A 115,079-nucleotide genomic window follows, 5' to 3' on the forward strand; every position below is an offset into this window, starting at 1 on the left:
GATCATGCCCCGCGCAAAACACCTTTCCCGCTGCGGCAAGCACCACCACACGCGTGCCCCCGTCCCGGCCAAGATCAGTCAAAACGCCAGAGAGCGACTCAAGCATGGCCATCGACAGGCTGTTCCGCTGCGCTGGCTGGTTCAGGGTTATCGTGGCTATACCATGTTCAGTGTGAACGCGTACCGGTGCGTCAGTCGCTTCTGTCATACAACACTCCCATTCGAGGCTCGATTTTGCTCTCTCCCCAGTATTCCCAACACCGCTGCCGGTGTCGAACCGACCTTTGGCCAATGGTTGTAATCTCAGCCTTCGCCCTCAGGCTAGAAGTAAATACAGGCAAAGAAGGTGATGTATGTCCCTCTCAAACTTGTTGAAGGCTCTTGTTGGCCTCGCCATCATCATTGGCGGCATTCTTGTTGTCATTAAAGACGAACCTGCCGCACCGACCGGTGACATCAATCGCATTGAGCCACTGCCGCAACAAGATAACCCTGACCGGTGATTTCGCGGCTGTCCGTATTTTTTACACTTACCCGAACCAAGGCGTGATCAGGCACGGCCGAATGACTTGTTTGATACTGTAAAACTGGCGTTTTTTTGTACTGGGCATCCCTGTTGCTACTTAACACGGGTAGCCCAGGGAATCCCTTGGGCCGAGGCAATCAAATGACGAAGCCCACAGGGAGTGTCACACATGAACAAAAAAATTATGCTTGCCGGCGCCGCAGTGGCCCTGTTTACCGCAGGATCTGTCCAAGCTGCGGTTATTCAGCTGACCAACGTTAGCGGTAGCTGGACGTCTACCAATCCAACAGCCCCCGCGGTGAGCGGCGGTGGCACCAATGAAATCCGATGGGGTAACCCTGCCAATCAGCAAAACCAACAGAGTGGCTATCGCTTTGACGGCGCGGCACCGCCTGTCGTCAACGTAAATGAAAACGTGAACTTCAATCTGGGAACGTTCACCCACTTTAACTGGCCGATCACGGGGACGGCTCTGAATACGGCCGAACTCACCGTTGAAACAACCTTGTCGATTGATGGCAACATAGAAACCGTCTCATCGGTTTTCGATTTTGAGCATCTGGAAACCACCAACAACAGCAATCCCTGCGCTGACGGTGGTCAAAACGGGGTTGGCGTCAACGTCAACGGCTGCGCCGACCGTGTTGCCTTTGCCCTGAACACTGGCGCATCAGATTCTTTTCTGATCGGTGGCGTTAATTACTTTGTCGATATTTCCGGCTTTTTCTACAACAACGCCCTGGCCAATGAGTTCTGGACCAAAGAAAGTTTCGACAATGAAGCTGAGTTGAAAGGCATCATCACCTCCCGCTCGGTGTCTGTGCCAGAGCCCTCTACTCTCGCCTTGTTGGGGCTTGGCTTATTGGGATTCGGTGTAAGAAAGCGGATGGCCAAAACCGCCTGAGCGACCTGACACTGCCTAAAACCGCGGCTGGAAACAGGCGCGGTTTTTTTAACGCCAACCCCGATCGAGATGATCCCAAGCAGCATCAGCAATGTCTTAGGCATTTACATAAGTCCCCAACTGTTGGCCGTCAGACACAACTATAGCGTCGGCTCCGTGTGCCTCCAACCAGCGGGCTTCATCCACAGTTGTCGCGGTAGAGAGTATTTTCGGGCTCAAATTCCGCCAGAACGTCAGCGGCTTCGGTGCTAAAAGGCAAATAATCCCGTAGCTCGCGGCCTTCTCGAATGACCTAGGGATGACGGGAGGCAATCTCAATGAGCGCTTTTTGCCGGGCCAGAGGGTTCATTGTGCCTACACATGGGGATCAATCGCGATGATGAGGCAAAATGCTTGCGATAAATTATTGATAAATATGGTGCCCGGAGCCGGAATCGAACCGGCACGGCCTTGCGGCCGAGAGATTTTAAGTCTCTTGTGTCTACCAATTTCACCATCCGGGCATAGGAGGGGAATTGCTGAGGGCACGAATTGTATAAGGGCCGGTGGCGTAACGCAATTCCGTTTCGAAGGGGCCACTATTTCTTTATGGGCTCTCGGGGTTTGTTGCCCTGCCCTTGTAGATGTAGCCCGCAATTCTGGGTGCATTGGGCATATAGAGGTTGTCCAGCTCCTGGATCTCAAAGCCGGCTTCCCGGATCAAATCGGCAATATGGCGGTTCAGGTGGCAGCCACCCGCAATTTTCCGCCAACCGGGGGTGATGCGGTGTTGCCACTTTCGAATGCCGTGTTGTGGCGATTCGCCATGCTCCAGAAAGAGCAGGTTTCCGCCGGGCCGCAGTACACGTTTCATCTGGCGTAGGGCTTCGCGCCAGTCCGGGATGGTACACAGCGTAAATGTTAGCAGCACGGTGTCCACGCTATTGTCATCCAGCGGGATCTGTTCGCCCGGCAAATCCAGCCACTCCACGTGGATCGGGCTTTTCTGGAGGTTTGGCAGGGCTTTTCGTCGCATCCCTTCGGAGGGCTCCAGGCCGTAAACCTTGTCAACTTCGCGCGGATTGTAAAACTGCAGGTTGATGCCGGAACCCATGCCAACTTCCAGAACGCGCCCTGTGGCCTGTGGCACAAGCTGGCTGCGTAATTTCATTACCTGCCCCGTGGAGCAGGCCTTGTCGATAATATGCGGGAGGATGCGGTCCTCGTAAAAGCTCATGCGGCTCACCATAATTGTTTTAAATCAAGGGGTGCGACAAACTGCCCTATCCAAATCTGCTACGATTTGCGTAGCATTGTAAATATCTGCCGGCAATAACAACATAACAAAATCAACTAAGGCAGCGGCTGAACGGGTGCGCTGGCCCCGTTTGTTATGATTTGTGCGAGTTACCGGAGGTTCCTATGGAACTCGATCCCCTCATCCTATCGCGAATACAGTTCGCGTTCGTGGTGTCATTTCACGCCATTTTCCCGGTGTTTACCATCGGGCTCGCCTCCTACATCGCGGTGCTCGAAGGCCTGGCCTTCAAAACCCGTAATCCGGTATGGACCAAGCTCTCGTCTTTCTGGACCAAAGTGTTTGCTGTGGTCTTCGGCATGGGTGTGGTGTCGGGCATTGTGATGTCGTTTCAGTTCGGCACCAACTGGAGCAACTTTGCGCAGGCGTCTGCCAACTTTCTGGGGCCCATGCTCAGTTATGAAGTGATTACGGCATTTTTCCTGGAAGCTGCCTTTCTGGGGGTTTTGTTGTTTGGCCGAAACAAAGTGCCTGCGGGTGTTCACCTTTTCGCAGCGATAATGGTCGCCACCGGCACCTTTATCTCTTCATTCTGGATTCTCTCTGCCAATAGCTGGATGCAAACCCCGGCGGGCGTCGAGTTCCGTGACGGTGTCTTCCACGTGGTGTCCTGGAGCGAGGCTATTTTCAATCCCTCCTTCCCGTATCGGTTCCTGCATATGGTGTTGGCCTCCTTTCTGACCGGTGGTTTTGTAGTGGCGGGCGTCAGTGCCTGGTACCTGCTGCGTGGCCGTGAAGTGGAAGCCAACCGTAAAGCGCTGTCCATGTGCTTGTGGTTGTTGCTGATCATTGCTCCGGCCCAGGCTGTTGTGGGTGATTTCCACGGTTTGAACACTCTGGAGCATCAGCCCGCCAAAGTCGCGGCCATGGAAGGAAACTGGGAAACCTCCGGTAACGTGCCTTTGCTGTTGTTTGCAATTCCGGACCAGGAAAACCAGACCAATTTGTTCGAAATTGGTATTCCGAATCTCGCCAGCCTGATCCTCACCCACGATGTGAATGGCGAGGTGCCGGGCCTGAATGAAGTTGCGGTGGAAGAACAACCTCCGGTTGCGCTGGTGTTCTGGTCTTTCCGCATAATGGTGGGTCTCGGCCTGTTGATGATCCTGTTTGCTGTGGCAGGCCTGGTATTGCGGGCCGGTGGCCGGCTTTACAAAGCCCGCTGGTACCTTCAGGGGTTGCGGTTTATGAGCGTTGCGCCTTTCATCGCGGTGCTTACCGGTTGGTTTGTCACCGAAACTGGCCGGGCACCCTGGCTGGTCTATGGAATGATGACCCAGGCCGAAGCGGTAACACCATCGCTGACCGGCGGTATGGCGTTGTTTACCCTCATCGGCTATATCGTTGTGTACTCCCTGGTTTTCAGCGCGGGCGTGTATTACCTGATGCGCGTCCTGTTCGTGGGTCTTGAAGATGCCGATGATGAAGAGCACGTTTCCGACCGCCCGGCACGCCCGCTTTCTGCGGCTCATGTACCGTTTGAAATCGAATCCGAAAATCAGGATGCGCAGCAGACCAATCCGGCTATAAAAGGGGGCCACTGACCATGGAACTGTTTGATCTGGCCCTCATCTGGGCCTTCATTATCGGTTTTGGCGTCATCATGTATGTGCTGATGGACGGTTTTGATCTCGGGGTGGGCATTCTCTTCCCGTTTGCGCCTTCGGAAACCGACCGGGACACAATGATGAATTCCGTTGCGCCAGTCTGGGATGGCAACGAAACCTGGCTGGTGCTGGGCGGCGCCGGTTTGCTGGCCGCCTTTCCGATGGTTTACACCATCGTTTTGCCCGCACTCTATATTGGCGTATTTCTGCTGCTGGCAGGGCTGATCTTTCGTGGTGTCGCGTTCGAGTTCCGCTTCAAGGCCCGCACCTCCAGATATCTCTGGAACTGGTCGTTTGCCGGCGGCTCTACCATCGCTGCCTTCTCCCAGGGCGCAGTAGTCGGCGCCTACATCCAGGGCTTTAACACCGTCGATGGCGTTTACGTGGGCGGCGCGCTGGATTGGCTGACTCCGTTTACCGTGTTGACTGGCCTCGGAATGCTCGCGGGCTATGCATTGTTGGGCTCGACCTGGCTGATCCTGAAAACCGAAGGGCATCTTCAGGAGTGGGCCTACCGGGTAACCGCTCCCCTGCTTTTCGCGGTACTGGTGGTGTTCGGAATCATCAGTGTATGGACACCGTTTGTGGACGATATGGTGCGCGAACGCTGGTTCTCCAACCTGAGTGTGATCTGGATTTTGCCGGCGCTGACGCTGCTTTGCGCATTCCAGATCTGGCGGTCGGTGCGCAACCGCTTTGAAGCTATGCCGTTTATTGCCACCATGGGCCTGTTCATTACAACCTATCTCGGTCTTGTAGTGAGCAAGTGGCCTTATGTGGTTCCCCCCAACTATACCCTTTGGGAAGCCGCCTCAGCCTACGAATCGCAGTTGTTCCTGCTGCTGGGCCTGCTGTTCGTCATTCCCATTGTGCTGGTCTACACCGCCTGGACCTATTGGGTCTTTCGCGGCAAGGTTCGCGCAGGAGAGGGGTACCACTAAGTGGCAGATGCCGCCCGGTCAACGGTCAGTAACTGGCTTTCCTCGCTGGCCCGTAATAGCCGGCGCTGGGTAACCGCCACCGTCATTGCCGGCACGCTGGCCGGGCTGGCAACCATCGTTCAGATGGTGTTGCTGGCCGGCGTCATCCATCAGGGAGTAATTGAGAAGGTGCCGGTTTCCGGCCTCACTCCCTGGTTTGTGGCCCTGCTTGGAGTTCTGGTGATTCGGGCCATTGGCCAGGGGCTGCAGACCCGCTTCGCCGCCCGCTGCAGTGAGCAGGTGCGCCGCGAGGCACGCTGGCAATTACATCAGCACTGGAAAGCAACGGGGCCGGTCAATCTCAGCGACACCTCCGCCGCGTCTCTGGCCCGGGAATGGCTGGACCACGTTGAAGCCCTGCACGGCTACTTTGCCCGGTTTCTCCCGCAGATGACGCTGTCTGTGATCATCCCTGTGTGCATTCTGGTTCTGGTATTCTGGCTGGACTGGCTGGCGGGCATGTTTCTGGCGCTCTCGGCGCCACTCATCCCGCTGTTCATGGCTCTGGTGGGTATGGGGGCCGAGAAGCTCAATCAGCAGCATTTTGAAACAGTCAGCCGCTTGTCCGGCCAGTTTCTGGATAAAATCCGGGGGCTGACCACGCTTCAATTGTTCGGTCGTACGCAGGAAGCCAGTCAAACCTTGCAGTCGCGCTCTGACCAATACCGTATGATCACCATGAAAACGCTCAAGGTGGCATTTTTGTCGTCGGCGGTGCTGGAATTCTTTGCATCGGTGGCCATTGCAGTGCTGGCCATCTACATCGGTTTTGGTTTGCTCGGTTATATCGAATTCGGGCCAAGCGATGAACTCACCCTCTTCAGTGGTCTGCTGATTCTGTTGCTGGCGCCGGAATTCTTCCAGCCGTTGCGCACCCTCTCCCAACATTATCATGACCGGGCCGCCGCCCTTGGTGCGGGTACGGAAATCCTCGCGAGGCTGGAGCAACCGGTCAGATCAGGTGCGATTGCAAGCACCACAGAAACCGGTGAATCACCCCGCTCGTCGGCAGACCGTATTCAGATTGACAATGTGTCGGTGCGATACGGCGATGGCCCGATTATTCTTCATCATCTGGACCTCACCATAAGCCGGGGCGAAGTCGTGGCGCTGACGGGCCCGTCCGGAGGCGGAAAGTCGACACTGCTGCATCTGATGGCCGGCTTCATCCAGCCTGGTGTCGGTGCGGTGTCGGTATTCGGAGCAGCACCCGGAGAGCACCCCTTTGGCTGGCTGGGGCAGCGAGGCTTCTGGATTCAGGGCACTTGGGCCGAGAACCTCCGCCTGACAAGCCCGGACGCCTCCGACATTGCGATTGATTTCGCTTTGAGGCAAGTGGGCCTGGGAGAGCTGATTGATAGCCGCCCGGAGGGTATTTACAGTGCCATGGCCGAAGACGGGCAAGGTCTTTCTGGCGGGCAGGCCCGGCGCCTCAGCCTGGCGCGTATTTTTCTGGCTGACTATCAGCTCATTTTGTTGGATGAGCCGACCGCAGGTCTGGATGCCACCAGTGAAGTTTTTATTGTTGACGCCCTGCGCAAGCTCTGTGAATCCGGCAAAAATCTTGTGTTTTCGACACACCATCAGGCGTTGCTGACGCTGGCCGACCGAGTACTTATCGTCAACGAAGGCGAGGTTCGTGATGCCTGAACTTTCTCCCTGGCTTACGCTGATATTTCGCCGAAAGGGCCGACTCATGGCAGGCGCCGGCTTGCTGCTGGGCACCCTGCTCTCCGGGATTGGCTTACTGGCGCTTTCTGGCTGGTTTCTGACTGAGACAGCCCTTGTCGGCCTGTTACTGGCTGCCGGTGTACAGGCCTATATCAACTTGTATGTACCGGGCGGCGGCATCCGCTTCTTTGCCGTCTCCCGCACCGTGTTTCGGTATCTGGAGCGGGTGTACAACCACAATACCGTACTCAAACTTTTGACCGACATACGCGTTGAGTTGTTCAATCAACTGGCCCGGCGTTCCCGCAGTGCTCGCAACCACCAGTCAGGCGCTCAGTGGCTTTCGCGCCTCACCGCCGATGTGGATGCCCTGGATACTCTGTACCTTCGGCTCATTGCCCCGGCCGGCCTCGCCGCCGTGGTCACCCTGATCATCGTTGGAGCGGCATGGCTGCTGTTTAACGGCGTTGTGGCGCTGGCGCTGCTGGCCATTCTGACCGCCGCCTTGCTTACGTCCACCTGGCTGGTGTATTTGCGCACCCGGGCGGCTTCCGGAGAATTGAGTGACCGCCAGGAAAGTTTGCGGGGCGAGCTGATTGAGCATCTGGAGGGATTTGCCGAACTCACTGCCGCGGGAAGGACAGGTAAACATACAGCACGATTGATGCGCCGCAGTGTCGAAATCTCCCGCGATCAGGCGCGGGTAGATAGCCGGGCGGGCTGGCACCAGGCTGTATCGCATCTTCTCATCAACATGGCGGCCGTGGTTGCTTTGTGGCTTGGCTGTATCATGTTCGAACAGGGAGCGCTGAGCGGGCCGGTGCTGGTGCTGCTGCCCATCGCATTGCTCGGGCTTGCCGAGGTCTACGCGGTACTTCCAGACGCCTTTGGAAAGCTGGGGGCAACGCGCTCGGCAGCCCGGCGATTGAATTCCAGCGCTCAGACCCAACCGGAACGTCCCGAGCTGCCTGACCGATTGCCCACCTTAACGGGCGACCGGGCAATCATGGCGAGCAACCTAACCATCGGCTATCCAGAATGCCCGCCTTTGCTTGGCAACTTTACTCTGGAGCTGAACCGGGGCGATACGGTGGGTGTTGTAGGTCGCTCCGGCAGCGGCAAGTCAACCCTGGCCGATACTCTGGCCGGTCTCCTGCCGCCCTGTGCCGGTCACCTGCATTCCCTGCCCTGCGCGTATCTGACGCAGAGTACCGTGGTGTTTGAGGATACCGTGCGAGCCAACCTGTTACTGGCAGATCCTGCCGCAGACGATGGCGATTTGTGGCGGGTGCTGGAATTGGTCGGCCTGGGCGAACGCTTTTCGCAAGAAACCGAGGGTCTGAACGTTTGGCTTGGAAGTGCCGGAAATCGCTTATCCGGCGGCGAAGCCCGCCGTCTGGTGCTCGCACGGGTTCTGTTAAGCACTGCACCGGTGATTGTTCTGGATGAGCCGTTCACGGGTGTGGACGAGGCAACACGGGAGAGCATATCTCCGGCTATCAGCCGCTGGCTCAAGGGCCGTACGGTGATTTCGCTGGGGCATGGGCCGGAAGCCTTGCTGGCTTCCGACCGCATTATACGCCTGTCCTGATCAGCGGCTTTCAACCACCTCAAACGTCAGCCCTGCATTGGCCTGCAGGCGCTCCAGCAATTTCCCATCGAGGGCCGAGCTCGGGGTCCAGAAGCCGCCCTTTACGCTCTCGTCCACATCAAACGCGAGGCAAAGCCCGGCTTCGCCCAGCATTTTTGATGTTGAGCCGTAACCCGGGTCCCGGTCGCCGGTGACTTTGGTGATCATGGTCTTGCCATCCGGGGTCTTACCAACGAACCGGATATCGTAAAAGCCGTTTTCCTGCTCTTCAGGGGTCGGGCCTTCACCCGGTTTGGGGACCAGTTTTTCAACAATCCAGCGGGTCGGTTTAATGGCCGAGGCGGTAAAGAATGCCCCCAGGGCTCCCACCATTCCGTAAGCCGCTAACCGGCCTTTGGTGCCCTTGCCGGTCATAATTGCTTCGTCATAGGTGAACTCTTTCCCGTACCGCGCGCCCTGAAGCGCGTTTGAGCGGTGTACGACACGGGTATTGATAGCGCCCATCACGAACGGTGCCAGCCAGGCATTGAAGTTTTCATCAAACTCGGCGGACTTCAGGTTTGGCTGCCGCGTTTCCGAACGGTGTGACGGCGGGCAGATGGAAAACGGGTTGGCTAGTTCTTTACGCAGTTTCGGGTCTGCGCCCGCCTCCTTGGCAATGTTGATCATGGATGCGACCGTTCCGCCAGACAAACCGCCTTTGGCCACTTTGACTCGCATACGTACGTCCTGGCAAGGCTTGCCAAACGCCTTTTCGGCCTCTTGCTGCAAAAACCACACGCCCATGTCAGACGGAATCGAATCAAACCCGCAACAATGCACAATTCTTGCGCCGGATTTTTGCGCCTGATCTTCATAACGCTCAATCATGCGGCGAATCCACTGAACTTCGCCGGTCAGGTCGCAGTAGTCGGTGCCGGTTTCTGCGCACACCTTCACCAGTGTTTCACCAAACAGCGCATACGGGCCAACGGTGGAGATAACCACCCGGGTCTGCTTGCAGAGATCGCGCAGCGCGGATTCATCGCCGGCGTCGGCCAGGATCACAGGCAATGCCCCCGCTGCACTCCCCAGATCCGCTCTCAGTTTTTCCAGTTTGCTTTCTGAGCGGCCGGCAATGGCCCACTTGACTTCTTTGTCGGTGCCGTAGTTCTCGACAAGGTAGCGGGTAAGAATCTGGCCAACAAAACTGGTGGCGCCGAACACGACCAGGTCATAGTTCGCTGCGGTGGTGTTTGTCATTATTAATCCTTGTTCAAACAAATGTATGAATGGATGGTAACAGGTTTATTCTGTGGTGCTACTTCCCCGTGCGCGCGATCCCGGGCGTCTGGTCGGCCAATCGCTTGTGGTGTGGACTGGGGCACACTCTTTCAAGCGACTGAAAAAGGAGATTCCCTTGACTGTCTTTTTCGCCATTATCAGCCTGATTCTGCTCATCTCGGGCGCGCTGCTGTTCTGGCAAGTGCGTGAGCAGCGAAACATGATTGCCGAGATGCTCGAAAGCGAGGATATACCTGATACCGATCACGATCCTGAGCTGGTGCTTACGTTGCGGATTCGGGACCCGATTGCCGTGGCTAAACGGGAATCACGCGCCGGCCGCATTCTGGCAGACCGCCTGCCAGTAATGGCTCGAAAAATGGTCTATCAGGAGGTCGTGCGTGAGCTGGAGCAGGAACTGGAGGAGCGGGACATTGAGGTTGAGATGCACGTTGAGTACCGCTAAGGGGTGGCCATGATTTTACCCATCGTTACGATGTTGAGCCTTGTCGGTTCCGGCATTCTGCTGGCGACCACTTTCGCGCTTTACCACACCAACCGTCGCCGCCTGAGAATTCTCAACTCCCACCGGATTCGAGCCGTCAGCGCCATCCAGGAACGTCGTATGGATGTAATGGAGGTGCGCAACCGCGCGCGGCTACTGGAAGAAACCGTTTCCGGCGGGGCCAGCGCGGTCGAGAAGGTGCACAAGGCAATCGCCAATACCACCTTTGGCCTTATCGATCTGTTTTCGAAAGACGATAACTTCAAAGATGGTGCACGCAAGGTGCAGCAGTCGCATCAACGTAAGAGCGAGCAGATTTACAAGGTGGTCAGAACGACCAACCGGGCACTACACATTCTCGCCGATACACTGGTGATCGAAAAAGCCGAAAAACGCATTGTATCGAAAACAAAGAAGGCGCCCTGAGGCGCCTTCTTTCATCGAAATTTCAGAAAGTTATCAAGCTTTCTTCAATTCCTCTTCAAGCTGCGGAACAGCTTCGAACAGATCTGCAACCAGGCCATAATCGGCTACCTGGAAGATTGGTGCTTCTTCGTCCTTGTTGATCGCAACGATCACTTTGGAGTCAGACATACCAGCCAGATGCTGGATCGCACCGGAGATACCAACCGCAACGTACAGCTGTGGCGCAACGATTTTACCGGTTTGGCCAACCTGCATATCGTTAGGTACAAAACCAGCGTCAACTGCTGCACGGGATGCACCGACGGCAGCGCCGAGATGGTCAGCAACCTGCTCCAGCATTTTGAAGTTTTCGCCGTTCTGCATTCCACGGCCGCCGGAAATAACGATACCGGCAGAGGCCAGGTCCGGACGATCAGACTCGGCTTTCTCTTCGCTCACAAAAGCGGAGAGGCCAGCGTCTTTCACGGTATCCAGCTGCTCTACAGAAGCAGAACCACCTTCAGCGGCCACCGGATCAAACGCGGTCGGGCGAACGGTCACAACCTTGACACTGTCGCTCGCCTTTACGGTGGCAATGGCGTTACCGGCGTAGATCGGGCGCACGAAAGTGTCTTCGGATTCAACGCGAACGATGTCAGAAACCTGAGCAACATCCAGCAGCGCAGCAACGCGCGGCATGAAGTCTTTACCGGTGGTGCCGGCAGAGGTCAGGATGTGGCTGTAGCCCTTACCTACTTCTGCAACCAGCTCCGACAGGTTCTCGGCCAGGAAGTGACCGTAGGCAGCGTTATCAGCAACCAGTACCTTGTTAACGCCTTCTGCCTTGGCAGCGGCTTCAGCGACAGCGCCTACGTTCTCACCGGCAACCAGCACGTCGATGTCACCACCGATGGCCTTGGCAGCCGCTACAACGTTCAGAGTAGCCTGTTTCAGGCTGCTGTTGTCGTGTTCAGCAATTACCAGGATGCTCATTTAGATCACCTTCGCTTCGTTCTTCAGTTTATCCACCAGCTCAGCAACGTCAGCCACCTTGATACCAGCCTGGCGTGCAGCCGGGGCTTCGACCTTCAGGGTGGACAGGCGCGCGGCAACGTCAACGCCCAGGTCAGCCGGAGACACGGAGTCCAGCGGCTTCTTCTTGGCTTTCATGATGTTGGGCAGAGAAGCGTAGCGCGGCTCGTTCAGACGCAGGTCTGTGGTAACCACCGCCGGCAGGTTCAGAGCAACCGTCATCAGACCGCCGTCTACTTCGCGGGTTACGTTAACCTTGTCTCCGTCAACGGCAACTTCAGAGGCGAAGGTGCCCTGGCCCATGCCGGTCAGAGCCGCCAGCATCTGGCCGGTCTGGTTGTTGTCGGAATCGATGGACTGTTTACCCAGAATCACCAGCTTGGGCTCTTCTTTTTCGACAACAGCCTTGAGCAGCTTGGCCGCCTCGAGGGACTGAACTTCTTCGTCAGTCTCGATGTGGATACCACGGTCAGCGCCCAGCGCCAGAGCGGTACGGATCTGCTCCTGAGAAGCCTTCGGGCCAATGGATACAACAACGATTTCACTGGCAACGCCCTTCTCTTTCAGACGAACCGCTTCTTCAACTGCGATTTCGCAGAACGGGTTCATTGCCATCTTGACGTTGGCGAGATCAACGCCGGTGTTGTCCGGCTTGACGCGCACCTTCACGTTGTAGTCGATAACTCGTTTTACAGCGACCAGAACCTTCATAGATTCCTCGTTCTTCTACGATGGGTTTAATGAGTCTTCACAGTCAAAGGACCGGGTTGACCCGACCTGACAATGAGACGATACTAAAAATCGACTCAAAACACACTATATTTCGGTGTATACGTACAATGCCAAAGGTTGGTGCGAATTTCAAACAAACGTTTGTTTGAAACCGGAAATGCGTTATCCTTTCGTAATAAAGAGCCGCTCCAAGCGGCTGCGGGCAGTCGTCTATACGCATTTTTACCGGTATGATGGCGCCCCTGATGAGGCCTGCGGGCAAACACTATCCATTAAATGCTGTTTGAGGAGACCAACGTGGAACGCGAATCGATGGAATTTGATGTTCTGATCGTCGGCGGCGGCCCTGCGGGCCTGTCGGCAGCCTGCCGCGTCATGCAACTGGCGCAGGAAGCCGGCGAAGAACTGACCGTTTGTGTGGTTGAAAAAGGTTCTGAGATCGGCGCGCATATCCTCGCCGGCACCGTATTCGAGCCCACAGCCCTGAATGAACTCTTCCCGGACTGGAAAGAGAAAGGCGCGCCTCTGAACACGCCGGTTACCCGCGATGACATTTTCCTGCTCAAGAATCAGGAAAAGGCCTCAAAAATCCCCAATGCCTTTGTGCCCAAGAATATGCACAACCATGGCAACTACATCATCAGCCTTGGCAACTTGTGCCGCTGGCTGGCCGAGCAGGCCGAGCAACTGGGTGTCGAGGTATACCCGGGCTTCGCAGCATCGGAAACCATTATTGAAGACGGCCAGGTTAAAGGCATCATCACCGGAGACATGGGCGTGGCCCGCGACGGTTCCGAAAAAGACGGCTATATGCCGGGTATGGAATTGCGTGCCAAGTACACCCTGTTTACCGAAGGCTGCCGCGGTCACCTGGGCAAGCGCCTGATCAGTGACTTCAAGCTGGACGAAGGCAAAGACCCGCAGCACTACGGCATCGGTATTAAAGAACTGTGGGACATCGACCCGGCCAAGCACGAACCCGGCCTGGTTGTACACACTACCGGCTGGCCGCTGAGTGAATCCGGCTCTACCGGGGGCTCTTTCCTGTACCACCTGGAAAACGGCCAGGTTTACGTGGGCCTGATCACCGATCTGTCATACAGCAATCCGCATCTGAGCCCGTTTGAGGAGTTCCAGCGCCTCAAGCACCACCCGGAAGTGAGAAAGTATCTGGACGGTGGCAAGCGCGTAGCCTATGGCGCACGTGCGATTGCCAAAGGCGGCTACAACGCCCTGCCGAAAATGAGCTTCCCGGGCGGCTTGCTGCTTGGCTGTGATGCCGGCACCCTGAACAGCTCCAAGATCAAAGGTTCCCACACGGCCATGAAATCCGGCCTGCTGGGTGCTGAAGCCGTGTTTGAAGCCCTGAAAGAAGGCAAGTCCGGTGAGGAAATCACCAGTTTCCAGCAGCGTTTCGAAGACAGCTGGCTGTACAAGGAGCTTTACGCTGAGCGTAACTTCGGCCCGGCCATGCACAAGTTCGGCAATATCGTCGGTGGTGCCATCGCCTTCTTCGAGCAGAACATTCTGCGCGGCAGCCTGCCGATCACTTTCCACGACACAACGCCTGACCACGCAACACTGAAGCCGGCGTCTGAGTGCAAGAAGATCGATTATCCGAAACCGGACAACAAGCTGACGTTCGACCGCCTGTCCTCGGTGTTTATTTCCAACACCAACCATGAGGAAGATCAGCCGGTACACCTCAAGCTGACAGATCCGGACATTCCGCTGAATGAAAACCTGCCCAAGTACAACGAACCGGCACAACGCTACTGCCCTGCCGGAGTTTACGAAGTGGTGGAAAAAGACGACGGCAGCGGCAAGAAGTTCCAGATCAACGCCCAGAACTGCGTGCACTGCAAGACCTGTGACATCAAGGATCCCGCGCAAAACATCACCTGGGTTACACCCGAAGGTGGCGGCGGCCCTAACTACCCCAATATGTAAAACGTTTCGTTCTAAAAACGGCCCGCTTGGGCCGTTTTTTTTTAACTAATTCGGTTACGCTTTAATCAAATTTGTCATAAATCAAGAAGCAGTTTCTTTATCCGCAATTGATCTAAAAAACCCCTCCCCCCGCGAAAAAAAGATGCTATAAATAATTAAATTCGTCTGCGCACACCATGATTGCTGACGACAGTATCGGCCGAGGGGAGGTGGGATATGAAGCTTTGGAAACTCAAGCGCCGGGATTTTCTCAAGGGTCTGGGAGCAACAGCAACCGGGGCCGTTGTAAGTGGTAACGGCTGGGCACTTAACAGACTGGAGCCAATAGGCGACTCGCTGAGCACCGAATATCCCTACCGGAGTTGGGAAGATTTGTACCGGAACGAATGGGACTGGGATCACATCGGCCACGCGGCCCACTGCATCAACTGCATGGGCAATTGCGGGTGGAACGTCTATGTAAAAGACGGCCTGGTTATTCGTGAAGAACAGATCGCAAAATACCCCCAGGTGAACCCGAATGTGCCCGATGCCAATCCCCGCGGCTGCCAGAAAGGCGCCATCCACTCCACCGCCATGTACGAGGCCGACCGCCTTCGCTTTCCGCTGAAGCGGGCGGGTGAACGTGGTGAGGGCAAATGGCAACGGATTTCGTGGGATCAGGCCACCGAAGAAATCGCCGACAAAATTATCGATATCTTCGAAAAATATGGTCCCGGCAAGCTCAAGACTCACCAGGGGTCTGGTAACCAGACTATGGTTCGCCAGTCTGGCCCCAGCCGCTTCGCATCGTTGGTGGGCGGTATCCAACTGGACGGCTTCACTACCGTTGGCGACCTGATTACCGGCGCTCACCTGGCCTACGGCAATCCGCTCGAAAGCTTCACCTCGGATGCCTGGTTCGATGCCGACTACATTCTGCTGGGCATGATCAACCCGAACGCGACCCGGATTCCAGACGCCCACTACGTCTGGGAAGCAAAGTACAACGGTGCGCGCATCACCAGCACGGCGCCCGATTACAACCCCAGTTCCATCCACACCGACCTATGGATGCCGATCAAGCAAGGCTCGGATCCATTTCTGGGTATGTCCTTTGTTAATGTCATTATCGAAGAACAGCTTTACCGGCCTGAGTTCATGAAAGAACAGACCGATCTGCCGATGCTGGTTCGCAAAGACAACGGCAAGCTGTTACGGGAAAGTGACCTGACAGACGGTGGCTCGGATGAGGTTTTCTATCACTGGGACCTCAACAGCAAACAAGCTGTGAAGGCCAAAGGTTCCATGGGGAGTGAGGAAAAAGACCTTAAACTGGGCAGCATCGACCCGGCGCTTGAGGGCGAGTTCGAGGTCAATGGCATTGAGGTAACCACCGTCTTTGAGCAGGTCAAACAAGAAGCGGCCAAGTACACCCCGGAGAAAACCCGGGAGCAAACCGGCCTCCACCCGGATGTAGTTCGCCAGGAAGCACGCCACATTGCCAATGCCCGCAAAGCCATCATTATGCTGGGCTACATCACCTCCAGTTACTCCAACTGCCTGTATACCGCCTGGGCCTACGCCCTCACCCTCGCCCTGACCGGGCACGGTGGCCGTACTGGCGGCCTGGACACCTCCTGGGTTGTCTGGAATCACCCGAAGTGGACTGAACTGTCCACCTTTGACGGCAAAAAATCTGCCCGTTACGAGGCGGGCGGCCTTGGTGAAGTGCTGCGCGGCGGCATGATGGAAGGCATCCGGAACCACTTTGACAATAAAAAGCTCAAAGAACGGGTCGGATTCGATATCGATGAAATGGAAGAGATGATCCAGGAGTCCATCGACGAGGGCTGGATGCCCTACTACGGCGAAATCAAAGGCATGATAGCCGTGGCCGATAACACCTTCCGCCGCAACAAGATGGCTGAAAAGTACCGGGAAGAGCATCTGCGCCAGGCCAGTGAGCTCTACGTCAACGTGAACGTGCGTATGGACTCCACCGCCGAATGGGCAGACTACGTGTTACCGGCCGCCAGCCATTACGAAGCCTGGGATCTGCGCACCCAGGGTTACCACCGGTTCTGCAACGTATTCACCGAATCGGTACCGCCGGTGGGTGAGTCCAAACCGGACTGGGACATCATGGCGCTGCTGACCAAAAAGATTCAGGAACGGGCCATCGCCCGTGGCATTGGCCCCATCCAGGACGGCGATGTCACCCGGGATCTTCACACCATCCACGATGACTACACCAATAACGGCCAGCTGATGACTGCGCTGGATGCCACGCGGTACATCGTCGAGAATTCACCGGAATTCGGTGGCGTAAGCCTGGAAGAAGCCGCAGAACGGGGCTTTATTGTCCTGAACGAACACGCGGGCACCAATCAACCGCTACAGAAAGACCAGCCCTATAACCCGTTCACCGCCCAGACAGACGGCAAGAAACCGTATGAGACACTGACCGGGCGCATCACTTTCTATGTCGATCACCCGCGCTTCGTGAAACTCAAGTCTACGGTGCCGACTGCCCGGCTATACGCGGGCCCGGAGGCATCCAACTATCCCCTGCACTTCTATTCGCCGCACACCCGCTGGGGCATCCACTCCAACTGGCGCAGCAACAAATATATGCTCCGGCTCCAGCGCGGCGAACCGAATATCTACATTAATCCCAAGCTCGCAGAGCAGCGGGGCATCAAGGATGGTGACCGGGTAAAACTGTTCAATGGCAATGGCGAATTCTTCGCCCAGGCCAAAATGTACCCCAGCATTCCTGCGGACTCGATCATGATGGAGCATGGCTGGGAACCTCACCAGTACATCCATCGCAAGCCCATGAACAATACCCATGTGACCCTGCTTCAACCGCTGGAACTGGTGGGCGGCTGGGGACACCTGAAGTTCATCTACGCCAAATGGAACGCTAACCAGGTCATCCATGAAAGTAGCTACGACATCGCCCTGGCCAAGCCAGACGAAATTGCAGATCCGAGGACCATCTAAGAGGAGAGCGTCATGACTGTCAAACGTCAATTGAGCATGGTCCTGGATCTGAACAAGTGTATCGGATGCCAGACCTGTACCACCGCGTGCAAGCTGATGTGGACCAACCGCAACGGCCGCGAATTCATGTACTGGAATAACGTAGAGACACAGCCCGGGAAAGGCTACCCCCGTGACTACCAGCAAATGGGCGGCGGCTTCGATGAGAGCGGCGGGCTGCGCATGGGGCGCCAACCCAGCCAGGAAGACTACGGTATTCCGTGGGAGTACAACTACGAAGAAGCCTTGATGAACGGCACCGACCCCTGGCTGCGGCCAAACGTAAAACCGACCTGGGGTGCCAACTGGGATGAAGATCAGGGTGAAGGCGATTACCCGAACAGTTACTACTTTTACCTGCCGCGGTTGTGCAACCACTGCGCAAACCCGGGATGCCTGGCCGCGTGCAGTCGCAATGCCATTTACAAGCGCCAGGAAGACGGCATTGTTCTGATCGATCAGGAGCGTTGCAGGGGCTATCGTTACTGCGTGAACGCCTGCCCGTATAAGAAGGTGTACTTCAACGAGCAGATTTCCAAATCCGAGAAGTGCATTTTCTGTTATCCGCGTATCGAGAAGGGATTGCCGACTGCCTGCGCCCAGCAGTGCGTTGGGCGTATCCGGTGGATTGGCTACCGGGACGATACCGAAGGCCCGATCCATATGCTGGTTGAGAAGTACAAGGTCGCCTTGCCGCTGCATCCGGAATGGGGCACCGAGCCCAATGTGTTCTACGTGCCACCCATGTCACCGCCAAAATACGGGCCGAACGGTGAGATGCTCGAGGAATCCCGCATACCTCTGGAATACCTCGAGAGTTTGTTCGGAGATGGCGTAGCCGCTGCACTGGACACCATTAAGACCGAACGGCAGGCCAAAGCCGATGGCAAGGGCAGCGAGCTGATGGACACTCTGATTGGCTATAACCACGCTGAAATGTTCAAGCTTAGCTGAACAGAGGACGCACTATGTTCATGACAGAGCCAACAGAAGCCGCCAGAGCCAGAGGCGCTTTGTTCCGGATGGTGGCCGCGCTACTGGATTACCCCCTGCCGGAAACCCGGCAGGTGCTCGCAGACGGCCGCGCCCTTGATGCTATTGCCGACACATTGCACCAGCTCGGTATGCAAACGCCCTGCCCCGAGCTGCCGAAGGCAGACCAGCGCCTCACCAGCCTGCAAATCGGGTACACCAATACCTTTTTGTCAGGACGCCGGGGTAAGCCCCGGGTGCCTCTGGTGGCAAGCGCTTATAAACAACTGGTGGCAGGCGCGACGACCGGAGCGTTTTTGCTGAACATTCAAGCCTTCTACAAGCATTTTGGCCTGAAAGCGGCAGAAGCCGACGAAGGTCATGTCGAAGAGCCCGATCATCTGGTCACCATGCTCGAATTCTGCACTCTGCTGTGCCACCGGGAGGAGCGGGCGTTTGACAAACAACTGGACCCGACACCCTACCAACGCGCGCAAAGAGACTTTCTGGCGCGCTATCTGGTGCCGCTGAGCCAGGCCATTCAAGAACGCTATCAGGCGGGCGACGCTGAACTGGATGTCGTGCTTGGCTGGCTGGTTCATCATCTGCCTGACTGGTGTCGGGTCCAACAACAGCAGTTGGAACAAGCGATTTCGGTATCAGAAACCTCTGGGGATCGGCTGATACCAACGACCACCATTACCCAGGGGCTCTGGGATTAACGTTCAATGAGGGATAAGCCATGAATCGATTCTTCCCTACCACCACCCCGCTCGTTCTGGGTCTGATGATGGCAGTCACAGGCACGGCATCGGCCGACCACTCAGAGAGCAATCCCAACGTCACCCAGGTAAACCCCGGAGACACCATTAAAGTGTCCCGGATTCCGGATAACATTTACCTGCGTACCCAGGACGACCCCGATGATCTGATCTGGGACCGCCTCCCGGTTTACCGCACGGGCCTGAGCCCGGCGCCGCCAATGCATCCGTCGGTAATGTTACGTTACGACCCAATGGATACCGAGGTAAAGCACCTGTATTTCCAGGTGGCCAAGTCAAAAGACCGTTTTTACATACGTTTGCGCTGGAAAGACAGCAGCGAAGACAGAACCACAGCGGTCGATCAATTCCGTGATGGTGTAGCCGTGCAGTACGCCCTGGAAGGCCCGGAGACCAGCTATATGATGGGGTCGGGGCCAGACAACCCGGTGAATATCTGGTACTGGCGCTCAGACCAGGAGCAGATTGAAAATCTGGCTGCCGGAGGCTTCGGAAGCACAACCCGACTACCGGATCAGGCCGTGAGTGGTGCCAGCGAATACTTCCCCGAGGAAATCCCCCAGGACAGCGAATGGCACGTGGTGATGTCCCGGCTGATTGACCACGATGGCGATCATCAGATTGACCTCTCCCAGGACATGATCCCGGTGGTGTTCGCGGTCTGGGAGGGTCATCATAATGAGCGTGACGGCAACAAGAAGGTCACCCATAACTGGATCATGCTGGACAACAGCGACACCGAATAACAACAACGGAGAAGACCTGATGGCCGTATCTCAGTTTACTCCGGGCGAGCGGGATCCACTGGCGTTAAAGCCAGAGGACTGTGGCCGGGGCCATGCCTGCCAGTTTTGCCCCATCGAGCCCGAATGCCAGTTGGATAAGTCCTACCATGAAAAGTCGCTTCTGGAGAGGCGGCTCGCCGATATTGGCCAGATTGTTCTGGTGATGGCGAATAAAGGCGGTGTGGGAAAGAGTACCGTGACGGCCAATCTGGCCATTGCCATGAGCCAGAAAGGCTTTCGCGTTGGCGTGGCAGACGCCGATATCCATGGGCCCAACCAGAGCCGGTTCTTTCACCTTGTGGGGCAAAAGGTCAGGCTAACGCCCTCTGGTCTGGAAACGCCGGAATGCTTTGCAAGCCGTTTACCGGTTCCGGTAAAAGTCGCGTCGCTGGCGTTTCTGATGCAAAGCGACGACACCCCCATTGTCTGGCGAGATGCCTACAAACATGACTTCGTTCATCATCTGATCGGCAGCTTCGATTGGGGGCCTCTGGATTTCCTGTTCGTCGATATGCCGCCAGGTACGGGAAATGAGCTCATTACCCTTGCGGATCTGTTGCAGGGCCATCCCACCGCCGGAGTGCTGACCACCACGCCTCAGGACATCGCCCTGATGGACAGCCTCAAAGCTTACCGGTTTTGCGAGGAGCGGCAGTTGCCACTGATTGGTGTGGTGGAAAACATGGCGGGCGTTACCTGCCCGAACTGCCAGACCGAGTTTCATCTGTTCCCGAATGCCCCCCTGGAAAAGGTATTGGCTGAACTCAACCTTCCCTCTCTTGCCAAAGTGCCATTTTCACCCAGCCTTGCCATCGCGTCTGATTCCGGCCATCCGGTGGCACTGGACGCCCCGGAAAGCCGCGAGGCTCAGGCGTTCACACGCGCGGCGGAAGCGTGCCTGGAGTACACCCGCGCCGCGCAGCTTGAGGAAGGCAAGGAGGAGTTGCAAGCCCTCGCTCAGGCCAGTGTTGAGGAAATTCTTGCCGACTCCGGGATGTTACCAGAGTCGTTACAAAGCGGCGTAGACGGGGAAGCTCTGAGTGAGCTCCTGCGGGCTGAACAGAAGCGCCTCAGGGGCCAGGATTAACCGCGACCGCGTTCTTCTTATATAAAACTCCTTTCTTGGCTGGAGCCAGAGCATGACTGCAACCCCCGATTTAAGCCGTCGTTCTTTTTTCGGACGCCTGGCCGGACACCTCGACCCGTCCGGGCCCAGCGTCGCGAACTGGTATCAGGTGCCCGATGTGTCTGGCGGCGATGGTGACGTGTTCTGGACAGGCTGGTGCGGCAATGGCGAGGTTTTTGTGGCCGGAGACAACGGCCGGATTGTTCATCTTTGCACTGGCCCGGAGGCGGCCAGCAAGGGCTGGGAAACAATGCCGGTGCCGGTCACCACACCCATTCACGGGCTTTGGGGGCGTGACAGCCAGGATTTGTTCGCGGTGGGCTGGATGGGCACTCTGCTGCATTACAATGGCAGGCAATGGACCCTGATACAGGGTGCAGTGGTCGATCATGAGCAGGAGCGCTACCAGGCCTGTGCCGAAAACACGCCGCTGTTCGCCATCGACGGGCAGCCTGACGGCCGCGCCTGGGCCGTAGGCGATGAAGGCCGGATACTGCATTTGGATGGCGATACCTGGGCAAACGAACACTCTGGCGTGGCCGACAATTTGCGCGCCGTAGCCTGCGCCGGCAATGGCATCGTCTATGCGGCCGGGTTGGATGGCCGCGTTCTGAAGCGAAGCCGAGACGGACTGTGGCATTCCCTTGGTTGTCCGTTTAACTGCGGTTTCCAGGCCGTGCTTCCGCTGGGCGAGGATGAGTTAATACTGGCAGGCGGCCGCTACTTCGTCGACAAAGGCGGGTTCCGGGGCGAACTGGTTCATTATGCGAACGGAGAGTTCCATTTATTGCACCAGGACGTCGATATGCCCCGGTTGCGCGCCCTGAAGCATTATAAGAACGGCATTCTGATGGTCGCCGACAGAGGGCAGCTGTTTTACCGGAAAGACAACGCGATCACTCACCTTGCCTGCGACAGCCAGCACGACCTGATGGACATTGTCACCATGCCTTCGGGTGAAGCGTTGATCGTTGGTGATTTTGGCACTGTGATGACTGCAGCTCCGGGATTCATCAAGGCTCTTGCGGATGACCGCAACAGCCGCGACCCGGGCCAAAGCCAGTGGCAGACGGTGAAATCGCCCACCCGACACCAGCTCTGGTGTGTCTGGCAAGATGATCAGGGCACCACCTGGGCCGGCGGTGAAGCCGGCACCGTGCTGAAGACAGAGAACGGAGAATGGCAAGCCCTACCCACGATACCCGAGGGTCTGGCCGTGCACTGTCTCTGGGGATGCCCTGGCGCAGGCCTTTTCGCCGGTGGCCAGCAAGGAAAAATTTACCGGTTCGACGGTACAAACTGGCAATTACACTACGACCTTCACCTGGATTTGACGATTCTCGGGCTGTGGGGCGCCGGGCCGGATTGCATCTATGCGGTTGGTGACGAGGGACTGATTCTCCATTTCGACGGACTGCGCTGGCAGAGGGTAACCAGCGGCACCCAATCGGCGCTTTACGATATCTGGGCGTATGATGAGCAACATATGCTCGTGGTTGGCGATTTCGGCCTGATTCTTCGCTACAACGGTAAAGATTGGAAATCTTTCAATGCCGACAGCGAACAGTTTCTTTATGGCGTGTGGGGGGCAAACCTGACGGATATCTGGGTGGTAGGCTTGTCTGGCACCGCAACGCACTTCGACGGCGCTCGATGGCAATGTGCCCCTACCCGGCTTCGGGACGATTTGATGGCGATTGACGGTTCGGGAGAAAGGGTTGTCGCCGTGGGTACCCACGGCTGTGCCGCCATTCTTCATAACGGCCAGTGGCACGCCGAAGCCACACCGATATCGGCTGGCCTGAGAGCGGTCTGTGTGGGCAGTGCCGGCGAGGCCTTTGCCGTTGGCGACCAGGGAACCATTCTGAAACGGCTGCCCTCATAAAAAAACGGCCCTGAAAAGGGCCGTTTTTCTTCCGCCTACCGCGAAGATTTAGTGCACGTGGCCGTGCTCTTGCTCTTCGTCGGTTGCGTCGCGGGCTTCTACCACTTCTACGTCGAAGTGCAGAGTTTCCCCTGCCAGCGGGTGGTTTGCGTCGATGGTGACGGTCTCGTCGCCCACTTCAACCACGCGAACAACCTGGGGGCCGCCCGGAGTCTGCGCCTGGAACTGCATACCCGGCTCGATGGAATCCACGCCTTCAAAAGCGGAGCGAGGAACTGGCTGAATCAGTTCTTCGTTAACTTCGCCGTAGCCTTCGGCAGGTTCAACGGAAACTTTCACCTGATCGCCAGCGTTCTTCTCGGTCAGCGCACTTTCCAGTCCGCCGATAATGTTCTGTGCACCTTCCAGATACGCCAGTGGCTCACGGCCTTCTACGCGAGAGGAATCGAGTTGCTCTCCCTGGTCGTTAGTGAGCGTGTAGTGGATGGTGACAACACGAGGTTGGGCCATGTGATCTCCTTGCGTGTCGCAATGACTGTGTATTTAGGATGTAGGCAATCGAAAGTGATCGTGAACAGCCAGACTGCACAGAGGGACTAACGACCACCGGGCCTCGTTAGAGAGCCAGGCTCGATAACAAGAGAGAACGCGCAGTTTAACAAGTGACTGACTGCGTTTTCTACCTTATTCATTGGGGTGTCGGGGAGGTTTTCAACCGCCCTCCCCGATTTTCCAGAATATTCCGCGGCTAAAGACGCCGTAAAGGGTTTTACCGGCGTCTTTCCGCTCCTCGGTCTGATCGGCAAGGTCGTAAAATGCTGAGGTTACCAGGCGTGCTTCAACGCCGTGACGCACGCGAATAACGGGCCGGGGCTCGCCAGTATCAGGGTAGACATCAACCCTCAACGGGTGCTGTTCGCCAATCTCAATGGTTTCACCCATGTTGGTGGTCAGCGTCAGGACCTGTTCGGCACCCTCTCCTTTCACCGCCAGGCCATGGGCCAGCAACGGCGTATCCTCTACCTGGATACGCCATTTTTCCACGGGCGTAACGAGATAGTATTCGTTATCGTCTTCCCGTCGCAGAATGGTTGAGAACAGCTTTGCAGTCGCCTTTCGGGCCATGGGTTTCCCCTGGAATACCCACTGGCCATCGCGAGTGATAACCAGGTCCATATCGCCCGAAAGCTCAGGGTGCCACTGGTCCAGAGGCGGCCGTTCCCGGGTCTTCCGAGCGTCGCCCAGGGACTGTTCGATGCTCTCGAGTGTCTGGTTCATGTACACCTCCCCGGATTCAAAGCCCGCGCATCCATTCTTCCCGCAAGGGCACGGCGCCGGGCTGGGTAATGGCCATATTCACCTGCTGAAGCAGGCGGTCTTTATCCCGGCCCAGCGTACCTTTCAGTACGAGGTAGTTGGAGGCGTGATCGCTTCGGAAAATGGTGTTGTCCAGTTTCAGGTGTTCCAGAAACAGGCGAATCTCCTCAAACAGGGCTTGCTGGCTCAGCGGCACGAAATCGGCCCCGAAACCTTCACGAAACCGTTCCTCTCCCTGCGGAAAGCTTACCACCAGAGTCGACAGGTAATCGGGCTGGGTTTCGTTACACAGCGTAGCCGTGTTGATCGCGTGCTGACGGGACAGGGCTTCACCGCCCAGGCCATTCAGTACCATCACCGAACTGACCAGGCCCGCCTCGCGGATCTTGACCAGCGCTGATCGGGTGGATTCCCAGGTTTCGCCCTTGTTAACTCGCCGCAAAACCTCATCGTCGCCGGACTCCATGCCCACATAGAGGATTTTCAGGCCGGCTTCCTTCAGCTGTGCCAATTCCTCAACGGATTTCTTGGCCAGATTTCTTGGCAGGCAGTAGCTTGAAACCCGCTCAAGCCCCGGGAAGTCCTGTTTCAGATCCTCGATAATCTCCAACAGACGCCGGGTGGGTAACACCATGGCGTCGCCATCTGCGAGAAAGACCCGGCGCACCTCTCCGAATGCCGCCCGGGCTTTTTCGATATCGGCCCGGATATCTTCCGGCTTACGCGCCCGGAATTTTTTCTGAGGCTGGGTATACATTTCACAAAAGGTACACTGATTCCAGGAACAGCCGTTGGTTACAGGCAGGATCAGCGATTTGGCCTCACTGGGTGGCCGGAACACGGGTTCAACATAATCGATGGGAAAACTGTACATAGAGGCGTCCAGTATCCGGAAGTAAGTGGTTGTCTGGTTAGATCAGGGCAAAAACTGGGCTTTCAAGTCTGCGCAGCCTGGCCCGACGACGGGCATATCGAGTAAAACAGCCTGAGACGTCATGAAGGGGATGCCCTGGCGATGGCCATCCACGAACAGTGTCGAGAGACTGCCAACCAGCGGCATATGCGACACCAGCATCAAAGGTGACGGCGGATTCTCCAGAAGCTCGTCGAGACAGCGGCCAGGATCGTCATCGGGGGTGATAAAGCTTTTTTCTTCAATCGGGCAATTCAGCACTTCCGCCACAATGGCGGCTGTTTGTCTGGCCCGCACATAGGGACTTGCCCAGATCCTTGCCGGCCGCCAGGGGGAGGCTGCAATTTGAGCGGCAACCGCCGCAACCGACGTTCGCCCGGCTTCGGTCAGCTCGCGCTCCTGATCCCGGGAATGCCATCCGGCCTCCCCGTGGCGCATAACGATCAGATGCACAGCTGTCTCCTTCCGGGTAACTGCCCGGGCTTGTTACTGGGTTATGGTGCGCGGCAGAATAAACTCCACGTCGGAGTTCTGAACCGCCATCATCAGGCTATTGATCACCGCGTTGATGGAAGCTTCCTTGTACACGATTTCATAAAGCCCCCGCACCAGTGGCATATAGATGCCGATCGCCTCGGATTTTTCGCGCACCAGCTTGAGAGTGTAGATGCCCTCTGCCACCTGCCCGAGTTCCCGCACGGCCTCGTCCAGCTTTTGGCCGGTGCCAATCGCGTAGCCGATGCGGAAATTGCGGCTTTTACTGGAGGTGCAGGTGGCAATCAGGTCTCCCACCCCCGCCAACCCCATGAATGTCATCGGGTTTGCACCCAGGCTGACTGCGAAACGGCTCATCTCGGCGAGGCCACGGGTGATCAGCATGGCGCGGGCGTTCTCGCCCATATTCATGGCCGAGGCCAGGCCAGCCACAATGGCGTAGATATTTTTTAAAGCCCCTGCCAATTCAACGCCATACACATCAACATTGGCGTAAACCCTGAAGTATTCACAGCCCAGCAGCGACTGTATCGTATACCGGACATCCGGATCTTTGGCGGCAATAACCGTTGCCGTCAGTTCGCGATTGACGATCTCACCGGCCAGATTGGGGCCGCTCAGCACGCCCGAGCGACACCGGGGAAGCTCCTCAAGCAGAATTTCACTCATCAGCTTGAAGCCTTGCTCTTCAATGCCTTTGGTCAGGCTGACGACGATCTGCCCCTCCCGGAACTCCTCGCTGTGATCACGGATCACCGCACGGAACGCCTTGGAGGGAATCGCAACCAGTACAACGTCAGCCTTGCGAACGGCCTCTGCCAGATTGGTGGTGGGTTGTATGTCGCCCTCCAGTTCAACCTCTGGCATATAGCGCCGGTTGATCCGGGTGGCTCGAATCTCCTCAGCCTGGGCTTCATCGCGCATCCAGAAATGCACGGTATGGCCATTTTCGCCCAGCACCTTGGCCATCGCGGTGCCAAAGCTGCCCCCGCCAAGCACTGCTACATCGTAGGTATTCGACCCGTGACTAGCGGGCGTCGGATTATCAGACATAAACATTCCGTTCAATTACTGTCAGTGCGACCCTGTCGGAGAAAGGCGTTCTAGCCGGTTTCCTCGCATTCCAGGGCGCGCACCAGATTCTTGAATTCTTCCCGGTTCCGGCTGTTCATCCCCATCAGTACCTTGTGAGCGTCGAGCACTTTGTCACGAACCTGCTGCTCACTGGCCTTGAGGACTGGGATTTCTTCAAGCTCTTCAATACGGGAAGCAGGCTCTCGCACAATGATAAAAATCTTGTCGAAGCCCATGGACGTAATAATGCGGGTGATATCGGGGTTGGTGGAAATCAATGTTGGCAGAAAGTGACTCTGTTTCTGTGCCGCCAGCGCAATCTTGGCCAGCAGCCCCAGCGTGGTGCTGTCGATGATTTCGGTTTCAGTGAGGTCGATAACCACGGTTTTGAACACCGGATCCCGGGTTATGGACTCAACAAGATTGTCCAGCGTCGAACACAGGTTCAGCCGGATTTCCCCAATAAACTTAAGGACGTAAATTCCCTGCTGTTCAGCCTGCAGGATTTTGTAACCAGCCATTTTTCACACTGCCACTAAGTCGACGACGTGTTATCTGACCCGTTTACGGTATCAGTTACCGATACTATCGCGATATCGTCCGGCAACTCCGAGATCTTGTCCAGCCCCAGAGCGGCGCTCAGCGATGCGATAGTGTGACTACCTCCCGACACGAGTTCAAGTAGTCTGTTCTCCTTTTCATCCAGAGATTTGGCGGGGATCACTTCGAGCAAACCGTCGGAAAACAGCAATAGCCGGAAAGGCCGATCCAGTTTGACCTGGTATAACTCCCATTCCGGCGACTCGAACAGGCCCACGGGTAGCCCGCTACCTTCCAGAAACCGGGTCTCCCCATCGTCAAAGGAAAGAATGGGCATCGGGAAATGAGCCCCTACCGCATAATTAAGAGTACGTTCACTTAGCGAAATAATGCCAACGAATACGGTGACGTGTTTGCCCAGACCGGTATCCAGCAATTCCAGATTGATGCGCTCAAGAAACTTCTCCGGGTGCAGAATGTCATCGCTGGAGCCGCGGCGCAGATTACGTTGCAGCCGGTTGGTGAGATTCCGGAGCAGAACCGTCACAAACGCAGAGCTGGCACCATGGCCCGAGACATCGGCAATGTACACCAGCACTTTATCTTCACTGAGCCGAAAGTAATCCAGAAAATCGCCGCTGAGGTACAGCGACGGCTTGATAAGATAATCCACTCCAAGGCCGCAAAGCGTGAGTTGGCGCTCGGGCAGCATTTTCAGCTGGACCTTTCGACCGGCGTTCTGGTCGGCTCTTAACTCCGCGATGCCGTTCCGGAGATCCCGGTTCGCCTCCTCAAGCTCCTGCCGGTATAGCTGATTGAGGCGATTCACCCGGACCCGGTCAAACAGCCTGCCAATGACGTCGTCCAGAGCATTACGATCGTCATTACAGGGCTTGAGCAGGACGTCCGCAGCACCGGCTCGCATGGCGCGCACCACGTCGACACTGGACTGGCTGTTGGTGCAGGCAACAATCGGGGTGAAGTTCTCGGTCTCGTCCAGCCGTTGCGAAAGCTCGCGAATAGCCTCCGGAGGGATGTCCGCAAAGATCACATCGGGAGTGTTGTCCTCGAATAACCCGCGGGCCGCCGTTATGCTTGCGGCACCAGTAACATAGAACCCCCGCGTTTCCAGATAACGGGACAGATCTGTGCGTGCCCGCTCGTCGGGATCAATAATCAGAATGCGCTCGGTGCGCGAGGCCATATTAATTGCCCTAAACTACCAGCGGTAAAGAAAAAAGGCTTGATTACACCTATTCTGGCATGACCCTGTGATATAACAAGACCGCAATGACTATTTTGGGAGAAATGTAACGATGAGACGTGCCGTCAACGATTTGCTCGGAGCCTATGACAAATTGATCATGGACCCGGTGCACGGCGGAATCCCGCTTTACCGGCACGAAATCCAGGTCATCGACCACCCCTTGTTTCAACGGCTCAGGAACATCTGTCAGAACGACATCCTCAGCCTGGTTTTTCCCGGCGCCACGCATTCACGGTTCCTGCACAGCATCGGCGTGATGCACGTGGGGACCCGGATGTTTCGAGCCATGATCGATGCCTATCTGCGCGAACGTAAATTGAGCGAACAGACAGACCTCAGCCTGAGCCAGCTGGATGCCATCGACTATCTGGCCAAGACGATCAGGCTCGGGTGCCTGCTGCACGACAGTGGCCATTCCAGCTTTTCCCATCAGTTCACTCAGGCCCGCAAGATCCGCGACCTGATGTCACGACCGGGCCGATTCCGGGACCTCTGGGAGGGAATCGACTACTCCGCCTACCATGCCGAGGAGCCCGGAGAACTGGAGCACGAGCACTATTCGGTGCGTGTTGCGCACGATGTTCTGTGCTCTGTGGATCTTGAAAGCGCTGGCCTGTCTGCCGTCGACGTCATTGGCATTATGGAGACGACCGACGTGACTCCCAGCGAAACCTTCTGCCAGCACGCAAGAACCTTCTGGGAATTTATCGCCGGAGAAGAAGCGAGGGCCGGGAACATTCCCGGGCACGATATTCCCCACCTGGTGATGGGCCTGCTGTCGTCCATTGTGTCGGGCGAAATCGACGCCGACCGGGCGGACTATATGCTGCGGGATGGTTTTCACAGCTCCGTGACCATCGGTGGATTCAATCTCGACCACCTGCTCAGCAACCTTCGCTTCGGATGGGACGTCTCCGAGCCCTGGATGGGGCTGGCGATCACCCAGAAGGGCCTGGGCGCACTGGAGGACTTTGTTTACAGCCGCCACCAGATGTATCGGAAAGTCTACGCCCACAAGACCGCGCTGGGCTTTGACTGGCTGCTGCGGGAAGCGATCAACGAAGTGCTGGAAGATCCGGAGAACTTTGACTGGGTGGATACCTGTCTCAGCAACATGACATGGTTTGCCGAGCTAACGGATAACTTTTTCTGGGAAGCCTTTCGCAAGGTCGCGCGCCGACAGCCAGACAGTTACTCGTTCTGCATCGTGAACCGGGTGAAGCTGGCACATCTGGATACCCGGGAGAATCTGGATAAATCCGGGATTCAGGCTCACCGGGGCTGGCTGGCTTCTGAGCTGGGCATTAGCTCTGAAAACGTGGTGACCTGTTCTATGCGGGCACGATTCTCGAATATTCAAGACAATTTCAATGGCATCAAGGTCCTGGTGCGAGCCCCGATAAGCCGCGAGCGAAGCCTCCGGCGAATCACCGAAGTAAGCGCGTTTTTCTCCAAGTTCGGTGATGGCACCATTACCCACTTCTACAGAAGGCCGGACGTGGCGGCAAGCGCCACACCCGAACCTGCCGGCTAACCGTCAGCTCCGCCCCATTTCCTGTACCAGGCCGGAGGCGCTTTCCCAGGCGCCTTCGACACGGCCGCCTGCGAGCCAGTCACCGGCCAACCCGATGCCTGCGTCCTTGTCCAGCAGGTAGCCCGGCGCATCATCGGAGTCCGAGCGCGCATACAGCCACCGGTGTGGTACCCATTCGTCTGCGCTCTCCTCATGCCCCGTCAGTTGTCTGAATTCCGCCAGCAGCGCCCGGGCAACCGCATCGGGAGCGTCATCGATATGCTCATGGGTCCAGCCGGGAGTCGCGTGCAACACCCACCACTGCCCGTCGTCTTCTCTGTCGGGCTTGGAGGAATTGTTCGCCACCCAGAAAAGCACACGGGAGTTTGGCCGGACACCATCAAAGGCAAAGTCGACGGGCTGCCTGAAACGGGCCGCCAGGGCCCAACAAGGCAGGATGCTGGCAACGTGGCCAGCCAACCGCTCGGCCAGAGAGCCCAGCCCGCTGTTGGCCAGGAGCTCCTGGGCCTGCGCTGGCGGGGCGGTCAACACCACCTGGTCGAATCCCTGATACTCTTTACCTTCCGTGTCCGTCAGTTGCCACTGGCCAGAAGCACGGGAAAGTTTTTCGATGCGAACGCCCGCTTCCAGTGTTACGTGATTCGATAATGCCCTGGTAATTGCCGTCATTCGCGGCGCTCCGACAAAGCGGTGCTCTTCCGGAAAGGAGAGCCATCCACCACTCTCGGGCTGGTATCCCAGTTTGGCATCCCACAATTTATACGTTCCCCGGCCGGCCCAGGTATCGAGAAAGCGGGTAAACCCGGGATTGCGTGAGGTGAAATATTGCGCTCCTATATCAACGGAGCCGTCCGCCACTCTCTTTGACGAAAGACGACCGCCGGGGCCGCGACTTTTCTCGAACACCTGAACACGGTGGCCTGATTCGCCAAGCAGAATGGCGGCTGTCAGCCCCGCCAGCCCTGAACCGATAACCGCGACGCTGCGTATTGATGTGGTGTCTGTTGTTTCTTCACGCATGGTTTTATATGACCCGAGTAACTAGTTGGTTAACAAACATTCTGAGGTGGTTCGACTCCGAGGCAGGATCAGATCACCTGGATACGTCGTCCCGCTCCTTCAATTGGATACGGGTGCTCCCATTCATTGCCCTTCACCTGGCCTGCTTTCTCGCACTTTACACCGGCGTAAGTGCGTTCGCAGTCGGTTTTGCGATTGTTTTCTTCGTGATAAGAATGTTTGCAATAACCGGCTTCTACCACCGGTATTTTTCTCACAAAACGTTCAAGACCAGCCGCCCTGCGCAGTTCGTATTCGCCATCATCGGCGCCAGCGCGGCCCAACGTGGCCCGCTCTGGTGGGCTGCGCACCATCGGCATCACCATCAACATTCAGACAATGAGCAGGATCTCCACTCACCTCATCAAGGAGGCTTCTGGTGGTCTCATGTTGGTTGGTTCACCTGCGACGCCGGATTTGCCATGAATGAACGCCGGGTTCGGGATTGGCTAAAATATCCCGAGCTGAAGTTCATCAACCGGTTCGACTCACTGGTTCCCGCCGCCTTTGCCGTTGGTATCTATGGCCTTGGCGAGGCGCTCGCCCGGTGGGCCCCCGGCCTTGAAACCAACGGCCTGCAGCTGCTGGCCTGGGGTTTTTTCATCTCAACCGTTGTGCTGTTCCATGCCACAGTCTCTATTAACTCCCTGTCCCATGTCTGGGGTAACAGGCGCTTCGAGACGGGCGATGACAGCCGCAACAATCTCTGGCTGGCACTGATCACACTCGGCGAAGGCTGGCACAACAATCATCACCGCTGGCCCCAGTCTGTCCGCCAGGGCTTTCGCTGGTACGAAATTGATATCACCTGGTACGGCCTGTGGTTACTATCGAAATTCGGCGTTATCTGGGATCTCAAGCCGATTCCCGCCCACATCCAGAATGAAACCCTGGAACTCGACAAGCAGAGGAGGAACAAGTCATGACGACGACATCACCCTCTAAAATAGAAGTTGGTGCACCTGACTCTGGGCTTACGGTTGTTTTGCGGCGCTTCTGCGATCTGTTCAACGAACTGGATAACGGCAACCTGCACAAGCTTCAGCAGGTCTACAGCGAAGATGTCGAGTTTCAGGACCCGTTCGGGCGTGTTCGCGGGCTGGACGATCTTACGCAATACATGGCTGGTGCATACAGTAACGTCATCCAATGCCGGTTTCACTTCAAAGACCCCGTCATCCAAAATTGCTGGTGCAGTCAGCCCTGGACCATGGAACTGCGGCACAAACGTATTCGTGGCGGCAAGGCGATTTTTGTGGATGGCATCAGCCAGCTGGTAATCCGGGATGGCAAAGTTCGCTATCACCGGGATTACTTCGATGCCGGGCAGTTGCTTTATGAAAACCTCCCCATGGTTGGCCGGATTATTCGCTGGGTGAAGGAGCAGGCAGGATGAGCAGCCCAGGGTCTGAACCTCAGAATATATGGCTCACGGGAGCTTCTTCCGGAATCGGCAAGGCGTTGGCCGAGGAACTCGCCGGCGCAGGGCATCGGCTCATTGTTACCGGTCGCCGACAGGATGCCCTGGATCAACTGGCAGCGACGTATCCCGAACAAATGACAACCGCTGCTGCCGACACCACCAGCCGCCAGGATCTTGAAAACATCAGGCCTCAGCTTGCCCGTTTTGGTGATCTGGACATTGCCATCCTCAATGCCGGAACCTGCGAGTATCTGGATGTGGCGCATTACGACAGTCAGGTGGTTGAGGCGGACATCACCACCAATGTGATCGGCACCGCCCGCAGCCTTGATATTGCTCTGCCCGCACTGAGGGCGACCCGGGCAAAAGGCAAGCCGGCCACTCTGGTGATTGTCAGTTCATCTGCCTGGTGGTTCCCGTTCGGGCGAGCCGAAGGTTATGGCGCATCCAAAGCCGCGCTGACCTATTTTGCACAGTCGCTGAGGGCAGACCTGGCCGCCGAGGGCATTCGTGTTGTGGTGGTCTCGCCGGGCTTTGTAAAAACACCGTTGACGGACCGGAACGACTTCCCGATGCCGTTTATCATTTCCGCCGAGGACGCCGCCCGCCGTATCCGGGCCGGACTGGAGAAAGGCAAGAACGAAATTGCCTTCCCGAAACGGTTTACCTGGTCTTTGAAAGTCCTGGGCGCCCTCCCCCAAAGCATCATTGACCGCATGGCGGCCAGCCTGGCTCGCAAGACTGATGACTAACGCAAAGCCCCACTAAAGGAAACAGTTTAAATGAATAAGGAACGTCAGCGAATTGCCGTAATTGGCGCTGGAGTATCTGGTTTAACAGCAGCCTGGCTGCTGGCAGAACACCACGATGTGGAGCTTTTCGAGGCGGGAGATTACGCCGGTGGCCATACCAATACCGAGCAGGTTGATGCCGGCGGACGGCGCTGGCCGGTCAACACCGGCTTCATTGTGTTTAACGACTGGACCTACCCGAATTTCATCAAGTTGATGGATCGCCTTGGCGTGAAGTCTGAAGTCAGCAACATGAGTTTCAGTGTCGACTGCCACGGCACTGGTCTTCAGTACAATGGCACCAGCCTGAATACGCTGTTCGCCCAGCGCCGGAACCTGCTGAATCTTAACTTTCTGAAAATGATTCGAGAGATACTGCGGTTCAATAAGGAAACCCGGGCCGACCTGGCGGAAGGAACTATTCCCGAGGGTGAAACGCTGGGGGACTACCTTAACCGCAACGGCTACAGCCGCTATTTCCGGAACTATTATATCGTTCCAATGGGCGCCGCCATCTGGTCGGCTCCTGAAATTGTGCTGGAACGGTTTCCCATACGCTTTTTCCTGCAGTTCTTTAACAATCACGGAATGTTATCGGTGGACGACCGCCCGACTTGGCGGGTAATTTCCGGCGGGTCCGCTACCTATGTTGAGCGGATGATGGACCGGCTGGGCGAACATACACATCTGGACAGCCCGGTGACGTCGGTGAAGCGTGATCCCGACGGGGTAACGGTGATTGCCAACGGACAGGAACACCGGTTCGACCAGGTAATTTTCGGCTGCCACAGCGATCAGGCACTGGCCATGCTGGACGATGCCTCGGACGAGGAGCAAAGCATTCTCGGAGCCATTGCCTACCAGAAAAACGATGTGGTTCTGCACACAGATGCGAGCGTTCTACCCTCCAACCGCCTGGCCTGGGCCGCGTGGAACTATATGATCCCCCGGCACAGCACCGAACCCGTGTCTGTAACCTACAATATGAATGTGTTGCAGAACTTTGATGACGCGCCCGAGACCTTTTGCGTAACGCTGAACCGAAGCCGCGACATCGATCCCGACAAAGTCATCAAACGGTTCGAGTATGACCATCCGGTGTTCACCCTGGAAGCGGTCGCCGCTCAGGAACGCTACGATGAGATTGGCAACAAAAACCGCACCCATTTCTGTGGTGCCTACTGGTTCAATGGTTTTCATGAAGATGGGGTGCGCAGCGCCCTGCGGGTTACCCGGGCGTTCGGGGTGGAGCTCTGAACATGACCTCCCATTGGCTTGAGGGTACGATAAGGCACCGCCGCACCTTTCCGGTCAGCCACGAGTTTAATTACAACATCGGTATGTTGGCGCTCGATCTGGATGAGTGGTCCACCGTAACCAGAACCAGTCCGTTTTTCTCTCTGGAGCGTTTTAACTGGCTCGGGTTGCACCGCCGGGACTACCTTGACCCGGAAGTGCCGAGCCTGCGACAAGCCGTGTTCAACCGGGTAAAAAGTGCTACCGGCTGGGCTCCGGATGGTCCGATCCAGCTGGTAACGCATCCCCGCTACCTTGGCTACGTGTTTAATCCGGTCAGTTTCTACCTTTGCTATCATCGTGGCTGCAACCCGGCGGACGGCGCCGTCCCCAGAGTGATTGTCGCGCAAATCACCAACACGCCCTGGAAACAGCGACACATCTACTGTCTTGAATGTGTTCGCCCCGGGCGCGCCTCAGATACCACCTGGCAGACCGAGCGCTTTGCATTCAGCAAGCGCTTTCATGTGTCTCCGTTCAACGGCATGAACCAGCATTACCGGTGGCTGTTCAGTTTTCGTGGCAACGATATGCGCATTCACATGAACGTGGAAGAAGAAGGCCGGAAACACTTTGATGCCACGCTGGTAGTCCAACGCGCCGCACTTGATCGTAAAACCCTGCACAGAAGCCTGCGACGGTTTCCACTGGAAACACTCAAGGGCACGGCGGGTATTTATTGGAACGCCCTGAAACTGAAGCTCAAGGGCGCTCCATTCTATACCCACCCGAACAAACTCAGCACAACAGATGCGGGTTATCAGTGCGGCCTGGACGATCTCGGGCTTGATGTATCCCAACAAACAGTGGCACCTGACGGTACCGCGTATGATTCGGCAGGAAGGGTAAGCTCATGGAGAACCTGAACACCCAAGTAGAACACCAGGCCACCGGCTCCCAACGACTACCACTGGTTAGTCGCACAGCAAAGGCTCTGGTGTGCCAGCAGCTGGCGCAGTTGGGGCACGGTCGATTGGTGGTGAAAGAGTCGGGCCATGAGGACTGTGTTTTTGGTGATGGCAATAACGCCTATCCGGTGGCGGAGCTGGTGATCCACAATCACAGCACCTGGCGGGACCTGATGACCGGCGGGAGTGTCGGGGCCGCAGAAGCGTTTGTTGCGGGTGACTGGAGCTCTCCGGACCTCACTTCTCTACTGAGGTTCTTTACCCGCAACATCGACACCATGAACCGCTTCGAGGACCGTTTTGCCTGGATCAGCAAACCCGCTCTCAAGGCCTTGCACTGGCTCAACCGGAATACTCCTGAGGGCTCGCGCAAGAACATAAGCGCCCATTATGATCTCGGTAATGATCTGTTCCAGTTGTTTCTGGACCAGACCATGATGTATTCCTCCGCCATCTACCCGCGTGAGGACGCCACCCTTGAGGAAGCCGCCGTCTACAAGCTGGATACTATTTGCCGGAAACTGGATCTTCGCCCGGAAGACCGGGTTGTTGAAATCGGCACCGGATGGGGTGGTTTTGCCATTCACGCCGCAAAACATTATGGCTGCCATGTAACCACCACGACCATTTCCAAAGAGCAACTGGAACTGGCCCGGGAGCGGGTTGCCGCCGAAGGCCTGGAAGACAGGATTACCTTGCTGTTCGATGACTACCGGGATCTGACCGGCCAGTTTGACAAGCTGGTATCCATTGAGATGATCGAAGCGGTCGGCCCGCAGTTTCTCGACAGTTACCTGTCCCAGATCAGCCAGTTACTCAAACCCGATGGGTTGGCTCTGGTTCAGGCGATCAATATGCCGGAGCAACGATATCAGCGCGCGCTCAAGAACGTCGACTTTATTCAGCGCTACATTTTTCCGGGAAGCTTCATCCCCTCCTTTGGCGCCATACTGAAGTCGATGAATCGGGGTTCTGACCTGGTGCTTACCCATGCTGAAGATTTTGGTTTCCACTATGCCCGTACCCTGAACGACTGGTGCCAGCGATTTATGGCCCGCAGGCAGGAGCTGGATCAGCTCAACTATGACACTGCATTCCAGCGCCTGTGGCATTTCTACTTCGCGTATTGCGAGGCCGGTTTTCGTGAGCGAGCCATTGGCGTTGCCCACCTGGTCATGGCGAAACCCGCGAACAAGCGGGCGAATATCCTGAGCCTATGATTACCTCAGAAACCGGCCGCAATGTGCTGAACTTTGTGCTTTTCCAGACAGGGTGGCTGGTCTGCGTTCTGTACCCGGGCCTCGCAGCGGCCGGCCTGGTACTGGCTTTTCTGGTGCTGCACTTTGTCCTGGTCAGCCAGAAGCCCGGCGTCGAACTGCAATTCATCGGTTTTGGTGTCGTTCTCGGCGGGTTGATGGATACGCTCTGGTTCCGGACCGGCGTGCTGGCACTGGACTCGGGCCAGGAGGTATTGGCTGCGCCACCGTGGCTCATCGCCATCTGGATAATCTTCATGACAACGCTGTGCCATTCCCTCCATTGGATCGGGCAGCGCCCATGGTTGCCCTGGGTTCTGGCGCCCATTGCCGGCCCGTTTGCCTACTGGTCTGCGAGCCAGCTCGGCATCGTTGCGTTGCCGGAGTTATCGGTATCCCTGTTGGCCATGGCCGCTGGCTGGATGGCTCTGTTCCCGCTGCTGCTGTTCATCCGCAGGCATCTTTATCCGGAACTGGCCTTATGAAACCTGGCTCATGGTTCGTCTTCACTTTCGCCCTGTCTGCCGCCAGCACACCTGTGGTCGCGGCATTATTCGAGTTCTCGGGTACCGCGACACACAACGGGCAGACCCTTTATACGGAGGGCCACCAGGTCGAAGGAAACTGCGCGCAAGGGGTATTCGCGCCCTCCAATCACGAGGTAGCCTACCTGAGACCCAATGACGCCACGGCGTTTGCCAGCAAACGCCTGAATTATGACAACCACCCATTCCGGCCCCGCGTTGAATTCAGCCAACCCGCCTTCGATGAATCCCTGGCCATTACCTATCCCGACGACGAGGCGCTGCGCATTCTCTGGCAGGAACCGGCCGGAGAAACCCGTGAATTCAACGTGCCGGTGGAGCAACGCCTGGTGGTGGACTCGGGCTTTGACTATTTTGTCCGAGCCAACTGGGATCGGGTGAGCAACGGAGAATCCATCGAATTCCAGTTCCTGGCACCCACGCGCGGCGAGCATTACGGTTTTGTTCTCGAGCCCGCCTCAGCCGAGCAGATCGAGGCGGATATTACGGTCCGGATTCGGCCTACCAGCGTGGTTTTGCGCTTTCTGGTCGATCCCATTGTTCTGGGGTATCGCTCGGACGGCGCACTCACTGACTACCTGGGATTAACCAATATCCGCCGTGACGCAGACTCAAACCATGTGGCCCATATACAGTACGACGTTACCCGTATGCCAGGGTGTGAACTGACACCTTGAAACCGTCGGGCGCAGCACACGGCAGCGGCCATCGTGTGTGGTAAACTTCCGGAAATTTTCCGGAGGTTCTGCGCCCATGATGTTTGTGTCGTTCAACGTGAACAGTATCCGCACCCGCCTGCATCAACTCGAAGCCGTCATCCAGGAACTCAATCCGGATGTGATCGGCCTTCAGGAAACCAAAGTCAGAGACGAAGAGTTCCCCGTCGAGGCGATTGAGGAACTGGGTTATCACGTTCACTTTCACGGCCAGAAAACCCACTACGGCGTCGCCTTGCTCTCCCGCGCCCAACCAGAGCGGGTGGTAAAAGGGTATCCGGGGGACGATGAGGATGCCCAGCGCCGCTTGATTACCGGCCAGTTCACCATCAATGGTCAGCCCCTGACAGTCATCAACGGCTACTTTCCTCAGGGCGAAAGCCGTGATCACCCCATAAAATTTCCCGCCAAACAGAAATTCTATGCCGATCTGATGGCCTACCTGGATGAACTCGCCAAAAAACCCGGCCATATTCTGGTCATGGGCGATATGAATATCTCCCCTACCGACCAGGACATCGGTATCGGCGCCGATAACGCCAAACGCTGGTTGCGCTCCGGCAAATGCAGTTTCCTGCCGGAGGAACGCGAATGGCTGGGACAAGTGGAACAGCGCGGGTTCACCGACGTTTTCCGGCATCTGCACCCCGGCGAAAAGGACACCTTCAGCTGGTTCGATTATCGCAGCAAAGGCTTTGAACGGGAGCCGAAACGCGGCCTGAGGATCGATCTGTTAATGGCCAGCGACAGCTTGCTGACAAAGGCCAGAGCAGCCGGCGTTTCTTACGACATCCGCGGGATGGAGAGGCCCTCGGATCACTGCCCGGTCTGGGCATCCTTTGATCTCTGAACAGTCAGGCCGTTACGGATGAAGAAAGTCAAAACCAGGGACCGGATTCTCGACGTCAGCCTTCAGCTGTTCAATCGTGTTGGGGAGCCCAATGTGACAACGCTGCTGATTTCCGATGAACTGGAGATCAGCCCCGGCAACCTGTATTACCACTTTAAAAGTAAAGGCGATATCGTTGAGGAGCTGTTTGAGGCTTACGAAGCCGAGATGGTCGACTTGCTGGCGGTGCCGGAAGAGGCCGAGGTACCCATGGACCAGTTCAGCTTTTTCCTGCACTTGCTGTTCGAGGCGGTCGCCCGCTACCGCTTTCTTTACCAGGATCTGGTCAACGTCCTCTCCCGTTACGATCGTCTTCGTGCCCGGTTTCGCAGAATTCTGAAAAAGAAAGACGCGGCCTTCACTACGCTCTGCGAAAGCTTTCGCCGGCAAGGCATTATGATCATCAGTGCCGAGGAACTGGCTTCCCTGTGCGAACAGCTGACCTTGACCGTCTGTTACTGGAGCAGTTTCGACACCCTGTCTCACCTGGATGACCGGGAAGCGGTCGACCCGGGTCGCGGCGTGTACCAGATGCTGCACTTACTCCTGCCCTACCTGACTGAGGAAGAACAGGAGCAGGTGCGGCTGACCAGCCAGACGTACCTGTAGCGTTACTCTTCCTCGTCGCTGGCTGGGGCCCGGCCACGGAGCCTCTGAAGCTCGCCCTCCAGCGCTTCGATACGGCGCTCGAGGGCATCAATTTCTTCGCGGCGATGGATTCCAAGCCGCCGTAGAGCACCGGAAACCCGCTGGTCAAACATATATTCCAGCTTGTCCCAGGTTCCGGTTGCCCGTTCACGCACCTCGCCGACACGGTCTTCTACCGTACGGATCTGTTTTTCAACGACGCCCCGGGTTCTGGTCTCGAGTTGTTCACCTTCCTGAACCAGGCGATCAAAGAACTTGCCGGCATCCTCTTCCGCTTTGGTGTAGGCGCCAAGGCCGGCCAGCCAGATCTGGCGGGCAGAGTCTTTAATCTTGTTTGCCAGCTGCGGATCATTTTCAGGGTTGTTGTCGTCGTGCTCGGACATTCGTACCTCAGGGTTATCGGGTATTTTCAGTGCACCATAGTGTATTACAGCCGGCCCCGAATTGCAGTGACAGCGCTGAAAGCCGCATCATGAAAGGCTGCAGTATAACCACCAGTGGTATATGAAAAAATGTTTTCAAACGAAAGCATATCTCACTTGAACTGTGCAATTTATGGTCAATACTTTCAGATACCGGCATCCCTGTTGATGTCGGTTTGTCTGGAAGTCTTTCATGGATACTACTCGCACGCCTCTGCCCGGCATTCTTTGCCGGGCTTTTTTTGTTATTATTTCGCCCGATTATAACCTTATTCCAGAATTAGAATTTCAGGGAGTTATTCCATGATTGATATTGCCTGGAGCCAGTTCACACCTGGCACCGCGTTAACAGGCGGCCTGCTGATCGGCCTTGCCGCCGCCAGCTTGTTGTTACTGAACGGTCGAATTGCCGGCATCAGCGGCATTCTTGGCGGCCTTCTGGCACCGGCCCGCGGAGACCGCCTGTGGCGACTGGCCTTTCTTGCCGGGCTACTTGGCACACCGGCCATCTGGGTGCTGTTTGCCGACCTGCCTGCGATCGAAATTGAAGCTGGCTATCCGTCACTGGTCATCGCAGGACTGCTGGTGGGCGTTGGCACCCGCTACGGTTCTGGCTGCACCAGTGGCCACGGCGTTTGCGGGCTCTCGCGGCTGTCGCCACGCTCGCTGGTGGCAACCCTCAGCTTCATGGCAACGGGTTTTGTCTCGGTCTTTGTTATTCGCCACATACTGGGGGCCTGAATGATGAAATACGCCCTGACCTCACTTCTGGCCGGCCTGATTTTTGGCCTCGGGCTGATTGTTTCCGGTATGGCCAATCCTGAAAAAGTACTGGGATTTCTGGACATCGCAGGCCAGTGGGACCCCTCACTCGCCTTCGTGATGGGAGGCGCAATTATTGTTGGCCTGCTTGCATTCGCGCTTGCGCGCAGGCGCACACTGTCCTTTCTGGGCTTCACCATGAACACTTTGGCCAACACCCGGATTGATACACGCCTGGTGCTTGGCAGTATGATGTTTGGTGTCGGTTGGGGGGTCGCCGGCTTCTGCCCTGGCCCCGCAATCGTGGCGCTTGGCGCGGGCGAAATAAAGGCGGCGGTCTTTGTTGCATCCATGGTCGCCGGTATGATGGCATTTGAAGCTATTGAACGAGTTGCAAGATCGTCTGAGGGAGAAATGCGTGGATATCAGAAAGATTGATGACAACCTCTCGGTTGCGCCGCAGATCGCGGTCGAGGATGTCGCCGACATTGCGCGGCTTGGATTCCGGACCCTGGTCGCCAACCGGCCAGACCACGAGGAGCCCGGCCAGCCTGCGATGGCCGACATCGAAGCCGCAGCCGCAGAGCATGGCCTTGAATGGGTTTATATGCCCGTGGCCTCTGGAAACATCAGCGATGACGATGTGGCGCGCTTTGCGCCGATGATCCGGGATGCCGACAAACCCGTATTGGCCTTCTGTCGCTCAGGCACGCGATGCACAGTACTCTGGGCCCTGAGCAGCGCCCAGGAGCAGCAGCCCGAAGACATTCTCTCCCGGGCACGCAATGCAGGTTACGACCTGACCGGGCTTATCCCCCGCCTGCTAGAGCAGGCCGGCAAGCGTTAATTTTCACCTCACGGAAAGTCTCAATGCCTTACAACGGGAACGATAGTTACACCCACAACGAGCCTGACCGGCTTGGTGTGCTGGTTACCAACCTGGGAACCCCTGACGCACCCACCTCATCCGCGCTTCGCAGGTATCTCGCAGAATTCCTCTGGGATCCCCGCGTTGTCGAGGTGCCCAGACCGCTTTGGTGGCTCATCCTGCACGGTGTCATCCTCAGGATCCGGCCCCGCAAGAGCGCCGAAGCCTATGCCAGTGTATGGGAAAAGGACGGCTCTCCCCTGCTGACCCACACCGCCAAACAGGCTGAGGGTATTCGCGAGGCGCTGAAGCAGCGTTTCGGCACCAATGTGGTTGTGGGCTTCGCCATGCGATACGGCAATCCGTCCATCGCCCGGGTGCTCGAAGAGATGCAACAGCAGGGCGTGCGCAAACTTCTGGTTCTGCCCCTGTACCCGCAATATTCTGCGTCAACCACGGCGTCGACTTTCGATGCTATTGCCCACGACTTTACCCGGCGGCGCTGGCTTCCGGACTTCCGGTTTGTTTCCCATTACCACGATTTCCCGCCCTACATCGAGGCGATGGCGAGCCACATCGAAGCGCACTGGGCAGAGCACGGCCGCAAGGAAAAACTTATCCTGTCTTACCATGGCGTGCCCCTCAAATACTTGCTCAAAGGTGACCCGTACCATTGCGAGTGCCACAAAACGTCGCGACTGCTGGCTGAGCGGCTGGGGCTTGGTAAAGAGCAATACACGACCACCTTTCAGTCCCGGTTCGGGCGAGAGGAATGGCTGCAGCCTTACACCGATGAGACCCTGAAAGCACTGCCCGGGCAAGGCGTGAGCTCCATTGATGTTTTCTGCCCCGGTTTTTCATCGGATTGCCTCGAAACCATTGAGGAAATCAATGAAGAAAACCGGGAGTACTTCATGGAGTCCGGCGGCGACAGCTTCAGTTACATCCCCTGCCTGAACGAAACCCCCGGGCATATAGAGGCACTGGTAAAGCTGATTGAGGACAATTTGCAGGGCTGGGCGATTCCGGAAAACACGCCGGAATCTCTGGAGCAGCGGGCGCAATTGGCGGAAGAGCGAAAACAGGCAACCTATCCGGGCCGAACCGACCTCTGAGCCAGGGGCGGCAATTTATCGGGCTCATGATCATTCTTCAGAGCCCGGCCGCCAGGGACGGCGCCAGTTCAGTGATCCCGATTACCGTCTGGCTGAGGGTCGTTTGTGGGGGTGCCGGCTTCAGGATCCTTGCTGACACGCCCGTGGCCGGCCCCATGATCAGACGCACCCGCCGCTTCGGCCTGTTCAGCCAGGTCCGGGACGGCCTGACAGAAGGTGCATTCTTCGGTGTCGACCGCGGCACCGCCGGTTTCCACATAGCGCACGCGATGACTGGCCCTGCCCCGGTTTGCAGACACGGCAAAGCGACGCTTCTCGCGCTCGGGCTGATTCTGTGGTGTTGATTTATCCGGCATATGGAAAGCTCCCGAATATCATAGTGAAGATCACGACGCGTTGAGACGCGGGCAACGGTTACTATGTGGGGAGTAAAACGAGGAAAGCAAGAAAAATGGCGGTGGGCCAGGGATTCGAACCCCGGGACGGCTATTAACCGTCGGCGGTTTTCAAGACCGCTGCATTAAGCCACTCTGCCAGCCCACCGTCTTGCTGAAACGTTGAAGCGCTTCTGCTTGCCGTCTCAACGACAGCGGGGCAAATGATACCGGATTCACCTCCGCTGTCAACGCCTTACAAGAAAAACAAAGCAAATTCCGCGGCTTCTGTTCAAAGCCTGAGCAGGATTACCGAGTTTTAATGGAATCCATTCGCGCTTTTCCTGTCGTAAATGATTGAAAGTTGCGGTTTCGACATTATCATGGTCTACAATACCCAGTCGCATTAAACGGAGATGACAATGGAAGACAGACGTTTCGGCGTTCAGAACAACCAGGCGGCGTACTCGCCGGCCGGCGAAACCAGTCGCGCCACGGCAGGTATCAGCGATGAAGCCATGAAGGTGCTACGTAACACCTATATGCTTCTCGGCATGACCCTGGCGTTTTCAGCCGTAACTGCGTTCCTCAACATGAATGGCACGCACCCGGGCTTCCTGATCACGATCGTGGGCTACATCGGCTTGCTGTTCGCCACTTATAAACTGAAAAACAGCCCATGGGGCATCGTCACCACGTTCGCCCTGACCGGCTTCATGGGCTACACCCTGGGTCCGATCATCGGCGCGTTCGTTGCTGCGGGTGCTTCCCAGATCGTTGCCCAGGCACTGACACTGACAGCCGTTGCATTCGTGGGCCTTTCGGCGACCGCTATCATCACGAAGAAGGACTTCAGCTTCATGTCCAGCTTCCTGACAGCCGGTGCTTTTGTCCTGATTGGTGCCATGCTGCTGGCTTTCTTCATGGAGAGCTCGGCTCTGCATCTGGCGGTCTCTGCCGGCTTCACCATTTTCGCCTCCATCATGATCCTGTTCGAAACCAGTCAGATCATCAAGGGCGGCGAGCGGAACTACATCATTGCTACCGTAGGTCTGTACGTATCGATCTACAACCTGTTCGTCAGCCTGCTGCACCTGCTGTCTGCGTTCAGTGGCGAAGACTGATTACCGATCGTCTTCCGCCTATAGAAAACCCCGGCCTTTGCCGGGGTTTTTGCTTTAGGTAAACTGACAGACTTTCCATCAGCAAGTATCTGCATCTATGCCAGAGTCTCTCAGCTATACATTGGTGATTACCGGCGCACCCTGGGCCACACAGGCCCCACAAACCGCCCTGTCACTGGCCAGCGCCCTATTGCAGGCAGGCCATCAGATTGACCGCGTATTTCTGTACGGCGACGGTGTACACCTGGCCTCGGCCCTGAGCGCGCCACCTTCCGATGAGCAGCACTGGCCGCGGCTGTGGTCTGAATTTCTCGCTGAACACCATATTGGTGGCGTAGCCTGCATTGCCTCAGCGCTTCGCCGCGGGATTGTCGATCAAGCCGAGCAGGCGCGCTATGAGCTTGCCGCCAACAATCTGCGCGCACCGTTTGAAATCGCAGGTCTCGGAGAGTGGGTGGACGGTAACCTGAAGTCAGACCGGGTTCTTTATTTTCACGGGGGCCATTGAACATGACCACGCTGCTTGTCATCGACCAGCCACCTTATGGCTCCTGGACCGGGCGGGAAGCGCTTGATATGGCGTTCTCCCTGGCCGCGTTTGACCAACCCTCCGCCCTGCTATTTGTGGGTGCCGGCGTCAACTGGCTGTGCAAAGGCCAGAACGCGAGCATCCTTGGGCAAAAAACGGTGGAGAAAAACCTCTGTGCAGCCCCCGTGTTCGGGGTTGAGCAACTATTGGTAGACGCCCGGGCCTGCCAGCAGTATGGCCTGACAGCGAGCGAATTGCTGTCTGGGGCCATTCCGACCAGCTCGGTTAGCGAGACCCTCGCCCAGTTTGACCAGGTGGTCTTTGCCGGATAGGAACAGATGATGCCTGATAACGTGAAGAACACCCTGCATATCATTAACAAAGCACCGGAACACCCGAGATTCAGGCGCTGCCTCGACTGCATACAGCCGTCAGACACACTGCTTCTGATCGAAGACGCCGTGCTGGCTCTGGCAGATGGCGGGCAACAACTACCCGCCGCGGTGCACGCTCTCGATGCAGACATCACGGCCCGGGCCCTGGGCAATCGCGTGCCCGGGGGCCTTCTGGTCGACTACGCCGGCTTTGTCGAACTGACGGTTAATCATCCACGAATCATTAACTGGTAACTCATGAGCGCCTCACCTCAGCCCACACGAAACAACGAAGGTTTTCTGGAAGATGCCACCGTCTGGACGCCAGACATTGCCCGGGACATTGCCCGGGAGGACGGCATTCAGCTAAACGAAAATCACTGGGAAATCATAGAGTTTCTGAGGATTTTTTACACAGAGCACGAGATGTCGCCACCTTCAAACCGGCTGTTCGTCAAGGCGGTAAAAGAAGCGCTGGGCAGCGAAAAAGGCGACAGTATTTATCTGATGACACTCTTCCCGGGTACGCCAGCCAAAACTGCGTGCCGGATTGCGGGCCTTCCCCGCCCAACCAACTGCCTTTGAACGACAGGCCCTTTAATTTCCGTATTCAACCCAGAATAGCCTGAGGGAGACCGCTCATCGCAAAAAACTGGGCCAATCCTGCGGCGGCGCCGAACAGCCCGCCCACCAGCATCAGTTGCACCTCCTCCTCACGGAAAGCCGGCCTCAATATATCCTGAAACTCCTCCGGCCCGAGGGCTTTCATCTGGTTCGAGAGCACACCGGCAACTACCGGCGCCCGTTCCCGGTTGAACTCGGGGTCACTGAATACATCCCGGGTGGCCAAAACCGCTTTCTGATTCATCACTCGCTTGAGTTCGGCGTAGCCCGCCATGCCGACTGACACCTGGGCTGCAAGCTTCATTACCAGCGAATTGTCGAGCATTGGGCGCAGATGCTTCTGAATAATCGCCCGGGTGCGCTCGCCATGCTGCCCATTGACCATGGCATCGGCAACTTTCTCAACGGTAATCAGCTCTTCGGCCACCAGGCGTGCCCAGGTGTCGCTGATCTCTCCCTGCCGCTTCAGAAACAACCCCTGGCACTGCCAGAAGAGAATCCTGCGCGGCCGGACAGGCGCAAAGATCAGGTTGATGGCAATCCAGTTAGTCACAAAGCCAATAAAGAAACCGCCTACCGGCAGCAACCACGGCTGCGGATAGAACACTGAAACCGGCGCCAGTATCGCCCCCATGAACGCACCGATGAGTGCTCCCCGGTTAATAACCGACCGGAGCTCCACGGCTCCGGCTTGCTGGAAGATACGGTTCATCAGGTCCGGATGATTTTCGAGCTCCCGGCTCAGAAGCACTTTGAGGTCCACCAATTCATCCAGGTCGTCGCCGAAGTCTTCTACCAGCTCTTCAACCCGTTTCGGCAATTGCTGCCGGGACCAGTCGTAAATCCTTGCGCGCACAAACAAAGGCAGGTTGTCCCAGAGCACGGGCTGAATTTCGTACATAACTTCGTCGATGTACTCATCCATGCGGGGCGTCACCTGCGCAACCACCTGTTCTGCAATACGGTTAGGCTCCAGTTGCTGGTACACGGAATTGAGATCGCCGAACTTTTGCAGCGTGCGGTCGATGCAGATGTGCGCCATTTTTTCGGCCTTGCGGGGAATAACGCCCTGCCAGCCGACCACACCCACCCCGACAAAGCGGACCGGATGAAATGACATCTGTATGGCAAGCCAGTTGGTGAACCATCCCACCACGGCGGCCATGACAGGGACAGACAAAAGAGCAAGGTCAGTCAAGCGTTACCCCAAAATCAGAAATGCGAGCTCTCACACGGCGCGGATCATACCCGGGCGTTGATTCTGTGTATGTGACCGATAATGACGTATTGCGGGTATCAGACCATTGGCCGTGTAGCCAGGTAAGGCAGGTGTTTTTGGCAGCCGCCAGAGACAGAACGGCTGCCCGGGGAAGTCGACAACTTATTGATAATAGGCGTTTTCAGTGTTTGAGTGGTCCGTCACATCCCGTACCGCCGAGATTTCCGGTACACGCTCCATAAGGGTTTTCTCAACGCCCTGCTTCAACGTCAGGCTCACTGCAGAACAACCCTGACAACCACCACCAAAGCGCAAAACCGCGACCGACTCATCGACAATCTCGACCAGCGATACGTCACCGCCGTGGGCCGCAAGATTCGGATTAATCTCCGAGGCCAGAACATAGTTCACGCGATCCGGCAGTGGCGCATCGTCAGCCACTTGCGGAACCTTGGCATTGGGGGCCTTGATGGTCAGCTGCCCTCCCATCTGGTCTTTGGAATAATCAACATAGGCGTCTTCCAGGAACGCCACTGAATTATGATCCAGATACAGGGTGAACTTCTCAAGATCCACTTGCTCATCCGTTGGAACCACCTCGTTGGGCGGACAATACGCCAGACAGGTCTCGGCGTTGCGGGTGCCCGGCTGGGTCACAAAAATACGCACACCCATGCCCTCTACATCCTGCTTTTCAATCAGTTGCGCAAGATAATCCCTCGCGGAATCAGTCACAGTTACCAGAGCCATGCTTCCTACCTGTTATCAAGTGTGTCTGTCATTTTATGGGAGATCGCCGGAACATAAAAGACCAAGTAAAATAGTCGGGCATTAACAGGGTAATCATTTTCCCGTACGCCCCGGCACACTGCCCAAGTGGAACTTGATAATGATCATCCGTACTAAGACGGGTTCCCGCGTTTTTGCTATCATCCCGCACCATAACGAAAAACCGACGTAAATCACGACCCCCGGAAGACTCTCTATGACCGACCTCAACACCCGTCTGGCCCAGCTTCAGCAAGCCCTCAAGGAGCGAATCATCATTCTTGACGGGGGCATGGGCACCATGATCCAGAATCAGAAACTGGATGAGGCCGCCTTCCGGGGCGATCGGTTCAAAGATTACGACCGTGACGTTCAGGGCAACAATGACCTCCTGAACCTCACGCAGCCTGCTCTGCTCCGGAATATCCACGCGGACTACCTCGATGCAGGCGCGGACATTATCGAAACCAACACCTTTAACTCCACCCGCCTGTCCCAGGCCGACTACGGCATGGAAGAACTGGCCCATGAACTGAACGTCGCGGCGGCCAGGCTGGCGAGAGACATTGCCGACGAATTTACCGCGAAAAATCCGGACAAGCCCCGTTTTGTTGCCGGCGCCGTCGGCCCGACATCCAGGACAGCCTCTATTTCACCTGATGTGAACAACCCCGGTTACCGAAACGTGGATTTCCAGACCCTGGTCGAGAATTACTACGAGGCGGTATCAGGCCTGGTGGAAGGCGGCGCCGACCTGATTCTGATCGAAACCATCTTCGACACCCTGAACGCCAAGGCTGCCATTTACGCTACCCAGCAATTCTTCATCGACAGCGGCATCGAGCTGCCGATCATGATTTCAGGCACCATCACCGACGCCTCCGGTCGCACTTTGTCCGGGCAAACCACGGAGGCGTTCTATAACTCCATTGCCCACGCCAAACCGATTTCGGTCGGCCTCAATTGCGCTCTCGGCGCTGATGCACTGCGCCCCTATGTAGAGGAACTGGCGAACAAAGCGGAAACTTTCGTCTCGGCACATCCCAATGCCGGCCTTCCCAACGAATTTGGTGAATACGACCAGACCCCGGAGGAAATGGCAGAGATTATCGAAGGTTTTGCCAGAGACGGCTTCCTAAACATCATCGGCGGCTGTTGCGGTTCCCGGCCGGATCATATTGAGGCAGTCGCCAAAGCCGTCGCCAAATACCCACCGCGGACGCTGCCGGATCGCCCAAAGGCGCTTCGCCTCTCTGGCCTTGAGCCGTTTACCGGTGACGAAAACACCCTGTTTATCAACGTAGGTGAGCGAACCAACGTTACCGGGTCGAAGCGTTTTCTGCGGCTGATCAAAGAAGAGCAGTACGAAGAAGCCCTGAGCGTTGCCCGGGATCAGGTAGAGAATGGTGCCCAGATCATCGACATCAACATGGACGAGGGTATGCTCGATTCCCAGGAGGTGATGGTCACCTTCCTGAACCTGGTTGCGTCGGAACCTGACATTTCACGGGTACCGGTGATGATCGATTCCTCCAAATGGGACGTGATCGAAGCGGGGCTGCGCTGTATTCAGGGCAAAGCCGTTGTTAACTCGATCAGCCTGAAGGAAGGCGAAGAAGAGTTCATCAAGCGCGCCAGGGACTGTATGCGTTATGGTGCCGCAGTGGTGGTGATGGCCTTCGACGAAGACGGCCAGGCCGATACCTTTGAACGCAAGACGGAAATCTGCAAACGCTCTTACGATGTGCTTACCGGCATTGGTTTCAACCCCGCCGATATCATTTTCGATCCCAACATTTTTGCCATCGCCACCGGCATCGAAGAGCACAACAACTATGCCGTTGACTTCATTAACGCCACTCGCTGGATTCGGGAACATTGCCCTCACGCATCCATCTCCGGTGGCGTCAGCAACGTGTCCTTCTCTTTCCGCGGTAACGATGCGGTACGCGAGGCCATCCACTCCGTCTTCCTCTATCACGCCATCAAGGCAGGCATGAATATGGGGATCGTCAATCCCGGCCAGCTGGTGATTTATGACGAAATTGAGCCTGACCTCAAAGAACTGGTGGAAGATGTGGTGCTGAATCGCCGCGACGATTCCACTGACCGGCTTCTGGAAGCCGCAGAACAGTTCAAGGGCAAGGGTGGCAAGGCCCAGGAAGAAGACCTGGCGTGGCGTGAGTGGCCCGTTGAAAAACGCCTGGAACACGCGCTGGTCAAAGGCATTACCAGCTACATAACCGAAGACACCGAAGCGTGCCGACAGAATGCCAGCCACCCGATTGAAGTCATCGAGGGGCCGCTGATGGATGGTATGAACGTGGTCGGCGACCTGTTTGGCGATGGCAAAATGTTTTTGCCGCAGGTTGTCAAAAGCGCCCGCGTCATGAAACAGGCGGTTGCTTACCTCATTCCCTACATTGAGGCCGAGAAAAGCGAAGACCACAAAGCCAAAGGCAAGATTCTGATGGCGACGGTCAAAGGCGATGTTCACGACATCGGCAAGAACATTGTCGGGGTTGTGCTGCAGTGCAACAACTACGAAGTGATTGACATGGGCGTGATGGTGCCCGCCGACAAGATTCTGGAAACCGCCAGGAAAGAAAACGTAGACATTATTGGCCTCAGCGGCCTGATCACCCCCTCGCTGGATGAGATGGTGCACGTGGCTCGGGAAATGCAGCGACTGGACTTCAGCATTCCACTGATGATCGGCGGCGCCACCACCTCCAAAGCCCATACTGCAGTGAAAATCGAGCCGCAGTACAAGAATGATATCGCGCTGTATGTATCGGATGCGTCCCGCTGTGTGAATGTTGCGTCGCAACTGCTGAGTAAAACCGCCAAGCCGGGGCTTGTTGAAGCCTCAAGAAACGAATACGACGAAATCCGCGAGCGCAGGAAAAACCGGGGAGACCGGACCAAGCTGGTTTCTTTGAAAGAAGCACGTGCACGTGCCCCGGAAATCGATTTCGCGGGCTACCAGCCCCCGCAGCCGGAATTTACCGGTGTCCGGGTGTTCGAGGACTACGATCTGCAGGAGCTGGTCGAATATATAGACTGGACCCCGTTTTTTATCTCCTGGGACATCTCTGGCAAATACCCTGCAATCTTCGATGATCCCAAGCGCGGCGAAGCCGCACTGAATCTGTTCGACGATGCCCAGAGGCTCCTGAAGCAGATGATTGACGAAAAGCGGATACAGGCCCGGGGCGTCATCGGTTTCTGGCCCGCCAACCGCCGGGGCGATGACATTGTGGTTTACGCCGATGAATCCCGCACCAGTGAGCTCACCACGTTGCATCATCTGCGCCAGCAGGATGAAAAAGCGCCAGGGCGACCGATGGCGGCGCTGTCAGACTTTGTCGCCCCGGAAGACCTGCACCTGAAAGATTACGTCGGCGGTTTTGCGGTAACCACCGGGATCGGCGTGGAGGAACTGGCGGCAGAATTCAAGGAAGCCCACGACGACTACAGTGCGATTATGGTGCAGGCGCTGGCTGACCGTTTGGCAGAAGCGTTTGCCGAGCGGATGCATGAACGGGTTCGCAAAGAATTCTGGGGCTATGCAACCGATGAGCAGATGGCCAACGAGGATCTGATCAAAGAACGCTATCGCGGTATCCGCCCTGCCCCCGGCTATCCGGCCTGCCCGGACCACACAGAAAAGGCAACCCTGTTCAAGCTTCTGGATGCTACTGCCAATACCAGCCTTGATTTGACCGAACATTTTGCCATGTACCCGACGGCGGCGGTCTCCGGCTGGTACTTTGCTCACCCGGAAGCAAAATACTTTGCCGTCGGTAAAATTGGCGTTGACCAGGTTGAGGACTATGCTGAACGCAAAGATCTTTCCAAGGCCGAGGCCGAACGCTGGCTGATGCCAAGCCTGGCGTACGACCCGGCCGAATAACCGAAGGCTGGCACCATGAGCAATAACAAGAACAACACCAGCGACGAAGCGCCCCGTAGACCGGGAGTTTTGAAAATCATGCAAAGCATCCTGGCCGGCGCGCTCGGAGTACAGTCCGATAAGCGCCGCCGGGAGGATTTCTCAAATCAAAACCCACTGCCTTACATTGTCGCTGCCGTGTTGTTTACCGCAGCGTTTGTTGGCGCCCTGATTTTGGTGGTGCAACTGGTTTTGTCCGGGCAGTAATCTACTGCCCGGACACCCAAAACACGGCAAAGGCGACCGCCAGAAAAACCAACAACACCGCTGCCACGGCATCAGCCTGACTGTCCGATTGCTCAGATTTCCTCATAGCTGCCTTCCTCATGCCTGTCCTGGTTTTATTCAGCCTCGTCCCAAGTAAAGCAGGAAATTGATGTTCGTCCAGTATCACTGCCTGCGGCTTATCGCCTGAATCGATAATGTTATGTTGAAATAATCATTTTGAGAATAAAAACCAAGTGGTATCCTGCCTCGCAGGAATAAGGCGGGGTCTATGAAACCGCGTCAATCATTTGAGCTTTTCTGATGTAGCAGGCAGGACGTCCCACTATGTACGTTTATGATGAACACGACCGGCAGATTGCCGAAGAACGTGTTGCCCAGTTTCGTGATCAGACCGAGCGAGCCCTCGCCGGTGAGCTGTCCGAGGAAGAATTTCTCCCGCTCCGGCTGCAGAACGGGCTGTATGTGCAGCGTCTTGCACCCATGCTTCGAATCTGTATTCCATACGGTATGCTGCGGTCGGAACAGCTTCGCCGTCTGGCGCGCATTACCCGCGATTATGACAAGGGCTACGCGCATTTCACTACCCGCACCAACATTCAGCTGAACTGGCCGAATCTGGAAGATGTCCCCGATATTCTGGCGGAACTGGCAGAAGTAGAAATGCATGCCAACCAGACCAGCGGTAACTGCATCCGGAATACCACGACAGATCCCTTTTCCGGGGTTCAGGTTGATGAAATTGCAGACCCTCGCCCCTATTGCGAGGCTATCCGCCAGTGGTCAACCTTTCACCCCGAATTCGCTTTCCTCCCGCGCAAATTCAAGATTGCCGTGAACGCCTCCGAGCACACCGATCGCGCCGCCATCCGTGTTCACGACATCGGCTTGCAGCTGGTTCGCAACGATGAGGGTGAGCTGGGCTTTCGCGTGCACGTGGGTGGCGGTCTTGGCCGCACCCCCATGGTCGGGCCGGTTATCCGCGAATTCCTGCCGGAACTGGACCTGTTGACCTACCTGGAAGCCATCGTCCGTGTGTACAACCGCTACGGTCGCCGGGACAACAAGTTCAAAGCCCGTATCAAGATACTGGTCAAAGCACTGAGCCCGGAAGGGTTTGCCGAAAAGGTAGAAGCCGAGTGGGCCCACATCAAAGACTCACCGTCCAGGCTCACCCGGGATGTCGTCAGCAAATTCCAGGGATACTTTACCGAGCCAGCCTACGAGGCGCTGGACAACGCGACCGAGCAACTGGCCAGCCAACGGTTCGAAAACCGCGCATTCGACAATTGGCTCACTCATAACGTGAACAGCCACAAGAAGCCCGGTTACGCCATCGTCACCCTGACACTGAAGAAAACAGGCACGCCCCCGGGGGATGTCACCGATTTTCAGCTCGAGCAGATTGCCGATCTTGCCGATGAGTACAGCTTCGGGGAAGCCAGGGCCACTCATGAACAGAATGTGGTACTGGCAGACGTTCGCCAGGATCGCCTTTACGAACTCTGGCAAAAGCTCGTTCCCCTGGATTTCGCAACCGCGAATCTGAACACACTGAACGACGTCATTTGCTGCCCCGGCGGTGATTTCTGTGCGCTGGCTAATGCCAAGTCCATTCCAGTGGCTGAAGCCATTCAGCGCCGTTTTGATGACATGGACTACCTGTATGATCTGGGAGCAATAGACCTGAACATATCGGGTTGCATGAACGCCTGCGGCCATCACCACGTCGGTAATATCGGCGTACTGGGTGTCGACAAAAAGGGCGAGGAGTTTTACCAGATCAGCCTCGGCGGTTCGTCCCACCATGACGCCACCATTGGCAAAATCCTCGGGCCATCCTTTGCTCGCGAGGAAATGCCCGACGTCATCGCCAAGCTGATTAACGTCTATGTCGAAAACAGAACCGAAGAGGAAACCTTCCTGGACACCTATCGCCGGGTCGGTCTGAGCCCTTTCAAGGAGCGGGTTTATGCCTGAAGTAATTACCGCCAATGGCAGCATTCGTAAAGATGAGTGGGTCGTGGTGCCTCGCCCTCCGGTGGGCGAATCCCTGGCAATCCCCGAGACTGAGCCGGCACTGATTCCGGCAGATCTCTGGCTTGCCGGTTACGAGCATTTTGCCGGCAACGATCAGATTGGCGTATGGTTCGACAGCCACGACGAGCCGGAGCTGCTGGGAGAGAAAGCACACGAACTGCCGCTGATCGCCGTTAATTTTCCGCGTTTTGTGGATGGGCGCGGCTACAGTATCGGCCGCCTGCTGCGGGAGCGTTTTGGATACCGTGGCGAACTCCGTGCCATTGGTGACGTCTTGCTCGATCAACTTCAGTTCATGAAGCGCTGTGGGTTTGACAGCTACGTACTGCGTGCTGATAAAGACATTGCCAAGGCACCCAAGTGCCTCAATTTCTTTACGCAGACCTACCAGGCCGCCACCGATACGGACCAGCCCCTGTTCCGCCGTCGGGCCTCGTAAATCCAATCACCCGCGCACCACCTCTGGTGCGCGGGTGATTCGCCTTTCATGCCGTCATTGAATCTTCTGGTTCCGAAACGCACTCAGAACTTTCCAGACCGTGTGCTCCAGCGCCGCACTGGTGGCCAGCCCAAGTTTTTCCGGTAATGTGCGCTTGCGCTGGAAAGAAACAGAAACCACCTCTCCCCGCTCACAGGCATCAATCAGGTATTCGTCCGACGTCTTGATTTCATCAATCAGCTTAACCTCCAAAGCCCGCTTGCCAAACCAGATATCCCCGTTGGCAACGGCCTGAATATCCAGGCCCGGGCGGCGCTCACCCACGTATTCCTTGAACAGGACATGGGTATCCTCGAGATCCTCACGGAACTTCTCGCGCCCCTTCTCCGTGTTTTCACCGAAGATGGTCAGCGTGCGCTTGTGTTCGCCGGCGGTGAGCACCTCAAAGTCCACATCATTCTTTTTCAGGAACCGATGGAAATTGGGCAACTGGGCCACAACTCCGATGGACCCCAGAATAGCAAAGGGCGAGGCGACAATGTGATCGGCCACGCAGGCCATCATGTAGCCACCGCTGGCGGCCACCTTATCGACGCAGGCGGTCAGCCGGATTCCCTTGCTGCGGATACGGTCAAGCTGAGCAGCCGCAAGCCCATAGGCGTGAACAAGGCCGCCACCGCTCTCGAGGCGCACCACCACTTCATCAGTCTCGGGATTGGCGACGCTGAGTACGGCCGAGACAGAGCGTCTCAGGGTGTCGGTGTCACTGGCTTTGATATCACCGTCAAAGTCGAGCACATAGATCCTCGCTTTGCACTCGGCAGACTCTGGCTCTGGCTGCTTCTTGGCGACTTTTTTCTCTTCTTTCGCTTCCTTCTTCTTTTTTTTCTGCCAGGCCTTGCGCTCCTGATCTGTCATCAAGCGGGCCTGAATCGATTCTTTGAGCCTGCGGAACTGATCATTCAGCTTGCGTATTTTCAGCTCGCCCTCACCCTCGTGGTCGTCTCTCTCCCGTTGCGTTGCCGACACGATAATGGAGACGAGCACAATCGCCGCCACCACGAATGTCGCCACTTTGGCAAGGAACAGGCCGTATTCGGTCAGAAATTCCAAAATGCAGTCTCCATGTGTATTTTCAGACCCGGAAGTGTAACGTCTCCGCAAAGGCCTGATAAGCCCGCAACAAAATTAAAACAAGCGTTCGATCAAGCTTGACACGAACCCGCTCTAACCATAAAGTCGGATTGCGAGGTTGGCGCTACCCGGGCCGCTCAAACGGCTGACTTTGCCAGGGATCACTAGTCGTCACCATGACAAGACAACCATCAAAAAGGGTAAAACAATGTCTGTAGCTCAGGTATTTGAAAAACTCGAACAGAACTTCAACGCAGACGCGGCACAGGGCCTTGATCTGGTGTTCCAGTTCGACATTGAAGACGACAAGACTTACCACCTCGTGATCAACGATGGCACCTGCAAACTGCACGAAGGCACTCACGACGATCCTTCGGTTACCCTGATCATGAATTCTGAAACCCTGCAAGGAATCGTCTCCGGCGAAACCGACGGTATGCAGGCGTTCATGGCTGGTCAGCTGCGCGCCGAAGGCGACATGATGCTGGCAACCAAGCTGGGCGAGCTGTTCAACATGGGCTAAGCCCTGCGTCCGGCACCAGCCACAAAAAAACCTGCGTTAAACGCAGGTTTTTTTTGTGCACGGAAATACTCTGGCAGTAAATGCCGCTGCACCTACAACCCCACATCATCCAGTGAGGTCTGGGCCAGCTTGAGCAAGTCCACGTTCCGGTCTTCGCGACGGCCAACACCCTCGATATAGTACTCAAGCGACGTCAAGGCATCGGCCAGGGCCTCAAGAACCTGCAACGCCGGGGCCTCCCGGGCATCCAGCAAACGCTCCTGAATGGAGGTCGCCACCCTCGCGATGACATCGGCCGCCATGGGATCATCCACCATTTGCAAGCCCCCCCAAATGCTGCGGAGGGTTCCCGGCAGGTTGGCCAGGTGCAACTTGTCGTAATCGGATTCGATAAACGCAGTAATCGCCCGTTTTGCGAGCGTCAGGGCGCTTTTGGCCTCGTCTGCCACCACCCAGATGGCTTCCTGCAAATACATAGACTCGTTCCGGCCGCGCTCTGCGCCAGCAAGCGCATCGGTCTCGGAGGTAATGCCACGGGTCACAATCTGCATGACCGCATCCTCAACCCCGAGTACCGAGTCCGCCAGGCGATAGAGCTCTTCCTCGGCGGGCAAACGGTTTTCCGCCTCCCATTGACGCAGCTTCGCTGCCTCATCCCGGGAAATCTCTGCCAGACGATTCAAATCCAGCATCACCAGCGTGTTGGCCAAACGCTCCAGCGTGTCGGCAATTGACGCCAGCTCTGCCAGATCCGGTTCTATTCCCCGTTCAATGATGTCCAGCTTGTCCTTCAGCTGGTTCAGCTCTTCCTGAAGCGCCTCCGACAATGACTTGAGCACATCCGCCCCGGGCCCGTAAAGACGCCGTGAGTGCGCCACAAGAATGGCATCGGGAAACTCGGTGGGCGCCAGATTATATGCCGCCAGAACGTTGGTGACTTCCGGGTTGGCAGAACCGCTGCGGTAAAGCAGGTAAACCAGGTCTTTGATCAGGGACTCGGGAGCATCCTTGGCTGTTGCCACCTTGCCTACGTAAACCACTTCCCGGGCGTACTTTTCGATGCGCATCAGCAGGCGCTTACGGGCTTTATTGAAGCCCATGGCGCGGTCCAGCATGGTGTCAGAGACTGTTGCCAGAAGGCACCACATCTGCCCCATCGGCGCACCCTGACACAGGCGGGCAAAGCCTCTGGCCGACCGGGCAATTAATTTTTTGCTGACCGCTTCGTTGCGCTCGCGCAAAATGCCGAGCAGCGCAACCTGAAAAGTCAGGCGCATACGGCGGGCGAGAATATCGTACTCGGAATCGGCACCTTCCAGCGGCTTCAGCCCCAGATCGCCACAAAAATCCGGGTGCTCCCCGGCGTCGATATCGAAAAAGCAGGATTCAGGATAGGGCTTTTCGCGCCGCGCTTCCCGAAGGTCGTTGATGACCGGCAGCAGGAGCTCCGGATGATCCTCTCGCTGGCGGTGGTAATACTCAACGTAGCGTCTGAGAATGAACAGCGCGCTGTTTAATGCCGTCAGCAGGATATTCTTGTCGTCATTAGCACCTACGGGGACATCATTGGCGAGATTCACCGCTTCCTGGCAGAGCAGCGTTCCTCCCCGGAGTTCCACGAGGATAAAAATGCCCCTGAGCTGGTTCAGATAATCCACGCAGTTCTGCAAATCTTCACCGCTTTCGCGATTTTCCTGAAAGCGCTCAAGGCTGGATTCTGCCTGCTTGATGGTCTGCTCTATTTCACTTTTGACCAGATCAAACGACTGCGATTTCGTCGCCAAAGACGATTGAACCATAAACGCTTCCTGTTAATTTGCGGAGACTACCGCATCCTGTTCGTGAACTGCAGCCTGCGTGGGGCAGGACGTTTTGTCTTTCGGCCGGACAACCCTTGCCCGATAAGCTCGCAAAAAACTGGCGAACTTATCATTACTTATAACACAAAACTCAAGTAGCTCAACAAAGCCTGTATGTAACAAATGGTACAACAGAACCTGGTTCTCATTCTGCCGCAGACAGCTTCGACCAGACCGTCTCGCCTGCCTGTTTTTCCATCATGGCCATGAACTCATCGTGAGCCGCGGCTTCATCGTCACTGGCCCGGGGTACCGCCAGCGGAGCCCGGTCAGCTGATATCCTGCGAATGCCATCCGCACCGCCTTCATCGCCCGAGCCCGCATCAAGTGATAGCGCCGTTTGGCCACCGGTCATCAACAGATAGACGTCGGCAAGAATCTCGGCGTCCAGCAAGGCGCCATGCAGGTCACGGCTGGAATTATCTATGCCGTAGCGCTTGCACAGGGCATCAAGGTTATTCTTCTGGCCGGGGTGCTTCTTTCGGGCAATCGCCAGTGAATCAACAATCCCGCAATGGTCCGCAGTCTTGCGGGATGACTTCAGGCGCGCAAATTCGGAATCCATGAAGCCAACGTCAAACGCGGCGTTATGGATAACCAGCTCGGCACCTTTGATAAATTCGAAAAACTCATCGGCAATATCGGCAAACCTGGGCTTGTCTGCGAGAAACTCATTGGTTATGCCGTGAACAGTTATGGCTTCGGCCTCCACCTCCCGCTCGGGGTTGATGTAGACATGGTAGTTGCGGCCGGTCAGCTCGCGCTCAACCACTTCAACGCAGCCGATCTCAATGATCCGATGCCCCTCGTTGGGGTCGATACCGGTGGTTTCGGTATCCAGTACGATTTGTCTCATGACAACTCTGCCCTCGTTACATTGCGCGTTTCTGGAAACAGCGCAGGCGCGCCCAATCCTCAGGAACCTTTCAGCTCATCCACACCACGATTGGCAAGCTCGTCAGCCAGCTCATTACCGGGGTGGCCCGAATGCCCCTTTACCCAGTGCCAATTTACCGAGTGCCGATGGGTTTCAGTATCAAGCTCCTTCCACAGATCTGCATTTTTCACCGGTTTTTTTGCCGACGTTTTCCAGCCATTGCGCTTCCAGCCACTCATCCATTCCGTAATGCCCTTGCGCACATACTGGGAATCGGTATACAGCTCCACCTGGCAGGCCCGCTTCAGCGCCCTCAGCCCCTGAATGGCAGCCATCAGCTCCATTCGGTTGTTCGTGGTTTGCAGCTCGCCGCCATGCAGGGTCTTGGAGGCGTCTCCGTACTGCAGCACAACACCCCAGCCGCCACGCCCGGGATTACCCTTGCAGGCTCCATCGGTGTACATCACAACTTTTCCGGCCATTATTGCTCCTGATCTGCTCTTTCCCGGCCTACTCTGCCGGAACCCCTGCTGGCACAACCGTTGGATACGCCCACGGTACCCGGCATCGAAATCACCTTGTTCTTGCGCCACGATGCTCTGGGCCTGATAGGGGCGTATTCTCGTTTGCGCGCAAGGATACAGTAATACGCGCCCGTGGGAAGCAGATGGGGGCGGCTGCGGCCCGCCAGCCGGTCCCGGCTCAGGGCAGTGCCGTTTCTTCGCTGCAGCGGCAGCGTGCAGAAGTAGGTCGCGCTGGCCTCGAGCTCAAACCCGAGCAAGCGCAACCAATCCTCCATTCTTGAACGCATCAGAAACCGACCACCCCAGGGACCCACGCGATGCCGGGAAACCAGCCGTCTGAGCCCCCAAAAACTGAGCGGGTTAAAGCCGATCAGCGCAATCCGGCCTTCACCACGCAGCACCCGGGCAGATTCCCGGAGCACCTGGTGTGGGTCCGGAGAAAAATCCGCGGCATGGTGCAGGATCACAAGATCCATGGAAGAGCCGGGGAATGGCAGCTCATCGGCATCACAGACGGCCACGCCATCGGGCATATGAGTATGCCAAACCGGACAGGTGATAATTTTCTGGGCGAAATCCGTGCCGCTGGCCAGGGGCAGACGATGGCTCAGGCCTACCTGCAGTTGCCGTGCGCCAGTAAGCGCCTGTAGCTTGCTGTCCAGTACAGCCCGCTGGCTGGCCAGCAACGCCCTGCCAAGCGGAGTCTGGACCCAGCGTTCAAAGCTCTCGTGCCGTGCCGGGTAATCAATCTCGTCGCTGGCTGTCACGTTGGACCCTCGCCGATCAGGTGAAAGGTGATCCTCATTTAATCCGCCGTTTCTTGGGCTGATGCGCCTGTTGCTTTATCATAACAGGCACATTCATAGAACACATGGGGTGGCCACGTTGCGCATTCATCCGGTTCCGGCATTTTCCGACAACTATATCTGGTGTCTATCCGAACCCGAATCCGGACGGACTCTGATTGTCGATCCCGGCCAGGCCAGGCCGGTTCAGGAATATCTCGAAGCCAATTCCCTGGTGGCCGACGCCATTCTGATCACCCATCATCACCCGGACCATACCGGCGGTGTCAAAGAACTCCAGCAACAATGGCCGGATATTCGTATCGTCGGCCCGGCAGAATCGCCTTTCAAAGGGAACACCAACCCTGTTCACCCCGGCGATGAAGTGGTTTGGGGTGGTCTCACATTCAGCGTCATGGCAGTGCCCGGCCACACCCTGGACCACATTGCGTATTACAGCGACACCCGGGTGCAAGATAAACCGGTGCTGTTCTGTGGCGACACGCTTTTCGTTTGCGGTTGCGGTCGCCTGTTTGAAGGTTCGCCAGAGCAAATGCAGACGTCCCTGCAGTCCTTGCGAGACCTACCCGGAGATACTGCCGTTTATTGTGCCCATGAATACACTCTGGCCAATCTGAGGTTCGCCCGGCACTGGCTCCCGAATGACGAGGCGCTGGAGGCGTTCGAAACGCACTGCCAGGCGCTCAGAGAGCGGGGAGAGCCGACGGTGCCGACCACCATTAGTCAGGAGCGGCAACTCAACCCTTTCCTTCGCTGGGACGATCCGGCGGTCGTCAGAGCTGCCGAACAATACGGCGCCCGGCACCACCTGGCCACGGAAACCGCGTGTGGCGTTTTTGCGGCGGTGCGTCACGGCAAAGACCATTTCTGAGCGAACGGGTGGTCCGGCAGCGTTACGATTCATCTCAAAGCCGTAACCTGTTACAGCTTGACCACCCTGAAAACGCTCCCATAGAATTTCACGTACGTTTCAAACCTATCCCGTTAAATCTGGCGGCTGTAATAACCAACAGCCGCCGGCGCCACCCGGAACCCTCTGTTTATGCCGGCCAAACGACTGCCCATTCTTATTCTTACTTCCACCCTGTTCAGCGGCTGCAGCACCGGCCCATTGGCGGAGAACTGGCACTCCCCCACCGCCTGGTTCAGCTCTGATGAGGCGCAGCAGCAGGCAGACCCTGTAGACTCACAACAGGTGGTGGTTGCAACCGGCGACGAGCACCTGAAAGCAGACGTTGCAGCAGGAGAAGACAACGGCGCGGACAACGGAGCACCGCTTGATGAAGCGATTTCTCCCGAACTGCAGGCGAAGGCCCAGGAGGCGAGAGAAAAGCTTGATAACCCCTCCCGGGACACCGAGGCCAGCGCCAACAATGATGACCTGTGGTCCCGGCTTCGCACCGGTTTTGCCATGGATCACTCTGTCGACAACGCGCGGGTACAGGCGCAACTCGACTGGTATGCTCGTCACCCCCGCTACATCGACCGGGTTGTGGAGCGCGGAGCCCGCTATCTGCATTACATTATTAACGAGACCGAGAAGCGAGGCCTGCCGGGCGAACTGGCCCTGCTCCCCGTGGTTGAAAGCGCGTTTGACCCGTTTGCATACTCCCACGGCCGTGCTGCCGGTTTGTGGCAGTTTATCCCGTCAACCGGGAAGTATTTCGGGCTGACCCAAAGCTGGTGGCATGACGACCGCCGGGACGTGATTGCAGCAACCGATGCGGCCCTCACCTACCTCCAGCGCCTTGCCAACCGGTTCGACGACGATTACACCCTCGCGCTGGCCGCCTACAACTCCGGAGGCGGCACGGTTTCCAGCGCCATGCGGCGCAACCGCAACGCCGGAAAATCTACCGATTACTGGTCTCTATCCCTGCCGAGAGAGACCCGTCATTACGTGCCCAAGCTGATTGCGCTGGCCAAGATTTTTGATGATCCCGCAGCCTACAACATAGAGCTGCCGCCGCTGAAAGACGAACCCTACTTTGAAGTTGTGGATACAGGCTCGCAACTGGATCTGGCTCAGGCCGCCGAGCTGGCAGGCGTCGACATCGACGAGATTTATTTGCTGAACCCCTCCTATAATCGCTGGGCCACCAACCCTGATGGCCCACACCGTTTGCTGGTGCCCCGGGAAAAGGCCGGGGCGTTTCGTACCGCTCTGGCCGAATTTCCGAAAGAGCAGCGCGTTTCCTGGCAAAACTATAAAGTCCTGAAGGGTGACAGCCTGAACACCATTGCCCGGCGGTTTTCAACCACGCCATCAGTGATTCAGCAGGTGAACAAGCTGAACAGCGATCTGATACGAATTGGCCAACAATTGCTCATTCCTTCTGCCACCAAGGGCTCGGATACCTATGCACTCAGTCAGGCCCAGCGCCTGGAACGCAAGCAGGATCGCAAGCGCAGTGGTAACAAGGTGCGCTACACCGTCCGCCGCGGGGATACGTTCTGGGACATTGCCCGTGAACACCGGGTTTCGGTGCGCGAAGTGGCAGCCTGGAACGGCATGGCGCCCGGCGACCCGCTGATTCCCGGCAAAAATCTGGTGATCTGGTCAAAAACGTCAAAACCAACGGTGGTGGCCTCGAACGCGCGCAGCAAAGCCATGGTGCGCAAGGTCGGGTATCGGGTCCGCAGCGGCGACTCGCTGTCTGCCATTGCCAGCCGGTTTTCGGTGAATGTGCGGGACATCGCATCATGGAACGATCTTAATATGAAGCGTTATCTCCAACCCGGCCAAAGTCTGGTACTCTACGTTGACATAAGGAACAGTCCGTAACGTGCGAGAATCATGATAAAAACCTGCAAAGCACCCCTACTGACCAGAATTGCCACCTCCCTGGCCGTGGTGGCATCTGCCTCTGTTGCAGTGGCAGATGAAGCCGTGACAGAACAGCTCTCTCCGGCGCACGGCATTGCCATGCACGGTGAGCTCAAGTACCCGGAAGGGTTCAGCCACTTCGACTACGTCAATCCCGAAGCACCGAAAGGTGGCCAGCTGAAGCTGTCGGTGGTAGCGAACGGCTTCGACAGCTTCAACCCTTTCGTGATCCGCGGTATTTCTGCGGCGGGGATTAACGCCTACGTCTACGACACCCTGCTGGAATCCTCTGCCGACGAGCCTTTTTCCGAATACGGCCTGATAGCAGAGTCCGTGGAAGTCCCGGAAGACCGCAGCTTCGTGATTTTCAACCTGAACGAGCGCGCGCGCTTTCAGGACGGCGAACCCATCACCGCTGATGACGTTGCGTTTTCATACCGGATACTGACCACCGAAGGCCACCCGTTCTACCGTAATTATTACGCCGATGTCGCCGAAGTAACCGTAGAAAACCGCCATCGTATCCGCTTCGACTTTGTTCAGACCAACAATCGTGAACTTCCCCTGATTCTCGGGCAGATGCCGATTCTGCCCGAGCATTTCTGGCAAGACCGCGAGTTCGAAAGTAGCGGGCTGACCATACCCGTGGGCAGTGGCCCTTATCGTATTACATCCTTTGATGCCGGCCGCTCCGTCACCTATGAGCGGGTGGAGGATTATTGGGCAGAGAACCTGGCCGTGCGCGAGGGCCGGTTCAACTTCGACACCATTTCTTACGAATATTACAACGACGATACCGTTGCACTGGAAGCATTCAAGGCGGGCAACTTCCATTTCCGCCAGGAGACCTCCGCCAAAAACTGGGCGACGGCTTACACCGGCCGGCAGTTCGAGAGCGGGAGCATCGAGAAAGAAGCCATCGAACACCATCGCCCTACCGGAATGCAGGGGTTCATCTTCAACACCCGCAAACCGGTGTTCCAGGATCCCCGGGTGCGTCGGGCACTGGCCTACGGCTTTGATTTCCGGTGGGCCAACCAGAACCTTTTCTTCGGCCAATACACCCGCACCACCAGCTACTATGAAAACAGCGATCTGGCCTCCTCCGGGCTGCCTGACGGCCGGGAACTGGCGATCCTTGACTCGTTCCGGGATCAACTGCCCCCGGAGGTGTTCACCCAAACCTACGTACCGCCGGATACCGGTAAGGACTCCAGTCTCCGCGACAATCTCCGGACGGCACTGAAACTTCTGACTGAGGCCGGTTATCAGATCAAAGATGGCAAAATGGTACACCAGACCTCTGGCAAGCCACTGGCCTTCGAGATCTTGTTGTTTCAGAAGAGTTTTGAACGGGTGGTCCTACCCTTCAAGCAGAACCTGGAGAAACTGGGCATTGATGTATCTGTGCGGCTAGTGGACAGCAATCAATATGTGCAGCGCGTTCGGAATTTCGATTTCGACATGATTACCCAGGTGTTGCCACAATCCGATTCACCGGGTAACGAGCAGAGGGATTACTGGCATTCCAGCACCGCCAACGTAACCGGCTCCCGCAATTTTATGGGCATCAGTGACCCGGTCATCGACGAACTGGTTAGCCTGGTGATTCAAGCCCCGGACCGGGATGAACTGGTTCATCGCGTCCATGCCCTGGACCGCGTGCTGCTGCATGGCCATTACGTCATTCCGCACTGGCACCTGCGCAAAGACCGGGTGGCCTTCTGGAATCACCTCAAACGCCCGGCCAACACGCCCAAAAATGGCATCGACCTCAACAACTGGTGGATTGAACGCTGATGCCGTTCACTGTCACAGCGCTGCAGTAAGGACGGGTTTCTGAATGGGCATTTACGTACTCCGCCGGCTCGCCTTGATCATCCCCACGCTCGTGGGGATCATGCTGTTGAACTTTGTGATTGTGCAGGCGGCGCCGGGTGGCCCGATCGAGCAGATTCTCGTCGAGATGGAGGGGCATGGCAGCAGTGCCCTGGCCCGTGCCGGTGGCGGTGATACGGGCAGTGAAGTGGCCAGCAGTTCCGGCGACAGCCGCGCCTCCCGGGGCCTGCCGCCCGAGCTGCTGGAAGAACTCGAGGCCATGTACGGCTTCGACAAGCCCGCCCATGAGCGATTCCTGCAAATGCTCGGCGATTACGCCACGTTCGATTTCGGCGATTCCTTCTTCCGGGACCGGAGCGTGGTCGAGCTGATCCTCGACAAAATGCCGGTTTCGATCTCGCTCGGGCTCTGGTCAACACTGATTATCTATCTGGTCTCCATTCCCCTGGGTATTCGCAAGGCGGTAACTGATGGCTCCCGCTTTGATGTCTGGACCAGCTCAGCCATTGTGGTCGGCTACGCCATTCCCGGTTTTCTGTTTGCGATTCTGCTGATTGTCTTGTTCGCCGGTGGCAGCTATTTCGACCTTTTCCCTCTCAGAGGCCTGACCTCTCCGGACTTTGACCAGATGACCTGGTACCAGCAAGTCGCCGATTATTTCTGGCATCTTGCCCTGCCGGTAACGGCAAACGTTATCGGCGGTTTTGCCACGCTCACGCTGCTGACCAAAAACTCCTTTCTGGATGAAATCAGCAAGCAATACGTGGTAACAGCCCGGGCCAAGGGACTGGAAGAAAAGCAGGTGCTGTATGGCCACGTGTTCCGCAATGCCATGCTGATCGTGATTGCCAGTATGCCAGGCGTTCTGGTGGCGCTGTTCTTTACCGGTTCGCTGTTGATCGAGGTAATCTTTTCGCTGGACGGCCTGGGTCTGCTGGGTTTCGAAGCTGCGCTCAACCGGGATTATCCGGTCATTTTCGGCACCCTGTATATCCTGACGCTGATGGGCCTGGTGATGAAACTGATCAGTGATCTGACCTACGTTGCGGTCGACCCCCGCATCGACTTTGAAAGCCGGGAGGGTGCTTAGTCATGGCCGCACTTTCGCCGATCCAGCGACGCCGGCTCGACAACTTTACCGCCAATCGGCGAGGCTTCTGGAGCCTCTGGATTTTTCTGGTGCTGTTCGGTCTGTCACTGTGCGCCGAGCTGATTGCCAACGATAAACCCCTGGTCGTCTCCTACAACAGCGAGCTGTATTTCCCGGTATTTCAGCAGGTTCCTGAGGAAACCTTTGGTGGCTTCCTGCCGACTGAGGCGGACTACCGGGATGAGTTCATCGCCGGTGAAATCGAAAGCAACGGCTGGATGGTTTGGCCCCCCATCCGTTTCACCTACAACACCATCAATTACAATCTCACCGTGCCCTCGCCCGCCCCGCCCAGCCCCGAAAACTGGCTGGGCACCGATGATCAGGGCCGGGATGTTGCCGCACGTGTCATCTACGGGTTCCGGATTTCCGTCCTCTTTGGCCTGACACTTACCATCGCCAGCTCTATTGTCGGGGTTGCCGTTGGCGCGCTCCAGGGCTACTACGGAGGCAAGGTTGATCTGTTCGGCCAACGGTTCATCGAGATCTGGTCCGGCTTGCCCATGCTGTACCTGCTGATCATTCTGTCCTCAATTGTGCAGCCCAATTTCTGGTGGCTGCTGGGTATCATGCTGCTGTTTAGCTGGATGGGGCTGGTGGATGTGGTTCGTGCGGAATTTCTCAGGGCCCGCAACTTCGAGTATGTGAAAGCCGCCCGGGCACTGGGTCTGGATAACCGGAGCATCATGTTCCGGCATATTCTGCCCAATGCCATGGTGGCGACCCTCACCTTCATGCCCTTTATTCTGACTGGCGCTATTACCGGGCTCACTTCACTGGATTTCCTGGGGTTCGGCCTGCCATCGGGCTCGCCATCACTGGGAGAGCTGATTGCCCAGGGCAAAGCCAACCTTCATGCACCCTGGCTGGGCATCTCTGCATTCGCGTCACTGGCGGTCATGTTAACGCTGCTGGTCTTCGTGGGCGAAGCCGTGCGCGATGCCTTTGACCCGAGAAAGAACTGATATGAGTACGTTGTTGTCCATCAACAATCTGTCCATCACCTTCGATAACGGCCCCCGGGTGGTTGACGGGCTGTCATTCAGTATCGACAAAGGCCAGACTCTGGCACTGGTTGGCGAGAGCGGCTCGGGTAAGTCCGTGTCGGCACTGTCTGTCCTGCGGCTGCTGGACGAGCGTCACGCCAGCTACCCCGGCGGGCAGATCCTCTACAAAGGCGAAGATTTGCTGAAGGCGCCGGAAAAACGCCTGCGGCAGATACGCGGCAGGCACATAAGCATGATTTTCCAGGAGCCGATGACCTCGCTGAATCCGTTGCACACGGTTGAAAAACAGATTGGCGAGACGCTTGAGCTGCATAAAGGTATGCGCGGCCCCCAGGCCCGGAAACGCTGCCTCGAATTGCTCGAACTGGTAGGGATTCCAGCCGCCGAAACGCGCCTCGGGAGCTACCCCCATCAATTATCAGGCGGTCAGAAACAGCGGGTCATGATTGCCATGGCGCTGGCGAACGAGCCCGATCTGCTGATTGCCGACGAGCCCACCACAGCCCTTGATGTCACAGTGCAGAAGCAGGTCCTTGAGCTTTTGAAGTCGCTGCAGGCAAAGCTGGGGATGGCCGTCTTGTTGATTACCCACGATCTTAGCATCGTCCGGCGCTATGCGGATCATGTGGTGGTGATGGAGCGGGGGAAAATGGTCGAGCACGGCGCTACCGATTCGCTGTTCGATGCACCCGGCCATGCCTATACCCGGAAACTGCTGGAAGCCGAGCCCCCGGAGCACCCTCTGCCGGCAACCGTGGGCGCCGATGCCCTGATGACGGTGGATGACCTGAATGTGCATTTCACCATCCGGAAGACCCTTCTGGGCAAGGTCCGGGAAAGCTTTCATGCGGTCCAGAATGTCAGTTTCCAGCTGCAGGCCGGAGAAACTCTGGGCGTGGTCGGCGAAAGCGGAAGCGGCAAAACCACGCTCGGCCATGCCCTGTTGAAGCTTACCCCGAGCACCGGTCGGTTCAGCCTGTTGGATACCGACCTGTCCGGGCTGTCCCAAAAAGCGTTCCGGCCATGGCGGCGGCGTGTCCAGATTGTGTTCCAGGATCCTTTCGGCAGCCTTAGCCCCCGGATGTCGGTTGAGGAAATCATTCGTGAGGGTCTGGAAATCCACGAACCCGGCCATTCGGACCAGCATCGGGCCAAGGTGATCCAGGCCCTTCAGGATGTCGGTCTGGACCCAGAGGCCCGGCATCGATATCCGCACGAGTTTTCCGGCGGGCAACGGCAACGAATCGCCATTGCCCGGGCGCTGGTGCTGCAGCCGGATCTTATGATTCTGGACGAACCCACCTCCGCGCTCGACCGCACCGTGCAGAAGCAAGTGATTGAGCTTTTACGAGAAATTCAGGCCCGTTATGGGCTAAGCTACATCTTTATCAGCCATGACCTGGCTGTTGTCCGGGCACTCAGCCATAAACTCCTGGTGCTCAGACAGGGCCAGATTGTGGAATACGGCGATGCAGAAGCCATATTCCGGGACCCCCAACAGCCGTATACCCGGGAACTTCTGAACGCCGCGTTTTTCTATCAGTCTACGACCAATTGAGCGTTACCCGGCCCCGACGGGTCAGGGATAATGCGCCGAAACCACGGAATACAGGGAGCACAAACCCATGGGAATCCTCAGTGGCAAGAAAGCACTGATTGTTGGCGTAGCCAGCAAACATTCCATCGCCTATGGCATTGCCGAGTCGTTTGCTCGTGAAGGTGCCGAAATGGCCTTCACCTATCAGAACGAAAAGCTGCAATCCCGCGTTGAAAAATTCGCGGCACAATGGGGCAGCGAACTCACCTTCCCCTGCGATGTTGCCAGCGACGAGCAGATTGACCAGGTGTTCGAAGAGCTGGGCAAGCACTGGGACAACATCGACATCATCATCCACGCGGTAGGCTACGCCCCGGCCCACGAGCTGGACGGCAATTACGTGGATGTGACCACCCGTGAAGGGTTCCGCACCGCCCATGACATCAGCTCTTACAGTTTTGTGGCCCTGGCCAAGGGCGCCCGCAAGATGATGCATGAAGGCAGCAGCTTGCTGACACTGAGCTACCTGGGGGCTGAGCGCGTCCTTCAGAATTACAACGTCATGGGGCTGGCCAAGGCATCGCTTGAAGCCAACGTTCGCTACATGGCGGCAAGCCTCGGCAAGGAAGGCATTCGGGTGAACGGAATTTCCGCCGGCCCGATCAAGACACTGGCGGCCTCTGGCATCAAGAGCTTCCGACGTATGCTCTCGGAAAATGCCCGGCAGGCGCCACTGCGCCGGAACGTAACCACCGAGGAAGTCGGAAATGCGGCGGCGTTTTTGAGTTCTGATATGGCATCAGGCATCACCGGCGAAATTCTGTACGTCGATGGCGGCTTCAATATCACCGGAATGGCGGAAATGGAGGTCTGACACCTCCGGAGCCACCCGTTGAAAAAAAGAGCCGGCAGGTATTGCCGGCTCTTTGCGTTTACGTATCAGCGAGCGCTGTCGCGACGGCTTCTATCCAGTCAAGATAATCCGTGTCATCAGACTCCAGAACCCGGACACCGATCAGATATTCCCAATCGGCCTGGCGGCACCAGACAACTTCAACGCTGAGGCTAAACGGGCGAGAATGCTCACCCAGCCTTACTTCAGCGGCCACGATAGCGCCCATCGCCAGTCCAGTTTCACACAACAGGCTAATGCCCCGGGCAGAAATGTCCCGCACCTGGCATTCCAGTCTGACCGTTTCCGAGTCGGCCATCAGAGGCTCCCTGTCGGGTTCGGGAGACTCCAGAGTCACCCAGGCCCGTGCCCGGGCGGTTAACCGGTAGTCCTCGCGAAGCTCCCTTCCCGAGGGCAATTCGCTTTCTGTACCGAACGCATAGTCTTCATCGCTCATCATGCACCTCAGCTCCGGCCAACCCGAATACGCCCGACAACCCGGCTCAACGTATCATCAAACTCGGCCGAGCTCCCTAACACCCGAATGCGACCTTCAACGATACCGGTCACCAGGTCGTCTTGCAGGAACTCCCGACGATTCAGGCCCAGCCTGTCCACAAATACAAACTTCCGTGAAGCCGATATCTTGACCGCAAGCTTGAGACGCACAGGGTCTTCATCCCGGGATTCGCCCGTCAGCACAATCCAGCCGCCCAGGGCGATACTCTCTACTTGCCTGCCCGCCACAAGTTCTGCCTCTTTTCTGAGGCGCTCCTGCTCTGCCTTCTCGTCTGCCAGGCGCTGGCGTTCAGCTTCCTCACGCTCACGCGCCAGTGCCTGCTGGCGCGCGTCTTCTTCTTCCCGTCGCCGCTGTTCGGCGGCCTCCTTTTCCTTACGTAGCGTCTCGGCCCGGGCACGTACTTCCTGCGCGGCCCGCTCCCGCTGTTCCACCTGCCGCGCACAAACCCTGGCCAACACATCCAGGGTTTCTGACAACACCTGGCCAAAGGGAGTCGGCTCTGGCAGCGTTCGCAATGCCCCGGAATCGATATCCGACTGAAACCCGGACCAGGGCTGAAGGCCCAGCTTTACTCCGGCGCCGTTGGTCCAGAGGATCTCGCCACTATCGGGCAATAAGGCAAAAAAGAACCTGCGCCGCTCACTGGCGCCCTCTCCTTCTACAAACCATTGACCCGCGAAATGTTCAAAACGATCTGTGGGGACTTTTCCAGCCGCCAGCCAGGCACTGTCCCAGACGAACTCCCCGTGAGAGGGCAACGCGTTATCCAGATCCGGAATCTCACCGCGGATCCGCTCGACGATAACAGCCTGTATTTCGCTCAACGCCTGTTCCGGAACCCGATCCCCGAGTGCCCGGAACCAGACATCGCGGATACGATCACCAAGTTGCTCACCGACGTGGTAGAGCCGATTCCGATCCTTGTCGGAAAGCTCGGGATCTCCAACCCAAACGAGCCATTCCAATAATTTGTTGGCATGGCGATAAACCTCGCTCTCGTTGCCTCCGGCCAATACGCTCTGCTTGAGCACGCGATACCAGTCACTGAGGACGAACCGGCTGATTGCCCGTGGTAGCTGACGGCCAGTCAGAGCGCGGCCAATCAGCGCCCGGGCGGTCTGGTCAGCAAAGCGCTGCCGGGCCGCGCCCTGCTCGGTTTCCAGCAGACGCTCTCTCAGCCGTACCACCTGATCATCCCGTTTCCGGGTGTCGGCGAGCCACTGCTGACAGTATTGCTCCAGCGCTTCAAGGCTACCGGCCTCGAAACTGCCCGACACTGCGATGATCAGGCTATCTAGCTGATCAAGCAGCACTCGGGAGGAACGGCCTCCGGTATCGCTCCATCCCCGCCATTCCTGAAGGTTGTCCAGCCAATCGAGAAGCGCTCCGCTGAAAACGTCCGCACCACACAGGTCCAGCTGCCAGGCTAACCAGAATCTCAACCGGGCAACGCGCCCCACCAACGATGAATGCAGGCCTGAGGTTTTCAGAAATACGTCCATGATGCGGTCAGCCAGATAGGCCGCGTTAACCTGCCGGACAGTCCATTCAATCTGAACCGAGCGCAGCACTCGCGTCACCCGCTCGTCGCGTTGTTCGGTCCAGCAGGACCACAACAAGGGGCGCCAGTCTGGCTCGGGCTCCGACGACGAACGGCTGACCGGGTATGGGAGGTCCGGCACGCGGATTCCGGACAATACCTGAGCAATCCTTTGTGAAACCACCTTTCGGGAGGAAGCGACTGCCTGTGGTTTCTGTGGTGAGGGCGACATCCTTTACCTGTTGTCCTGGAGCGTTTAGAAGCGTTGAAAAGGGCCTTTAAATAAAGCAGTATAACCAACTCGCCGGGGTTTATCGCAACCGTATAACGGCACCATTCGCAATTATCTTTAATCGCCCGAATAAAAGAATGAATACCATCGGGTGAGGTAACGACAAGATTCGGGGAAGCACAACAAGATGTCGGGCAAGAAACTGGAAAACCTGAACGTGGCCAGCCAGGAACCATTGATAACTCCTGAAGCGCTCAAGCAAGAGATGCCACTGTCAGACAAGGCAGCCGAAACCGTGGCCAACGGCCGGCAGGCCATTTACGACATTATGGACGGCAAGGACCACCGGTTGTTTGTGGTGGTTGGTCCCTGCTCCATTCACGATGTTGAGGCTGCCCGCGACTACGCCGCCCGCCTTAAAAAGCTGGCCGATGAAGTCAGCGATACCCTGCTTCTGGTCATGCGGGTGTACTTCGAGAAGCCCCGCACGACGGTGGGCTGGAAAGGCCTGATCAACGATCCGCACCTGAACGACACCTTCGACATTGAGCAGGGCCTCCATATTGGTCGGCGCCTGTTGCTGGACATCAACGAAATGGGCCTGCCGGCGGCTACCGAAGCACTCGACCCGATCTCACCGCAGTATCTCCAGGACACCATCGCCTGGTCTGCAATCGGCGCCCGCACAACGGAATCCCAAACTCATCGTGAGATGAGCAGTGGCCTGTCCATGGCGATCGGCTTCAAAAACGGCACCGATGGCAGCCTTGATGTTGCGGTCAACGCCATGAAGTCCGTATCTCACCCGCACAGTTTCCTGGGCATTGATCAACAGGGCAAAGTCGCCATCATTCGCACCAAGGGGAACCATTACGGACACGCGGTGCTTCGCGGAGGCGGTGGCAAACCCAACTATGATTCCGTGAGTGTCGCACTGTGTGAGCAGGCGCTCGACAAAGCGAACCTGCGCAAATCCATCATGGTGGACTGTAGCCACGCCAACTCCAGCAAAGACCCGGCCATTCAGCCCCTGGTCATGCAGGATGTGGCCCATCAGATTCTCGAGGGCAACCAGTCAATCCAGAGCCTGATGGTGGAAAGCCACATCAATTGGGGAAATCAGTCGATTCCCGAGAACCTGGCAGACCTGGAATACGGGGTTTCGGTAACGGACGCCTGCATTGACTGGGAGACCACGGAAAAAGCCATTCGCACGATGCGCGACAAGCTGAAAGACGCGCTGCCCCAGCGGGCAGCCTCTGCCTGAATGAGCGGCCGGGCCTCAGCGCCCGGCTTCAACGCCCAGCCAGTCCAGGCGGTTACGCAGCGACACCACATCACCAATAATCACCAGCGTTGGCGCTGCGGCCCCCTTTTCCTCCACCCGCTCGACGATGTTCTCCAGGGTTCCGGTAATTACGCCCTGCTCAGGTGTCGTGCCTTTGGACACCAGCGCCACCGGCATATCCCGCCGCATTCCGTGGTCGATCAGCTCACGACTGATGATCGGCAGCCCGACCAGCCCCATATAGAACACCAGAGTCTGGCTATTCTGGACAAATTCACGCCAGGGTAAATCGCAGGTGTTATTTTTGAGATGGCCGGTAATGAATCGGACCGATTGGGCGTAATCCCGATGTGTCAGTGGAATGCCGGCATAAGCCGAGCAACCAGACGCCGCCGTGATTCCGGGCACCACCTGAAAGCGCACCCCGGCAGTGGCCAGAGTTTCAATTTCCTCCCCGCCACGACCAAAAATGAAGGGATCGCCTCCTTTCAGGCGAACCACCCGGTATCCCTCACGGGCCAGGTCCACCAGACGCTGATTAATCTGATCCTGCGGCAGCGAATGATTCGAACGCTGTTTCCCAACATGGATTTTTGTCGCGCTCTCCGGAATCAACGCCATGATTTCCGGCGACACCAGGCGATCGTACAACACAATTTCGGCCGACTGGATCAGGCGCCAGGCTTTCAGAGTCAGCAACTCGGGGTCGCCGGGGCCGGCGCCGACCAGGGCGACTTCGCCAGCTGAGTTATTGGGGTTGTCGGTTACCGGGTTAACCCGGTAACGCGCCGGTGCCGAACCAATGGGCACACCGCTCTCCAGCGTATCATAGGGCTGATCGTTCATTGGATGCGCTCGGCGCCGCCCATATAGGGTTTAAGAGCCTCGGGCACCAGAATGCTGCCATCGGCTTGTTGATAATTCTCCATAACCGCAATCATGGCACGACCAACCGCCAACCCGGACCCATTGAGCGTATGGACCGGCTCAGGCCTGCCTGTTTCCGGGTTACGCCAGCGAGCCTGCATACGCCGGGCCTGGAAATCCCGGGTATTGGAGCAGGAGGAAATTTCACGGTATCGGCTCTGGCCCGGCAACCAGACTTCCAGATCATAGGTCTTGGCCGCAGAGAATCCCATGTCTCCACCGCAAAGCGTCACTACCCGATACGGCAGCTCCAGCAGCTGGAGTATTTTTTCCGCATGGCCGGTCAGCTGTTCAAGAGCCTCCGTAGACTCTTCGGGCCGCACAATGTGCACCAGCTCCACCTTGTCGAACTGATGCTGGCGAATCATCCCGCGGACATCCCGGCCGTAGGACCCCGCTTCGCTTCGGAAACAAGGCGTGTGACAAACCAGCCGCAAGGGCAGCTCGGCATCTTCGAGAATGGTATCCGCAACCAGATTGGTCGCCGGCACTTCTGCGGTGGGGATCAGGTACAGCGGATTGTCACCAGAGGTCCTAAACAAGTCTTCTTCGAACTTCGGCAGTTGCCCGGTACCAAAGAGCGCATTCGCGTTCACAAGATAGGGCACGTAGGCTTCGGTATAGCCGTGCTGCAGGGTGTGCTGGTCCAGCATGAACTGGGCCAGCGCACGATGCAGCCGGGCCAGCTGCCCACGCATGACCGCAAAGCGTGAATGAGCAAGATGAGTCGCTTTTTCGAAATCGAGGCCCTTGAGCTGTTCGCCGAGAGTAACGTGATCTTTGGGCTCAAAGTCGAACTTCCTCGGTGACCCCCACAGCCGCGTTTCCACGTTGTCATCTTCACTCTCGCCTGCCGGTACATCTTCATCGGGAAGATTGGGTATGCCGGCAAAAAAGGCATTCAGTGACTCCTGGACAGAGCGCAATTCATCCTCGGCATCGCCGCGCTGCTGCTTCAGGTTGTCGACCTCATCCAGCAAGGGTTTGATATCCTCACCGGCAGCCTTGGCCTTGCCAATGGACTTCGAACGCTTGTTCTGCTCGCTCTGCAAGTTTTCCGTACGAACCTGTATGGCCCGGCGGCGTTCCTCAAGCTGCTCGAAGGTGGCAATATCAAACTCGAAATTTTTGATAGCCAGCCGACGGGCGATCTCTTCAGTCTGTGTACGGACACGTTTCGGATCGAGCATGTTGTTCCTGATTTTCCGGTTAGCGGGTGAATGGATATAGAAGCATTATACCTGCCGTGAATACGCTGGCCACTACTGGCCCGGGACAAGCATCAAAATATGACAAGAGCGTGGTTCAGTAGCGCTTGTTCGAGCTACGGGTATCCAGTGCATCCAGCCTGCTCTGCTTTTCAGCCAGCTTAATTTCAAGGCCTCTCTGAACCGGCAGGTAATACCTGCGCTCGTGGATGGCCTCAGGCAAATAGGCTTCGCCGGCGGCAAAGGCGTCCGGCTCATCGTGTGCGTAGCGGTATTCCTGACCATGGCCGAGGCTCTTGAGCAATTTGGTCGGCGCATTTCGAAGGTGTACCGGCACCTCGTAGTCCGGGTCGTTTCTGATATCGGCCATGCACTGATTGTAGGCCTTGTAGACTGCATTGCTCTTGGGTGCCAGGGCAAGGTAAGTGACAGCCTGCGCCAGCGCCAACTCACCCTCCGGGGACCCCAGGCGTTCCTGTGCGTCCCAGGCCTGAAGGCTTATCTGCAACCCTCGCGGATCCGCATTGCCGATGTCTTCGCTGGCGATACGAACGAGGCGGCGGGCAACGTACAAAGGGTCGCAACCGCCGTCGAGCATCCGGCACAACCAGTAAAGCGCGCCGTCCGGGCTCGATCCCCGCACAGACTTGTGCAGTGCGGAAATCTGATCGTAGAAGACGTCTCCGCCTTTATCGAACCGCCGAAGGCTGGTTTGCAGCACCTGCTCCAGTGTCGCCGGCAGGATACGATTTACACCGTCACCATCCGGCTCCGCGAGATCCGCAGCCACTTCCAGTATGTTCAGGGCCCGCCGGGCATCCCCTCCGGAGGCCTCTGCCATCGACGCTAATACCGGGTCCTCCACGCGCAACTGCCCGGCAAACCCCTGCTCACTTTCCAGAGCGCTTTGCAGCAGCCGTCTCACATCGGCTGCTTCCAGATTCTTCAAAACGTAAACCCGGGTACGCGACAGCAAAGCGCTGTTTAACTCGAAGGAAGGATTTTCGGTGGTGGCACCTACAAAAATAAACGTGCCGTCTTCAATATGAGGGAGAAAGGCATCCTGCTGGCTTTTATTGAACCGGTGTACTTCGTCCACGAATAGCAGCGTGTCTGTACCCTGGGAGTGCTTGCGGTTACGGGCACGCTCGACCACATCGCGAATTTCCTTCACCCCACTGAGCACGGCGGAGATCGTTTCAAAGGACAAGTCGCCAACATTGGCTAGCAGCCGGGCAAACGTTGTTTTGCCGACACCGGGTGGCCCCCAGAGGATCATGGAATGCAACTGCCCCTGCTCCACGGCTCTCCGCAGGGGCTTGCCAGGGCCAACCAGGTGGGCCTGGCCAACATAACCCTCAAGGGACGTTGGCCGCATACGGGCGGCCAGGGGCTGGAAGCCGGTCTCAGACTGAAACAGGCTGTCCTGCATCAGACACCGTCCCGAATCACATCAACGCTTTCCGGGTAATCCAGGCGAAACGCACTGCTATCAACGGACTGGTTCAGCTCAACATGGTCGAAGCTCAGGATACTGATCTGGGCCAGCGAATCCTGCATACGCATCTCCTGCAGCTCACCGTCAAAGAAACTGAGCCTCAACGAGGTAAACAAAGAGTCCGGGCTGCGCGGCACCAGGGTAAATTCGTGGGTGCTTTCGCCAAGATGACGCACGCTCACCTCGTAGCTCTCATCCAGATTCTCCACTTCGCCACTCAGCAGCAGCGCCGGAGTACTTTGCACTCGCTCATCCAGAGAATGAATCGTAACCTGTTCAAGATCGGGGTCATACACTTCAACTTTCGCCCCATCACTGACAATAAACTGCGACAAAGGTGCTTCGGTCTCCCAATAGAACAGGCCGGGGCGCTTGGCCTTCAGGGACCCCCGGATTTCCTGAACCTGACTGCCGTTTTCGTTGACAACAATCTGGATGAAGTCCGCCTGGTATGTCTCATAACTTTTCAATATCGCGGTCAATTGCCCGGCCGCACCGCCGGGTTCCTCTGCCTGAACCAGGCCGGACCCGAGCGTGGAAATGGCCAGTAGAATGACGGAAAACAGTCTGATCATGATTACTACTCCTAGTCTCTGGGAGGCGGAGGTGCGAGAACTTCTCTGGCACCGTTGTGGCCCGCCGGACTGACTACCCCCGACGCTTCCATGGCATCCACCAGATTGGCGGCACGGTTGTAGCCTATTTTGAATTTGCGTTGCACCGACGAGATGGACACACGCCGGTTTTCGGTCACAAACGCGACCGCCTCATCGTAAAGTGCGTCGCCGTCTTCGCCTCCGCCAGCGCCACCTTCACTGAGCGAGGGTACTCCCGGCAAGTGCTCACCTTCGGCACCGTTCAGCACATCGTCCACATACTCCGGCTCTCCACGGGCCTTCCAGGCGCTGACCACCCGATGTACTTCATCGTCATCCACGAAAGCCCCGTGAACCCTTACCGGCAGACCTGAACCGGGCGGCAGGTACAGCATATCGCCGTGGCCCAGCAACTGCTCCGCGCCGCCCTGATCCAGCACGGTACGGGAATCGATTTTGGAAGACACCTGGAAAGACATCCGGGTAGGAATATTGGCCTTGATCAAGCCGGTGATTACATCCACCGATGGGCGCTGGGTAGCCAGCACCAGGTGGATACCAGCCGCCCGGGCCTTCTGGGCGATTCGTGCAATCAGTTCCTCGACCTTTTTACCGACGATCATCATCATGTCGGCAAATTCGTCAATGACCACCACAATGAACGGTAAGGTATCCAGTTCAGGACGCTCCTGCTCATCATTGGCGAGGTATTCGTCCGGTTTCCAGATCGGGTCCAGCAACGGTTCCCCCTGGGCCCGGGCGTCTTTGACCTTTTTGTTGTAGCCCGCAATGTTACGCACGCCCAGGCTGGCCATCAGGCGATACCGGCGTTCCATTTCAGCCACACACCATCGCAGTGCATTGGCGGCCTCTTTCATGTCGGTGACCACCGGTGCCAACAGGTGCGGAATGCCATCATAGATGCTCAATTCAAGCATCTTCGGGTCCACCATGATAAAGCGGACCTCATCCGGCGTGGCTTTCAGTAGCATACTGAGCAGCATCGCATTCACCCCCACCGACTTACCGGACCCGGTGGTACCGGCGACCAGCAAATGGGGCATCTTGGCGAGATTGGCGACCATTGGATTGCCGCCAATGTCGTTGCCCAGGGCCAGTGTTAATGCCGAAGAGGACTCGGTAAACACCTTGGCACTGAGCACCTCACTTAACCGGACAATCTCCCGTTCCTCATTGGGTATCTCGATACCAACCACGGATTTCCCGGGAATCACCTCAACCACCCGCACACTGAGAACCGCCAGTGAGCGCGCCAGGTCTTTTGCCAGATTAGAAATTTTACTGACCTTGACGCCCGGCGCCGGTTTTATCTCGAAGCGGGTAATAACCGGCCCCGGGTTAACCTCAACCACTTCTACCGACACGCCGAAATCGCTGAGCTTTTCCTCAAGCAGCCGGGACATATGTTCCAGAGACTCTTCGGAATAGCCTCGTTCTTTATGCTCCTCAGGTGGATCCAGCAATGAGATGGGAGGAATCGTGCTCTCGACGTCTTCAAGCAGGGAGCCTTGACGTTCATTTTTCTTTTTCGCTGTGCCGCCCTGATCCTCCTTCTTGAATGGAGAGATTTTCAGCGAACGCGGTTTAGGCTGCTCGGCTGGTGGCGCGGACGAAGTTGGATCTGGATCTGGCTCTGGCTTTGTTTCCCGGGCGCTGAAATTCTCGAGCTGTTCGGGTTCCTGTGCGGGGGCGGCCAGCCCCTCCATTGCCGGCTCTTTGCGCTCACGCGGACTGCCCGGTTTTTTCCCGGGCTTTTCCGACTGTGTACGCCTGCCAAACAACCGACGCCACCAGGGCGTTTTCCGGGCGCTGCCGTCTTGAGCCTGCGCTCGCTGTACCGGGATCTTGTCCTTCACAACCGGCGGCTCGGGTTCCGGCTCCGGTGCCTTGGCCCGGCCCGGGGCGCGCTCCCCATTAACCGGTTTGCCGACTTTTCCGGACGCTCCTGCGAAGGCTGATTTTAGCGCCAGCCCGAGTCTCAGCGTCAGCCCGCCGACCTGATCCATTAACCGGAACCAGGACAGGCCCGTGGTCACGGTGAGTGCAAACAGGAAGATGGCGATCAGCAGGAGGGTGGTTGCCGGGAGATTAAAAAACCGGACCATCGCCTCAGAAACCGCAGTGCCCATGACACCACCGGATGAGGCTCCCAGACCGAATACGGAATACAGTGAAAGCAGGCTGGTTGCAGACAGAAGGATCAGAACAAAGCCGCCAAAACGAACCATGAACAGCGGCCAATGCAAATCCAGCGGCTGATTCCGCCGGCGGATCAGCATTATCGCGTAGCCGGCAACCATCACCGGGAATAGCCAGGACACGTGGCCGAAGAAATCCATAAACAGGCTGGCCAGCCACGCGCCGGTTCGGCCTGCGTAATTCTGAACCCGGATATCATGGCCGATACTGGCCCAGCCCGGGTCTGACGGGCTGAAGGTAAACAGAGCCATCGCAAGGTAGATGCATAGCACGATCATGGCCATGACCGCGCCTTCCCTGGCCCCCTGGCTCATCAGGCGACGAAATCGCTTCTGCTTGTCGGTCAGCTCTGTGGCTACTGCTTTCTTCGCTTTCGCGGTTTCCGCCATGAATGCTCAAGCCATCTGTTTGTTAGTCTTTCAATGCCTGAAAACCTCTGTCCAGGTCGTTTTTCAGATCCTCAACAGATTCGATACCAACCGACAAACGAATCAGGTTTTCGGTAATACCGGCTTTTTCTTTATCTTCTGGCGCAAGCCGCCCGTGTGTCGTTGTCGCTGGATGGGTAATGGTTGTTTTCACATCCCCAAGGTTGGCAGTAATCGAAATCATCCGGGTCGCGTCGATAAACTGCCACGCCTGCTCTCTTCCGCCTCGCACCAGGAAGGACAGCACACCGCCAAAGCCGTCTTGCTGCTTTTTTGCCAATTCGTGCTGGGGATGACTTTCGAGCCCGGCGTAGTAAACCTTTTCCACACCTTCCTGCTGCTCCAGCCACAAGGCCAACTCTAACGCATTGTCGCAGTGGGCTCGCATACGAATCGGTAAGGTTTCCAGCCCTTTCTGGAACACCCAGGCATTGAACGGGCTCATGGTGGGCCCCGCTGAGCGAATAAAGCCGTAGATTTCATCGAGGTATTTAGCCGGGCCGACCACAACACCGCCAACACAGCGGCCCTGGCCGTCCAGATATTTGGTTGCGGAGTGGATAACAATATCCGCGCCCTGCCCCAGCGGGCGCTGCAGCACGGGCGTGCAGAAGCAGTTGTCCACGACCAGCAGCGCGTTGTTTACGCGGGCCAGGTCCGCCAGGCTGGCGATATCCGCCACCTCGCACAATGGGTTAGACGGCGTTTCCAGAAACAGCATCCGTGTGGAAGGCCGGATAGCGGCTTTCCACTCATCGGCATCGGTGACACTGACAAAACTGGTTTCCACGCCAAAACGCGCCATGTACTTCTGAAACAGCACATTGGTCGTTCCAAACACACCTCTGGAGCAAATCACGTGGTCACCGGATTTCAACAGCGACATACAGGTACTTAGAATGGCCGCCATACCAGATGCGGTAGCCACGCCACGCTCACCACCCTCCATGGCGGCAATTCTTGCTTCAAACGCCTGCACGGTGGGATTGGTAAATCGCGAGTAGATGTTACCCGGTTCCTCACCACCAAACCTGGCGGCTGCCTGGGCAGCACTGCCGTAAACGAAGCTCGAGGTCGGAAAGATGGCATCGCTGTGCTCCAGCTGCCCTGTGCGGATCTGCCCTGCCCTCACGGCGAGAGTGTCGATCGACATACCATCCAGTTCAGATTCGGGAATCCAGACGTTCTCGTCTCGGCCGAAAGTCATGTCAATCTCCTGCCAGTCTCAGTAATGTCAGTCTTCGTCATTGTGCAGATCTATGATCGCATTATCATCGTTGGCCACCTGGCTGCCCGATCGTTTCTCATCATTACGAAGGTCTTCGAGCTTCGCAAGGTAGGCCGTGTCGACGTCCCCGGTGATGTAGTCCCCCGTAAACACCGAACACTCCCAGCCGTTGATGTCGTCGTTAACGTCACTGACGCAGGTAATCAGATCATCCAGCTCCTGGTAGATCAGCCAATCGGCCCCAATCAGGTCCCGCACCTCGTCAACGCTCCGGTCATGCGCAATCAGTTCACTGGCCGAGGGCATATCGATGCCATACACATTGGGGTAGCGCACGGGGGGCGCCGCCGAGGCAAAGTAGACGTTGCGCGCTCCGGCATCCCGGGCCATCTGAACGATTTCTTTGCAGGTGGTGCCGCGCACAATGGAATCATCAACCAGCATGACGTTCTTGCCACGGAACTCCAGATCAATCGGATTGAGTTTCTGGCGAACGGATTTCTTGCGCATCTTCTGGCCCGGCATAATAAAGGTTCGGCCGATGTACCGGTTCTTGATGAACCCTTCGCGGTATTTAACACCAAGCTGATGCGCCATCTGCATCGCAGACGTCCGGCTGGTATCCGGAATGGGGATAACCACATCAATATCGTGGTCCGGGCGCTCCCGCAACACTTTATCGGCCAGCACTTCACCCATGCGCAGGCGAGCTTTGTACACGGACACTCCGTCCATGATCGAATCCGGCCGCGCAAAATAGACATGCTCGAAAATACAGGGATACAGCTTGGGCGCTTCGGCACACTGCTCTGAATACAAGGTGCCATCGGTTTCAATATAAACCGCTTCACCCGGAGCGATATCGCGGACAATTGAAAATCCCGCCGCGTTCAGCGCAACCGTTTCCGACGCTATCATGTATTCCTTGTGGCCTTCCTCGTTCTCCCGCACCCCGTAACAGACCGGCCGAATGCCGTTGGGGTCCCGGAAACCCACGATGCCATAACCGGTGATCATCGCGATCACGGCATACGCACCCTTGCAGCGTTTGTGCACGGCCCGCACAGCCGCAAAGATCTCGTCTTTCGTAGGATTCAGCTTGCCCAGCTTTTGCAACTCGTGGGCAAACACGTTCAGCAGAACCTCGGAATCGGAGTTGGTGTTAATGTGGCGCAGATCTGTACGGAACAGGTCCTGGCTCAGCTCGTCGGCGTTGGTCAGGTTGCCGTTATGGGCCAGGGTAATGCCATAAGGGCTGTTTACGTAGAATGGCTGGGCTTCAGCGGAACTGGAGCTGCCCGCCGTGGGGTAGCGCACGTGCCCGATGCCCACATTGCCCACCAGCCGGCGCATATGCCGGGTATGGAAAACATCCCTGACCAGGCCATTATCCTTACGCAAGAAAAAGCGTTCGTCCTGAAAGGTAACAATACCCGCCGCATCCTGGCCACGGTGCTGAAGAACAGTCAGTGCATCATAAAGAAGCTGATTGACGTTGGAAGTACTGACGATACCGACAATGCCGCACATGGCTGGGAGTTTCTCCGAGTGTTAGAACTGAATGTTAACGGGATGCAGACGCGGGTTCCGCGCCTTCGGCCTGAACGGATGCATCAGGCACGGCCTGCGTTTCCTGCCCGGGGCCCAGGAAACGGGCAAATTCATCGCCCAGGGTGCGCCGGGACCAATCTTCAACGACCGCAAGACGATCAATCATAACCGATGTTCTCCACCAGGTATCCTCCGCCAGAGGCGTATAGCGGGAAAACGCAATGGCAACAATCACCACAACCACCCCCCTGAGCAGACCAAAACCCATACCCAGCACTCTGTCCGTTGCCGAGAGTCCCGTGGCACGAACCAGGTGGCCAATCATGTTATTAATAATGGCTCCGACAATGAGCGTGCCAAAAAACAGGATGGCGAAAGCGGCAATCAACCGCACCAGCGGAGTTTCCACGGTGGATTCCAGAAGCGACTGCATCTGGGGATGGAATGTGCGGGCAATAATGAATGCACCGACCCACGTCACCAGCGACAGGGCTTCGCGAACGAACCCTCGTTTCAGGCTAATAAGTGTGGAGACGGTAATCAGGGCAATGATGACCCAGTCGATCCAGATCAGCGCTTCCATGTAAAACCCGGTGGAGAAAACGAATGGCGGATTCTATCAGGAAACCGGATCACACCAAACTGCCAGTGGCATTTTAATCGGACAAGCGACCACTATTTGTCACCGGTCGTGACCAGACTGGACAGGCCAAACGCTTTATCCAGGGCTTCTTTGGCGGCCTGCGCATCGCTTTTCTCGACAAAGGGGCCGCTGAATACCCGGGTAAGGGTACTCTCGCCTCGCTGCACCTGCTGAAGGTGTGCACCATAGCCCATCTCGATCACGTTATTACGGAGGCGTCGGGCATTGTCCTCGTTGCCAAAGCTGCCAAGCTGGACAACCCACGCGCCGTCAAGCGACCCGCTGAATTCGGCTTTTGCAGAGCCTTCGCTGGCATCAGCCGTAAGCGCCACCCCATCATCCGGAGAGGGCTCCGGTTCCGGCTGTTCAGCAGGTTGAGCCGAAGCATCGGGTTCCGGGTCTGAGGCAGACGGTTCCGCATCCACGACAGCCGACTCTTCCTCGACAATACGGAACCCGCCCGAGGGCTCATTACTGGGGTCTGCGGAGCCATCAGCCTCGCTCTCCGGATACCCGGCATCCGGCATATCGACTTCGGGAAACGGAGGTTCTTCAGGAATGGTAATGGGCGTGGACTGTCTCTGCGTATGCGGCTCGTCGAAAATCATGGGCACAAAAATAACCGCCAGTGAAACCAGCACAAGCGCGCCTATGATCCGCTGTTTCAGTCCATCCACCAGTGAGGGCTCCCGTTAACAACCTGTTTCTTCACGATACTAACCGGCCCCTGATCATAACTCAAAGGCTGCCGCCGGCCCATGGACAAACTTTAAGGCGAGGATGAATCCAGCAAAAGCTCAGACCGGGCCTGAGCCACAGTAAAGAAGGAGCCGAACACAACAATAATATCGTCAGGCGTGGCCTGATTCATGGCCAATGTCAGTGCCTCGGCGACGCTTCCGGACAACCGCGGCTCACCCTGCAAGGCAACAGAGCCGATACGTTCGGCAAGCTGGCATTCATCAAGCCCCCTGGGTATATCAAGGCCCGCCAGGTACCAGCGGTCAACCACCGTTGATACAGCACTGACCACCCCTTCAATGTCTTTATCTGCCAACGCCGCATAGACCGCCAGAATCCGCTTGCGCTGACCGGCTTTCAACGCATCCAGTTTGCCAGCCAGCCATTCGGCCGCATGGGGGTTATGGCCAACATCCACTATCACATCGGGAGCCGTATGGAGTGTTTCAAAGCGGCCCGGCACCTGCACATCGCCGACGGCCGCCTGGAGATCCTCCAGGGGAAGATCGGGCACCAATGCCCGGGAGAGAACCGCGGCGGCCGCAATACTCTGAACCGGTAACGGGCCAGCCGGCAGGCGGATGCGCTCCCCACCTGAGTCGAGCCACACGTGACCGGCGTCCGCCGGAGAGAGATGATAATCCCGCCCGGTAAGCTTCAGATCAACCTTCTGTGCCGCGGCTTGCTGCAGAACCGAAGACGGCGGCCGGGTATCCGCGCACACGGCGACAATGCCGGGCCGAAGGATTCCCGCCTTTTCAAAACCAATAACCTCCCGGTTATCGCCAAGAAAGCCGATATGATCAATATCAACCGACGATATCACCGCAAAATCCGGGTCGAGCACATTAACCGCGTCAAGACGGCCGCCCAGCCCCACTTCCAGTACCCAATCCTGGACACCGGCGTCGGCAAACGCAACGAAGGCAGCAAGCGTGCCGAACTCAAAGTAGGTCAGGGACACGCTGCGCCGGGCTGCCTCCACCTTCTCAAACGCCGACACCAGGGCGGCATCTGAAATGTCCTGGCCGTTGAGCCGAACACGTTCGTTATACTGAAGAAGATGGGGCGATGTGTAAGCCCCAACCGCCCTGCCCGACTTGAGCAAGATCGATTCCAGTGCGGTTACCGTGGTCCCTTTGCCGTTAGTTCCGGCCACGGTGACAATCCGCGCGTCCGGCCTGCGGGGAAACAGGCGACGCAAGACAACGAGCACCCGGTCCAGCCCCAGGTCAATATCGGTGGGATGAATGGCCTCCAGCCAGCCCAGCCATTGCTCGACGGACGCCCCGCTGACCGGCGGGCCGGCGGGAGTGGCGGGCCCGTCAGTGCCCTGCTGGTTCATCGACATCGGGCTTTTCTGTCACTTCAAACTCAATGGGGGCTTCGGTACCGGGTTTTTCCTGGGCAGTAAACTTGGCCAGCAGGTGGGCAATGCGTTCACGCATCTGGTGGCGATGCAGAATCATATCGATGGCGCCGTGCTCCAGCAAAAACTCACTGCGCTGAAACCCTTCCGGCAGCTTCTCCCGAACAGTCTGCTCGATCACCCGGGGCCCGGCAAAACCAATCAGGGCGTATGGCTCAGCAATATTGAGATCGCCCAGCATGGCCAAACTTGCAGAGACGCCGCCAAATACGGGATCCGTCATCACCGACACGTAAGGAATCCCCTCCTGTTTCATCTTTTCCAGAACCGCTGCGGTTTTCGCCATTTGCATCAGCGACAGAATCGCCTCCTGCATACGGGCGCCGCCACTGGCTGAAAAACACACCAGGGGGATACGATGTTCGAGCGCGACATTCGCCGCCTGGACGAACTTTTCCCCTACAACCCGGCCCATCGAACCGCCAAGAAAGTTGAACTCGAAGGCGCAGGCGACAAGTGGAACTCCCATGGTGGTGCCCCTGATCGCAACCAGGGCATCTTTTTCCCCCGTTGCTTTCTGGGCTGCCGACAAGCGATCCTTGTAACGCTTGCTGTCTTTAAACTTCAGTCGATCAGAAGGCTCGAGATGATCAGCCAGCTCTTCACGACCGTCTTTATCCAGGAAAATATCGAGCCTGCGTCGGGCAGACACCCGCAAGTGGTGATTGCATTTAGGGCACACGTCCAGGTTTTTTTCGAGCTCAGGCTTATACAGGAAAGCGCCACACTTCGGGCACTTTTTCCATAAACCTTCCGGAACTCCGGTACGTTGCCGCGATTCCGAGCGGATCTTGCTCGGCATGATTTTGTCCAGCCAGTTACTCATGCTCTCATCCTGTCCTTTGATGCCTGGAACCCGCCTGGTCAGTCCGCCAGGCTATCCAGCGCTTTGCGCATCGGGTGCAGCAGATCCGTCAGGGCCTTTTGCAGGCTATCCGGATCTGTCTGATTTCGGGCTATTGTATCGACCAACACGCTGCCAACAATTACACCATCGGATACTCTGCCAACAGCCGCCGCCGTGTCGGCATCCCGGATACCGAAGCCGACACCCACCGGCAAGGCGGTCAGCTCGTGCACATGAGCAACCTTTTTCGCCACTTCGTCGACATCGATGGTCGCAGAACCGGTCACGCCCTTGATAGAAACATAGTACACATAGCCGGATGAGTGCTCGCTGATCGCCCGGATGCGGTCGTCTGTAGTGGTCGGCGAAAGCAGAAAAATCGGATCCAGGTGCCGTTCAGCAAACAGCGGCGCCACCTGATCAGCTTCCTCCGGCGGCAGATCCACGGTCAAAACACCATCCAGACCTGCATCAGCAGCAGCGTTCGCAAACGCCTCATACCCCATCGCTTCCATCGGGTTGAGGTAGCCCATCAGCACGACCGGCGTATCCGGGTCCGTTTTGCGGAACTCCTTGACCATAGCGAGAACCTGGCGCAGAGACGTACCATGCTTGAGAGCGCGCTCGCAGGCTAACTGGATAACCGGCCCGTCTGCCATGGGATCAGAAAACGGAACGCCCAGCTCGATGATATCTGCACCGGCAGACACCAGGGTATGCATCAGCCTGACCGTTTGATCCGGATGAGGGTCGCCGGCCGTGATATAGGGAATCAGGGCCTTGCGGCCCTGCGTTTTCAACCTTTTCAGTACACCTTCAATTCGGCTCATGCCTGCTCCTGATACCTTCAGATCTCAATGCCATCCAACTGGGCAATAGTATGAATATCCTTGTCGCCCCGACCGGAAATGTTGATGACCAGCATCTTGTCCTTGTCCATCGTCGCAGCAAGCTTGAGAGCATAAGCAACGGCATGAGCGGTTTCCAGTGCCGGCATGATACCCTCAACCCGCGTCAGCTTGCGGAAGCCGTCAAGAGCCTCATCGTCAGTGACCGATACATAATTCGCCCGACCGATGTCTTTCAACCAGGAGTGCTCGGGACCCACGCCGGGGTAATCCAGGCCGGCACTTACCGAATGTGTGCCTGCAATCTGGCCATTTTCATCTTCCATCAGATAGGTTCTGTTGCCGTGCAACACTCCAGGACGACCGGCACACAAGGGCGCGGCGTGCTGACCGGTTTCAATACCCAGACCACCGGCTTCCACCCCATACAATTCAACAGACTCATCGGCAAGGAACGGGTAGAACATGCCAATAGCGTTGGAACCACCACCAACACACGCCACCAGCGCGTCTGGCAACTTACCCGTTTTCTCCATGGACTGCTTGCGGATTTCCCGCCCGATCACAGACTGGAAATCACGAACCAGTAACGGGTACGGATGCGGCCCGGCAACGGTGCCAATGATGTAAAACGTGTCATCGACATGAGCGACCCAATCACGCATGGCATCGTTCATCGCATCTTTCAACGTTTTGGTACCGCTTTGTACCGCGTGGACTGTCGCACCCAGAAGCTTCATCCGATAGACGTTCAGAGACTGACGCTTAACGTCCTCGGCCCCCATGAACACGTGGCACTCCAGCCCCAAGCGTGCACAAACCGTCGCCGTTGCAACGCCATGCTGGCCGGCACCGGTTTCCGCAATAATGCGCTTTTTGCCAAGAAAGCTCGCCAGCAGCGCCTGGCCGATGGTGTTGTTTACTTTGTGGGCACCCGTGTGATTGAGGTCTTCGCGCTTGAGCCAGATTTGCGCGCCACCGGTTTCCCGGGTCAGACGTTCCGCAAAATACAGCGGGCTCGGGCGGCCGACATAATCAGCCAGATCCTGATCAAACGTGGCCTGAAACTCAGGATCTTCCTTCAGACGCAAATACTCTTTCTCAAGCGTCATCAGCGAATCCATCAGGGTTTCAGAAACAAACCGACCACCGAAGGCACCGAAGTGACCTCTTGCATCGGGAAACGCCTTCAACATTTCTTCAGTCAGTTTTACAGACACGGTGAACCTCTTTGAAAAATTGAGACAATTTGGTGGCGTCTTTTTTACCCTTGCACTCTTCTACGCCGCCGCTGACGTCAACCGCCCAGGGGCGAACCTGCTCGATGGCGCGGGCTACGTTAGCAGATGACAGCCCACCGGCCAATATCAGGGGCAAGGGTCTTTGTTCGGGTATCAACGACCAGTTAAACGATTGACCGGTTCCCCCGTAATGATTCGGGTCCCAGGCATCTACCAGCAAGCCCGATGCCTGATGATAATCAGCACAGGCCTGCTCAATCTGCCCCGCCTCCCGCACTCTCACAGCCTTGATCCAGCGCCGGCCAAAGGATCGGCAAAAATCGGGAGACTCATCCCCGTGAAACTGGAGCAGGTCCAGCGGAACCGTCTTTAAAACATCTTCCACGAACTCGCGCTCCGGATTCACGAAAAGCCCTGTAACCGTTACGAAAGCGGGTATCATTGAGCCCAGCTCCCGGGCCACCTCCATAGAAACTGAGCGCGGGCTGGGAGGGTAAAACACCAGGCCAATGGCGTGCGCTCCGCAGTCAATCGCTGCCTGAACATCTTGCCGGCGGGTCAGGCCACATATTTTCACACGAACCGTCATGATTGAGCGGGTACCTGTTTGCGATGTATGTGAGTGGGGGTGATCGGCGCATTCGCCTCCGGGCGGAACCAGGGCGACACAAACGCCGGGCCACAGGAAGCCGCGGGTATGCCGAGTGAGTCCGGATATCCCACATCGACCAGGTACAGGCCGTGCGGTGGCGCGGTTACCCCCGCACGCTTGCGATCGCGAGACTCCAGAATATCACCAATCCACCCCTCGGGTTGCTTGCTATTACCCACCGCCATCAGGGCGCCGGCAATATTTCGCACCATATGGTGGAGAAACGCATTGGCCTGCACATCTATTACGATGAATGCCCCGCATCGGGTTACCGAAATTTGTTCAAGAAAACGGATCGGTGTTCTCGACTGGCAACCGGCGGCCCGGAATGCCGAGAAATCGTGCTCGCCAACCAGCACCTGGGCTGCCCGGTGCATACGTTCCGCATCCAGCGGCCTGAAGGTCCAGGTTACCTGATTCCGCTGAATACCGGGGCGCACCGGATGATTATAGATTACGTACCGGTAGCGACGGTAAATCGCAGAAAACCGGGCATGGAAGTCCCCCTGGCCATTGCCGGCCCAATGCACGGAAATATCGTCCGGTAATGCCGTATTCATCCCCATCACCCATGAACGAACGGTGCGGATAGAGGGCGTATCGAAATGGGCTACCTGAAAACTGGCGTGCACACCGGCGTCGGTTCGGCCGGCACAGACGAGATCGACCGGATGGTCGGCAACCCGGGCTGCTGCCTGCGACAACTCTCCCTGCACTGAACGCACACCGCTTTTCTGAAACTGCCAACCGTGAAAGTTTTGGCCGTCATACTCGAATATGATGGCAACCCGTCCATTACCGACGGCGTTATCTGTAGTGAGGGGCTGAGGCGTGAGAAACAAAGGGAGACCTAATTGCTGTCCACTAGAAAAGCAAAACGCCGGCTCTTGAGCCGGCGCTTGCCGCGGTAGCACTGATTATAACGAATCAGGACAGATTTTTAAGAAGCTCCTGCGCTTCCGTTTTCTGTTCCTCGTTTCCTTCAAGCGCAACTTCTTCGAGAATATCACGGGCGCCATCGCTGTCACCCATCTCGATATAGGCTCTGGCGAGGTCCAGCTTGGTAGCTGCTTCGTCCGTACCAGCGAGGAAATCGAAATCGTCCTCGTCGCCCAGATCACTCTCGTCGATATCCAGTGCGTCATCGGTGCTGCGTGCGTCGGCATCCAGAGAATCCGAAGCTACCGGCACCAATTCATCATCAGCGTCGTCACTTACATCCGCAGCGTCCAGCTCCTCTGCCTGCTCTGCAAGCTCTTCCGGGTCCTGAAGATCAACCCCCGACTCGTCTGATGCAGATTCATCAAGAGCATCTTCGAGCTCAAGCTCCTCATCCAGAGAAGCCTCCTCTTCCTGAGGTCCCGCCGGCTCTCCGTTATCCGAGAACTCTTCCATCAGAGCCAGGTCTTCGTCGGACACATCCAGCTCAAGGTCATCAAGCTCCGATTCGCCCAACTCAAGTTCCGATGGCTGATCTTCTTCACCGGCCACCTTGTCCAGCTCTGCGTCCAGCTCGTCAAGGAAGGACTCATCAAGAGCATCCGTCTCCAGGTCAAAGTCCGCCTGATCTGTCTTGTCGGATACATCGGTTTCGTTACCGGTCGACTCCAGATCTCCATCGAATTCGAGATCCAGCTCAAGATCGTCGTCGGCATCAGAAATCGCAGGCGTCTCTCCGGCCGCTTCGGCATTTTCAGCACTTTGCGGCGAGGCCTTGGTGTCTTCAGACAGCGCATCATCTTCAAATGCAGACTCGAAATCCAGACTCAGATCGTCTTCGTCGGACGGACCCCGATCTTTATCGCTCTCCAGATCAGCGTCCAGCTCGAGCGACGCGTAATCCAGTTCAGAGGCAGGCTCCTCAGCCTCCCCGCTCTCGGAACCCGACTCAATGCCCGACAGATCGTACTCAATCAGGTCGTCGCGAGTATCCGTCTCCTTGCTCACATCCGAGGCCAGTTCACCGAACTCATTTTCATCAGTGAGTTCAGAGCTTGCCTCGAATTCATCGGCCTTCAACTCGTCGGAAATATCCCAGTCCCCGGCAGCCAGACTGTCCGCGGCCTCCGACTCCGGCTCGTTACCAAACGAGTCCGAGCGAAGCTGGGATTCGAGGTCGTCAATGCTGGGCATGGCCTCTGCTTCGGCCAAACGCTCCCGCAAAGACTCCGCTTCGGTGATCGCCGTTTCGTCCTCAAGCGCCTCAACTTCACGGTATTGCTTCTCGAACGCGTCCCGATCCTGGTTGTCTGCATAAACAGACAGCAGCTTCAGGCGCAAATCGGTGCGACTGGGCTCTCGGGAAATAGCAGTTTCCAACACCTGGGCAGCCTGGTCATGCCGACCATAAGCCACATAGGTATCAGCCTCGGTCATGGCATCGTCGCCCTCGGCCTGAGGTTCGGCATCCTCTTCAAGGCTGAGGTCGAAAGAATCACCACCTTCGCCTTCCTCACTGTTCAACTGCTCATAAAACTCTTTTTCCCGATTCGCATTCCGACGCGCAACGAGCAGCAGCAAGAGCAGCAAGACAACCAGCCCGCCACCCAGGGCAATCTGATACACCGGGTTATTCAGAATGCCATCGATAATATTGCCCGGAAATGCTTTCTCGGGAGCCGCAGCAGGCTCCTGTGGCTGCTGGGCCTCAGACTCTTGAGTTGTCGGGGCCTGTTCAGGCTCTCGAGTTGCCGGAACCTGTTCAGGCTCTGCCGGCATCTCTTCAGCAACCGTAGACTGCCCCTCAGAAACGTCGCCTGCCTCGGTTTCCGTCGCGGCCATTTCGGCCGCGTCATCCTGCGGAGTGGCAGCAGTCGCGTCTGCTGTTCCTTCTGTTTCTTCTGTTACGGCAGCGCTATCTGCAGCGGAATCCGCAATTTCAGCGTCGCCTGCGCCATTTTCCGGCGCATCGCCCGCCGGCTCGCCGCCGGCATCAGCATCCACTTCGCCGTCAGCCGGCGCCATGGAACCTTCCGCGCCAGCATCAGCCGCTTCTTCAGGAACGCCAGCTTCATCTTCCGTGACCATGCCCTGCACATCGGCTAATTGACTATTCTTAAGCTCTATCAGCCGCTGTAATGTTTCAACTTGATCCTGCAAATCCTGGACACGGGTGTTGAGCTCTTCGTTTTCGCGCTTTGCAGCCTCCAGCTCTTCCATGGCGACCGCCGAACCGGCATCGACACCGCCCGGCAGATCACCGTCTCCGCCGGCCGACCCGCCGTCCTCGGCGGTTCGGGTATCAGCTTCATCAGCCACCAGAAGCTGCAGTTCATCTCCGGCCGGCTGGCTTGAGGCCTCACCGGGTGAGCTCTGGGCCGTGTCCGTTGCATCCACTGTTCTGGGAGACTGGAAGGCCTCGTTTTGCTGAGCAACCAGACGATTCGCTTCTGCACGACCACGACTCTGGATCTGATCCAGCGAAGGAACCCGCAACACTTCTCCGCGCTTCAAGCGGTTGATATTGCCGTCCATAAAGGCATCGGGATTCTGGTCCTGAATGGCGAGCATGACCTGCTGCATGGACACGGAGCGGTTCGGGCGAACCTGCTGGGCAATCGTCCAGAGAGTATCTGAGGGGCCTGTCGGCCCAAACGTCTCTGCTCCATAGCCGCGGGACAGCGAACTCTCAGCGGCGGCCTGCCGGCGTACGGATTCCTCACTGCGCGCTGGCTGCTGACGGGCCTCGCGTACCGCGGGAGCGCTAACCTGCTCATCAATGCCAGATTCCTCAGCGTATACCGGCGGATCAACCAATACCGCGTACTCGCGCATCAGACGGCCATTTGGCCAGGTCAGCTCGAGCAGGAAGTTCAGATACGGCTCACGCACCGGCCCGCGCGACGACACGCTGATCGCCAAATTGCCATCCGGGCCGGTAACCACTTCAAATCGTAATTGACTCAGAAACTGGTGGCGATCCAGGCCGACACGCTCATACGCGCTCTCCGGTGCCACGTTGACGAACACTTCACCGGGATCAACGCCACGACTCTGGTTCAATGATATTTCTGCATCCAGCGGCTCATTGAGCCAGGACTGGAGTTCAATTTCTCCCAGTCCGAGCGCGTGAGCCATTCCAGAGCCGAGCCCTCCCGCCAGCGCCAGGGCAACCGCAAGCTTGCGTACCTTCATGCTTATTCCTTTCCAGTCTCCGTTATTCTTTACTGCCGTATTTCAACAGAATCGGACGAGGTTGGATGACTTTCGCCTTGTTATTTCTCGTTTTTATATCGCAGTAATACCCATCAATCCGGCAAGTATTGTTGATAAAGCCCGCTTTATCAATCAATCAGCTGCAATCCTTGCACCGTTTTTTATCTATAGGGCGGAACTCCTTAGCGCCCCTGAAAATAACAGGGGCGGACGCTGAAATCAGCCTCCGCCCCGAACCGGCTTGCAAAAAACCGGACACAGTTGGCATTAATTACCACTGCGTAACAATTCTTAACGTTCCTGGAGGATCCGGAGCATCCTACGCAGAGGCTCTGCGGCCCCCCAGAGCAGCTGGTCGCCCACGGTAAAGGCAGAAATGTATTCCGGCCCCATGGACAGCTTGCGGATACGACCGATCGGGATACTCAGCGTGCCGGTGACTTTCGCCGGAGTGAGCTCCTCCATGGTGGCATCGCGATCGTTGGGAATCACTTTCACCCAATCGTTTGCCCTGGCCAGGATACCCTCGATCTCGTCTACCGACAGATCCTTCTTCAGCTTGATGGTCATTGCCTGACTGTGCGAGCGCATGGCGCCAATCCGCACGCAGATGCCATCAATCGGAATCGGGTTATCACTGCGCCCCAGAATCTTGTTGGTCTCGACTCCCGCTTTCCATTCTTCCTTGCTCATGCCGTTATCGAGCTGCTTGTCGATAAACGGAATCAAGCTGCCTGCCAGGGGCACACCGAAGTGTTCGGTGGGGAAGTCGGCAGAGCGCATGGTATCTGTTACCTTGCGGTCAATTTCCAGAATCGCGGACGCGGTATCTTCAAGCTCTGGTTTAACGCTCTCCTGCAGGGCACCCATCTGATTCAGCAGTTCCCGCATATTCTGGGCACCGGAGCCGGATGCAGCCTGGTACGTCATCGGAGATACCCACTCAATCAGGTCCTGCTCAAGCAGCCCCCCCAGAGCCAGCATCATCAGGCTGACAGTACAGTTGCCGCCCACGTAGTCTTTTACGCCTTTTTCCAGCGCCGCATCAATCACGTTGCGGTTAACCGGGTCCAGCACAATGACCGAGTGGTCCACCATCCTCAGCGTGGACGCTGCATCAATCCAGTAACCCTGCCAGCCGGCATCACGCAGTTTCTGATAGACCTCGGTGGTGTAGTCGCCACCCTGGCAGGTTACGATCACATCCATACCCTTGAGGATGTCGATATCAAAGGCGTTCTGTAGTGGCGGAACGCCCTCTTTGCCTACATCCGGGGCCGGCTTGCCTGCCTGGGAAGTGGTAAAAAACACCGGATCGATATCGGCAAAGTCATTTTCTTCACGCATGCGCTGCATGAGGACAGACCCCACCATGCCACGCCAACCTACAAGTCCAACTCGCTTCATGCGACCTTTGAACCTCGTTTTATGCCCGCCCTCTACCGTTATCGCTGGCAGGGACAGGATGGATGATCCCGCAGCGGCTGCATCCTGCCGCTGTCGGGTCTGAATTGCATATAACGGGGCCGCTTCACAGCGCGTTCAGAACCGCCTCGCCCATATCGCGGGTCGACACTTTCCGGCCCGTTTCCGACATAATGTCGGCTGTTCGCAGCCCCTGATCCAGCACCTTGCTGACTGCGGCCTCGATAGCCTGAGCCGCTGCTTCCTCATTCAGACTGTAACGCAACATCATTGCTGCGCTGAGAATGGTTGCCAGAGGATTGGCAATGCCTTGGCCGGCAATATCCGGCGCCGAGCCGTGGCACGGCTCGTACATACCCTGCTTGTCTGAATTCAGGGATGCCGAGGGCAACATACCAATGGAACCTGTCAGCATGGCTGCTTCGTCTGACAGAATATCACCAAACATGTTACCAGTCACAATCACATCGAACTGCTTCGGCGCCCGGACCAATTGCATGGCGGCGTTATCCACGTACATATGCGACAGCTCCACATCGGGAAACTCCCGCTTCAGGTCTTCCATGATCTCGCGCCAGAGCACCGTGACTTCCAGGACATTCGCCTTGTCGACCGAGCAGAGCTTCTTGCCCCGTTGTTGAGCGGCTTCAAATGCCACCCGGCCGATCCGACGGATCTCGGATTCGGTGTACTGGTACGTGTTGTAGCCCTGGCGCTCACCGCTTTCCAGCTGACGAACGCCCCGGGGCTGACCAAAATAGATACCACCGGTCAATTCCCGGACAATCAGGATATCGAGCCCGGAAACCACTTCCGGTTTCAACGAAGACGCTGAGGCCAACTGCGGGTACAGAATGGCCGGGCGCAGATTGGCAAACAACTCCAGATTCGAGCGCAATCCCAACAACCCTTTTTCCGGGCGCTTCGCCATGGGCAGACTGTCCCACTTCGGGCCACCGACCGCGCCCAGAAGAATGGCATCGGCATTCCGGGCTTTTTCCAGCGTCTCATCCGGCAGCGGTGTGTCGGCCTCATCAATAGCCGCACCGCCCACCAGAGCGGTGTCAAAAGACAACCCCAGACTGAACCGTTCGTTTACCTTGTGTAGAACTTTCTCCGCTTCCGCCACGATTTCCGGCCCAATGCCATCACCCGGCAACAGCAATACATTACGGGACATATTCCAAATCCTTGTTAGTCAGTTTCCGGCGTTGAAAAGCCAGGGAGCAGTCTCACGACGCGACTGCTCATAAGCTTGAATAGCCTCTGCATCTTCCAGCGTGACACCGATATCGTCCAGACCATTCAGCAGACAATGGCGACGAAAATCATCCACCTCAAAACTGAACGATTCACCATCCGGCGTATTCACCGTTTTAGCTTCCAGATCGACCGTCAGCTTATAGCCTTCATTCTCTTCGGTTTCCTGAAAAAGCTTATCTACTATATTTTCTTCCAAAACAATGGGTAACAACCCATTCTTAAAGCAGTTGTTATAGAAAATATCAGCAAAACTCGGAGCAATAATGACCCGAAACCCATAGTCATCCAGCGCCCAGGGTGCGTGCTCACGGCTCGAACCGCAGCCAAAATTAGAGCGGGCCAGCAACACACTGGCGTTTTTGTAACGATCCTGGTTCAGCACAAAGTCGGGGTTCAAAGGACGATTGGAACAGTCCTGATCCGGTTTGCCTTCGTCCATGTAACGCAGTTCATCGAACAGGTTCGGGCCAAAGCCCGTACGCTTGATGGACTTCAAAAACTGCTTGGGAATAATCATGTCCGTGTCCACATTGGAACGGTCCATGGGGGCTACAATGCCCTGGTGTTGCGTAAATGCGCGCATGGTGTCTCTCCTGTGGCTCAGTTGATCAATTCACGGACATCAACGAAATGACCGGTGACCGCGGCGGCCGCAGCCATGGCCGGGCTCACCAGATGAGTGCGCCCACCAAAGCCCTGGCGCCCCTCGAAGTTCCGGTTTGAGGTAGAGGCACAATGCTCGCCCTGCCCCAGTTTGTCGGCGTTCATGGCCAGACACATGGAACAACCCGGGTCACGCCATTCAAGGCCAGCTTCAACAAAGATCCTGTCCAGACCCTCTTGCTCCGCCTGGGCTTTTACCAGACCGGAACCCGGCACCACCATCGCCTGCTTGAGGCTGGGAGAAACCTGGCGCCCCTTGACCACTGCCGCAGCTTCGCGCAAATCTTCGATCCTGCTGTTGGTGCAGGAACCAATAAAGACCCGGTCCAGCTTGATCTCGGTTATCTTCTGGTTAGGCTGCAATCCCATGTATTTCAGCGCCCGAACAATCCCCTCGCGCTTGATGGGATCCTCTTCCTTCGCCGGATCCGGCACTGCACCTTCAACGCCCACCACCATCTCCGGAGACGTACCCCAGCTCACCTGGGGCTGAATGGCAGAACCGTCCAGCTCAACCACTTTATCGAACACCGCATCGTCGTCGCTGTGAAGCGTGCGCCAGTACTCAACCGCCTTCTCCCAGGTCTCACCCCTGGGCGAAAATGGACGACCTTTGACATACTCGATGGTGGTATCGTCTACGCCAACCATGCCCACCCGGGCGCCAGCTTCGATGGACATATTACAAATGGTCATCCGGCCTTCCATGCTCAGCCCACGAATGGCTTCGCCGCCAAACTCAATGGCGTAGCCGGTGCCCCCCGCTGTACCAATCTTGCTGATAATTGCGAGCACCACATCCTTGCCGGTAACACCCGCACCGAGCTTGCCATTCACCTGCACCAGCATATTCTTCATCTTCTGCTGAACCAGGCACTGGGTCGCCAGAACGTGCTCAACTTCCGAGGTGCCGATACCATGGGCCAGGCACCCAAAGGCGCCGTGAGTGGAGGTATGGGAATCGCCACAGACAATGCTCATTCCCGGCAGAGTCGCGCCCTGCTCGGGCCCAATCACGTGCACGATACCCTGGCGCTGATCCTTGATCTTGAACTCCAGAATCCCGAACTCGTCGCAGTTTTTGTCCAGCGTCTCCACCTGGGTGCGGGAGACCGGATCGACAATACCGTCGATGCCTTTGTCACGATCCGTGGTCGGCACGTTGTGATCCGGTGTGGCAATGTTGGCATCAATCCGCCAAGGCTTGCGGCCAGCCAGACGAAGGCCTTCAAAGGCCTGGGGGGATGTCACTTCGTGCAGCAATTGACGATCAATGTAAATTAATGCGGAGCCATCGTCCCGCTGTTTGACCAGATGGTCGTCCCACAATTTGTCGTATAAGGTCTTGCCCGCCATGATTCTCTCTCACTCTCTGGGGGTTTCTGTTTCTGCTTCGAATAGTGACATCATACCCCTGCGCCACGAATAACCTCAATTCATGTTTTTTATTCTTTGCATTCCCCTTAGGAATCAACATAGACTTCCACGTTGGCGCAGGGCGCAACCAGAAGGATGTGGCTTTTCAAAACACGCCTACAAGCACATCCCTGTGGGCTCGTTTCGGGCCGTCCATGGCCCTCAACGGTTTTGAAAGGCTCTTCCCACCCGTTTGCGCCCCTGACGCCTTTCGTGGAGTCTTTCAAACACACGCACCACGGCTTGACGAGTAGCTTCAGGGGCCCCTCCCAAAAATGTCGGAGGCCATGGATGGCCGGAGAGAAGCGCACATGGAAGTGCTTGTAGCGGTTTTTGGGAGGGGCCCCTGAAGCTACTCAGGCACCAACGTTAAAATCACAACCAGAGGGAAACCATGGACTCAAACTCCCTGAAAGCATTCCTGACAATCGTCGACCAGGGCTCCTTCTCGGAAGCCGCAGAAACCCTGCACCTGACACAGCCAGCCATCAGCAAACGCCTGGCCGCCCTGGAAACCCAACTGGGCACCCGACTGATCGACCGCAGCAACCGGGAAATCCGCCTGACCGAAGCCGGCGCCCGACTCCTCCCCCATGCCCGCAAAATCCTCGACGAAATCCACAATGCCCGCATGGCCCTGATCACCAGCGCCGACAGCATCGACGGCGAACTTCACGCCATCGCCAGCCACCACATCGGCCTGCACCACCTGCCCAACTGGCTACGTCGCTATCGCCGGGAATACCCTCAAGTGGACCTGCACCTGCAATTCATGGAATCCGATGCCGCCTACCACCAGATGAACAAACGCAATGCTGAACTTGCCTTCGTTACCCTCAGCGACAGCATGAATCCGGAATTCTCCATCCTCGCCCAGTGGCCGGACCCCATGGCCTTTGTGGTTGGCAATGATCACCCACTGGCTTCCCTGAACAATCCCACACTGGCAGATCTTGCCCTGCATCCAGCGCTGCTGCCAGACACCAGCACAGCCACCTACCGGGTCGTCAGCCGCCTGTTTCTGGAAGCCAATCTCACGCTCAGACCGCTGATGCCCACCAACTACCTTGAAACCATCAAAATGATGACCAGCGTTGGTTTGGGATGGAGCGTACTACCACTGAGTATGCTGGACAGCAGCCTGGCAGTACTGCCAGTGCCACACCCTGTTACGCGAGTGCTCGGTGCCGTAGCGTTATCGCGCAGACATCTTGGCAGTGCCGCGCAGGCGTTGTTGCAGATTGTCGAAGAAGAGGAATCCCGCCCGGGAGGGTGATCAGGGATCGTGCCGGGGCTCCGGTGGGGGCTGCAAACCCCGCCAGGTGATGAGAATCGCCAAAGCCATGGCTGCAGCGCCGCCCCAGAAAGCGGCCGAGGTGCTAAAGCCATCCACAAGGAAGCCGGACAGCCAGGCACCCAGTGCTCCGCCGGCACCAAATGTCAGCCCGCTATACAAAGCCTGCCCCTGGCCATGATGGTGCTTACCGAAAAAGCCCTGGATGTACTGAACCGACACTGCGTGCAAGGCACCATACGAGGCCGCGTGGAGAAGTTGCGCAAAGATCAGCACCGGTAACACGGAGGTCAGCTCGGCAATCAGGCTCCAGCGAATCATCGTTAACACCAGAGCGCCCAGAACGACTTGCCTTACCGTGAACCGCCGCGAGAGCTTGTGCATAACCAGAAACATCCCGATTTCGGCGAGAACCCCCAGAGACCAGAGCAACCCGATCGCCAGCTTGCCGTAACCGTGCTGTTCCAGATGAATACTGAAAAACGTGTAGTAAGCGCCATGGGAGACTTGCAGCAGGAAATTCATGGCAAAGAAAGCCACCACGGCAGGGTGCGTCATAATGGCCTTCAGGCTGCCCGCTGGCGCCGCCTGCCTCCGCTCTCCTCGCTCGGAGGGCACAAGAAACGCCGATACCGCGATACCGGCAAACACCGGCAACAACAACCAGGGCAAGTACTGGATGTCCACCAGTTCAAGCAGGCCTCCCACAAGGGCGACCGCCCCGATGAAACCGACGGAGCCCCACAGCCGGATTTTGCCGTATCGGTCACGCTGCTTACCCAGCACACTCAGGGTAATCACCTCGTACATCGGCAAAATCGCATTCCAGAAGAATGTGAACACCAGCATGACCAACAGAAGGCCGTAAAATCCCGGTTCGAGGAACACCCCCGCGAAGAACAGCGAGCCGAAGACCGAGCCGAATCGCACCAGGCGAACCCGCTGTCCGGTGCGGTCCCCAATGTAGCCCCAAAGGCTTGGGGCGACGATTTTGGTGAGCTGGATGGTCGCCATCAGCGTGGCGATCTGAAGGTAGGAGAAGCCCTGGCCCTCAAGGTAGAGGGACCAATAGGGCAACAGCCCTCCGAGGAGGGCAAAAAACCAGAAATAGAGGTTCGACAGCCGCCAGTAGATGGTAGCGCCTCCCGAAATCAGCGCTGGCCGAGAACCGGCGTAGAGACCTCTACATCGCCGTTCTGGCCGCGATGGCGCAGGTAGTGGTCCATCAACACAATGGCCATCATGGCCTCGGCTATCGGTGTTGCACGGATCCCCACGCACGGATCATGTCGGCCCGTTGTGACCACTTCCACTGGATTGCCGTCTATATCGATACCCTGGCCAGGCAGGCGCAGGCTCGAAGTCGGCTTCAGGGCCATGCTGGCAATAATCGGCTGGCCGGATGAAATGCCACCGAGTACACCGCCGGCATGGTTCGATAGAAAGCCTTCCGGAGTCATCTCGTCCCGGTGGTCCGTGCCTTTCTGCTCGATACAGCCGAAACCGGCCCCCACCTCAACGCCCTTCACCGCATTGATACTCATCAGGGCGTGGGCAAGATCTGCATCAAGACGATCGAACACAGGCTCCCCCAACCCCGGCGGTACACCATCGGCAATCACATTGATGCGGGCGCCGATGGAATCCCCTTCTTTACGCAGAGCATCCATGTAGGCTTCCATTTCTGGAACCTTGTCGGCGTCCGGGCAGAAAAACGGGTTCTGGTGAACCTGGTCCCAGTCCAGTTTTTCCGCCTTGATCGGCCCTAACTGAGAGAGATAGCCGCGAACCTGAATCCCCAGGCGCTGCTCCAGAAACTTCCGGGCCACGGCACCGGCGGCCACACGCATCGCCGTTTCCCGCGCAGACGAGCGCCCACCACCGCGATAGTCCCGAACCCCGTATTTATGATGGTAGGTATAATCAGCGTGGGCCGGGCGGAACTGCGCCGCAATCTTGGAGTAGTCCTTGGACCGCTGGTCAGTATTCTCGATGATCAGCCCGATGGGCGTCCCCGTGGTTTTGCCCTCGAACACGCCAGAGAGAATCCGGACCTCGTCGGCCTCTCGACGCTGGGTTGTATGCCGGGATGTGCCCGGTTTCCGGCGATCCAGGTCCCGCTGCATATCCTCTTCCGACAGCTCCAGACCTGGAGGACAACCGTCGATAATGCAGCCCAGGGCCGCGCCGTGGCTCTCACCAAAAGTGGTGACCGTGAACAGCTTTCCGAATGTATTTCCCGACATAATTCAGCACTTTATACAGGTTTTATAATTTAGAATCTCAGATTTTTCGAGCCTGCCATTCACGCAGATCCCCGGCAGTAACCAGGAAAACGCCGTCGCCCCCGTTCTCGAACTCCAGCCAGGTCAGCGGTAAATCCGGATAGGCATCATCCAGCGCCCCCCACGAATTACCAACCTCCACAATCAGAAGCCCGTTTTCGGTGAGGTGGTCCGCGGCCGTCGCCAGAATCCGGTGAGCGATATCCAGGCCGTCATTTCCTGCAGCCAGGCCCAGCTCAGGTTCATGGTGATACTCGGCCGGCATATCTGCCAGATCTTCCGCATCCACATAAGGCGGGTTGCTTACAATCACATCGTATCGGCCTTCAATGTTGTCGAAAACATCCGACTGAATCGCTCGCACCCGGCCCTTCAGCCCATGGAGCTCAATGTTGGACTCAGCTACCGCGAGGGCATCCGCGGAAATATCAGACAGATCCACTTCCGCCTCACCAAAAACAGCCGCCGCACCAATACCGATACAGCCGCTGCCGGTGCACAGATCGAGAATTCGCTCAACCTGCATCGCACCCAACCAGGGTTGCAGGCCGTTCTCCAGCAGTTCACCAATCGGCGATCTGGGGACCAGAACGCGCTCATCAACGTTGAACGGCATCCCCATGAACCAGGCCTCGCCAAGCAGGTAAGCAATCGGAATACGCTCACTGACCCGGCGCTCTAAACGCCCAAGAATCAGTTCACGCTCGGCACGGGTCAGTCGCGCATCCAGAAACAGATTGTTGTTTTCCAGCGGAAGATGCACGCTCCGCAAGACCAGCTGAACGGCTTCGTCCCAGACATTATCGGTGCCATGGCCAAAATACAGTGGCGAAGCGGCAAAACGGGAAACCGCAAACCGGAGTAAATCGCGAATGGTAAGCAGGTCGTCGGCTGGACTCGTCAAAATATTACTTCCTGATCTGAACAATAGAGCGCCGGATTATACGCGCATTGCGGCACCCTCTGCAGCCTTTGTCCATCAAAGCGATAAGGGGCCGGAGCTGCTTCGACGCTGTTCAAAGCGATCAAGCGCGGCGGCCATACGCTCGCGGCCAAGCTGAATCAGCTCCGGCGCTTTATGGTAGTCGTAACTTCTGCAGGCGTTTTTGGGCACGTTGATAAGCAGATCCGGCGGGTACCCGGCAATTTTGTATTGCACCAGGGCACTCTGCATGGTTTCGATGGTCAGGTTCATCACATCAAATTTGCCAATGCCAAGCTTGTCCCAATCAATGGTTTCGTGGTCTTCGCGATGCTTGCTGCGGCCAGGGCTTTCTTCCTGGCTTTTGGCGGGCTCTACTTTCCTGGCGATTTCCCGGCTGATCTTCTGCTCCGGAGATTCCGCGCTGTTATCGGGCTTGCGCGACGCCAGGGCCTTCAGCGTGTCCCAGTCAAACCAGCGGGATGCCTTTTCGCGAACGGCGTCCACCCATTCTTCCATATCGCTGCCACTGTCGTCTGGCATAAACGCCGCATCCGGAATACGCCGCGGTTGTTCGTCTTCGCCACTGAGGTTTACGGCCATCACCAAATCGGCGTGGGCCGAGATGGTGGGGATGATCGGCAGGGGATTTAACAGCGCGCCATCCACCAGAACCCGGCCGTTCAGTACCAGAGGCGTAACCACACTGGGGATGGCGATTGACGCACGGATCGCCTGGTCCAGAGGCCCTTCCTGAAACCAGATTTCTTTGTGGGCAAGTAAATCGGTCGCCACGGCGGTGTAGGCGATCTGCAAATCCTCTATCCGGGTATCGCCAAGGATGTCTTTGACCACCGAGAACACTTTCTCGCCACGAATAGCTCCCACCGATGTAAAGGTCACATCCAGCAATTTGAGCACATCAAACTGCCCGAGACCGGTTACCCAGTCTTTGTAATCCTGCATTTTTCCGGCGCCATACATACCGCCGATCAAGGCGCCCATCGAGCATCCCGAAATAGCCACGATCTCGTACCCGCGCTCCTGTAAAACCTCTATCGCACCGATATGGGCATAGCCACGGGCACCGCCACTGCCCAGTGTCAGGGCCACTGTTTTACCTTTGCCCGGCAACTCCCCCACACGTTCTGCGCTGGCTGGCGCGCCCGCAGGCGAAATGTCTGAACTGCTGACCACCGTACTGACACCATCCCGCGCCGAATCCGAACCCGCTGATTCGTCCTTTTCCGGCTTATCCCTGTTCGCCATTTCCCCTACCTCTTGATGACCACGATCTCAACCCGGTTGCCCTGACGCGCCGGGTCGTTCAGTTTAACCGCTGGCCCCACCGGGACAATGCGTATCTGGCTGCCAGAAACGCCGGTTTTACCCAGTAAGGACGCCAGACTTTCGGCGGCCTCCCGGGAGCGCGCCAGGGCTTTCTCCAGCGTTTCACCCGCTTCCGGCTCGGTGAACGAGGCCAGAACAACCTGGGCGTCGCCCTTGGCCCACTCGTTCAATGTGCGACGGTCGTCCGCCGACCAGTCAAACTGAAACGTGATGCCGCCGCTCCAGGGCACGATAATCGGCCCCTGCAATGGCCCGTCGCCAACGGTGTAACCGGGAATAGCTGCACCAAAACCGACCGCAAGATGTTCAACCCACACATATTCCCTAAGATTGCCCCGCGTGACGGTGTACACCAGCGTTAACCATTGCTGCCCGTCGTCATCCGTGGTGGCTGCCACCAGGTAATCCTGGGTTGCATCCCGGCCAAGAAGACGGGATTGCTGGAAAATCTGGTTGGCCCAGACGTTGCTGCGGCCACAGGCCATGCCCGAGCATTCAAAAAGAATGCTCGCACCGCCGGACGATAACCGCTGATAATAATGAGCGCGGGCTTCCTCGAGGGATGCATCCCGGGCGATTTCAAACAACTGGCCTTTGCCTTGCACCGGTAGTCGCGCCATATTCTCCGAGCGGATTTCATCGCGAATTTCGCGCACCGGGCTGAACAGTACAAGGTGTCCTGCGGATTGAATATCAACAGTAGACTCAAGGGCAGACTGATCGAATGGTTCAGGAGGGGTCTGCGGGAATGCCGCATTCGCCGTTGTTGCGAAGGAAAAGAATAACCCGGCCAGCAAACCGGTTTTCAGAGAACTCAAACAATCAGCCATAGGAAAGAAACCTGTTTATCGCTTCCGCAACGGGAGTGATCTCACCGTCCAGATGACAATGGTGCCCGCCAGGCACATCAACCGTCTGAAGCCCCGGAACCAGATCGGCTCTGCTATCGAGCCCGCCCCGGGACGCCAACAGCCCCTCCTTTGCCCTTACGAACAGCGTCGGTGTCTGGATGGCAGACAGGGACGCCTTAACCTGCTCTTCGGTCATCATCAAGGGCGTGGGATGGCGCAACCGGGCGTCGGTGCGCCAGACGAAACCACCGGGAACCGCACGCATATTGCGCGGCACCAGGCTCTTTGCCGCCTCAGGGCTCAGGGGGCTCAGGCCACCTTCGCGTATCCGGGCAGCACTTTGCAGATCAGGATAGAGAGCCGGTGCCGCTGAACCCAGCCTGCGCTTGTGAAGTGCCCGGCGCAATTGCGGAATGGTCTCCCGGGCCGGGCGACTGAGCGCACCCAGACTGTCGATCATGACCAGTCGGCGCACCCGCTCGGGAAAAGCCGCAGCATAAAGCGCACAGACGATACCACCCAGTGAGTGCCCCACCAGATCCAGCGGGAAACGCTCGCTTTCGGGAAAATGCCGTTCAACCAGTTCCGAGAGATCACCCACATAATCCATCAGCCAGTAGCTCTGGCCCGGAGGTCGATGGCCCGAGTGGCCATGGCCCGCCATATCGATGGCATGCATGGTGGTGTTTGTCGCCAGCCTCGGGGCCAGGCGGGCAAACGACATGGCGTTGTCCAGCCAGCCGTGCAAAAAGATGGCCGGCGGGCGGGACGGGTCTATCGCCTTGTTCGGCCAGGTCAATCCAGAGAGGGTGAGATTCTCCAGTGGCCAGTGCATTTCATGGCAACCGGCCTCAGGATCAGGAACGCTACCGGGTAATGCGCTTTCCGTCATGGACCAACGGCCTTACATGGTATGAGTGGGTCGATCCGAACTCAGTGAGCCCGCCAGGTAGGATTCAATCTTGGTGCGGGCCGTCTCATCGTCGCCGTTGAACTGCACGCCGATACCGGCAGCCCTGTTGCCCTGGGCACCTTTAGGGGTAATCCAGATAACTTTGCCGGCCACCGGAATTTTCTCGGGCTCATCCATCAGGTTCAGCAGCAAAAACACTTCATCGCCCAATTGGTATTGCTTCTGGGTAGGGATGAAAAGCCCCCCCTGGCGGATATAGGGCATATACGCCGCGTAGAGAACCGCCTTGTCCTTTATAGTCAGGGTTAGAATGCCGCTGCGCGCTCCGAATCCGGGCCCCATATCGAATACCTTCCAAGCAAATTTACTGATATTTCACAATGATAGCAGTTGAGCCTGAACAACGCTCACGTTGTCTGTCGTTTCCTGGGCATCAACTCCCGCCATGCCAGCAAGAGTTGACTGGCCTCCAGTTCCGGGCTGACATTGTAGACCCCGGCGCTTCGGCTTTCGCGCACCCGCTCCAGCAACAGATGGGCCTGCCATGGAGGATTCGAGCGGGCCAGATACGCCAGCATATCCCCGGCCTCGGCATCCTGAACCTCACCGCCGGCGCAGCAGCGAGCCAGATCGGCTGCCCAGTTCTCAAAAAGCCATAAAGTGGCATCAAGCCCCAGAGCCTTGAACGGCCGGCTCGCGTCCCCGACCGTTATCTGGCCTTTCATGAATTGTCGAAAAGCCTCGAATGCCTGATCCCGCTGCGCCAGAAATCCTCCGGTGGCAAACTCCAGCGCCAGCCTGGGCGCGTTGCCCGCCAACATCAGACCCTTCGCCAGATCCTCCGCCGATGGCCGGGCCGAGGGTTCCAGCTCTGCCACCCGGGCCGCCAGCCATTTCCCGGCATCATCCGCATTCGGCAAAGGGATGGTCATTGTCTGGCACCGGGACCGGATTGTCGGCAACACCGGCCGGCCGCTCTCCTGCAGTAACAACAGTGTTACGTCTGCCAACGGCTCTTCCAGCGTCTTCAGCAAGGCATTGGCGGCATTGATATTGAGCTGGTCCGCCCGGTCGACGATCGCAACCTTGCGGTGAGCCACTTGTGGCGAAGCTACCGCGAACGACGAAAGCGCCCGAATCTGATCCACCTTCACCATGCGGGATTTTTCGGGCGCATACACCCGCACATCCGGATGGCTACCCGCCGCCATCAACTGGCACTGCCGGCACTGGCCGCAGGCCACCGGCGCATTGCCATCCATACCGGAAGGTCGGTCACACAGCAGTAAACCGGCAACGGTTTCTGCCCACAGCCGTTTGCCTACACCGCGCTCCCCCACAACCAGCAGAGCATGAGCCAGACGATCCTGGGCCAGCCCGTGTTGCACGGTGGCCCAGGCTCGCTCAAGCCAGGGCATATCCTGGGCAATATCAATCATCGTGGTGCACTCGTGAGGTCATTTCAGTATTGCGACGAAGTTGCCGTTTCATGGTTTTCAATAAGCGCGCCAGCCTGCGTGCCTCTTGCGACGTTGGCTCCGATGTCGGCCCGGTATAGTAATGGCTGTTGACTGCCCGGGCAAAGAGATGCGCAGATGAACTCACTTCCGGTCGCGCTTCAGATAAACGCTGCGCCAATGTCGACGGCGTTTCTCCGGTGCGCACAGGAACCCCCGCTCGTTCGCAGACACGGTGCCATGACGAGACCACACGACGGAAAGCGTCCTGCCTTGCCCCTCGCCGAACCGAAAGCGCAGAAAACAATCCCGCCACCAGCAACGCAACGCCAACCACGCCCGCCGTCAGATAGCCCAGTTCCCGCAACCCGAAACCTCCGGGTAGCCGTGACATCAGGTCCATCTGGCTCTGCCCCTGATAACCCACCACCCAACGCTGCCACTGGTAGTTAATCCTGTCCATCTGCAGCGAGGCCCACTGGAGCACCGCAATGTCACCATAGCGCTGGGGTGAAATCAGATCGTTTTCGAGAAACGACCCTTCATCGGCCACCGCTTCCCGCAAGCCGGACTCAATTCGACTGGGAGCAATCGCTGCCGTCGGGTCTACTCTCACCCAGCCCTGCCCCTCCAGCCAGACTTCGACCCAGGCATGGGCATCGTACTGGCGAACAATGAGGTACTCGCCTCCGGCCCCGGCATCGCCCCCCTGGTAACCCACCACAATTCGGGATGGAATACCGGCGGCGCGAAACACAAAGGTTGCCGCTCCGGCATAGTGGGCACAGAAGCCGCGCTTTTCTTCGAACAATAGGGCATCAATACCATCATCCGGCATCCTTGGAGGGCGGAGAGTATAAAAATAAGCCTCTTCCCGAAAACGCCGAAGTAGCGTCGTGACGACCTCATCCGGTGCCAACTGCCCTGCAAGACGGCCCGCCATGGCCCGTGCTCTGGGATTGCCAGTCGCAGGCAACTGCAGATAGCGACGCAATTCCGCAGGCGTTAAATCGTCGGCCGGGCCCGGGGCAGCGGGCACTTGCGCCAGGCGATAACGCACGGGACTGTCAGCGGGCCGCTGGAACCGGAAAAGCGACTCGGGAGTTTTGGAAACGTTGCCTGAAACCGCCACCGAGTCGGTCAGGGCGAACGCCCACCTCTGATCCGTCGGCTCCATCAGAATGTCATATTCGTTGCTCTGCAGCGGCCCTACACCGCCGTCATTATCGACCCTGGCCGGCCGCCGGAATCCATCAGCGTCTCGCTGGCGCCAGGTTTCGCCGTCGAGATAATCCAGTATCAAGCCGCGCCAATAGCGATCGCGATAAGGCGGCGACTCACCACCGAACGTCACCCGGAACGCTCTTTCACTGCTTTGGGCCAGACTGGAAATGTCACCCGGGCGCATGGTGTCAGAAATCCCGCTACGAGCTTCGCCGGACACCAGAGGCACGCTCCAGAGCGGCGCCATACGGGGGAAAAACACGAACAACAGAACCACCACCGGCAGCGTCTTCAGCAACAACAGGCCCAGGCGTTTCCAACCCGCCCTGAGACTTTCCGGAAGATCCGGTGCATTCAGAATTTGCAGGCCCACCAACAGGCAACCGATGGCGGCAAAGGTCAGCAACGCCCAGGCGATGTCCTGCTTGAACAGGAAGTTGACAGCCGCCAGATAAACCTGAATAAAAAACAGCACATAGAAATCTCTGGCAGACCGTGTTTCCAGCCATTTCAGCCCCACCGCCAGCACAAAGAAAGAGGCGGCGGTATCCACGGTAAACCGGCCCTGAACCGTGGCCACATACACGCCAACCAGCGCCACCATGATCCCGGTGCGCAATAGCCGCCCCGGGAGCTTCACCCGGCCGCGCTGTGCCAGCCAGCGCCACCCGGCCAACACCCCACAGGCGGCAATCAGCCACCAGGGCAGCCGGTCCCACTGGGGGATCAACAACAAGCCAAAGCTGGCGATCAGCCACATCAAGGCATTGGCGGGAATCGTCTCGACCGGCGCCTGGTCAGCCCTTTTCGACGCAAACAACTGCCTCAGCCGCCCGTTCATGACGCCACCTCCGAGGCTGGCACATCCTGGGCCTGGCGGGTGCCAAACGCCTGCCCGTCAGGATCTCGTGGGGGCTGTTCACCCCACACAGCAAGCGCACGCAGGCACCGTTCGCCGTGCAGGGCGCCGGCATCCGGTTCAATGATGTCTCCTGGCAAATTCAGACCAAATTTTGAATTCTTTTGCACGCGGTCCGCTACCATCCAGGCCAGGTAGCTTAGCCGCAGCTCGGTATCGACACCGGGAAATGCATGGAAGTCCAGCCAGTGCGGGCTGCCCTGCTCACCTTGCCAATCGGCTACGACCATCTGGCCTGTGCGGGCAAATCGTTTCCACATCACACGCTGGCTCATATCGCCTTCACGCCAGGGACGAAGATCGGCGTTGTCCTGGCCGGCGACGGGCGCTTCAGACACCGCGTCCGTGCCGTCGTTCACGTTGCCGGTGGCCTCCGGCGCGGGTATTGGCCGCGGGAAGGCAACACCGGCGCCGGCCGGGCGCAACCAGGACCAGGCTTTCAACAAGCCGAACGGAAAGCGGGTCTCAATCCGGATCCGGTCCGGGCGAAGGTACCCCCGGTATGCTGACGGCACCGGCAGTACCACATCCCGGGACTGTCCGGATGAGATATGCACGCCTTCCACAACAGAATCCGGCACCGACAACACCAGCCCAAGCCCTGCGTCCTTGCCCGCAGTGATGCGCAGCAGAAACGGGATATCGTCTCCGGCCTGGCCATCTCCCGGGCGAACCAGGGCAATAGACAGCCCGGTAAGGTTTCTGTGAGTCTGATGCATAGCGCCCACAAACACGGTTCCCAACAAAAAGGTGAGAAGGTAAATAAGACTGTTCTGATAATTGATACCGGTAATGAGCATGATCAGCAACAGCAGCCCAAAGACGACCCCGGCCGCCGTTGGCAGAATAAAAATGTTCTTCTGGCTGAGTACCTGATTGTCCGTTCTTGGCAGGCGACGATGGATCCATCGTCGCCAACGGGTACTGAGATAGTTTCGCATCATGCTCCTGCGACGGGTGTCCGGCTTATAAGTTCACCGGCTGAAGATCAAAAAGGTCCGGACATAAAACCATAATTTCCGGAGCCTATTAAACATTTACCGTCAGACAACAGATTCTGATCACACGCCGGGCACTTTACGGTTGAAAAACTGTCCGACAAACCGAATACTGAAAGTTGGGTAATGAAGCGTATTGACTGAAGCCGTACACTCAGCAGCGCCTCTTTTGAACCGGTTCAGCATGAGGCAAATGACAATGCGTCGCAAACTGCTTGTAGCCGCCATTACGGCAACCGCATTCACACCAGCGTGGGCTGGTGTACAGACCATGACCTCCGACGAAATGGTCGAAACCTACGTCGAAGATTCTGCCGTTATTGTCGTACCACGACAACAGCAAACTACCTCAGCCGACCGTGAAAAGATCATCCGGGCACTTACCATCTCTCCGGGTGAGCCGGTATTGAGCGAAGCGGAAGAAGAAGCCTATCGGGAAGCACTCCAGCGGTATGTGGATGCCGGGAAGAAAGACGCCCTGTCGGACGCCGAAGAGGAATTTCTCCGCCGCGCACTGTTACTGCCCGTGGACGAACTGGCGCGGGCACAGCCGCCGGCAGACTTCACGCCACGAACTCTCCCGCTGATCTTCGGCCAGCAGCCGGAGATACCGGACCAGCCGTTCACACAAACGTTCCTGAACGACCAACTGGGTATCGGTTTTGACGGTCAAAACCTGAACTTCAGCATTGGCAACCCGCCCGGTATTGACCAGATCCAGATTCCGGAAGCCATCAACGAGGGCCCGATTAACCTGACACCCCGCCCGGGCGGTGGGTTCGACCTTTCCATTCAGGTGCCCGATCAGTAACCCCCTCCCCTGAAACGAAAAGCGGCGACCAGAACGGTCGCCGTTTTTTTGCCTGCTGATTCGGTCAGACAAAAAAACGCCCCGCAATGCGGGGCGCTATCACCACTTTAAGGAGTCAGGTCAACTTACTGGTGACCGTAAACCTTCATAGTGGTGTTGGTGACAGCCAGGTTGTCCATACGGAAAGAACCGATGGACTCACCACCAATTTCAACCGCGCCCACACCGATGTCAGCTACGAACGCAGGAATGCTGATTTCCAGAGCGTCGTTACCGGTAGCACCAGACACTCCCTTGCCAACGGTAATCGTTGCCCCAGCAAATAGAGCAGCCTTAGCGTCGCCACCAGCAGCATTCGTCCAAGTAGTCGGGTCATTCGGGTCAAAGCCGGCATCCATAGACTCAAACGCCGTCGCGCCGAATACAGTCAGATCGCGGACGTTCACACCCAGGAAGTCCACATCCATATCCATGTCAGTCACGTTGAAGCCAACGTCCAAGATCAGGTTATCAGTGGCAGTATCCACACGAATGTTCAGCTTGCCGAGGTTACCCTCGATACCGATGTTGCTGGCCAGCAGAGTGGAATCGCCCCCGGCGGCCTTGGCGTTCAGTGAGGCAGATCCAACTGCAACTGCAAAGTCGATCGGATTTTTGTTCGCCTCACCAGTAACGGGGTTTGCGCTGATGCTGTGGACATCAATCACGGCATCACCGTCGGCTTCGACGTCGATGTCGATCAGCAGGTCGTCCAGCTTCCCGTCAACGCCGGTGACCTTACCGCTTTGATCACGGGTCACAGAACCGCCACCGATGGAGATGTCGTTGACTGCCAGGTAACCTTCGTCAGTGTAGCGGAACTCACCGATGGAAACTTCGGTTTCCAGCTCGATGGTCACACCGGCCTGACCGGTCACGTTACCCATGGTGGTGTCGTCAAGCGCCTTCAGGTCGGCTTGAGCGGCGAAGGGAGCTGCGGCAACGGCTGTTGCCAGTGCGATTTTTTTCAGGCCTTTCATAACGTTCTCCTAATTGGAACAGTTTTTTGTTATTTCCATGTCATGCAGACTGTTTGGTGTACTTTTGTATCTGCACGGATACAGAGTACTGCAGAGGTAACTGAACGTTCCGTGATCACCTTCACGTAATCGATACTTGGATTGTCTTACAACTCAGCCCGCTGATTCTTCGCCGACATTGATGTTGAAGATCTTCTTTTCCGTCTCCACTACCACTTGTTCACCGAAACGCGCCTTACCATCCACAATGGTGTAGGGCACCAGCTGGGCCAGCGTCGGCCCGAAGATGTGCTCCATCTCTACGACCAGCACGCGATCCGCTTCGGATTCTTTATTGGGGTTGGCGGTGGTGTAGAAGACCGCGGTGGCACCCACCTTGCCTTTCTTGACCAGGGCAATCAGCGAACGGCGAAGCACCTCAAGCGCGATATCGGCCGGCATTTCCTCAATCTGCCTGATGCGAAGGGTAGTGTTCTTGTCGCCGGTGTCCGTCACCACCGCAAAGGGCTTCACGCCACCGGTTACTACAATCCGACCCCGGATACTCTCCACGCCCTTTTTGTACATCCGTTCGAACTGCTCCTGGATCATCTCCTTGATTTCGGCCTCTGATGGCTGTTGGGCATGGGCGTAACCAGAAGTCATCAGCACGAGAATCAGCGGCATCAGTACAAGCGTCAAACCAGATTTTAGCTTTGTCATATCTACTCCACTTTCCTTGCAAAGCTCGCGCAACCAACAACCGCGCGGCTCTCGAATTGTTTTTATACTGGGGGCGCCCTGTGATCTCGGTTAGAATAGCCATCGGCTTTTTCTCCCCGTCCGTACAAGACGTTTTTCATTAGATCAGTGCCGCCGCAAACGCGACAACGCTGTTTTTGTGGCCTGCTTATCATTTCAGCAAGATTCCGGAGGACCCTTGGGGCTGGCAACAACACGGGAACTAACCCGGGAAACGTATCAACAGCTGCTGGCGCACGCCTGTGATGCACCGGATTTTGTGTATCTCGGGAGTCCCGGCGATGGCCCCGAGAGAGGCGGTCTAACGGGATTTTCAGCCATGGCTGTCCATGCCCTGACGTTACCGGGAGACGGTTCGGCGTCTATCGATACCGTCGCCCTAGCCGCGGAAATGGAATCCCTGGCGGCGCCCTATCAACTGGACCGTCACTCTGAAGCACAAACCCTCACCGGCGGGTGGATCGGGTATCTGGGCTATGAGCTGGGGTATGCCCGGGAACGGCGGCTTACACACCTCAGTCACGGGTCGGCCGCGCCAATGATGTCTGCCGGGCTGTACCTGTGGAGTGCCAGCTACCACCGCCCCACGGGGCGTTACTGGCTCTGGATTCACCCGCAATGCCCTGCTGCTATTCATGAACAGCTTGGGCAGTGGCTGTCATCCAGTGTAAACACCCCGTCTCATTGGAACATGCCACGCCCGTTCACCCCGGAACAGACGCCAGACCAGTTTCGCGCCAGAGTTCAAACCATCAAACGTTACATTGAGGCGGGCGACTGCTATCAAGCCAACCTGTCGCAGGCTTTTTCGGGGCAGTTCAGTGGCAGTCCATGGCTCGCTTTTACAGCGCTCGCTGAAGCAAACCCGACGCCCTACAGCGCTTTCCTGAACATTGGCGACCTCGCGGTACTGTCGGTGTCGCCCGAGCGATTCCTGGAGATTGATCGGGGCGTCGTCAAGACCAGCCCGATCAAAGGCACGCGGCCCCGCGGCACGTCGCCGGACAAAGATAATGCGCTGGCAGACGAACTGCAGGCTTCGGAAAAAGATCGCGCGGAAAACCTGATGATCGTGGATCTGTTGCGGAATGACCTCAGCCTTCATGCCGAGCCCGGCAGCGTAACCGTGGAACAGCTGTTTGCCCTGGAGTCCTACGCCAACGTGCACCACCTGGTCAGCCATATCAAAGCGGGACTGAAGCCAGGCATCAGTCCGCTGCAGGCGTTGTTCGATGCTTTTCCCGGCGGTTCCATTACTGGCGCTCCGAAAATCCGGGCGATGGAAATTATCCGGGAGCTGGAGCCACACTGGCGCGGGCCCTATTGCGGGTCGGTTTTTTACTACGGGCTGAATGGCCGGCTGGACAGCAACATAGCAATACGAACCCTGCTGTGCGAGTCCAACGGCACGATTCGTTGTTGGGGGGGCGGAGGCATTGTGACGGATTCAGACCCGGAAGCGGAGTATCAGGAAACACTTACCAAGGTCAAACCACTGATGGACTTTCTGGAAAAACTGAAGCTCTGATCTGCACCACCGCCTTGCAGCTGCGGCACAGATCAGCGATCCAGAAGATCAGGCGCTGTGAACAGCGCTTGCCTTCAGGAATTCCTGTTTCAGGTCGTCAAAATGGTGCACCGCCGGGAACTGCGGGAACTCATCAATGACGTTCTGGGGCGCGTGGAACAGAATGCCGGCTTCTGCCTGGCTCAGCATGGTGGTGTCGTTGTAGGAATCGCCAGCAGCAATCACACGGTAGTTCAACAACTGGAACGCACGCACAGACTGGCGTTTGGGGTCGCGCTGGCGCAGCAGGTAGTCGGTGATCTGGCCGCTCTCGGCTACTTCCAGCTTATGGCACAGCAACGCCGGATAGCCAAGCTTCTTCATCAGCGGCATGGCGAATTCATAGAAAGTATCAGACAGAATCACCACCTGGAACCGTTCACGCAACCAGTCCAGGAATTCCCGGGCGCCGGGTAGCGGGTCCAGCGTCCCGATCACTTCCTGGATCTCCGGCAGGCCATAGCCGTGCTGGTCGAGAATGCGCAGACGCTGTTGCATCAGCACATCGTAATCAGGAATGTCCCGGGTGGTTGCCTTGAGTTCTTCAATGCCGGTTTTTTCTGCAAAGGCAATCCAGATTTCCGGGATGAGTACGCCCTCAAGGTCAAGACATGCGAGTTCCACAACGGTCTCCTGAATAATAGC

Annotated in this window: 107 protein-coding genes, 2 tRNA genes and 1 pseudogene (1 of these 110 only partly in view); 51 read left to right on the forward strand and 59 right to left on the reverse strand. The window is 57.1% G+C overall.

All coding sequences use genetic code 11. The annotated features are described in order from the left end of the window. On the reverse strand, nt 1-208 hold the 5' portion of the coding sequence (locus ACP2AU_RS00505; RefSeq protein WP_426373812.1) for an enoyl-CoA hydratase. 584 nt of this gene lie to the left of the window's left edge; 208 of the gene's 792 nt are visible here — the first part of the coding sequence; the start codon lies at nt 206-208; the stop codon falls past the left edge of the window. Between the two features lie 145 nt (nt 209-353). Between ACP2AU_RS00505 and ACP2AU_RS00510 the strand changes: the two genes are divergently transcribed. Together ACP2AU_RS00510 and ACP2AU_RS00515 are read left to right on the forward strand one after the other, a co-directional pair. Then, the gene (locus ACP2AU_RS00510) at nt 354-503 is read left to right on the forward strand and encodes a hypothetical protein (protein ID WP_426373813.1); all 150 of its coding nucleotides are present in this window, start codon (nt 354-356) and stop codon (nt 501-503) included. Nucleotides 504-695: 192 nt separating this feature from the next. Then, nucleotides 696-1,430 carry a THxN family PEP-CTERM protein gene (locus tag ACP2AU_RS00515; RefSeq protein WP_426373814.1) on the forward strand — a complete coding sequence of 245 codons (735 nt, stop codon included), beginning with the start codon at nt 696-698 and terminating at the stop codon, nt 1,428-1,430. Nucleotides 1,431-1,846: 416 nt separating this feature from the next. On the opposite strand, the gene ACP2AU_RS00520 is transcribed toward ACP2AU_RS00515, so the two are convergent. Beyond that, nucleotides 1,847-1,933: transfer RNA gene (locus ACP2AU_RS00520), tRNA-Leu, on the reverse strand. A gap of 83 nt (nt 1,934-2,016) precedes the next feature. Then, complete coding sequence (locus ACP2AU_RS00525) at nt 2,017-2,646, reverse strand: class I SAM-dependent methyltransferase (RefSeq protein ID WP_426373815.1); 630 nt, start codon at nt 2,644-2,646, stop codon at nt 2,017-2,019. A gap of 185 nt (nt 2,647-2,831) precedes the next feature. On the opposite strand from ACP2AU_RS00525, the gene ACP2AU_RS00530 reads away from it, so the two are divergent. Genes ACP2AU_RS00530 through cydC form a run of 4 tightly spaced genes read left to right on the forward strand, consistent with a single transcriptional unit; the run spans nt 2,832 to nt 8,576 of the window. Next, nucleotides 2,832-4,271 carry a cytochrome ubiquinol oxidase subunit I gene (locus ACP2AU_RS00530; protein WP_426373816.1) on the forward strand — a complete coding sequence of 480 codons (1,440 nt, stop codon included), beginning with the start codon at nt 2,832-2,834 and terminating at the stop codon, nt 4,269-4,271. Nucleotides 4,272-4,273: 2 nt separating this feature from the next. Next, on the forward strand, nt 4,274-5,275 hold the full coding sequence (gene cydB, locus ACP2AU_RS00535) for a cytochrome d ubiquinol oxidase subunit II (protein ID WP_426373817.1): 1,002 nt from the start codon (nt 4,274-4,276) through the stop codon (nt 5,273-5,275). Next, nucleotides 5,276-6,964 carry a thiol reductant ABC exporter subunit CydD gene (gene cydD, locus ACP2AU_RS00540; RefSeq protein ID WP_426373819.1) on the forward strand — a complete coding sequence of 563 codons (1,689 nt, stop codon included), beginning with the start codon at nt 5,276-5,278 and terminating at the stop codon, nt 6,962-6,964. Then, on the forward strand, nt 6,957-8,576 hold the full coding sequence (cydC, locus tag ACP2AU_RS00545; protein ID WP_426373820.1) for a thiol reductant ABC exporter subunit CydC: 1,620 nt from the start codon (nt 6,957-6,959) through the stop codon (nt 8,574-8,576). The genes cydD and cydC overlap by 8 nt, the downstream gene beginning before the upstream one ends. On the opposite strand, the gene ACP2AU_RS00550 is transcribed toward cydC, so the two are convergent. Further along, on the reverse strand, nt 8,577-9,818 hold the full coding sequence (locus ACP2AU_RS00550) for a saccharopine dehydrogenase family protein (protein ID WP_426373821.1): 1,242 nt from the start codon (nt 9,816-9,818) through the stop codon (nt 8,577-8,579). 157 nt (nt 9,819-9,975) lie between these two features. Between ACP2AU_RS00550 and ACP2AU_RS00555 the strand changes: the two genes are divergently transcribed. After that, complete coding sequence (locus tag ACP2AU_RS00555) at nt 9,976-10,305, forward strand: hypothetical protein (protein WP_426373822.1); 330 nt, start codon at nt 9,976-9,978, stop codon at nt 10,303-10,305. 9 nt (nt 10,306-10,314) lie between these two features. Continuing rightward, entirely contained in the window at nt 10,315-10,770 is a 456-nt protein-coding gene (locus tag ACP2AU_RS00560) for a hypothetical protein (protein ID WP_426373823.1), read from the forward strand. 33 nt (nt 10,771-10,803) lie between these two features. Here the strand turns inward: ACP2AU_RS00560 and ACP2AU_RS00565 are convergent, their stop codons facing one another. Continuing rightward, on the reverse strand, nt 10,804-11,742 hold the full coding sequence (locus tag ACP2AU_RS00565; protein ID WP_426373824.1) for an electron transfer flavoprotein subunit alpha/FixB family protein: 939 nt from the start codon (nt 11,740-11,742) through the stop codon (nt 10,804-10,806). Then, nucleotides 11,743-12,492, reverse strand: a complete 750-nt coding sequence (locus tag ACP2AU_RS00570; protein WP_426373825.1) for an electron transfer flavoprotein subunit beta/FixA family protein — start codon at nt 12,490-12,492, stop codon at nt 11,743-11,745. It abuts the gene before it with no gap. Nucleotides 12,493-12,810: 318 nt separating this feature from the next. Between ACP2AU_RS00570 and ACP2AU_RS00575 the strand changes: the two genes are divergently transcribed. The 7 genes from ACP2AU_RS00575 (at nt 12,811) to ACP2AU_RS00605 (ending at nt 23,040) form a co-directional block, all read left to right on the forward strand. Continuing rightward, nucleotides 12,811-14,463 (forward strand): electron transfer flavoprotein-ubiquinone oxidoreductase, encoded by a 1,653-nt coding sequence (locus ACP2AU_RS00575; protein WP_426373826.1) that lies wholly within the window; start codon nt 12,811-12,813, stop codon nt 14,461-14,463. Nucleotides 14,464-14,679: 216 nt separating this feature from the next. Further along, a complete protein-coding gene (gene clrA / locus ACP2AU_RS00580) occupies nt 14,680-17,451 on the forward strand; it encodes a chlorate reductase subunit alpha (RefSeq protein ID WP_426373827.1) in 2,772 nt (923 codons plus the stop codon). Nucleotides 17,452-17,463: 12 nt separating this feature from the next. Next, nucleotides 17,464-18,444, forward strand: coding sequence for a chlorate reductase subunit beta (gene clrB, locus ACP2AU_RS00585; protein ID WP_426373828.1), 981 nt, complete (start codon nt 17,464-17,466; stop codon nt 18,442-18,444). A 20-nt stretch (nt 18,445-18,464) separates the two neighbouring features. Further along, nucleotides 18,465-19,184, forward strand: a complete 720-nt coding sequence (locus tag ACP2AU_RS00590) for a molecular chaperone TorD family protein (RefSeq protein ID WP_426373829.1) — start codon at nt 18,465-18,467, stop codon at nt 19,182-19,184. 20 nt (nt 19,185-19,204) lie between these two features. Next, nucleotides 19,205-19,990: an ethylbenzene dehydrogenase-related protein gene (locus tag ACP2AU_RS00595; RefSeq protein ID WP_426373830.1), complete on the forward strand. Its 786-nt coding sequence runs from the start codon at nt 19,205-19,207 to the stop codon at nt 19,988-19,990. A gap of 19 nt (nt 19,991-20,009) precedes the next feature. Beyond that, nucleotides 20,010-21,116: a P-loop NTPase gene (locus ACP2AU_RS00600; protein ID WP_426373831.1), complete on the forward strand. Its 1,107-nt coding sequence runs from the start codon at nt 20,010-20,012 to the stop codon at nt 21,114-21,116. A 52-nt stretch (nt 21,117-21,168) separates the two neighbouring features. Continuing rightward, on the forward strand, nt 21,169-23,040 hold the full coding sequence (locus ACP2AU_RS00605; protein ID WP_426373832.1) for a WD40/YVTN/BNR-like repeat-containing protein: 1,872 nt from the start codon (nt 21,169-21,171) through the stop codon (nt 23,038-23,040). Between the two features lie 48 nt (nt 23,041-23,088). Here the strand turns inward: ACP2AU_RS00605 and ACP2AU_RS00610 are convergent, their stop codons facing one another. From ACP2AU_RS00610 to ACP2AU_RS00640, 7 genes are all read right to left on the reverse strand, one after another. Then, nucleotides 23,089-23,550, reverse strand: coding sequence for an FKBP-type peptidyl-prolyl cis-trans isomerase (locus tag ACP2AU_RS00610; protein ID WP_426373833.1), 462 nt, complete (start codon nt 23,548-23,550; stop codon nt 23,089-23,091). 201 nt (nt 23,551-23,751) lie between these two features. Further along, nucleotides 23,752-24,318, reverse strand: coding sequence for a DUF1285 domain-containing protein (locus ACP2AU_RS00615; protein ID WP_426373834.1), 567 nt, complete (start codon nt 24,316-24,318; stop codon nt 23,752-23,754). 16 nt (nt 24,319-24,334) lie between these two features. After that, entirely contained in the window at nt 24,335-25,231 is an 897-nt protein-coding gene (locus ACP2AU_RS00620) for a radical SAM protein (RefSeq protein WP_426373835.1), read from the reverse strand. A 42-nt stretch (nt 25,232-25,273) separates the two neighbouring features. Beyond that, nucleotides 25,274-25,723 (reverse strand): SixA phosphatase family protein, encoded by a 450-nt coding sequence (locus tag ACP2AU_RS00625; protein ID WP_426373836.1) that lies wholly within the window; start codon nt 25,721-25,723, stop codon nt 25,274-25,276. Between the two features lie 33 nt (nt 25,724-25,756). Continuing rightward, on the reverse strand, nt 25,757-26,818 hold the full coding sequence (locus tag ACP2AU_RS00630; RefSeq protein WP_426373837.1) for an NAD(P)H-dependent glycerol-3-phosphate dehydrogenase: 1,062 nt from the start codon (nt 26,816-26,818) through the stop codon (nt 25,757-25,759). Nucleotides 26,819-26,868: 50 nt separating this feature from the next. Continuing rightward, nucleotides 26,869-27,360: an STAS domain-containing protein gene (locus ACP2AU_RS00635; RefSeq protein ID WP_426373838.1), complete on the reverse strand. Its 492-nt coding sequence runs from the start codon at nt 27,358-27,360 to the stop codon at nt 26,869-26,871. Nucleotides 27,361-27,374: 14 nt separating this feature from the next. Then, entirely contained in the window at nt 27,375-28,583 is a 1,209-nt protein-coding gene (locus ACP2AU_RS00640) for a PP2C family protein-serine/threonine phosphatase (protein WP_426373839.1), read from the reverse strand. Nucleotides 28,584-28,695: 112 nt separating this feature from the next. Between ACP2AU_RS00640 and ACP2AU_RS00645 the strand changes: the two genes are divergently transcribed. Continuing rightward, a complete protein-coding gene (locus ACP2AU_RS00645; RefSeq protein WP_426373840.1) occupies nt 28,696-30,180 on the forward strand; it encodes an HD domain-containing protein in 1,485 nt (494 codons plus the stop codon). 3 nt (nt 30,181-30,183) lie between these two features. Here ACP2AU_RS00645 and ACP2AU_RS00650 read toward each other — a convergent pair whose 3' ends face one another. Beyond that, nucleotides 30,184-31,200, reverse strand: coding sequence for an NAD(P)/FAD-dependent oxidoreductase (locus ACP2AU_RS00650; RefSeq protein ID WP_426373841.1), 1,017 nt, complete (start codon nt 31,198-31,200; stop codon nt 30,184-30,186). Between the two features lie 8 nt (nt 31,201-31,208). Here ACP2AU_RS00650 and ACP2AU_RS00655 point away from each other — a divergent pair, with 8 nt between their 5' ends. From ACP2AU_RS00655 to ACP2AU_RS00700, 10 genes are all read left to right on the forward strand, one after another. Continuing rightward, nucleotides 31,209-32,165 (forward strand): acyl-CoA desaturase, encoded by a 957-nt coding sequence (locus ACP2AU_RS00655; protein WP_426373842.1) that lies wholly within the window; start codon nt 31,209-31,211, stop codon nt 32,163-32,165. Next, nucleotides 32,162-32,635, forward strand: coding sequence for a nuclear transport factor 2 family protein (locus tag ACP2AU_RS00660; protein WP_426373843.1), 474 nt, complete (start codon nt 32,162-32,164; stop codon nt 32,633-32,635). The genes ACP2AU_RS00655 and ACP2AU_RS00660 overlap by 4 nt, the downstream gene beginning before the upstream one ends. Next, the gene (locus tag ACP2AU_RS00665) at nt 32,632-33,414 is read left to right on the forward strand and encodes an SDR family NAD(P)-dependent oxidoreductase (protein WP_426373844.1); all 783 of its coding nucleotides are present in this window, start codon (nt 32,632-32,634) and stop codon (nt 33,412-33,414) included. The genes ACP2AU_RS00660 and ACP2AU_RS00665 overlap by 4 nt, the downstream gene beginning before the upstream one ends. A 30-nt stretch (nt 33,415-33,444) precedes the next feature. Continuing rightward, nucleotides 33,445-34,710 (forward strand): NAD(P)/FAD-dependent oxidoreductase, encoded by a 1,266-nt coding sequence (locus ACP2AU_RS00670; RefSeq protein WP_426373845.1) that lies wholly within the window; start codon nt 33,445-33,447, stop codon nt 34,708-34,710. 2 nt (nt 34,711-34,712) lie between these two features. Beyond that, complete coding sequence (locus ACP2AU_RS00675) at nt 34,713-35,615, forward strand: DUF1365 domain-containing protein (RefSeq protein WP_426373846.1); 903 nt, start codon at nt 34,713-34,715, stop codon at nt 35,613-35,615. Beyond that, nucleotides 35,603-36,877, forward strand: a complete 1,275-nt coding sequence (locus ACP2AU_RS00680) for a class I SAM-dependent methyltransferase (protein WP_426373847.1) — start codon at nt 35,603-35,605, stop codon at nt 36,875-36,877. Before ACP2AU_RS00675 ends, ACP2AU_RS00680 begins: the two co-directional genes overlap by 13 nt. Continuing rightward, nucleotides 36,874-37,398 carry a DUF2878 domain-containing protein gene (locus tag ACP2AU_RS00685; RefSeq protein ID WP_426373848.1) on the forward strand — a complete coding sequence of 175 codons (525 nt, stop codon included), beginning with the start codon at nt 36,874-36,876 and terminating at the stop codon, nt 37,396-37,398. Before ACP2AU_RS00680 ends, ACP2AU_RS00685 begins: the two co-directional genes overlap by 4 nt. After that, a complete protein-coding gene (locus ACP2AU_RS00690) occupies nt 37,395-38,135 on the forward strand; it encodes a hypothetical protein (RefSeq protein ID WP_426373849.1) in 741 nt (246 codons plus the stop codon). The genes ACP2AU_RS00685 and ACP2AU_RS00690 overlap by 4 nt, the downstream gene beginning before the upstream one ends. Nucleotides 38,136-38,211: 76 nt before the next feature. After that, nucleotides 38,212-39,024, forward strand: a complete 813-nt coding sequence (gene xthA, locus ACP2AU_RS00695; protein WP_426373850.1) for an exodeoxyribonuclease III — start codon at nt 38,212-38,214, stop codon at nt 39,022-39,024. Nucleotides 39,025-39,042: 18 nt separating this feature from the next. Next, nucleotides 39,043-39,672, forward strand: a complete 630-nt coding sequence (locus tag ACP2AU_RS00700; RefSeq protein WP_426373851.1) for a TetR/AcrR family transcriptional regulator — start codon at nt 39,043-39,045, stop codon at nt 39,670-39,672. A 2-nt stretch (nt 39,673-39,674) separates the two neighbouring features. Here the strand turns inward: ACP2AU_RS00700 and ACP2AU_RS00705 are convergent, their stop codons facing one another. Beyond that, nucleotides 39,675-40,094, reverse strand: coding sequence for a phasin family protein (locus ACP2AU_RS00705; protein WP_426373852.1), 420 nt, complete (start codon nt 40,092-40,094; stop codon nt 39,675-39,677). A 342-nt stretch (nt 40,095-40,436) separates the two neighbouring features. On the opposite strand from ACP2AU_RS00705, the gene ACP2AU_RS00710 reads away from it, so the two are divergent. From ACP2AU_RS00710 to hemH, 4 genes are read left to right on the forward strand one after another with little or no spacing between them, the layout of a single operon-like run. Further along, on the forward strand, nt 40,437-40,874 hold the full coding sequence (locus tag ACP2AU_RS00710) for a YeeE/YedE family protein (RefSeq protein ID WP_426373853.1): 438 nt from the start codon (nt 40,437-40,439) through the stop codon (nt 40,872-40,874). 3 nt (nt 40,875-40,877) lie between these two features. Continuing rightward, nucleotides 40,878-41,333: a DUF6691 family protein gene (locus ACP2AU_RS00715; RefSeq protein ID WP_426374407.1), complete on the forward strand. Its 456-nt coding sequence runs from the start codon at nt 40,878-40,880 to the stop codon at nt 41,331-41,333. Further along, nucleotides 41,314-41,742, forward strand: coding sequence for a TIGR01244 family sulfur transferase (locus ACP2AU_RS00720; RefSeq protein ID WP_426373854.1), 429 nt, complete (start codon nt 41,314-41,316; stop codon nt 41,740-41,742). Before ACP2AU_RS00715 ends, ACP2AU_RS00720 begins: the two co-directional genes overlap by 20 nt. A 23-nt stretch (nt 41,743-41,765) precedes the next feature. Next, a complete protein-coding gene (gene hemH / locus ACP2AU_RS00725) occupies nt 41,766-42,878 on the forward strand; it encodes a ferrochelatase (protein WP_426373855.1) in 1,113 nt (370 codons plus the stop codon). A 68-nt stretch (nt 42,879-42,946) separates the two neighbouring features. Here the strand turns inward: hemH and ACP2AU_RS00730 are convergent, their stop codons facing one another. After that, entirely contained in the window at nt 42,947-43,234 is a 288-nt protein-coding gene (locus tag ACP2AU_RS00730; RefSeq protein WP_426373856.1) for a hypothetical protein, read from the reverse strand. 96 nt (nt 43,235-43,330) lie between these two features. Further along, nucleotides 43,331-43,421 (reverse strand) — tRNA-Ser (locus ACP2AU_RS00735). 253 nt (nt 43,422-43,674) lie between these two features. On the opposite strand from ACP2AU_RS00735, the gene ACP2AU_RS00740 reads away from it, so the two are divergent. The 5 genes from ACP2AU_RS00740 to ACP2AU_RS00760 all read left to right on the forward strand — a co-directional run bounded on the left by ACP2AU_RS00740 (nt 43,675) and on the right by ACP2AU_RS00760 (nt 45,864). Further along, nucleotides 43,675-44,376: a Bax inhibitor-1/YccA family protein gene (locus tag ACP2AU_RS00740; protein ID WP_426373857.1), complete on the forward strand. Its 702-nt coding sequence runs from the start codon at nt 43,675-43,677 to the stop codon at nt 44,374-44,376. A gap of 97 nt (nt 44,377-44,473) precedes the next feature. Beyond that, entirely contained in the window at nt 44,474-44,884 is a 411-nt protein-coding gene (tusD, locus tag ACP2AU_RS00745) for a sulfurtransferase complex subunit TusD (protein ID WP_426373858.1), read from the forward strand. Between the two features lie 2 nt (nt 44,885-44,886). Beyond that, on the forward strand, nt 44,887-45,237 hold the full coding sequence (locus ACP2AU_RS00750; protein WP_426373859.1) for a DsrE family protein: 351 nt from the start codon (nt 44,887-44,889) through the stop codon (nt 45,235-45,237). A 6-nt stretch (nt 45,238-45,243) separates the two neighbouring features. Further along, nucleotides 45,244-45,534 (forward strand): sulfurtransferase complex subunit TusB, encoded by a 291-nt coding sequence (tusB, locus tag ACP2AU_RS00755; protein ID WP_426373860.1) that lies wholly within the window; start codon nt 45,244-45,246, stop codon nt 45,532-45,534. Nucleotides 45,535-45,537: 3 nt separating this feature from the next. Beyond that, complete coding sequence (locus tag ACP2AU_RS00760) at nt 45,538-45,864, forward strand: TusE/DsrC/DsvC family sulfur relay protein (RefSeq protein ID WP_426373861.1); 327 nt, start codon at nt 45,538-45,540, stop codon at nt 45,862-45,864. Nucleotides 45,865-45,889: 25 nt separating this feature from the next. On the opposite strand, the gene ACP2AU_RS00765 is transcribed toward ACP2AU_RS00760, so the two are convergent. Beyond that, complete coding sequence (locus tag ACP2AU_RS00765) at nt 45,890-47,101, reverse strand: DUF445 domain-containing protein (protein ID WP_426373862.1); 1,212 nt, start codon at nt 47,099-47,101, stop codon at nt 45,890-45,892. Between the two features lie 183 nt (nt 47,102-47,284). Further along, nucleotides 47,285-47,872, reverse strand: a complete 588-nt coding sequence (gene nfuA / locus ACP2AU_RS00770) for a Fe-S biogenesis protein NfuA (RefSeq protein WP_426373863.1) — start codon at nt 47,870-47,872, stop codon at nt 47,285-47,287. A gap of 235 nt (nt 47,873-48,107) precedes the next feature. Between nfuA and metH the strand changes: the two genes are divergently transcribed. The 4 genes from metH to ACP2AU_RS00790 all read left to right on the forward strand — a co-directional run bounded on the left by metH (nt 48,108) and on the right by ACP2AU_RS00790 (nt 54,549). Continuing rightward, complete coding sequence (metH, locus tag ACP2AU_RS00775) at nt 48,108-51,806, forward strand: methionine synthase (RefSeq protein WP_426373864.1); 3,699 nt, start codon at nt 48,108-48,110, stop codon at nt 51,804-51,806. Between the two features lie 15 nt (nt 51,807-51,821). Then, nucleotides 51,822-52,052 (forward strand): DUF2970 domain-containing protein, encoded by a 231-nt coding sequence (locus ACP2AU_RS00780; protein ID WP_426373865.1) that lies wholly within the window; start codon nt 51,822-51,824, stop codon nt 52,050-52,052. Between the two features lie 345 nt (nt 52,053-52,397). Continuing rightward, on the forward strand, nt 52,398-54,050 hold the full coding sequence (locus ACP2AU_RS00785) for a nitrite/sulfite reductase (protein ID WP_426373866.1): 1,653 nt from the start codon (nt 52,398-52,400) through the stop codon (nt 54,048-54,050). Next, nucleotides 54,043-54,549 (forward strand): DUF934 domain-containing protein, encoded by a 507-nt coding sequence (locus ACP2AU_RS00790; protein WP_426373867.1) that lies wholly within the window; start codon nt 54,043-54,045, stop codon nt 54,547-54,549. The genes ACP2AU_RS00785 and ACP2AU_RS00790 overlap by 8 nt, the downstream gene beginning before the upstream one ends. 54 nt (nt 54,550-54,603) lie before the next feature. Here the strand turns inward: ACP2AU_RS00790 and sohB are convergent, their stop codons facing one another. After that, on the reverse strand, nt 54,604-55,662 hold the full coding sequence (gene sohB, locus ACP2AU_RS00795; protein WP_426373868.1) for a protease SohB: 1,059 nt from the start codon (nt 55,660-55,662) through the stop codon (nt 54,604-54,606). A gap of 229 nt (nt 55,663-55,891) precedes the next feature. On the opposite strand from sohB, the gene ACP2AU_RS00800 reads away from it, so the two are divergent. After that, nucleotides 55,892-56,206, forward strand: a complete 315-nt coding sequence (locus tag ACP2AU_RS00800) for an SCP2 sterol-binding domain-containing protein (protein ID WP_426373869.1) — start codon at nt 55,892-55,894, stop codon at nt 56,204-56,206. Nucleotides 56,207-56,298: 92 nt separating this feature from the next. Here the strand turns inward: ACP2AU_RS00800 and ACP2AU_RS00805 are convergent, their stop codons facing one another. The 4 genes from ACP2AU_RS00805 to ACP2AU_RS00820 all read right to left on the reverse strand — a co-directional run bounded on the left by ACP2AU_RS00805 (nt 56,299) and on the right by ACP2AU_RS00820 (nt 60,233). Continuing rightward, a complete protein-coding gene (locus tag ACP2AU_RS00805) occupies nt 56,299-58,005 on the reverse strand; it encodes a chemotaxis protein (RefSeq protein ID WP_426373870.1) in 1,707 nt (568 codons plus the stop codon). Nucleotides 58,006-58,210: 205 nt separating this feature from the next. Beyond that, nucleotides 58,211-58,921, reverse strand: coding sequence for a DNA polymerase III subunit epsilon (gene dnaQ / locus ACP2AU_RS00810; protein WP_426373871.1), 711 nt, complete (start codon nt 58,919-58,921; stop codon nt 58,211-58,213). 59 nt (nt 58,922-58,980) lie between these two features. Then, the gene (gene rnhA, locus ACP2AU_RS00815) at nt 58,981-59,424 is read right to left on the reverse strand and encodes a ribonuclease HI (protein ID WP_426373872.1); all 444 of its coding nucleotides are present in this window, start codon (nt 59,422-59,424) and stop codon (nt 58,981-58,983) included. Then, nucleotides 59,424-60,233, reverse strand: a complete 810-nt coding sequence (locus tag ACP2AU_RS00820) for a class I SAM-dependent methyltransferase (protein WP_426373873.1) — start codon at nt 60,231-60,233, stop codon at nt 59,424-59,426. Before ACP2AU_RS00820 ends, rnhA begins: the two co-directional genes overlap by 1 nt. A gap of 118 nt (nt 60,234-60,351) precedes the next feature. Between ACP2AU_RS00820 and gloB the strand changes: the two genes are divergently transcribed. From gloB to ACP2AU_RS00855, 7 genes are all read left to right on the forward strand, one after another. After that, nucleotides 60,352-61,143, forward strand: a complete 792-nt coding sequence (gene gloB / locus ACP2AU_RS00825; protein WP_426373874.1) for a hydroxyacylglutathione hydrolase — start codon at nt 60,352-60,354, stop codon at nt 61,141-61,143. Between the two features lie 171 nt (nt 61,144-61,314). Next, entirely contained in the window at nt 61,315-63,057 is a 1,743-nt protein-coding gene (locus ACP2AU_RS00830) for a LysM peptidoglycan-binding domain-containing protein (protein ID WP_426373875.1), read from the forward strand. A gap of 12 nt (nt 63,058-63,069) precedes the next feature. Continuing rightward, nucleotides 63,070-64,899 (forward strand): extracellular solute-binding protein, encoded by a 1,830-nt coding sequence (locus ACP2AU_RS00835; RefSeq protein ID WP_426373876.1) that lies wholly within the window; start codon nt 63,070-63,072, stop codon nt 64,897-64,899. A gap of 43 nt (nt 64,900-64,942) precedes the next feature. Continuing rightward, entirely contained in the window at nt 64,943-66,028 is a 1,086-nt protein-coding gene (locus tag ACP2AU_RS00840) for a microcin C ABC transporter permease YejB (RefSeq protein WP_426373877.1), read from the forward strand. Nucleotides 66,029-66,030: 2 nt separating this feature from the next. After that, nucleotides 66,031-67,053, forward strand: coding sequence for an ABC transporter permease (locus ACP2AU_RS00845; RefSeq protein ID WP_426373878.1), 1,023 nt, complete (start codon nt 66,031-66,033; stop codon nt 67,051-67,053). A gap of 1 nt (nt 67,054) precedes the next feature. Then, nucleotides 67,055-68,653: an ABC transporter ATP-binding protein gene (locus ACP2AU_RS00850; protein ID WP_426373879.1), complete on the forward strand. Its 1,599-nt coding sequence runs from the start codon at nt 67,055-67,057 to the stop codon at nt 68,651-68,653. Nucleotides 68,654-68,720: 67 nt separating this feature from the next. Continuing rightward, nucleotides 68,721-69,506 carry an enoyl-ACP reductase FabI gene (locus ACP2AU_RS00855; protein ID WP_426373880.1) on the forward strand — a complete coding sequence of 262 codons (786 nt, stop codon included), beginning with the start codon at nt 68,721-68,723 and terminating at the stop codon, nt 69,504-69,506. A gap of 58 nt (nt 69,507-69,564) precedes the next feature. On the opposite strand, the gene ACP2AU_RS00860 is transcribed toward ACP2AU_RS00855, so the two are convergent. Together ACP2AU_RS00860 and ACP2AU_RS00865 are read right to left on the reverse strand one after the other, a co-directional pair. Then, a complete protein-coding gene (locus tag ACP2AU_RS00860; protein WP_426373881.1) occupies nt 69,565-69,984 on the reverse strand; it encodes a PilZ domain-containing protein in 420 nt (139 codons plus the stop codon). 5 nt (nt 69,985-69,989) lie between these two features. Further along, nucleotides 69,990-71,816: a DUF1631 family protein gene (locus tag ACP2AU_RS00865; RefSeq protein ID WP_426373882.1), complete on the reverse strand. Its 1,827-nt coding sequence runs from the start codon at nt 71,814-71,816 to the stop codon at nt 69,990-69,992. A 187-nt stretch (nt 71,817-72,003) separates the two neighbouring features. On the opposite strand from ACP2AU_RS00865, the gene ACP2AU_RS00870 reads away from it, so the two are divergent. Next, complete coding sequence (locus tag ACP2AU_RS00870) at nt 72,004-73,083, forward strand: 3-deoxy-7-phosphoheptulonate synthase (RefSeq protein ID WP_426373883.1); 1,080 nt, start codon at nt 72,004-72,006, stop codon at nt 73,081-73,083. 15 nt (nt 73,084-73,098) lie between these two features. Here ACP2AU_RS00870 and cobA read toward each other — a convergent pair. From cobA to leuC, 20 genes and pseudogenes are all read right to left on the reverse strand, one after another. After that, a pseudogene (cobA, locus tag ACP2AU_RS00875) lies at nt 73,099-73,905 on the reverse strand (uroporphyrinogen-III C-methyltransferase); the annotation flags it as partial. A gap of 41 nt (nt 73,906-73,946) precedes the next feature. Then, the gene (gene serS / locus ACP2AU_RS00880) at nt 73,947-75,221 is read right to left on the reverse strand and encodes a serine--tRNA ligase (protein ID WP_426373884.1); all 1,275 of its coding nucleotides are present in this window, start codon (nt 75,219-75,221) and stop codon (nt 73,947-73,949) included. Nucleotides 75,222-75,336: 115 nt separating this feature from the next. Beyond that, on the reverse strand, nt 75,337-76,671 hold the full coding sequence (locus ACP2AU_RS00885) for a replication-associated recombination protein A (RefSeq protein WP_426373885.1): 1,335 nt from the start codon (nt 76,669-76,671) through the stop codon (nt 75,337-75,339). Beyond that, a complete protein-coding gene (lolA, locus tag ACP2AU_RS00890; protein WP_426373886.1) occupies nt 76,671-77,312 on the reverse strand; it encodes an outer membrane lipoprotein chaperone LolA in 642 nt (213 codons plus the stop codon). The genes ACP2AU_RS00885 and lolA overlap by 1 nt, the downstream gene beginning before the upstream one ends. 11 nt (nt 77,313-77,323) lie before the next feature. Further along, on the reverse strand, nt 77,324-79,942 hold the full coding sequence (locus tag ACP2AU_RS00895) for a DNA translocase FtsK (protein WP_426373887.1): 2,619 nt from the start codon (nt 79,940-79,942) through the stop codon (nt 77,324-77,326). Nucleotides 79,943-79,964: 22 nt separating this feature from the next. Then, nucleotides 79,965-81,188 carry an O-succinylhomoserine sulfhydrylase gene (locus ACP2AU_RS00900; protein WP_426373888.1) on the reverse strand — a complete coding sequence of 408 codons (1,224 nt, stop codon included), beginning with the start codon at nt 81,186-81,188 and terminating at the stop codon, nt 79,965-79,967. 27 nt (nt 81,189-81,215) lie between these two features. Continuing rightward, nucleotides 81,216-82,739, reverse strand: coding sequence for an amidophosphoribosyltransferase (gene purF / locus ACP2AU_RS00905; protein WP_426373889.1), 1,524 nt, complete (start codon nt 82,737-82,739; stop codon nt 81,216-81,218). Nucleotides 82,740-82,773: 34 nt separating this feature from the next. After that, a complete protein-coding gene (locus ACP2AU_RS00910) occupies nt 82,774-83,343 on the reverse strand; it encodes a CvpA family protein (RefSeq protein ID WP_426373890.1) in 570 nt (189 codons plus the stop codon). 92 nt (nt 83,344-83,435) lie between these two features. Further along, on the reverse strand, nt 83,436-84,080 hold the full coding sequence (locus tag ACP2AU_RS00915) for an SPOR domain-containing protein (protein ID WP_426373891.1): 645 nt from the start codon (nt 84,078-84,080) through the stop codon (nt 83,436-83,438). Between the two features lie 92 nt (nt 84,081-84,172). After that, nucleotides 84,173-85,489, reverse strand: coding sequence for a bifunctional tetrahydrofolate synthase/dihydrofolate synthase (gene folC / locus ACP2AU_RS00920; RefSeq protein ID WP_426374409.1), 1,317 nt, complete (start codon nt 85,487-85,489; stop codon nt 84,173-84,175). Continuing rightward, on the reverse strand, nt 85,470-86,399 hold the full coding sequence (accD, locus tag ACP2AU_RS00925) for an acetyl-CoA carboxylase, carboxyltransferase subunit beta (protein WP_426373892.1): 930 nt from the start codon (nt 86,397-86,399) through the stop codon (nt 85,470-85,472). Before accD ends, folC begins: the two co-directional genes overlap by 20 nt. Before the next feature lie 38 nt (nt 86,400-86,437). Continuing rightward, nucleotides 86,438-87,250, reverse strand: coding sequence for a tryptophan synthase subunit alpha (gene trpA / locus ACP2AU_RS00930; protein WP_426373893.1), 813 nt, complete (start codon nt 87,248-87,250; stop codon nt 86,438-86,440). A 17-nt stretch (nt 87,251-87,267) separates the two neighbouring features. Continuing rightward, nucleotides 87,268-88,476 carry a tryptophan synthase subunit beta gene (gene trpB, locus ACP2AU_RS00935; RefSeq protein ID WP_426374411.1) on the reverse strand — a complete coding sequence of 403 codons (1,209 nt, stop codon included), beginning with the start codon at nt 88,474-88,476 and terminating at the stop codon, nt 87,268-87,270. Then, nucleotides 88,469-89,098, reverse strand: a complete 630-nt coding sequence (locus ACP2AU_RS00940; RefSeq protein ID WP_426373894.1) for a phosphoribosylanthranilate isomerase — start codon at nt 89,096-89,098, stop codon at nt 88,469-88,471. Before ACP2AU_RS00940 ends, trpB begins: the two co-directional genes overlap by 8 nt. Further along, nucleotides 89,095-90,003 carry a tRNA pseudouridine(38-40) synthase TruA gene (gene truA, locus ACP2AU_RS00945; RefSeq protein WP_426373895.1) on the reverse strand — a complete coding sequence of 303 codons (909 nt, stop codon included), beginning with the start codon at nt 90,001-90,003 and terminating at the stop codon, nt 89,095-89,097. Before truA ends, ACP2AU_RS00940 begins: the two co-directional genes overlap by 4 nt. Nucleotides 90,004-90,088: 85 nt before the next feature. After that, nucleotides 90,089-93,295, reverse strand: coding sequence for a FimV/HubP family polar landmark protein (locus tag ACP2AU_RS00950; RefSeq protein ID WP_426373896.1), 3,207 nt, complete (start codon nt 93,293-93,295; stop codon nt 90,089-90,091). A gap of 312 nt (nt 93,296-93,607) precedes the next feature. Continuing rightward, a complete protein-coding gene (asd, locus tag ACP2AU_RS00955; RefSeq protein WP_426373897.1) occupies nt 93,608-94,723 on the reverse strand; it encodes an aspartate-semialdehyde dehydrogenase in 1,116 nt (371 codons plus the stop codon). 124 nt (nt 94,724-94,847) lie between these two features. Continuing rightward, nucleotides 94,848-95,921 carry a 3-isopropylmalate dehydrogenase gene (gene leuB, locus ACP2AU_RS00960; protein ID WP_426373898.1) on the reverse strand — a complete coding sequence of 358 codons (1,074 nt, stop codon included), beginning with the start codon at nt 95,919-95,921 and terminating at the stop codon, nt 94,848-94,850. An 18-nt stretch (nt 95,922-95,939) separates the two neighbouring features. Then, entirely contained in the window at nt 95,940-96,587 is a 648-nt protein-coding gene (gene leuD, locus ACP2AU_RS00965) for a 3-isopropylmalate dehydratase small subunit (protein ID WP_426373899.1), read from the reverse strand. Between the two features lie 17 nt (nt 96,588-96,604). Continuing rightward, nucleotides 96,605-98,023 carry a 3-isopropylmalate dehydratase large subunit gene (gene leuC, locus ACP2AU_RS00970; protein WP_426373900.1) on the reverse strand — a complete coding sequence of 473 codons (1,419 nt, stop codon included), beginning with the start codon at nt 98,021-98,023 and terminating at the stop codon, nt 96,605-96,607. Between the two features lie 454 nt (nt 98,024-98,477). On the opposite strand from leuC, the gene ACP2AU_RS00975 reads away from it, so the two are divergent. Then, nucleotides 98,478-99,359: a LysR family transcriptional regulator gene (locus tag ACP2AU_RS00975; protein ID WP_426373901.1), complete on the forward strand. Its 882-nt coding sequence runs from the start codon at nt 98,478-98,480 to the stop codon at nt 99,357-99,359. Here ACP2AU_RS00975 and ACP2AU_RS00980 read toward each other — a convergent pair whose 3' ends face one another. The 10 genes from ACP2AU_RS00980 to ACP2AU_RS01025 form a co-directional block, all read right to left on the reverse strand. Then, nucleotides 99,360-100,454, reverse strand: coding sequence for an MFS transporter (locus ACP2AU_RS00980; protein ID WP_426373902.1), 1,095 nt, complete (start codon nt 100,452-100,454; stop codon nt 99,360-99,362). It abuts the gene before it with no gap. Between the two features lie 74 nt (nt 100,455-100,528). Then, a complete protein-coding gene (gene aroC / locus ACP2AU_RS00985; protein WP_426373903.1) occupies nt 100,529-101,623 on the reverse strand; it encodes a chorismate synthase in 1,095 nt (364 codons plus the stop codon). Between the two features lie 37 nt (nt 101,624-101,660). Further along, nucleotides 101,661-102,566 (reverse strand): 50S ribosomal protein L3 N(5)-glutamine methyltransferase, encoded by a 906-nt coding sequence (prmB, locus tag ACP2AU_RS00990; RefSeq protein WP_426373904.1) that lies wholly within the window; start codon nt 102,564-102,566, stop codon nt 101,661-101,663. Between the two features lie 75 nt (nt 102,567-102,641). Continuing rightward, nucleotides 102,642-103,853, reverse strand: a complete 1,212-nt coding sequence (locus tag ACP2AU_RS00995; protein WP_426373905.1) for a patatin-like phospholipase family protein — start codon at nt 103,851-103,853, stop codon at nt 102,642-102,644. Between the two features lie 5 nt (nt 103,854-103,858). Further along, nucleotides 103,859-104,764, reverse strand: a complete 906-nt coding sequence (locus ACP2AU_RS01000; protein WP_426373906.1) for a DUF4892 domain-containing protein — start codon at nt 104,762-104,764, stop codon at nt 103,859-103,861. Further along, a complete protein-coding gene (locus ACP2AU_RS01005; protein WP_426373907.1) occupies nt 104,757-105,677 on the reverse strand; it encodes an alpha/beta fold hydrolase in 921 nt (306 codons plus the stop codon). The genes ACP2AU_RS01000 and ACP2AU_RS01005 overlap by 8 nt, the downstream gene beginning before the upstream one ends. A gap of 12 nt (nt 105,678-105,689) precedes the next feature. Continuing rightward, a complete protein-coding gene (locus tag ACP2AU_RS01010; protein WP_008171779.1) occupies nt 105,690-106,040 on the reverse strand; it encodes a PilZ domain-containing protein in 351 nt (116 codons plus the stop codon). A gap of 65 nt (nt 106,041-106,105) precedes the next feature. Continuing rightward, entirely contained in the window at nt 106,106-107,137 is a 1,032-nt protein-coding gene (gene holB, locus ACP2AU_RS01015; RefSeq protein ID WP_426373908.1) for a DNA polymerase III subunit delta', read from the reverse strand. After that, a complete protein-coding gene (locus ACP2AU_RS01020) occupies nt 107,130-109,220 on the reverse strand; it encodes a transglutaminase TgpA family protein (RefSeq protein ID WP_426373909.1) in 2,091 nt (696 codons plus the stop codon). Before ACP2AU_RS01020 ends, holB begins: the two co-directional genes overlap by 8 nt. Then, entirely contained in the window at nt 109,217-110,239 is a 1,023-nt protein-coding gene (locus ACP2AU_RS01025) for a DUF58 domain-containing protein (protein WP_426374413.1), read from the reverse strand. The genes ACP2AU_RS01020 and ACP2AU_RS01025 overlap by 4 nt, the downstream gene beginning before the upstream one ends. A 256-nt stretch (nt 110,240-110,495) precedes the next feature. On the opposite strand from ACP2AU_RS01025, the gene ACP2AU_RS01030 reads away from it, so the two are divergent. After that, nucleotides 110,496-111,107: a hypothetical protein gene (locus ACP2AU_RS01030; RefSeq protein WP_426373910.1), complete on the forward strand. Its 612-nt coding sequence runs from the start codon at nt 110,496-110,498 to the stop codon at nt 111,105-111,107. Between the two features lie 125 nt (nt 111,108-111,232). Here the strand turns inward: ACP2AU_RS01030 and ACP2AU_RS01035 are convergent, their stop codons facing one another. Further along, nucleotides 111,233-112,126 (reverse strand): DUF6160 family protein, encoded by an 894-nt coding sequence (locus ACP2AU_RS01035; RefSeq protein ID WP_426373911.1) that lies wholly within the window; start codon nt 112,124-112,126, stop codon nt 111,233-111,235. Nucleotides 112,127-112,279: 153 nt separating this feature from the next. Continuing rightward, nucleotides 112,280-112,828, reverse strand: a complete 549-nt coding sequence (locus tag ACP2AU_RS01040; RefSeq protein WP_426373912.1) for a hypothetical protein — start codon at nt 112,826-112,828, stop codon at nt 112,280-112,282. A 217-nt stretch (nt 112,829-113,045) separates the two neighbouring features. Between ACP2AU_RS01040 and pabB the strand changes: the two genes are divergently transcribed. Beyond that, the gene (gene pabB / locus ACP2AU_RS01045; RefSeq protein ID WP_426373913.1) at nt 113,046-114,395 is read left to right on the forward strand and encodes an aminodeoxychorismate synthase component I; all 1,350 of its coding nucleotides are present in this window, start codon (nt 113,046-113,048) and stop codon (nt 114,393-114,395) included. 48 nt (nt 114,396-114,443) lie between these two features. Here pabB and thrH read toward each other — a convergent pair whose 3' ends face one another. Continuing rightward, nucleotides 114,444-115,058 carry a bifunctional phosphoserine phosphatase/homoserine phosphotransferase ThrH gene (thrH, locus tag ACP2AU_RS01050; RefSeq protein WP_426373914.1) on the reverse strand — a complete coding sequence of 205 codons (615 nt, stop codon included), beginning with the start codon at nt 115,056-115,058 and terminating at the stop codon, nt 114,444-114,446. Nucleotides 115,059-115,079 lie beyond the last annotated feature (21 nt).

The sequence above is a fragment of the Marinobacter sp. VGCF2001 genome, from assembly GCF_049943275.1.
Classification (GTDB): Bacteria; Pseudomonadota; Gammaproteobacteria; order Pseudomonadales; family Oleiphilaceae; genus Marinobacter.

What these genes read in the sequence shown, in the direction of transcription:
- ACP2AU_RS00510 (WP_426373813.1), top strand. Translation starts at nt 354, where the DNA reads ATGTCCCTCTCAAACTTGTTGAAGGCTCTTGTTGGCCTCGCCATCATC.
- ACP2AU_RS00515 (WP_426373814.1), top strand. Translation starts at nt 696, where the DNA reads ATGAACAAAAAAATTATGCTTGCCGGCGCCGCAGTGGCCCTGTTTACC.
- ACP2AU_RS00525 (WP_426373815.1), bottom strand. Translation starts at nt 2,646, where the DNA reads ATGAGCTTTTACGAGGACCGCATCCTCCCGCATATTATCGACAAGGCC.
- ACP2AU_RS00530 (WP_426373816.1), top strand. Translation starts at nt 2,832, where the DNA reads ATGGAACTCGATCCCCTCATCCTATCGCGAATACAGTTCGCGTTCGTG.
- cydB (WP_426373817.1), top strand. Translation starts at nt 4,274, where the DNA reads ATGGAACTGTTTGATCTGGCCCTCATCTGGGCCTTCATTATCGGTTTT.
- cydC (WP_426373820.1), top strand. Translation starts at nt 6,957, where the DNA reads ATGCCTGAACTTTCTCCCTGGCTTACGCTGATATTTCGCCGAAAGGGC.
- ACP2AU_RS00550 (WP_426373821.1), bottom strand. Translation starts at nt 9,818, where the DNA reads ATGACAAACACCACCGCAGCGAACTATGACCTGGTCGTGTTCGGCGCC.
- ACP2AU_RS00560 (WP_426373823.1), top strand. Translation starts at nt 10,315, where the DNA reads ATGATTTTACCCATCGTTACGATGTTGAGCCTTGTCGGTTCCGGCATT.
- ACP2AU_RS00565 (WP_426373824.1), bottom strand. Translation starts at nt 11,742, where the DNA reads ATGAGCATCCTGGTAATTGCTGAACACGACAACAGCAGCCTGAAACAG.
- ACP2AU_RS00570 (WP_426373825.1), bottom strand. Translation starts at nt 12,492, where the DNA reads ATGAAGGTTCTGGTCGCTGTAAAACGAGTTATCGACTACAACGTGAAG.
- clrA (WP_426373827.1), top strand. Translation starts at nt 14,680, where the DNA reads ATGAAGCTTTGGAAACTCAAGCGCCGGGATTTTCTCAAGGGTCTGGGA.
- clrB (WP_426373828.1), top strand. Translation starts at nt 17,464, where the DNA reads ATGACTGTCAAACGTCAATTGAGCATGGTCCTGGATCTGAACAAGTGT.
- ACP2AU_RS00590 (WP_426373829.1), top strand. Translation starts at nt 18,465, where the DNA reads ATGACAGAGCCAACAGAAGCCGCCAGAGCCAGAGGCGCTTTGTTCCGG.
- ACP2AU_RS00595 (WP_426373830.1), top strand. Translation starts at nt 19,205, where the DNA reads ATGAATCGATTCTTCCCTACCACCACCCCGCTCGTTCTGGGTCTGATG.
- ACP2AU_RS00600 (WP_426373831.1), top strand. Translation starts at nt 20,010, where the DNA reads ATGGCCGTATCTCAGTTTACTCCGGGCGAGCGGGATCCACTGGCGTTA.
- ACP2AU_RS00605 (WP_426373832.1), top strand. Translation starts at nt 21,169, where the DNA reads ATGACTGCAACCCCCGATTTAAGCCGTCGTTCTTTTTTCGGACGCCTG.
- ACP2AU_RS00610 (WP_426373833.1), bottom strand. Translation starts at nt 23,550, where the DNA reads ATGGCCCAACCTCGTGTTGTCACCATCCACTACACGCTCACTAACGAC.
- ACP2AU_RS00615 (WP_426373834.1), bottom strand. Translation starts at nt 24,318, where the DNA reads ATGAACCAGACACTCGAGAGCATCGAACAGTCCCTGGGCGACGCTCGG.
- ACP2AU_RS00620 (WP_426373835.1), bottom strand. Translation starts at nt 25,231, where the DNA reads ATGTACAGTTTTCCCATCGATTATGTTGAACCCGTGTTCCGGCCACCC.
- ACP2AU_RS00630 (WP_426373837.1), bottom strand. Translation starts at nt 26,818, where the DNA reads ATGTCTGATAATCCGACGCCCGCTAGTCACGGGTCGAATACCTACGAT.
- ACP2AU_RS00635 (WP_426373838.1), bottom strand. Translation starts at nt 27,360, where the DNA reads ATGGCTGGTTACAAAATCCTGCAGGCTGAACAGCAGGGAATTTACGTC.
- ACP2AU_RS00640 (WP_426373839.1), bottom strand. Translation starts at nt 28,583, where the DNA reads ATGGCCTCGCGCACCGAGCGCATTCTGATTATTGATCCCGACGAGCGG.
- ACP2AU_RS00645 (WP_426373840.1), top strand. Translation starts at nt 28,696, where the DNA reads ATGAGACGTGCCGTCAACGATTTGCTCGGAGCCTATGACAAATTGATC.
- ACP2AU_RS00650 (WP_426373841.1), bottom strand. Translation starts at nt 31,200, where the DNA reads ATGCGTGAAGAAACAACAGACACCACATCAATACGCAGCGTCGCGGTT.
- ACP2AU_RS00655 (WP_426373842.1), top strand. Translation starts at nt 31,209, where the DNA reads ATGACCCGAGTAACTAGTTGGTTAACAAACATTCTGAGGTGGTTCGAC.
- ACP2AU_RS00660 (WP_426373843.1), top strand. Translation starts at nt 32,162, where the DNA reads ATGACGACGACATCACCCTCTAAAATAGAAGTTGGTGCACCTGACTCT.
- ACP2AU_RS00665 (WP_426373844.1), top strand. Translation starts at nt 32,632, where the DNA reads ATGAGCAGCCCAGGGTCTGAACCTCAGAATATATGGCTCACGGGAGCT.
- ACP2AU_RS00670 (WP_426373845.1), top strand. Translation starts at nt 33,445, where the DNA reads ATGAATAAGGAACGTCAGCGAATTGCCGTAATTGGCGCTGGAGTATCT.
- ACP2AU_RS00675 (WP_426373846.1), top strand. Translation starts at nt 34,713, where the DNA reads ATGACCTCCCATTGGCTTGAGGGTACGATAAGGCACCGCCGCACCTTT.
- ACP2AU_RS00680 (WP_426373847.1), top strand. Translation starts at nt 35,603, where the DNA reads ATGGAGAACCTGAACACCCAAGTAGAACACCAGGCCACCGGCTCCCAA.
- ACP2AU_RS00685 (WP_426373848.1), top strand. Translation starts at nt 36,874, where the DNA reads ATGATTACCTCAGAAACCGGCCGCAATGTGCTGAACTTTGTGCTTTTC.
- ACP2AU_RS00690 (WP_426373849.1), top strand. Translation starts at nt 37,395, where the DNA reads ATGAAACCTGGCTCATGGTTCGTCTTCACTTTCGCCCTGTCTGCCGCC.
- xthA (WP_426373850.1), top strand. Translation starts at nt 38,212, where the DNA reads ATGATGTTTGTGTCGTTCAACGTGAACAGTATCCGCACCCGCCTGCAT.
- ACP2AU_RS00700 (WP_426373851.1), top strand. Translation starts at nt 39,043, where the DNA reads ATGAAGAAAGTCAAAACCAGGGACCGGATTCTCGACGTCAGCCTTCAG.
- ACP2AU_RS00705 (WP_426373852.1), bottom strand. Translation starts at nt 40,094, where the DNA reads ATGTCCGAGCACGACGACAACAACCCTGAAAATGATCCGCAGCTGGCA.
- ACP2AU_RS00710 (WP_426373853.1), top strand. Translation starts at nt 40,437, where the DNA reads ATGATTGATATTGCCTGGAGCCAGTTCACACCTGGCACCGCGTTAACA.
- ACP2AU_RS00715 (WP_426374407.1), top strand. Translation starts at nt 40,878, where the DNA reads ATGAAATACGCCCTGACCTCACTTCTGGCCGGCCTGATTTTTGGCCTC.
- hemH (WP_426373855.1), top strand. Translation starts at nt 41,766, where the DNA reads ATGCCTTACAACGGGAACGATAGTTACACCCACAACGAGCCTGACCGG.
- ACP2AU_RS00730 (WP_426373856.1), bottom strand. Translation starts at nt 43,234, where the DNA reads ATGCCGGATAAATCAACACCACAGAATCAGCCCGAGCGCGAGAAGCGT.
- ACP2AU_RS00740 (WP_426373857.1), top strand. Translation starts at nt 43,675, where the DNA reads ATGGAAGACAGACGTTTCGGCGTTCAGAACAACCAGGCGGCGTACTCG.
- tusD (WP_426373858.1), top strand. Translation starts at nt 44,474, where the DNA reads ATGCCAGAGTCTCTCAGCTATACATTGGTGATTACCGGCGCACCCTGG.
- ACP2AU_RS00750 (WP_426373859.1), top strand. Translation starts at nt 44,887, where the DNA reads ATGACCACGCTGCTTGTCATCGACCAGCCACCTTATGGCTCCTGGACC.
- tusB (WP_426373860.1), top strand. Translation starts at nt 45,244, where the DNA reads ATGATGCCTGATAACGTGAAGAACACCCTGCATATCATTAACAAAGCA.
- ACP2AU_RS00760 (WP_426373861.1), top strand. Translation starts at nt 45,538, where the DNA reads ATGAGCGCCTCACCTCAGCCCACACGAAACAACGAAGGTTTTCTGGAA.
- nfuA (WP_426373863.1), bottom strand. Translation starts at nt 47,872, where the DNA reads ATGGCTCTGGTAACTGTGACTGATTCCGCGAGGGATTATCTTGCGCAA.
- metH (WP_426373864.1), top strand. Translation starts at nt 48,108, where the DNA reads ATGACCGACCTCAACACCCGTCTGGCCCAGCTTCAGCAAGCCCTCAAG.
- ACP2AU_RS00780 (WP_426373865.1), top strand. Translation starts at nt 51,822, where the DNA reads ATGAGCAATAACAAGAACAACACCAGCGACGAAGCGCCCCGTAGACCG.
- ACP2AU_RS00785 (WP_426373866.1), top strand. Translation starts at nt 52,398, where the DNA reads ATGTACGTTTATGATGAACACGACCGGCAGATTGCCGAAGAACGTGTT.
- ACP2AU_RS00790 (WP_426373867.1), top strand. Translation starts at nt 54,043, where the DNA reads ATGCCTGAAGTAATTACCGCCAATGGCAGCATTCGTAAAGATGAGTGG.
- ACP2AU_RS00800 (WP_426373869.1), top strand. Translation starts at nt 55,892, where the DNA reads ATGTCTGTAGCTCAGGTATTTGAAAAACTCGAACAGAACTTCAACGCA.
- ACP2AU_RS00805 (WP_426373870.1), bottom strand. Translation starts at nt 58,005, where the DNA reads ATGGTTCAATCGTCTTTGGCGACGAAATCGCAGTCGTTTGATCTGGTC.
- dnaQ (WP_426373871.1), bottom strand. Translation starts at nt 58,921, where the DNA reads ATGAGACAAATCGTACTGGATACCGAAACCACCGGTATCGACCCCAAC.
- rnhA (WP_426373872.1), bottom strand. Translation starts at nt 59,424, where the DNA reads ATGGCCGGAAAAGTTGTGATGTACACCGATGGAGCCTGCAAGGGTAAT.
- ACP2AU_RS00830 (WP_426373875.1), top strand. Translation starts at nt 61,315, where the DNA reads ATGCCGGCCAAACGACTGCCCATTCTTATTCTTACTTCCACCCTGTTC.
- ACP2AU_RS00835 (WP_426373876.1), top strand. Translation starts at nt 63,070, where the DNA reads ATGATAAAAACCTGCAAAGCACCCCTACTGACCAGAATTGCCACCTCC.
- ACP2AU_RS00840 (WP_426373877.1), top strand. Translation starts at nt 64,943, where the DNA reads ATGGGCATTTACGTACTCCGCCGGCTCGCCTTGATCATCCCCACGCTC.
- ACP2AU_RS00845 (WP_426373878.1), top strand. Translation starts at nt 66,031, where the DNA reads ATGGCCGCACTTTCGCCGATCCAGCGACGCCGGCTCGACAACTTTACC.
- ACP2AU_RS00850 (WP_426373879.1), top strand. Translation starts at nt 67,055, where the DNA reads ATGAGTACGTTGTTGTCCATCAACAATCTGTCCATCACCTTCGATAAC.
- ACP2AU_RS00855 (WP_426373880.1), top strand. Translation starts at nt 68,721, where the DNA reads ATGGGAATCCTCAGTGGCAAGAAAGCACTGATTGTTGGCGTAGCCAGC.
- ACP2AU_RS00860 (WP_426373881.1), bottom strand. Translation starts at nt 69,984, where the DNA reads ATGATGAGCGATGAAGACTATGCGTTCGGTACAGAAAGCGAATTGCCC.
- ACP2AU_RS00865 (WP_426373882.1), bottom strand. Translation starts at nt 71,816, where the DNA reads ATGTCGCCCTCACCACAGAAACCACAGGCAGTCGCTTCCTCCCGAAAG.
- ACP2AU_RS00870 (WP_426373883.1), top strand. Translation starts at nt 72,004, where the DNA reads ATGTCGGGCAAGAAACTGGAAAACCTGAACGTGGCCAGCCAGGAACCA.
- serS (WP_426373884.1), bottom strand. Translation starts at nt 75,221, where the DNA reads ATGCTCGATCCGAAACGTGTCCGTACACAGACTGAAGAGATCGCCCGT.
- ACP2AU_RS00885 (WP_426373885.1), bottom strand. Translation starts at nt 76,671, where the DNA reads ATGCAGGACAGCCTGTTTCAGTCTGAGACCGGCTTCCAGCCCCTGGCC.
- lolA (WP_426373886.1), bottom strand. Translation starts at nt 77,312, where the DNA reads ATGATCAGACTGTTTTCCGTCATTCTACTGGCCATTTCCACGCTCGGG.
- ACP2AU_RS00895 (WP_426373887.1), bottom strand. Translation starts at nt 79,942, where the DNA reads ATGGCGGAAACCGCGAAAGCGAAGAAAGCAGTAGCCACAGAGCTGACC.
- ACP2AU_RS00900 (WP_426373888.1), bottom strand. Translation starts at nt 81,188, where the DNA reads ATGACTTTCGGCCGAGACGAGAACGTCTGGATTCCCGAATCTGAACTG.
- purF (WP_426373889.1), bottom strand. Translation starts at nt 82,739, where the DNA reads ATGTGCGGCATTGTCGGTATCGTCAGTACTTCCAACGTCAATCAGCTT.
- ACP2AU_RS00910 (WP_426373890.1), bottom strand. Translation starts at nt 83,343, where the DNA reads ATGGAAGCGCTGATCTGGATCGACTGGGTCATCATTGCCCTGATTACC.
- folC (WP_426374409.1), bottom strand. Translation starts at nt 85,489, where the DNA reads ATGAACCAGCAGGGCACTGACGGGCCCGCCACTCCCGCCGGCCCGCCG.
- accD (WP_426373892.1), bottom strand. Translation starts at nt 86,399, where the DNA reads ATGAGTAACTGGCTGGACAAAATCATGCCGAGCAAGATCCGCTCGGAA.
- trpA (WP_426373893.1), bottom strand. Translation starts at nt 87,250, where the DNA reads ATGAGCCGAATTGAAGGTGTACTGAAAAGGTTGAAAACGCAGGGCCGC.
- ACP2AU_RS00940 (WP_426373894.1), bottom strand. Translation starts at nt 89,098, where the DNA reads ATGACGGTTCGTGTGAAAATATGTGGCCTGACCCGCCGGCAAGATGTT.
- ACP2AU_RS00950 (WP_426373896.1), bottom strand. Translation starts at nt 93,295, where the DNA reads ATGAAGGTACGCAAGCTTGCGGTTGCCCTGGCGCTGGCGGGAGGGCTC.
- asd (WP_426373897.1), bottom strand. Translation starts at nt 94,723, where the DNA reads ATGAAGCGAGTTGGACTTGTAGGTTGGCGTGGCATGGTGGGGTCTGTC.
- leuB (WP_426373898.1), bottom strand. Translation starts at nt 95,921, where the DNA reads ATGTCCCGTAATGTATTGCTGTTGCCGGGTGATGGCATTGGGCCGGAA.
- leuD (WP_426373899.1), bottom strand. Translation starts at nt 96,587, where the DNA reads ATGCGCGCATTTACGCAACACCAGGGCATTGTAGCCCCCATGGACCGT.
- leuC (WP_426373900.1), bottom strand. Translation starts at nt 98,023, where the DNA reads ATGGCGGGCAAGACCTTATACGACAAATTGTGGGACGACCATCTGGTC.
- ACP2AU_RS00975 (WP_426373901.1), top strand. Translation starts at nt 98,478, where the DNA reads ATGGACTCAAACTCCCTGAAAGCATTCCTGACAATCGTCGACCAGGGC.
- aroC (WP_426373903.1), bottom strand. Translation starts at nt 101,623, where the DNA reads ATGTCGGGAAATACATTCGGAAAGCTGTTCACGGTCACCACTTTTGGT.
- ACP2AU_RS00995 (WP_426373905.1), bottom strand. Translation starts at nt 103,853, where the DNA reads ATGGCGAACAGGGATAAGCCGGAAAAGGACGAATCAGCGGGTTCGGAT.
- ACP2AU_RS01000 (WP_426373906.1), bottom strand. Translation starts at nt 104,764, where the DNA reads ATGGCTGATTGTTTGAGTTCTCTGAAAACCGGTTTGCTGGCCGGGTTA.
- ACP2AU_RS01005 (WP_426373907.1), bottom strand. Translation starts at nt 105,677, where the DNA reads ATGACGGAAAGCGCATTACCCGGTAGCGTTCCTGATCCTGAGGCCGGT.
- ACP2AU_RS01010 (WP_008171779.1), bottom strand. Translation starts at nt 106,040, where the DNA reads ATGGGGCCCGGATTCGGAGCGCGCAGCGGCATTCTAACCCTGACTATA.
- holB (WP_426373908.1), bottom strand. Translation starts at nt 107,137, where the DNA reads ATGATTGATATTGCCCAGGATATGCCCTGGCTTGAGCGAGCCTGGGCC.
- ACP2AU_RS01020 (WP_426373909.1), bottom strand. Translation starts at nt 109,220, where the DNA reads ATGAACGGGCGGCTGAGGCAGTTGTTTGCGTCGAAAAGGGCTGACCAG.
- ACP2AU_RS01025 (WP_426374413.1), bottom strand. Translation starts at nt 110,239, where the DNA reads ATGCGAAACTATCTCAGTACCCGTTGGCGACGATGGATCCATCGTCGC.
- ACP2AU_RS01030 (WP_426373910.1), top strand. Translation starts at nt 110,496, where the DNA reads ATGCGTCGCAAACTGCTTGTAGCCGCCATTACGGCAACCGCATTCACA.
- ACP2AU_RS01035 (WP_426373911.1), bottom strand. Translation starts at nt 112,126, where the DNA reads ATGAAAGGCCTGAAAAAAATCGCACTGGCAACAGCCGTTGCCGCAGCT.
- ACP2AU_RS01040 (WP_426373912.1), bottom strand. Translation starts at nt 112,828, where the DNA reads ATGACAAAGCTAAAATCTGGTTTGACGCTTGTACTGATGCCGCTGATT.